This window comes from Roseateles cavernae (assembly GCF_040187885.1).
GTDB classification, from domain to species: domain Bacteria; phylum Pseudomonadota; class Gammaproteobacteria; order Burkholderiales; family Burkholderiaceae_C; genus Roseateles_E; species Roseateles_E cavernae.
This window is the reverse complement of record NZ_JBDPLH010000003.1, coordinates 278,996-392,790: the sequence shown is the minus strand read 5'-3', so window position 1 is coordinate 392,790 and position 113,795 is coordinate 278,996. Positions and strand designations below refer to the sequence as shown.

Annotated in this window: 98 protein-coding genes and 2 tRNA genes (2 of these 100 running past the window's edge); 51 read left to right on the top strand and 49 right to left on the bottom strand. The window is 67.5% G+C overall.

The genetic code is table 11. From position 1 onward, the window contains the following. From ABGI63_RS12425 to ABGI63_RS12400, 6 genes are all read right to left on the bottom strand, one after another. Positions 1 to 4,135 carry the 5' portion of a hybrid sensor histidine kinase/response regulator gene (locus ABGI63_RS12425; RefSeq protein WP_349742703.1) on the bottom strand. The gene continues 1,646 nt to the left of window position 1, outside the view, so only the first 4,135 of its 5,781 coding nucleotides appear in the window; the start codon lies at positions 4,133 to 4,135; its stop codon lies off the left edge, out of view. Between the two features lie 39 nt (positions 4,136 to 4,174). Continuing rightward, entirely contained in the window at positions 4,175 to 6,442 is a 2,268-nt protein-coding gene (locus tag ABGI63_RS12420; protein WP_349742702.1) for a methyl-accepting chemotaxis protein, read from the bottom strand. A gap of 49 nt (positions 6,443 to 6,491) precedes the next feature. Further along, entirely contained in the window at positions 6,492 to 7,013 is a 522-nt protein-coding gene (locus tag ABGI63_RS12415) for a chemotaxis protein CheW (protein WP_349742701.1), read from the bottom strand. Positions 7,014 to 7,019: 6 nt separating this feature from the next. Further along, positions 7,020 to 7,385 (bottom strand): response regulator, encoded by a 366-nt coding sequence (locus tag ABGI63_RS12410; protein ID WP_137943167.1) that lies wholly within the window; start codon positions 7,383 to 7,385, stop codon positions 7,020 to 7,022. 50 nt (positions 7,386 to 7,435) lie between these two features. Then, positions 7,436 to 7,819, bottom strand: a complete 384-nt coding sequence (locus tag ABGI63_RS12405; protein ID WP_137943168.1) for a response regulator — start codon at positions 7,817 to 7,819, stop codon at positions 7,436 to 7,438. Between the two features lie 61 nt (positions 7,820 to 7,880). Beyond that, positions 7,881 to 8,033 carry a rubredoxin gene (locus ABGI63_RS12400; RefSeq protein WP_349742898.1) on the bottom strand — a complete coding sequence of 51 codons (153 nt, stop codon included), beginning with the start codon at positions 8,031 to 8,033 and terminating at the stop codon, positions 7,881 to 7,883. 184 nt (positions 8,034 to 8,217) lie between these two features. On the opposite strand from ABGI63_RS12400, the gene thiD reads away from it, so the two are divergent. The 12 genes from thiD (at position 8,218) to ABGI63_RS12340 (ending at position 20,492) form a co-directional block, all read left to right on the top strand. Next, the gene (gene thiD, locus ABGI63_RS12395; RefSeq protein WP_349742700.1) at positions 8,218 to 9,168 is read left to right on the top strand and encodes a bifunctional hydroxymethylpyrimidine kinase/phosphomethylpyrimidine kinase; all 951 of its coding nucleotides are present in this window, start codon (positions 8,218 to 8,220) and stop codon (positions 9,166 to 9,168) included. 30 nt (positions 9,169 to 9,198) lie between these two features. Next, positions 9,199 to 10,485, top strand: coding sequence for a glutamate-1-semialdehyde 2,1-aminomutase (gene hemL / locus ABGI63_RS12390; RefSeq protein WP_349742699.1), 1,287 nt, complete (start codon positions 9,199 to 9,201; stop codon positions 10,483 to 10,485). Positions 10,486 to 10,495: 10 nt separating this feature from the next. After that, positions 10,496 to 11,149, top strand: coding sequence for an HAD family hydrolase (locus tag ABGI63_RS12385; protein ID WP_349742698.1), 654 nt, complete (start codon positions 10,496 to 10,498; stop codon positions 11,147 to 11,149). A 1-nt stretch (position 11,150) separates the two neighbouring features. Then, positions 11,151 to 12,533, top strand: coding sequence for a UDP-N-acetylmuramate:L-alanyl-gamma-D-glutamyl-meso-diaminopimelate ligase (mpl, locus tag ABGI63_RS12380; protein ID WP_349742697.1), 1,383 nt, complete (start codon positions 11,151 to 11,153; stop codon positions 12,531 to 12,533). Positions 12,534 to 12,597: 64 nt separating this feature from the next. Further along, positions 12,598 to 13,674 carry an AI-2E family transporter gene (locus ABGI63_RS12375; protein WP_349742696.1) on the top strand — a complete coding sequence of 359 codons (1,077 nt, stop codon included), beginning with the start codon at positions 12,598 to 12,600 and terminating at the stop codon, positions 13,672 to 13,674. Positions 13,675 to 13,804: 130 nt separating this feature from the next. Further along, complete coding sequence (locus ABGI63_RS12370; protein WP_349742695.1) at positions 13,805 to 15,214, top strand: coniferyl aldehyde dehydrogenase; 1,410 nt, start codon at positions 13,805 to 13,807, stop codon at positions 15,212 to 15,214. Between the two features lie 11 nt (positions 15,215 to 15,225). After that, the gene (locus tag ABGI63_RS12365) at positions 15,226 to 16,869 is read left to right on the top strand and encodes a GMC family oxidoreductase (protein ID WP_349742694.1); all 1,644 of its coding nucleotides are present in this window, start codon (positions 15,226 to 15,228) and stop codon (positions 16,867 to 16,869) included. 56 nt (positions 16,870 to 16,925) lie between these two features. Continuing rightward, the gene (locus ABGI63_RS12360) at positions 16,926 to 17,555 is read left to right on the top strand and encodes a lysophospholipid acyltransferase family protein (protein WP_349742693.1); all 630 of its coding nucleotides are present in this window, start codon (positions 16,926 to 16,928) and stop codon (positions 17,553 to 17,555) included. Next, entirely contained in the window at positions 17,555 to 18,535 is a 981-nt protein-coding gene (locus ABGI63_RS12355) for a phosphatidate cytidylyltransferase (protein ID WP_137941625.1), read from the top strand. Before ABGI63_RS12360 ends, ABGI63_RS12355 begins: the two co-directional genes overlap by 1 nt. Positions 18,536 to 18,537: 2 nt before the next feature. After that, entirely contained in the window at positions 18,538 to 19,086 is a 549-nt protein-coding gene (gene ruvC / locus ABGI63_RS12350; RefSeq protein ID WP_137941624.1) for a crossover junction endodeoxyribonuclease RuvC, read from the top strand. A gap of 86 nt (positions 19,087 to 19,172) precedes the next feature. Further along, the gene (locus ABGI63_RS12345; RefSeq protein WP_349742692.1) at positions 19,173 to 19,832 is read left to right on the top strand and encodes a cation efflux transmembrane domain-containing protein; all 660 of its coding nucleotides are present in this window, start codon (positions 19,173 to 19,175) and stop codon (positions 19,830 to 19,832) included. A 45-nt stretch (positions 19,833 to 19,877) separates the two neighbouring features. After that, entirely contained in the window at positions 19,878 to 20,492 is a 615-nt protein-coding gene (locus ABGI63_RS12340) for a LysE family translocator (protein ID WP_349742691.1), read from the top strand. A 56-nt stretch (positions 20,493 to 20,548) separates the two neighbouring features. Here ABGI63_RS12340 and ABGI63_RS12335 read toward each other — a convergent pair whose 3' ends face one another. Together ABGI63_RS12335 and ABGI63_RS12330 are read right to left on the bottom strand one after the other, a co-directional pair. After that, complete coding sequence (locus ABGI63_RS12335) at positions 20,549 to 21,049, bottom strand: PEP-CTERM sorting domain-containing protein (RefSeq protein WP_349742690.1); 501 nt, start codon at positions 21,047 to 21,049, stop codon at positions 20,549 to 20,551. A 25-nt stretch (positions 21,050 to 21,074) separates the two neighbouring features. Then, positions 21,075 to 23,888, bottom strand: coding sequence for an ExeM/NucH family extracellular endonuclease (locus ABGI63_RS12330; protein WP_349742689.1), 2,814 nt, complete (start codon positions 23,886 to 23,888; stop codon positions 21,075 to 21,077). Positions 23,889 to 24,395: 507 nt separating this feature from the next. Between ABGI63_RS12330 and ABGI63_RS12325 the strand changes: the two genes are divergently transcribed. The 4 genes from ABGI63_RS12325 (at position 24,396) to ABGI63_RS12310 (ending at position 29,767) form a co-directional block, all read left to right on the top strand. Further along, on the top strand, positions 24,396 to 25,853 hold the full coding sequence (locus tag ABGI63_RS12325; RefSeq protein WP_349742688.1) for a sodium:solute symporter: 1,458 nt from the start codon (positions 24,396 to 24,398) through the stop codon (positions 25,851 to 25,853). Positions 25,854 to 25,942: 89 nt separating this feature from the next. After that, entirely contained in the window at positions 25,943 to 27,703 is a 1,761-nt protein-coding gene (locus tag ABGI63_RS12320; protein WP_349742687.1) for an ABC transporter ATP-binding protein, read from the top strand. After that, positions 27,693 to 29,489: an ABC transporter ATP-binding protein gene (locus ABGI63_RS12315; protein ID WP_349742686.1), complete on the top strand. Its 1,797-nt coding sequence runs from the start codon at positions 27,693 to 27,695 to the stop codon at positions 29,487 to 29,489. The genes ABGI63_RS12320 and ABGI63_RS12315 overlap by 11 nt, the downstream gene beginning before the upstream one ends. A gap of 14 nt (positions 29,490 to 29,503) precedes the next feature. Continuing rightward, a complete protein-coding gene (locus ABGI63_RS12310; RefSeq protein ID WP_349742685.1) occupies positions 29,504 to 29,767 on the top strand; it encodes a helix-turn-helix domain-containing protein in 264 nt (87 codons plus the stop codon). Positions 29,768 to 29,778: 11 nt separating this feature from the next. Here the strand turns inward: ABGI63_RS12310 and ABGI63_RS12305 are convergent, their stop codons facing one another. After that, a complete protein-coding gene (locus tag ABGI63_RS12305) occupies positions 29,779 to 30,684 on the bottom strand; it encodes a LysR family transcriptional regulator (protein WP_349742684.1) in 906 nt (301 codons plus the stop codon). 128 nt (positions 30,685 to 30,812) lie between these two features. Between ABGI63_RS12305 and ABGI63_RS12300 the strand changes: the two genes are divergently transcribed. The 4 genes from ABGI63_RS12300 to ABGI63_RS12285 all read left to right on the top strand — a co-directional run bounded on the left by ABGI63_RS12300 (position 30,813) and on the right by ABGI63_RS12285 (position 34,576). Next, complete coding sequence (locus ABGI63_RS12300) at positions 30,813 to 31,910, top strand: alkene reductase (RefSeq protein WP_349742683.1); 1,098 nt, start codon at positions 30,813 to 30,815, stop codon at positions 31,908 to 31,910. A gap of 33 nt (positions 31,911 to 31,943) precedes the next feature. Continuing rightward, on the top strand, positions 31,944 to 32,969 hold the full coding sequence (locus tag ABGI63_RS12295; protein WP_349742682.1) for an aldo/keto reductase: 1,026 nt from the start codon (positions 31,944 to 31,946) through the stop codon (positions 32,967 to 32,969). 196 nt (positions 32,970 to 33,165) lie between these two features. Next, entirely contained in the window at positions 33,166 to 33,444 is a 279-nt protein-coding gene (locus ABGI63_RS12290; protein ID WP_349742681.1) for a hypothetical protein, read from the top strand. Between the two features lie 91 nt (positions 33,445 to 33,535). Continuing rightward, positions 33,536 to 34,576, top strand: coding sequence for a hypothetical protein (locus ABGI63_RS12285; RefSeq protein ID WP_349742680.1), 1,041 nt, complete (start codon positions 33,536 to 33,538; stop codon positions 34,574 to 34,576). Here the strand turns inward: ABGI63_RS12285 and ABGI63_RS12280 are convergent, their stop codons facing one another. The 22 genes from ABGI63_RS12280 to ABGI63_RS12175 form a co-directional block, all read right to left on the bottom strand. Further along, positions 34,577 to 34,762, bottom strand: a complete 186-nt coding sequence (locus ABGI63_RS12280; RefSeq protein WP_349742679.1) for a hypothetical protein — start codon at positions 34,760 to 34,762, stop codon at positions 34,577 to 34,579. Between the two features lie 14 nt (positions 34,763 to 34,776). Next, positions 34,777 to 35,712, bottom strand: a complete 936-nt coding sequence (gene lpxC / locus ABGI63_RS12275; protein ID WP_349742678.1) for a UDP-3-O-acyl-N-acetylglucosamine deacetylase — start codon at positions 35,710 to 35,712, stop codon at positions 34,777 to 34,779. Between the two features lie 54 nt (positions 35,713 to 35,766). Continuing rightward, the gene (locus tag ABGI63_RS12270) at positions 35,767 to 37,776 is read right to left on the bottom strand and encodes a sensor histidine kinase (RefSeq protein WP_349742677.1); all 2,010 of its coding nucleotides are present in this window, start codon (positions 37,774 to 37,776) and stop codon (positions 35,767 to 35,769) included. A 216-nt stretch (positions 37,777 to 37,992) separates the two neighbouring features. Then, positions 37,993 to 39,210: a cell division protein FtsZ gene (gene ftsZ / locus ABGI63_RS12265; RefSeq protein ID WP_137941607.1), complete on the bottom strand. Its 1,218-nt coding sequence runs from the start codon at positions 39,208 to 39,210 to the stop codon at positions 37,993 to 37,995. 129 nt (positions 39,211 to 39,339) lie between these two features. After that, complete coding sequence (gene ftsA / locus ABGI63_RS12260) at positions 39,340 to 40,569, bottom strand: cell division protein FtsA (protein WP_137941606.1); 1,230 nt, start codon at positions 40,567 to 40,569, stop codon at positions 39,340 to 39,342. Positions 40,570 to 40,596: 27 nt separating this feature from the next. Next, positions 40,597 to 41,424, bottom strand: coding sequence for a cell division protein FtsQ/DivIB (locus ABGI63_RS12255; protein WP_349742676.1), 828 nt, complete (start codon positions 41,422 to 41,424; stop codon positions 40,597 to 40,599). 10 nt (positions 41,425 to 41,434) lie between these two features. Then, positions 41,435 to 42,397 (bottom strand): D-alanine--D-alanine ligase, encoded by a 963-nt coding sequence (locus ABGI63_RS12250; RefSeq protein ID WP_349742675.1) that lies wholly within the window; start codon positions 42,395 to 42,397, stop codon positions 41,435 to 41,437. Continuing rightward, positions 42,394 to 43,767, bottom strand: a complete 1,374-nt coding sequence (gene murC, locus ABGI63_RS12245) for a UDP-N-acetylmuramate--L-alanine ligase (RefSeq protein ID WP_349742674.1) — start codon at positions 43,765 to 43,767, stop codon at positions 42,394 to 42,396. Before murC ends, ABGI63_RS12250 begins: the two co-directional genes overlap by 4 nt. Further along, on the bottom strand, positions 43,764 to 44,843 hold the full coding sequence (murG, locus tag ABGI63_RS12240; RefSeq protein WP_349742673.1) for an undecaprenyldiphospho-muramoylpentapeptide beta-N-acetylglucosaminyltransferase: 1,080 nt from the start codon (positions 44,841 to 44,843) through the stop codon (positions 43,764 to 43,766). Before murG ends, murC begins: the two co-directional genes overlap by 4 nt. Beyond that, positions 44,840 to 46,099: a putative lipid II flippase FtsW gene (gene ftsW, locus ABGI63_RS12235; protein WP_349742672.1), complete on the bottom strand. Its 1,260-nt coding sequence runs from the start codon at positions 46,097 to 46,099 to the stop codon at positions 44,840 to 44,842. Before ftsW ends, murG begins: the two co-directional genes overlap by 4 nt. Then, the gene (murD, locus tag ABGI63_RS12230; RefSeq protein ID WP_349742671.1) at positions 46,096 to 47,817 is read right to left on the bottom strand and encodes a UDP-N-acetylmuramoyl-L-alanine--D-glutamate ligase; all 1,722 of its coding nucleotides are present in this window, start codon (positions 47,815 to 47,817) and stop codon (positions 46,096 to 46,098) included. Before murD ends, ftsW begins: the two co-directional genes overlap by 4 nt. Positions 47,818 to 47,824: 7 nt before the next feature. Next, on the bottom strand, positions 47,825 to 49,003 hold the full coding sequence (mraY, locus tag ABGI63_RS12225) for a phospho-N-acetylmuramoyl-pentapeptide-transferase (protein ID WP_349742670.1): 1,179 nt from the start codon (positions 49,001 to 49,003) through the stop codon (positions 47,825 to 47,827). Beyond that, a complete protein-coding gene (locus tag ABGI63_RS12220) occupies positions 48,993 to 50,432 on the bottom strand; it encodes a UDP-N-acetylmuramoyl-tripeptide--D-alanyl-D-alanine ligase (RefSeq protein ID WP_349742669.1) in 1,440 nt (479 codons plus the stop codon). The genes mraY and ABGI63_RS12220 overlap by 11 nt, the downstream gene beginning before the upstream one ends. After that, positions 50,429 to 51,931, bottom strand: coding sequence for a UDP-N-acetylmuramoyl-L-alanyl-D-glutamate--2,6-diaminopimelate ligase (locus ABGI63_RS12215; protein ID WP_349742668.1), 1,503 nt, complete (start codon positions 51,929 to 51,931; stop codon positions 50,429 to 50,431). The genes ABGI63_RS12220 and ABGI63_RS12215 overlap by 4 nt, the downstream gene beginning before the upstream one ends. A 2-nt stretch (positions 51,932 to 51,933) precedes the next feature. Continuing rightward, positions 51,934 to 53,727, bottom strand: coding sequence for a peptidoglycan D,D-transpeptidase FtsI family protein (locus ABGI63_RS12210; protein WP_349742667.1), 1,794 nt, complete (start codon positions 53,725 to 53,727; stop codon positions 51,934 to 51,936). After that, positions 53,724 to 54,014, bottom strand: coding sequence for a cell division protein FtsL (gene ftsL, locus ABGI63_RS12205; RefSeq protein WP_349742666.1), 291 nt, complete (start codon positions 54,012 to 54,014; stop codon positions 53,724 to 53,726). Before ftsL ends, ABGI63_RS12210 begins: the two co-directional genes overlap by 4 nt. Continuing rightward, positions 54,011 to 54,997, bottom strand: coding sequence for a 16S rRNA (cytosine(1402)-N(4))-methyltransferase RsmH (gene rsmH, locus ABGI63_RS12200; RefSeq protein ID WP_349742665.1), 987 nt, complete (start codon positions 54,995 to 54,997; stop codon positions 54,011 to 54,013). Before rsmH ends, ftsL begins: the two co-directional genes overlap by 4 nt. Beyond that, positions 54,997 to 55,425 carry a division/cell wall cluster transcriptional repressor MraZ gene (gene mraZ / locus ABGI63_RS12195; RefSeq protein ID WP_349742664.1) on the bottom strand — a complete coding sequence of 143 codons (429 nt, stop codon included), beginning with the start codon at positions 55,423 to 55,425 and terminating at the stop codon, positions 54,997 to 54,999. Before mraZ ends, rsmH begins: the two co-directional genes overlap by 1 nt. Before the next feature lie 293 nt (positions 55,426 to 55,718). Beyond that, positions 55,719 to 57,116 carry a sensor histidine kinase gene (locus ABGI63_RS12190; RefSeq protein WP_349742663.1) on the bottom strand — a complete coding sequence of 466 codons (1,398 nt, stop codon included), beginning with the start codon at positions 57,114 to 57,116 and terminating at the stop codon, positions 55,719 to 55,721. Next, positions 57,113 to 57,784: a response regulator transcription factor gene (locus tag ABGI63_RS12185; RefSeq protein ID WP_137941591.1), complete on the bottom strand. Its 672-nt coding sequence runs from the start codon at positions 57,782 to 57,784 to the stop codon at positions 57,113 to 57,115. The genes ABGI63_RS12190 and ABGI63_RS12185 overlap by 4 nt, the downstream gene beginning before the upstream one ends. 55 nt (positions 57,785 to 57,839) lie before the next feature. Next, complete coding sequence (locus ABGI63_RS12180; RefSeq protein ID WP_349742662.1) at positions 57,840 to 60,434, bottom strand: zinc-dependent metalloprotease; 2,595 nt, start codon at positions 60,432 to 60,434, stop codon at positions 57,840 to 57,842. Positions 60,435 to 60,510: 76 nt separating this feature from the next. Continuing rightward, positions 60,511 to 63,261 (bottom strand): zinc-dependent metalloprotease, encoded by a 2,751-nt coding sequence (locus tag ABGI63_RS12175; RefSeq protein ID WP_349742661.1) that lies wholly within the window; start codon positions 63,259 to 63,261, stop codon positions 60,511 to 60,513. A 269-nt stretch (positions 63,262 to 63,530) separates the two neighbouring features. Here ABGI63_RS12175 and ABGI63_RS12170 point away from each other — a divergent pair, with 269 nt between their 5' ends. From ABGI63_RS12170 to ABGI63_RS12105, 14 genes are all read left to right on the top strand, one after another. Continuing rightward, positions 63,531 to 64,127, top strand: coding sequence for a YqiA/YcfP family alpha/beta fold hydrolase (locus tag ABGI63_RS12170; RefSeq protein WP_349742660.1), 597 nt, complete (start codon positions 63,531 to 63,533; stop codon positions 64,125 to 64,127). Then, positions 64,124 to 64,864, top strand: a complete 741-nt coding sequence (fabG, locus tag ABGI63_RS12165; protein WP_349742659.1) for a 3-oxoacyl-ACP reductase FabG — start codon at positions 64,124 to 64,126, stop codon at positions 64,862 to 64,864. Before ABGI63_RS12170 ends, fabG begins: the two co-directional genes overlap by 4 nt. 75 nt (positions 64,865 to 64,939) lie before the next feature. Then, a complete protein-coding gene (locus ABGI63_RS12160) occupies positions 64,940 to 65,692 on the top strand; it encodes a DNA/RNA non-specific endonuclease (RefSeq protein ID WP_349742658.1) in 753 nt (250 codons plus the stop codon). A gap of 10 nt (positions 65,693 to 65,702) precedes the next feature. Beyond that, a complete protein-coding gene (locus ABGI63_RS12155; RefSeq protein WP_349742657.1) occupies positions 65,703 to 67,739 on the top strand; it encodes a ribonuclease catalytic domain-containing protein in 2,037 nt (678 codons plus the stop codon). A 2-nt stretch (positions 67,740 to 67,741) separates the two neighbouring features. Next, complete coding sequence (gene tolA / locus ABGI63_RS12150; protein ID WP_349742656.1) at positions 67,742 to 68,596, top strand: cell envelope integrity protein TolA; 855 nt, start codon at positions 67,742 to 67,744, stop codon at positions 68,594 to 68,596. Further along, positions 68,593 to 69,465, top strand: a complete 873-nt coding sequence (aroE, locus tag ABGI63_RS12145; RefSeq protein ID WP_349742655.1) for a shikimate dehydrogenase — start codon at positions 68,593 to 68,595, stop codon at positions 69,463 to 69,465. The genes tolA and aroE overlap by 4 nt, the downstream gene beginning before the upstream one ends. Next, positions 69,465 to 70,196: a monofunctional biosynthetic peptidoglycan transglycosylase gene (gene mtgA, locus ABGI63_RS12140; RefSeq protein WP_349742897.1), complete on the top strand. Its 732-nt coding sequence runs from the start codon at positions 69,465 to 69,467 to the stop codon at positions 70,194 to 70,196. Before aroE ends, mtgA begins: the two co-directional genes overlap by 1 nt. Positions 70,197 to 70,206: 10 nt before the next feature. Next, positions 70,207 to 70,809, top strand: coding sequence for a hypothetical protein (locus ABGI63_RS12135; RefSeq protein ID WP_349742654.1), 603 nt, complete (start codon positions 70,207 to 70,209; stop codon positions 70,807 to 70,809). Then, positions 70,806 to 71,330 (top strand): TlpA family protein disulfide reductase, encoded by a 525-nt coding sequence (locus tag ABGI63_RS12130; RefSeq protein ID WP_349742653.1) that lies wholly within the window; start codon positions 70,806 to 70,808, stop codon positions 71,328 to 71,330. The genes ABGI63_RS12135 and ABGI63_RS12130 overlap by 4 nt, the downstream gene beginning before the upstream one ends. Positions 71,331 to 71,465: 135 nt before the next feature. Beyond that, the gene (gene aroQ / locus ABGI63_RS12125) at positions 71,466 to 71,921 is read left to right on the top strand and encodes a type II 3-dehydroquinate dehydratase (protein ID WP_349742652.1); all 456 of its coding nucleotides are present in this window, start codon (positions 71,466 to 71,468) and stop codon (positions 71,919 to 71,921) included. Between the two features lie 78 nt (positions 71,922 to 71,999). After that, the gene (gene accB, locus ABGI63_RS12120; protein WP_349742651.1) at positions 72,000 to 72,458 is read left to right on the top strand and encodes an acetyl-CoA carboxylase biotin carboxyl carrier protein; all 459 of its coding nucleotides are present in this window, start codon (positions 72,000 to 72,002) and stop codon (positions 72,456 to 72,458) included. A 9-nt stretch (positions 72,459 to 72,467) separates the two neighbouring features. Then, positions 72,468 to 73,817 (top strand): acetyl-CoA carboxylase biotin carboxylase subunit, encoded by a 1,350-nt coding sequence (accC, locus tag ABGI63_RS12115; protein WP_137941577.1) that lies wholly within the window; start codon positions 72,468 to 72,470, stop codon positions 73,815 to 73,817. A gap of 11 nt (positions 73,818 to 73,828) precedes the next feature. Then, entirely contained in the window at positions 73,829 to 74,722 is an 894-nt protein-coding gene (gene prmA, locus ABGI63_RS12110; protein ID WP_349742896.1) for a 50S ribosomal protein L11 methyltransferase, read from the top strand. Between the two features lie 28 nt (positions 74,723 to 74,750). Beyond that, on the top strand, positions 74,751 to 75,830 hold the full coding sequence (locus ABGI63_RS12105; RefSeq protein WP_349742650.1) for a DUF3426 domain-containing protein: 1,080 nt from the start codon (positions 74,751 to 74,753) through the stop codon (positions 75,828 to 75,830). Between the two features lie 39 nt (positions 75,831 to 75,869). Here ABGI63_RS12105 and ABGI63_RS12100 read toward each other — a convergent pair whose 3' ends face one another. From ABGI63_RS12100 to ABGI63_RS12065, 8 genes are all read right to left on the bottom strand, one after another. Beyond that, positions 75,870 to 78,962, bottom strand: coding sequence for a PKD domain-containing protein (locus ABGI63_RS12100; protein WP_349742649.1), 3,093 nt, complete (start codon positions 78,960 to 78,962; stop codon positions 75,870 to 75,872). Between the two features lie 390 nt (positions 78,963 to 79,352). Further along, positions 79,353 to 80,609: a hypothetical protein gene (locus ABGI63_RS12095; RefSeq protein ID WP_432767409.1), complete on the bottom strand. Its 1,257-nt coding sequence runs from the start codon at positions 80,607 to 80,609 to the stop codon at positions 79,353 to 79,355. Positions 80,610 to 80,912: 303 nt separating this feature from the next. Next, a complete protein-coding gene (locus tag ABGI63_RS12090) occupies positions 80,913 to 82,106 on the bottom strand; it encodes a ribonucleotide-diphosphate reductase subunit beta (protein WP_269837960.1) in 1,194 nt (397 codons plus the stop codon). Between the two features lie 247 nt (positions 82,107 to 82,353). Beyond that, on the bottom strand, positions 82,354 to 85,278 hold the full coding sequence (locus tag ABGI63_RS12085) for a ribonucleoside-diphosphate reductase subunit alpha (protein ID WP_349742648.1): 2,925 nt from the start codon (positions 85,276 to 85,278) through the stop codon (positions 82,354 to 82,356). A 544-nt stretch (positions 85,279 to 85,822) separates the two neighbouring features. Then, positions 85,823 to 87,403 carry a sigma-54-dependent transcriptional regulator gene (locus ABGI63_RS12080; RefSeq protein WP_349742647.1) on the bottom strand — a complete coding sequence of 527 codons (1,581 nt, stop codon included), beginning with the start codon at positions 87,401 to 87,403 and terminating at the stop codon, positions 85,823 to 85,825. After that, positions 87,403 to 89,292, bottom strand: a complete 1,890-nt coding sequence (locus tag ABGI63_RS12075; protein WP_349742646.1) for a sensor histidine kinase — start codon at positions 89,290 to 89,292, stop codon at positions 87,403 to 87,405. The genes ABGI63_RS12080 and ABGI63_RS12075 overlap by 1 nt, the downstream gene beginning before the upstream one ends. Then, a complete protein-coding gene (locus ABGI63_RS12070; protein ID WP_269837963.1) occupies positions 89,289 to 89,540 on the bottom strand; it encodes a PP0621 family protein in 252 nt (83 codons plus the stop codon). Before ABGI63_RS12070 ends, ABGI63_RS12075 begins: the two co-directional genes overlap by 4 nt. A 1-nt stretch (position 89,541) precedes the next feature. Beyond that, positions 89,542 to 90,339 carry a cytochrome C assembly family protein gene (locus ABGI63_RS12065; protein ID WP_349742645.1) on the bottom strand — a complete coding sequence of 266 codons (798 nt, stop codon included), beginning with the start codon at positions 90,337 to 90,339 and terminating at the stop codon, positions 89,542 to 89,544. Between the two features lie 86 nt (positions 90,340 to 90,425). Between ABGI63_RS12065 and ffh the strand changes: the two genes are divergently transcribed. Then, entirely contained in the window at positions 90,426 to 91,817 is a 1,392-nt protein-coding gene (ffh, locus tag ABGI63_RS12060; protein WP_349742644.1) for a signal recognition particle protein, read from the top strand. Positions 91,818 to 91,839: 22 nt separating this feature from the next. On the opposite strand, the gene ABGI63_RS12055 is transcribed toward ffh, so the two are convergent. Continuing rightward, positions 91,840 to 92,442, bottom strand: coding sequence for a LysE family translocator (locus ABGI63_RS12055; RefSeq protein WP_349742643.1), 603 nt, complete (start codon positions 92,440 to 92,442; stop codon positions 91,840 to 91,842). Further along, positions 92,429 to 93,379, bottom strand: coding sequence for an NAD-dependent epimerase/dehydratase family protein (locus tag ABGI63_RS12050; protein ID WP_349742642.1), 951 nt, complete (start codon positions 93,377 to 93,379; stop codon positions 92,429 to 92,431). The genes ABGI63_RS12055 and ABGI63_RS12050 overlap by 14 nt, the downstream gene beginning before the upstream one ends. Positions 93,380 to 93,481: 102 nt before the next feature. Between ABGI63_RS12050 and ABGI63_RS12045 the strand changes: the two genes are divergently transcribed. Continuing rightward, on the top strand, positions 93,482 to 94,456 hold the full coding sequence (locus ABGI63_RS12045) for a LysR substrate-binding domain-containing protein (protein ID WP_349742641.1): 975 nt from the start codon (positions 93,482 to 93,484) through the stop codon (positions 94,454 to 94,456). Here the strand turns inward: ABGI63_RS12045 and ftsY are convergent. Then, complete coding sequence (ftsY, locus tag ABGI63_RS12040; protein WP_349742640.1) at positions 94,380 to 95,405, bottom strand: signal recognition particle-docking protein FtsY; 1,026 nt, start codon at positions 95,403 to 95,405, stop codon at positions 94,380 to 94,382. The two genes, ABGI63_RS12045 and ftsY, sit on opposite strands and share 77 nt — an antisense overlap. Positions 95,406 to 95,501: 96 nt before the next feature. Between ftsY and ABGI63_RS12035 the strand changes: the two genes are divergently transcribed. The 3 genes from ABGI63_RS12035 (at position 95,502) to miaB (ending at position 97,395) form a co-directional block, all read left to right on the top strand. Beyond that, a tRNA-Met gene (locus ABGI63_RS12035) sits at positions 95,502 to 95,578 on the top strand. Positions 95,579 to 95,653: 75 nt separating this feature from the next. Next, a complete protein-coding gene (locus tag ABGI63_RS12030) occupies positions 95,654 to 96,037 on the top strand; it encodes a hypothetical protein (protein WP_349742639.1) in 384 nt (127 codons plus the stop codon). 11 nt (positions 96,038 to 96,048) lie between these two features. Continuing rightward, positions 96,049 to 97,395: a tRNA (N6-isopentenyl adenosine(37)-C2)-methylthiotransferase MiaB gene (gene miaB / locus ABGI63_RS12025; RefSeq protein WP_349742638.1), complete on the top strand. Its 1,347-nt coding sequence runs from the start codon at positions 96,049 to 96,051 to the stop codon at positions 97,393 to 97,395. On the opposite strand, the gene ABGI63_RS12020 is transcribed toward miaB, so the two are convergent. Further along, positions 97,396 to 97,668, bottom strand: a complete 273-nt coding sequence (locus tag ABGI63_RS12020) for a hypothetical protein (protein WP_349742637.1) — start codon at positions 97,666 to 97,668, stop codon at positions 97,396 to 97,398. Positions 97,669 to 97,789: 121 nt separating this feature from the next. On the opposite strand from ABGI63_RS12020, the gene hemA reads away from it, so the two are divergent. The 6 genes from hemA to ABGI63_RS11990 all read left to right on the top strand — a co-directional run bounded on the left by hemA (position 97,790) and on the right by ABGI63_RS11990 (position 102,817). Further along, positions 97,790 to 99,103, top strand: a complete 1,314-nt coding sequence (hemA, locus tag ABGI63_RS12015; RefSeq protein WP_349742636.1) for a glutamyl-tRNA reductase — start codon at positions 97,790 to 97,792, stop codon at positions 99,101 to 99,103. A gap of 63 nt (positions 99,104 to 99,166) precedes the next feature. After that, positions 99,167 to 100,249 carry a peptide chain release factor 1 gene (prfA, locus tag ABGI63_RS12010; RefSeq protein WP_349742635.1) on the top strand — a complete coding sequence of 361 codons (1,083 nt, stop codon included), beginning with the start codon at positions 99,167 to 99,169 and terminating at the stop codon, positions 100,247 to 100,249. Then, on the top strand, positions 100,246 to 101,073 hold the full coding sequence (gene prmC / locus ABGI63_RS12005; protein WP_349742634.1) for a peptide chain release factor N(5)-glutamine methyltransferase: 828 nt from the start codon (positions 100,246 to 100,248) through the stop codon (positions 101,071 to 101,073). The genes prfA and prmC overlap by 4 nt, the downstream gene beginning before the upstream one ends. 121 nt (positions 101,074 to 101,194) lie before the next feature. Next, complete coding sequence (locus ABGI63_RS12000; protein WP_349742633.1) at positions 101,195 to 101,827, top strand: hypothetical protein; 633 nt, start codon at positions 101,195 to 101,197, stop codon at positions 101,825 to 101,827. 103 nt (positions 101,828 to 101,930) lie between these two features. Further along, a complete protein-coding gene (gene grxD / locus ABGI63_RS11995) occupies positions 101,931 to 102,248 on the top strand; it encodes a Grx4 family monothiol glutaredoxin (protein ID WP_349742632.1) in 318 nt (105 codons plus the stop codon). After that, a complete protein-coding gene (locus ABGI63_RS11990) occupies positions 102,245 to 102,817 on the top strand; it encodes a UbiX family flavin prenyltransferase (protein ID WP_349742631.1) in 573 nt (190 codons plus the stop codon). Before grxD ends, ABGI63_RS11990 begins: the two co-directional genes overlap by 4 nt. On the opposite strand, the gene ABGI63_RS11985 is transcribed toward ABGI63_RS11990, so the two are convergent. Together ABGI63_RS11985 and ABGI63_RS11980 are read right to left on the bottom strand one after the other, a co-directional pair. Next, a complete protein-coding gene (locus ABGI63_RS11985; protein ID WP_349742895.1) occupies positions 102,814 to 103,422 on the bottom strand; it encodes a lytic transglycosylase domain-containing protein in 609 nt (202 codons plus the stop codon). The two genes, ABGI63_RS11990 and ABGI63_RS11985, sit on opposite strands and share 4 nt — an antisense overlap. A 5-nt stretch (positions 103,423 to 103,427) precedes the next feature. Then, positions 103,428 to 105,173: a proline--tRNA ligase gene (locus tag ABGI63_RS11980; RefSeq protein ID WP_349742630.1), complete on the bottom strand. Its 1,746-nt coding sequence runs from the start codon at positions 105,171 to 105,173 to the stop codon at positions 103,428 to 103,430. 120 nt (positions 105,174 to 105,293) lie between these two features. Between ABGI63_RS11980 and ABGI63_RS11975 the strand changes: the two genes are divergently transcribed. Continuing rightward, positions 105,294 to 105,884: an RNA pyrophosphohydrolase gene (locus ABGI63_RS11975; protein ID WP_349742629.1), complete on the top strand. Its 591-nt coding sequence runs from the start codon at positions 105,294 to 105,296 to the stop codon at positions 105,882 to 105,884. Between the two features lie 18 nt (positions 105,885 to 105,902). Here ABGI63_RS11975 and proB read toward each other — a convergent pair whose 3' ends face one another. The 4 genes from proB to rplU form a co-directional block, all read right to left on the bottom strand. Further along, positions 105,903 to 107,024: a glutamate 5-kinase gene (gene proB / locus ABGI63_RS11970; RefSeq protein WP_349742628.1), complete on the bottom strand. Its 1,122-nt coding sequence runs from the start codon at positions 107,022 to 107,024 to the stop codon at positions 105,903 to 105,905. Then, positions 107,021 to 108,097 carry a GTPase ObgE gene (gene obgE, locus ABGI63_RS11965; protein ID WP_137941552.1) on the bottom strand — a complete coding sequence of 359 codons (1,077 nt, stop codon included), beginning with the start codon at positions 108,095 to 108,097 and terminating at the stop codon, positions 107,021 to 107,023. The genes proB and obgE overlap by 4 nt, the downstream gene beginning before the upstream one ends. Before the next feature lie 155 nt (positions 108,098 to 108,252). Next, on the bottom strand, positions 108,253 to 108,510 hold the full coding sequence (gene rpmA, locus ABGI63_RS11960) for a 50S ribosomal protein L27 (RefSeq protein WP_124447444.1): 258 nt from the start codon (positions 108,508 to 108,510) through the stop codon (positions 108,253 to 108,255). Between the two features lie 45 nt (positions 108,511 to 108,555). Next, positions 108,556 to 108,867: a 50S ribosomal protein L21 gene (gene rplU, locus ABGI63_RS11955; RefSeq protein WP_349742894.1), complete on the bottom strand. Its 312-nt coding sequence runs from the start codon at positions 108,865 to 108,867 to the stop codon at positions 108,556 to 108,558. A gap of 283 nt (positions 108,868 to 109,150) precedes the next feature. Here rplU and ABGI63_RS11950 point away from each other — a divergent pair, with 283 nt between their 5' ends. From ABGI63_RS11950 to ABGI63_RS11930, 5 genes are all read left to right on the top strand, one after another. Then, complete coding sequence (locus ABGI63_RS11950; protein WP_349742627.1) at positions 109,151 to 110,080, top strand: polyprenyl synthetase family protein; 930 nt, start codon at positions 109,151 to 109,153, stop codon at positions 110,078 to 110,080. Between the two features lie 59 nt (positions 110,081 to 110,139). Continuing rightward, positions 110,140 to 110,216, top strand: a tRNA-Pro gene (locus ABGI63_RS11945). 290 nt (positions 110,217 to 110,506) lie between these two features. Next, positions 110,507 to 112,231 (top strand): type IV-A pilus assembly ATPase PilB, encoded by a 1,725-nt coding sequence (gene pilB / locus ABGI63_RS11940; protein ID WP_349742626.1) that lies wholly within the window; start codon positions 110,507 to 110,509, stop codon positions 112,229 to 112,231. 52 nt (positions 112,232 to 112,283) lie between these two features. Further along, positions 112,284 to 113,504 carry a type II secretion system F family protein gene (locus ABGI63_RS11935; protein WP_349742625.1) on the top strand — a complete coding sequence of 407 codons (1,221 nt, stop codon included), beginning with the start codon at positions 112,284 to 112,286 and terminating at the stop codon, positions 113,502 to 113,504. 12 nt (positions 113,505 to 113,516) lie between these two features. Next, positions 113,517 to 113,795, top strand: partial view of a prepilin peptidase gene (locus tag ABGI63_RS11930; RefSeq protein ID WP_349742624.1) — the start only. The gene runs 648 nt beyond the window's last position; only the first 279 of its 927 coding nucleotides appear in the window; its start codon is at positions 113,517 to 113,519; the stop codon falls past the right edge of the window.

Sequence of the window (113,795 nt, the reverse complement as noted above, 5' to 3'; positions counted from 1 at the left end):
AGCCCATCTGGCCCTCGGCCTGCACCTCCAGCTCGCGCAGCTGGCTGCGCAGGCGATCCAGGTTGTCGTCCAGATCGAGCAGCGCGCTCTTCATCTGGGCCAGCTCGGACTCCAGGCGCGCGCGCCGGATGCTGACCTCGCCGGCCTGGGTGGCCATGCGCTCCAGCAGCGCGCCGCGCACCCGCACCAGCGGCTGGGCCGACACAGCGGCGGCCTCCTCGGCCCCGGCCGGCAGGCCCCGGCCGAAGCGCGACCAGTCGATCTGCGGGCCGGCATCGAGCGTCAGCGGCTCCTCGACCACCAAGGCATCGTCCTCGACCAACGCAGCCACGGGAACCACGACGACCGGCTCGGCTTCCGGCGCGGGGGCCGGAGCCGGGGTCTCGGCAGGCCCTTGCTTGAGCCGGCGGCGCAGCTGCTCGAAGCTGGCTTCCAGCGCATCGGCCTGCGACTGCAGCTCGCGCAGATCGCCGCCATCCAGCTCGGGACGGCCCAGCAGGGCCTCGACGCTGGACTCCAGCTTGTGGGCCTGTTCGCCCAGCCCCATCGCACCGCTCAGGCGTGCACCGCCCTTGAAGGTGTGCAGCGAGCGCATGCAGGCATCGGCCCGGGCGCGGCTTTGCGGGCTGGCCAGCCAGTCGCGCAGGCTGGCATGCAGCTGCTCCAGCAGGTCCTGGGCCTCTTCCTCGAAAATCGGGAACAGCTCGGCATCGATGTCGTCGGGCTGTCCGCCGACAAAGCCGGCCTCGTCCTTGGCGGCCAGCTCGGCGCGGGCCGCGAAGTCCTGCGGCGGCTCCAAGCCCATGACCCCGGAGTCGACCAGCTCGACCGGTGCCGGCTGATAGTCGTGCAGACGCACCAGCAGATCGCCTTCGACCGTCTTCAGGAAACCGGCGGCGAACTGGTGCAGCAGGCGGCGCAGATCGTCGGCCGCGCCGACGAAGAGCTCGGCATCCTGCGCCTCGTAGGAGCCTGCCTGGGCGGCGCGGCCCAGCGCATGCTCCAGCGCGCGCGCCAGCGCCGACAGGTCCTCGAAGCCGACGGTGGCCGCATTGCCGGCCAGCGCATGGGCCAGCGCCTCGGCGTCGGCCGGCACCGGCACGGCCAGCTCCAGCGCCCATTCGGCCAGGATCGTCGAGAGCCGGCGCGACAGCTCGTCGGCCTCGTTGAGGAAGATATTGAACAGCGTGATGCTGATGCGCAGCGGACCGATGACCTTGACGCTGTCCTCCGCCTCGGGCTCTTCGATAGGCTCCGGCTCGGCGGGCGGCACCAGCTCCAGCAGCGGTGCCGCAGCGGAATGCAGCAGCGGCTCGACCTCGGGCTCGGGCTCACCCAGATCCAGGCGCAGCTCGAACTCGGGCAGCTCGAATGCCGGCGCGGCGCTCGGCGCGGTCGGCGGCAGCAGATCCAGCACAAAGCCGGCATCGTCGGCAAGCACCTCGGGCACGGGCAGGGCCTCCTGCTCGGGCACGGCTTCCGCTTCCGCTTCCGCTTCCGCTTCCGGTTCCGGCTCGGGTTCGGGTTCGGCTTCGGGTTCGGGTTCGGGCTCGACAGGCTGAGCCAGCTCCGGCTCGGCCGGCAACTCGGGCTCGCTGCTCAGCGGCACTGCCCCCGAGCTCGGCCAGTCCAGCGGCAGCACGCGGCCTTCCAGGCGCAGCGCATCGGCGCTGTTGCGCAGACCGTCGGGCTGGTGCGGGCCGGGCCGGCGGCTGGTGATCGCTTCACACCAGTCGGCCAGATAGTCCAGCGCCTCGGCGGTGAAGGCCAGCAGCGCCGGGTCGGCGCCGGTCTGCTCGCCGATGCGGGTGTTGTAGAGCTGTTCGCAGGCCCAGGCCCCTTCGCCGAAGGCGTTCAGCCCGACCATGCGCGAGCTGCCCTTGAGCGTGTGGAAGGCCCGTCGCACCGTGGTCAGCTGCTCCAGGTCGTGGTGATCCTGCTCCAGCAATGCCAGGGCCTCGCGGGCATTGGCGATCACCTCCTCGGCCTCCTCCAGGAAGATGGGCAGCATGTCCTCGTCGAGCTGCACCGAGCTTGCAACCGGCACGGCCGCCGGCGCCGGGGCATGCGCTTCGAGGAACTGGTTGAGCGATTGCGCGGCCTGGGCCAACGCGGTGTCGAGCTCGCCGTCAGCCACCGGGGCCAGGTCTTGCGCCGACGCGTCCAGCGCCAGCGGCAGGGTCGGCAGGGCCTCGTCGAGCAGGCGCTGGGCCGATTGCGCCGCATGGGCCAGGCCCGGCTCGTCGGCGGCGCGGGCCTGCTGCGACAGCCGCTCGAGATCGCGCGCCAGCTCCTCGGCCGGGCGCTCGCCATCGGCCGCAGCCTGGGCGGCCGCCTGCACCTGGCTCATCAGGCTGGGCTCGGCCGCGCTGTCCAGCGGCGGCAGGCTGACCGCATCGCTGCGCCGGCCCATCACCGCGTCGAGCCGGCCGGTGGCCTCGTCGAAATGGAACATGCGCTTGGCCAGCTGGGGCTGGACGCTGAGCATGTCGATCATGAATCCCAGCGCGCCCAGATTGTTGGCCAGGCGCTCGAACAGCTCACGCGGGCCGGCCAGCTCGGGATCGACCTCGGTATTGGCCAGCGCATCGACCTCGTCGCGCATGCGCACGGTGGCCTGGGCCGCCTGGTCCAGGCCCAGCACGGTCAGCACGCCGCGCATGGTCTGCAGCTGGCCCGGCACCGGGATCAGCACCTGGCGCTGGCTCGGGTTCCGGAAATACTCGTCGGCCAGGCGCTCGACCTCGGACAGGCTGGCGCGCAACTCGTGCACCACGCTGCCCAGAGTCTGGCGATCCGAGACGCGGCGGTACAGATCCTCCATCCAGGCTTCCAGCGGCGCCGGCGACTCACCATGCGAGACCGCCTCGACCCGCTGCGCCAGCCGGCGCACGCGCTCGGCCTGCTCGGGCTGGTCGAAGGCTGCATCGTCCAGCGCCGCCTCGACGTACAGCAGGCCGGTGGCCACTTCCATCGCCAGATCGGGCTTGGGCGGCTGGTTCGAGCGCAGGGTCGCGACGACCGCGCGCTGCAGCGTCTCGCCCAGCACCTCGCCGCTCGGGAAGAGCCGGCCCAGCGATTCGGCCAGGCCGGCGAACTGTTCGTCCAGGCCGGCCAGACGGTGGGTCTCGCCCTCGGCCGCCGAGGACCAGCTTTCCTTGGCCTGGCTGACACGCCGGCGCGCCTGCGCAACCCAGGCCGGGTCGATGCGACCCAGCGAATCGTCCTCGTAATTGCCGCCGGACTCCTCGCCAAGGCCATAGGCCTCGCGCACCGCCATCAGCCGCGCGGCGGCGGGATCGGGGCGCGCCTGGGCACAGAAGAACAGCAGATCATGGGCCAGGCGCTGCGAGGCCGCCGCGCCGCCGGCGCGCAGCTGCGACAGCAGGCGCGAGCCCAGCCGCTTGGCATAGGTATCGGGGTTCAGCAGGCCCTGGGACTGCGCCTGGTACTGCGCCGCTGCCAGCTGCCACAGGGTGCGCGCCTGCGAGGCCGTCAGTCCGGCCGCCAGACCGGCGCACAGATCGCTGAGCAGGGCCGCATGCTCGGGCTGCGGTGTGCGCATCTGCTTGAGCAAGGTGGCCTCGAAGGCGCGGCGCACGGCCTCCGGCGCCAGCGGCTTGGCCTGGCCATCTGCGGGCAGCTCGCGCCAGGCGAACTCCTGCGGCCACAGATCGGCCGGGTGGATGCGCTCGGCGCCGTTGAGCGTCTGCAGCTCGCGGTAAGGCGGGAACAGCGCCAGGCTGGAGGTCTTGTTGCCGGCCAGCAGGCGGGCCACAAAAGACAGCAGCGCAAAGTCGGCGCGCTCGATGATCTCGACCGTCGCAAGATCGATGTTCAGCGGCTGCTGGGCCAGGTTCTGCACCGCCGTCTCGGCGGCGCGCAGCACCGTGGCGCCGCCGGGCAGGCCCACCAGCACCAGCACGCCGGCGACCTGGTGCAGCTGGGCGGCGGCCGCCAGCAGCGGCGGGCTGGCCGGCGCGTCGATGCCCAGCACCGAGACCCGGCCATCGGCCTCGCGCAGAAAGCGGCGCAGCGTCTTGTGCACCGACTCCAGCGAGCGGCGCAGCTCTTCCTGCACCCAGGCCAGCGGGCTGAGATCGGCCGGAAACTCGGAATCGCGCGGGAGGTCCATGCTTGCCTTGTCGTCTATGCTGGGGCGGCGCTCAGGCGCTCAACCGATCTTGAAGCGGGACACCGAAGCGCGCAGGGCTTCGGCCGACCGCGACAGCTCGTGCACCATCTGGGCGGTCGAGCGCGTGCCCTCGCCGGTCTGTTCGGTCACGGCAAAGATATGCTGGATATTGGCGGCCACCTCGTTGGCGGCACGGGCCTCGCTGAGCGCCTGTGTCGAGATCTGCGCGATCAGTTGGTCCAGGCGGCGCGACACGGTGTCGATTTCTTCCAGCGCGCTACCGGCCGCATCCGACAGCTTCGTCCCCTGCACCACACCGACGGTGGAGCGCTCCATCGCCGCCACCGCATCCTGGGTGTCGGTCTGAATCGTCTTGACCAGCGCGGCAATCCGGCGCGTCGCGTCGCCGGAGCGCTCGGCCAGGCGCTGCACTTCCTCGGCCACCACCGAGAAGCCGCGACCGGCCTCGCCGGCCGAGGCGGCCTGGATCGCCGCATTCAGCGCCAGCACGTTCGTTTGCTCGGTAATGTCCGAGATCAGCTCGGTGATCTCGCCGATTTCCTGCGAGCTTTCGCCCAGGCGCTTGATGCGCTTGGAGGTTTCCTGGATGGACTCGCGGATCGAGTTCATGCCGCCGATATTGTTCTGCACCGCCTCGCGGCCGGTCTCGGCCGCCTGGCGCGACTGGCGCGCCACCTCGGCGGTCTGCTGGGCCTGGGCGCTCACCTCATTGATGCGGCCGGCCATCTGCAGCACGGCCTCGCCGGTGGCGCGGATCTCGTGCAGCTGTTCGGTCGAGGCGGCCAGCAGCTCGGTCGAGGTCTGGTCGACCTGGCCGGTGGTGTCGGTCACCCGGGCGGCCGTGCTCTGCACCTGGCTGACCAGGCTGCGCAGCTCTTCCACCGTGTAGTTCACCGAGTCGGCGATCGCGCCGGTGATGTCCTCGGTCACGGTGGCCTGCTGGGTCAGATCGCCCTCGGCCACCGCCTGCAGCTCGTTCATCAAACGCAAGATGGCCGCCTGATTGGCGTCGTTGACGCGCTTGGCTTCCTGTTCCTGGGCCTCGGCTTCGCGCTTTTGCGCCTCGGCCATCGCCGCCCGCTGGGCCTGGCCGGACACATAAAGCCGCAGGAAACCGAGCGCACCGACCACCAGCGCGGCCAGCGAGGCCAGCAGCAGCAGGCCGCTCCACCAGGTGATGCCACCACCGCCCTCCAGCTCGGCGGCGATCTGCTCCAGGTTGCGGCGCACCGGCTCGCTGTCGGCCAGGATGCTGGACTGGGCCTCGCGGGCCGACACCAGGCCCTGCAGATTCGACAGAATCGCGGCGGCCTGGGTGCGGGTGTCCTCGTACTGCTTGAGCAGGGTGTTCAGACGTTCACGCAGCTCCGGGTCGCGGGCGCCGGGCAGGCGCAGCTCGGGGTTGCCCTTGAGCAGGCCTTCGGTGATTTCCTTGAAGGTGTTCAAGTCCTTGCCGAGCAGGAACACCGCCTCGGGGCTGACGCCTTCCTGGGTCAGGAACTCGTTGGCGCTCTTGCCGATACGCTGGGTCAGCATCACCAGCTGGCCCACCGCCGAGATTTCGCCCAGCGAGGCGCCCTGCTGCAGCGACAGCGAGGCGACGGCCTCGGCGCTCTCCAGCAGGTCGGAGCTCTGGCGGTTGATGCTGCGCAAGGCCTGGCCCACCTGGGTCAGCACCTTCTCCTGGGCCAGCACCACCTTGCCGTTCTTGTCGGCCCGGGTGATCAGCGGCTCGACCTCGTCCAGGCCTTGCTGGACCGCCGCCTGGCCTTGAGCACCCTCGCGCAGCTGGGGCACGATGCCGGTCAGCACGCCGACGCTCTCGCGCAGCTCGCCGAAGGCCGCCGCATTGCCGACCAGGGCCGAGGACACCGACTTGGCCATGCGCTGCGACTGCATCAGCGCCTGGCCGGTGGCGCGCACCTGGGCCGAGCTGCGGTTGGCGTTGACCAGGATCAGGCTGACGCTGGCCGCCGTGCCGATCAGGCCGAAGGCCACCAACGCCGTCAGCACAGCCTGGCGCCCGCTCTTGGCCGCCGGGGCGAAGGCCGCCGCCGCGCCGCCTTCGGCCGCGACGGTGCTGGCAAAGGCGCTGCTGGTCTCGGGGAACTCGGTGCCGGCCAGCTCGGTCGGCACGGCCTCGGAAATGATGGAGGACTCGGAGCGCGCCGGCTCGCTGAGCGGCCCGCTGAGCGTGCCCAGAGGCATGGCGGCCGAGTGCGAAGACCCGGCGGACGTGGCGTCCTCGGTCTTGCCCAGATTCTTGATCTTGTCCAGGAAGCTCATCTCACCCTCGTGAAGTCGGTGGTTGACAGCGGCCGCTCAAGCGGCACGCTCAGGCCACAATCCGAAGAAACTGCTCGTGTCTGGCCAGCGCTTCCAGGTCTATCACCTGCCAGCGACGGCCCTCTTGATCGCGCATCACACCACCGGCAAAACGCGGCCGCGGCGTCGCCGCGTCGACGGTCTCGGCCTGCATCGCGCCGCGCAGGCCCAGCAGGCGGTCGACCATCAGCGCGCAGTTGATGCCCAGGTCGGGGTTGATCGCGATCAGCCGCGCCCCTTCCGAACGGGTCACCGCCGCCGCTTCGCGCAGGCCCAGAAAGGCCGCCAGATCGACCACCGTGTGCAGGCCGCCGCGCAGATTGGCCACGCCGAGCAGCCAGGGCTGGGCATAGGGCACGGTCTGCAGAGGCACCGGCGTGAAGATCTCGGAGGCTTGCAGCAGCGAGAACAGCAGCGGCATGCCGGCGCACTCGACCGCCAGCCAGCTCGCCTGCTGCGGCTGCTCGCGCGCGGCCTGCATGCGCTGCGCGAGGCGTTGCTGGAGTTCGCGCAGGGCTTGCTTATTGCTCATACGCGCTCAGCCGAGTGCTTTGATCTTGGCCAGCAATTCCTCTGACTTGACCGGCTTGACCACATAGTCACGCGCGCCCTGGCGCATGCCCCAGACCTTGTCGGTCTCCTGATTCTTGCTGGTGCACATGATCACCGGCACATCGGCGAAGCGCTCGTCACGGGTGATCGCGCGGGTCAGCTGGAAGCCGTTCTGGCCCGGCATCACGACATCCATCAGGATCAGGTCGGGTTTTTCCTCGGCCAGGCGCTTCATCGCCTCCTCGCCGTTCTCGGCGGTGCGCACCTCGTAACCGCGCTTGAGCAGCATCTCGCTGAGATGGTGCAACTCGGTCTTGGAATCATCCACCAGCAATATCTTCTGGATAGGCATCTCGTGCTCCTCGCGCTGCCTCTAAAGGGCATCCCTGTGGATTGAAGAATTCAGCCGGCGCGGCGGTGCTGCTGCACCGCCTGCAAAAGCTGATCCTTGGTGAAGGGTTTGGTCAGATAGTCCTGCGAGCCCACCATGCGGCCTCGCGCCTTGTCGAACAGGCCGTCCTTGCTCGACAGCATGATGACAGGCACGCCGGCAAACAGGGGATTGCGCTTGATGATGGCACAGGTCTGGTAGCCATCCAGGCGCGGCATCAGGATGTCGCAGAACACCAGATCGGGCTGGTAGTCGCTGAGCTTGGACAGCGCGTCAAAGCCATCTTCCGCCAGCACCACCTGGTGGCCGGCCTGCTTCAGAAAAATCTCGGCGCTGCGGCGTATCGTGTTGCTGTCATCGATGACCAGCACCTTGGAGATAACGCCCGCGCTCATGCCTGCCGGTGCCTGCGAGTCCAATGGAATTCTCCTAAAGCGAGGCCATGCCGTCGATCAATCAGATACGCACCATCTCGAAGTCTTCTTTGCGAGCGCCGCATTCGGGGCAGGTCCAATTCATGTCCACATCGGCCCAGGCGGTGCCCGCTGCAATGCCATGCTCCGGATCGCCGGTGGCTTCGTCATAGATCCAGCCACAGATCAGGCACATCCAGGTACTTGCTTCGGTCACGGTGGGATCGCTTGCTCACTACAATGCGAAGATTGTAGCCAGCCCGACTTTGCCCCCCATGGGGAGAGTAGGCACGGATGCAACAGCCATTTCGATGCTTAGCGGTGCTTAGTCACGCATTGTTTGGGTCCCTGGTAACAGGACCTTTCATCCCTTCCTGACCATGAGCACAGCAGACTTCCCCACCGACCCCGCCCTGCCCCCCGAAGAGCAAGAATCCCCCGCCCCGGCCTGCGTGATGAGCTTCAACGCCAGCGAGCCCAGCGGGGCCAGCGGGCTGGCCGGCGACATCGCCACCATCGCCGCGATGGGCGCGCATGCGCTGCCGGTCGTCACCGCCATCCTGCTGCGCGACACCGCCGAGGTGTTCGACCAGCATGTGCTGGACAGCGACACCGTGGTCGAGCAGGCGCGCAGCATCCTGGAGGACGTGACGATCACGGCCTGGAAGGTCGGCTTCCTTGGCAGCGCCGAGGGTGTCAGCGCGGTGGCCGAGGTCCTCAGTGATTACCCTGATGTTCCGCTGGTCGCCTATCTGCCCGCGATCTCCTGGCTGGACGAGGAGCAGCAGCAGAGCTATCTGGATGCCTTCCGCGAGCTGGTGCTGCCGCAGACCCATGTGCTGGTGGGCAACCACAAGACCCTGACCGATTTCCTGCTGCCCGACTGGGATGCCGACCGTCCGGCCTCGCCGCGCGAGCTGGCCGTCGCCGCCGGCCAGCATGGCGCCGAGCATGTGCTGGTGACCGGCATCACCCTGCCCAACCAGTTCATCGACAACGTGCTGGCCAATGCCCAGGGCCCGATCACCGGCGAGAAGTTCGAGCGCTTCGAGGTCAATTTCATCGGCGCCGGCGATACCTTGTCGGCCGCCATCGCCGCCTTGCTGTCGGTCGGTGCCGAGGTGCACAGCGCCGTGGCCGAGGCCCTGTCCTTCCTGGACCAGTCGCTCGATGCCGGCTTCCGGCCCGGCATGGGCAATGTGCTGCCCGACCGCTTCTTCTGGGCCCTGCCGCCCGAGGACGAGGAAGGCGCCGAGGCCACCCTGATCGACCCGCTGGAACCGCTGGTGGCCGACGAACCCCCGGGCCGGCCGCCCCGCCGCATGCACTGAGCGCCTGCATTGAATCTGTCTTTCCCGATCATGACCACGAATCAAGACCTGTTCGAGCGCTCGCAGCGCGTCATCCCTGGCGGCGTCAACTCGCCGGTGCGCGCCTTCCGCGCCGTCGGCGGCACGCCGCGCTTCATCAAGCGCGGTGACGGCGCCTATATTTTTGACGCCGAGGGCAAGCGCTATATCGACTACATCGGCTCCTGGGGCCCGATGATCCTGGGCCACGGCCACCCGGCCGTGCTGGACGCGGTGCTGAGTGCGGCGCGTGAGGGCTTCTCCTTCGGCGCGCCGACCGAGCGCGAGCTGGAGCTGGCCGAGGAGATCCTGAAGCTGGTACCCAGCATGGAGCAGGTGCGCCTGGTCAGCTCGGGCACCGAGGCGACGATGAGCGCGATCCGGCTGGCGCGCGGCGCCACCGGCCGCAGCAAGTTCATCAAGTTCGAGGGCTGCTACCACGGCCACACCGACGCGCTGCTGGTCAAGGCGGGGTCGGGTCTTGCCACCTTCGGCCACCCGACCAGCGCCGGTGTGCCGGCTTCAGCTGCGCAGGACACGCTGGTGCTGGAGTACAACAACATCGCCCAGCTCGAAGAGGCCTTCGCGCTGCATGGGCCCGAGCTGGCCTGCGTGATCGTCGAGCCGATTGCCGGCAATATGAACTTCGTGCGCGCCAGCGTGCCCTTCATGACCCGCATGCGCGAGCTGTGCTCTACCCACGGCGCGCTGCTGGTATTCGACGAGGTGATGACGGGTTTCCGCGTCGGCCTCGCCAGCGCGCAAGGCCACTATGCGGGCCTGATCCCCGGCTTCAAGCCCGATATCAGCGTGTTCGGCAAGGTCATCGGCGGCGGCATGCCGCTGGCCGCCTTTGGTGCCAGCCGCGACATCATGGCTCACCTCGCCCCGCTGGGCGGCGTCTACCAGGCCGGCACCCTGAGCGGCAACCCGGTCGCCACCGCCTGCGGCCTGGCCACGCTGCGCGAGATCCAGAAGCCCGGTTTCTTCGACGCGCTGAGCGCGCGCACCCGCAGCCTGGTCGATGGCCTGGTGGCCGTGGCGCGCGAGAACGGTGTGCCCTTCAGCGCCGATTGCCAGGGCGGCATGTTCGGCTTCTTCCTGATGAGCGAGCTGCCGCAGAACTACGCCACCGTGATGACGACCGACAAGGAGCGCTTCAACCGCTTCTTCCACGGCATGCTCAATGCCGGCGTCTACCTGGCACCCGCGCTGTATGAAGCCGGCTTCGTCAGCGGCGCCCACAGCGCGGCCGATATCGAGGCCACGCTGGACGCCGCCCGCAGCGCCCTGCGCTGAGATGGCGATCATGGCCCGCCGCTTCGATGCGGTGATCTTCGATATGGACGGTCTGCTGCTCGACTCCGAGCGACCGATCCGCGATGCCTGGCTGCGGCTGTCCTCGCTGACCGAGGCCGACTATCTGCTGACGGTAGGCCGCAACCGGCCGGACAGCCTGGCCGTGCTGACCGAGAAGCTGGGCAGCCTGTCGGAGGCCGAGCGCGTGTATGCGGCGGTCGATGCCGAGATCGCGGCGCAGTTCCAGGACCGCGGCTTCGCGCTGATGCCCGGCGCGCTGGCCCTGCTGCAGCGGCTGCAGGGTCTGGGCGTGCCGCTGGCCGTGGCCTCGTCGACGCGACACACCAAGGTGCTGGACCGGCTCGATGCCGCCGGCATCCGTCCCTTCTTCGGCCCCATCCATGGCGGCGACCAGGTGGCGCGCGGCAAGCCCCATCCGGACCTGTTCGAGCTGGCCGCGCGCAGCCTTGGCATCCATCCTGCTAAGGCCCTGGTGTTCGAGGATTCCAGCTACGGCGCCCAGGGGGCACTGACGGCGGGCATGGGCGTGGTCCTGGTGCCCGACCTGAAGCAGCCCGACCCGGCTATCGCCCCGCAATGCCTGGTGCTAGGCTCCCTGGACGAGGTCCTGCCCCGCCTGCCCTCCTGGTTTAGAGACAACTGATATGCACATCCACATCCTCGGCATCTGCGGCACCTTCATGGGCGGCCTGGCCGCGCTGGCCCGCGAGGCCGGCCACAAGGTGACCGGCTGCGATGCCAATGTCTACCCGCCGATGTCCGATCAGTTGCAGGCCCTGGGCATCACGCTGATCCAGGGCTTTGGCGCCGAGCAGCTGGCACTCAAGCCCGATCTCTTCGTGATCGGCAATGTCGTGACGCGCTCATCGGAAGGCCGCTTCCCGCTGATGGAAGCCATCCTCGACGCCGGTCTGCCCTACACCTCGGGTCCGCAATGGCTGGCCGAGCATGTCTTGCAGGGCCGCCATGTGCTGGCCGTGGCCGGCACCCATGGCAAGACCACGACCACCGCGATGCTGGCCTGGATTCTTGAGCAGACCGGGCTGGAGCCGGGCTTTCTGGTCGGCGGCGTGCCGCTGAATTTCGGCGTCTCGGCCCGGCTCGGCCAGGGCAAGCCTTTCGTCATCGAAGCCGACGAGTACGACACCGCCTTCTTCGACAAGCGCAGCAAGTTCGTCCACTACCGGCCGCGCACCGCGATCCTGAACAATCTCGAGCACGACCACGCCGACATCTTCCCCGACCTGGCCGCGATCGAGACCCAGTTCCACCACCTGGTGCGCACCGTACCGGCCAGCGGCCGCCTGGTCGTCAATGCCCGCGAGGACGCGCTCAAGCGCGTCCTCAGCCGCGGCTGCTGGAGCGAGGTGCAGCGCTTTGGTGCCCGCAAGGAAGAGCCCGGCGCGCTGCGCGCCCGTGGCGAGCCGCAGGCCTTCGACGTGCTGCGCGGCAGCCTGAAGGTCGCCAGAGTCGAATGGGCGCTGAGCGGCGAGCACAACCAGCTCAATGCGCTGGCCGCGATCGCCGCCGCCGAACACCTGGCCGTGCCGCCCGAGCAGTCGGCCGCCGCGCTGGCCACGTTCCAGAACGTGCGTCGCCGGCTGGAGCTGCGCGGCGAGGCCCTGGTTGAAGGAGGCAGCGTCAAGGTCTACGACGACTTCGCCCACCACCCGACCGCCATCCACACCACGGTCAACGGCCTGCGCCGCCGCATCGCGCCCAGCGAGCGCATCCTGGCCGTGTTCGAGCCGCGCTCCAACACGATGAAGCTGGGCACGATGAAGGCCCAGCTGCCCTGGTCGCTGGAAGAGGCCGATATCAGTTTCTGCCATCAGGGCAGCGTCGACTGGGACGCCAAGGAAGTGCTGGCGACCATGGGCGCGCAGGCCCAGGTCTGTGCCGACATCGATGCGCTGGTGGCCGCCGTCGTCCGGGCCGCCAAGCCCGGCGATCATGTGCTGTGCATGAGCAATGGCGGCTTTGGCGGCATCCACGACAAGCTGCTTAAGGCGCTGGCGCGGCCCTGAACCGGCCGTCGGTTCACGGCCGCGGCGCTACCATGCGCCCATCTTTGCCGACCTGGAAGCTTCGATGCCGTCCCTGCCCCCCGATGACGCCCCCGCCCTGCACGACAAGACCTTTGTGCTGCTGCTGGTGCTGGTGACCCTGGCCTTTGGCTGGATCCTCCTGCCCTTTTACGGCGCGGTGCTGTGGGGCACGGCGATGGCCATCGTGTTCGCGCCGCTGTACCGGAGCCTGCTCAAGCCCGCCAAGGGACGGCGCACGCTGGCGGCGCTGGGCGCCATCTTCATCGTGCTGCTGCTGGTGATACTGCCGCTGGCCCTGATCACCCTGTCGCTGGTGCAGGAGGGCACGGCGCTCTACGCAAAGAGCAAGTCGGGCGAGTTCAGCTTCACGACCTATGTGCAGCAGATCTATGCGGCGCTGCCGGCCTGGCTGACCCAACTGCTGGACCGCTTCGGCCTGGGCAATCTCAACCTGCTGCAGGACAAGCTGGTCAGCGCGCTGAACCAGGGCAGCCAGCTGCTGGCGAGCAAGGCCCTGGGCTTCGGCCAGGACACCTTCGACTTCGTCGTCAGCTTCTTCATCATGCTCTACCTGATGTTCTTCGTGATGCGCGACGGCGAGCAGCTGTCGCGCCGCATCCGCGAAGCGCTGCCCCTGCGCGCCACCTACAAGCGCATGCTGGGCGAGAAGTTCACCACCGTGATACGCGCCACGGTCAAGGGCAATATCGCGGTGGCCGCGCTGCAGGGTGCTTTGGGCGGCCTGGCCTTCTGGGTGCTGGACGTGCATGCGCCGGTGCTGTGGGCCGTGCTGATGGCCTTTCTGTCGCTGCTGCCGGCCGTTGGCGCCGGCCTGGTGTGGCTGCCGGTGGCGCTGTACTTCCTGGCCACCGGCAATATCGCGGCCGGCCTGGGCCTGATCGCCTATGGCGTGCTGGTGATCGGCCTGGTCGACAACCTGCTGCGGCCGCTGCTGGTCGGCAAGGACACCAAGATGCCCGACTACATCGTGCTGATCTCCACGCTGGGTGGCATGGCCGTGTTCGGGCTGAACGGCTTTGTGATCGGCCCGCTGATCGCGGCCATGTTCATCGCGGTCTGGGACATCGTCGCCACCGAGCGGCGCGGCCTGCACAACTAGCGGCCCCTGTCCCGCAGGCGACAGCGCGGCGGGCTTTTCTGTAGAGCCCCGCCTCTATCCCAGGGCCTTCACGCTTGGCGGTGCAGGCCCTGGGGGTTAGCCTTGTGCCACAAGACACAAGGAGACCTCTTTGGACCACAGCCTCACCGAGCGCCTGCAGCTCTGCCTGGAGTTGCAGCGCAGCGCTTTCCGCGCCGAGCCCATGCCCAGCCTGGCCACCCGGCTGGACCGGGTCGAGCGCGTGCGGGCGATGACGCGCCGGCATGCGGACGAGCTGGTCGAGGCGATCTCGCGCGACTTCGGCCATCGCGCCCGCCAGGAGACCTTGCTGGCCGATGTGTTCACGGTGGAGTCGGCGGCCCAGCATGCCAAAGCCCATCTGCGCGGCTGGATGAAGCCCAAGCGCATGCCCACCGCCCTGCATTTCCTGCCCGGCAGCAACCGGCTGATGCCGCAGCCGCTGGGCGTGGTCGGTGTGATCGCACCCTGGAACTATCCCTATCAGCTGGCGTTGAGCCCGGCGCTGGCCGCGCTGGCGGCGGGCAACCGGGTGCTGATCAAGCCCTCGGAGCTGACGCCGCTGACCTCGGCCCTGATGGCCCGCATCGTGGCCGAGCATTTCGCGCCCGAGGAGATGCAGGTGATCTGCGGCGACGCCGCGCTGGCCCGCGCCTTCGCGGCCCTGCCCTTCGACCATCTGTTCTTCACCGGCTCCACCGCCGTGGGCCGGCTGGTGGCCCAGGCCGCCGCGCAAAACCTGACCCCGGTGACCTTGGAGCTCGGCGGCAAGTCGCCGGTCATCATCGATGCCAGCGCCGATCTGGAGCGCGTCGCCGAGCGGCTGGCCTTCGGCAAGCTGCTCAACGCCGGCCAGACCTGCATCGCGCCGGACTATGTGCTCGCGCCCAAGCCCATGGTCGAGCCGCTGACCCAGGCACTGCAGCGGGCGATGCGCCGACTCTACCCAAGCATCGCCGGCAACCCCGACTACAGCAGCATCGCGACCGAGCGCCACCACGCGCGGCTGCAAGGCCTGCTCGACGACGCCCGCGCGCGCGGCGCCCGGCTGCTGCCCAGCCATGACGAGGCCCCCGAAGGCCGCAAGCTGGTGCCGCATCTGCTGCTGGACGTCAATGAAGAGATGGCGGTGATGCGCGAGGAGATCTTCGGCCCGCTGCTGCCCATCGTCGGCTGCGACGATGCCGGCGCCGCGATCGCCCATGTGCAGCGCCACGAGCGGCCGCTGGCGCTGTACTGGTTCGGCAGCGACGCCGCAGCGCGCGAGCGGGTGCTGCGCGAGACCCATGCCGGCGGCGTCACGGTCAACGACTGCATCTGGCATATCGGCCAGGAGGATCAGCCCTTTGGCGGCGTCGGCGCCAGCGGCCAGGGCGCCTATCACGGCGTCTGGGGTTTCAATACCTTCAGCGCGCTCAAGCCGGTGTTCACGCAGCCGCGCTGGGCCGGCACCCGGCTGTTCTACCCGCCCTATGGCGCGACTTTCGAGCGCCTGCTGGGCCTGCTGAAGAAGATCGCATGAGCGGCGCGACGATGACAGCCGAACACGACTATCTGATCATCGGCGGCGGCTCGGCCGGCTGCGCGCTGGCCGGCCGGCTCAGCGAAGACCCGTCCTGCCGCGTCACCGTGCTGGAGGCCGGCGGCGCCGGCGACAGCTGGGTGGTCAAGACGCCGTTTGCCGGAGTGCTGCAAATCCCCAGCAAGCTCAACAACTGGGCTTTCGAGACCGTGCCCCAGGCCGGGCTGAACGGCCGGCGTGGCTACCAGCCGCGCGGCCGGGTGCTGGGCGGCTCCTCGGCCATCAATGCGATGGTCTATATCCGCGGCCACCGCAGCGACTACGACGCCTGGGCCGCCGCCGGCAACCCCGGCTGGAGCTTCGACGAGCTGCTGCCCTACTTCATCCGCTCCGAGAACAACAGCCGGCTGGGTGCCCCCTGGCACGGCCAGTCCGGGCCGCTGCGCGTCAGCGATCTGCGCAGCGACAGCCCGCTGCATGCGGCCTGGCTGGAGGCCGCCCGCCACTGCGGCCATCCGGTGCTGGACGACTTCAATGCCGGCGAGATGGAAGGCCTGGGCGTCTACCAGGTGACCCAGCACGAAGGCGAGCGCTGGAGCGCCGCGCGCGGCTATCTGCACCCGCATCTGGGCAGCCGGCCCAATCTGCAGGTACTCACCGGCGTGCGCGTGCTGCGCCTGCTGCTGGAGGGCCGGCGCGCGGTCGGCGTCGAGATCCTGCAGGACGGCCACAAGCGCGAGCTGCGCGCTGCACGCGAGCTGGTGCTGAGCGCCGGCGCGCTGCAATCACCCCAGCTGCTGATGCTCTCGGGCATTGGCGACGGCGCGGCGCTGCAGCGCCTGGGCCTGCCGGTCACCCATCATCTGCCGGGTGTGGGCCGGAACCTGCACGACCACCCGGACTTTGTGTTTGGCTACCTGTCCGACAGCCTCGACACGGTAGGCATCTCGGCCAAGGGCGGCTGGCGCCTGCTGCAATCCATCGCCCGCTACCGGCGCGAGCGCCGCGGCATGCTGACGACCAATTTCGCCGAGTGCGGCGGATTTCTGAGCACCCGGCCTGGCCTGCCGGCGCCGAATATGCAGCTGCATTTCGTCGTCGCCCTGGTGCAGGACCATGCGCGCAAGCTGGGCCTGGGCCACGGCCTGTCCTGCCATGTCTGCCTGCTGCGCCCGCACAGCCGCGGCACGCTGAGCCTGGCCAGCGCCGACCCGCTGGCCGCGCCGCTGATCGACCCGGCTTTCTTGCAGCATCCGGACGATGTGCAGCAGCTGGTCGAGGGCTATCGCCTGACCCGCAAGCTGATGCGCGCGCCCAGCCTGAAGGCCTGCTGGACCCATGAGGCCTGGACCCGCGAGGCCCAGACGGGCGATAGCGATGCCGAGATCGAGGCCTTGCTGCGCCAGCGCGTGGACACGGTCTACCACCCGGTGGGCAGCTGCCGCATGGGCCGGGATGCGCTGGCGGTGGTGGACGCGGAGCTGCGCGTGCATGGCATCGAGGGTCTGCGGGTGGTGGACGCCTCGGTGATGCCCCAGGTGGTCAGCGGCAACACCAATGCGCCGGCCATCGTGATCGGCGAGAAGGCGGCCGATCTGATGCGCGGCCGCAGCGCGACGACACCGCAGGCACAGCACGATCTGGCAGCGCTCTGAGTACTGTCGGCATGAGGTCGGCCTAAGGTCGACATGAGGCCGGGGATAATCCCCGCATGTCATTGACCGAAGCGACGGGCCTGCTGCTGGCCTCCGTGGCGCGCCTGATCACCGGCGCCCAGGGCCACTGGAAGGGCTGCCCGCCCACCGCCGAACAGCGCATCTATTTCGCCAACCATCAAAGCCACTTCGACTGGGTGCTGATCTGGGCCGCGCTGCCGGCCGAGCTGCGCGCCGGCACCCGGCCGATCGCGGCCCGCGACTACTGGACCTCCAGCAAGCTCAAGACCTGGCTGACCTCGGCGGTGTTCAACGCCATCTATGTGAGCCGCACCCGCACGACACCCGATGAGGACCCGCTGGAGCCGCTGGTCGAGGCGCTGGGCAACGGCGATTCGCTGGTGATCTTTCCCGAGGGCACCCGCTCCAGCAAGGGCGAGCCGCAGGCCTTCAAGGCCGGGCTGTTCCATCTGGCCCAGCAGTTTCCGCAGGTGCAGCTGATACCGACCTGGATAGACAACGTCCAGCGCGTGATGCCCAAGGGCGAGATCGTGCCGGTGCCGATTCTGTGCACCGTGACCTTCGGCGAGCCGCTGCGCCTGATGCCGGGCGAGGACAAGCGCGACTTCCTGACCCGTGCCCGCGACGCCGTGCTGGCTCAGCGACCCACACAGGAGCGTGCTTGATGAAAGCGCTGCGCCTGATGAACGCCGGCGACCAGATCGCGCTGCTGTTCCTGATCCTGTTCGGCCTGCTGGTGCTGATCACCGCCGGAGGTTTTCTCTATTCGCTGCGCAGTGCCGCGCGCAGCGAAGCGGCCGAGAACAACTGGCGCCAGTTCCGCCGCGACCTGAATGCCACCTGGGTCGGCTCGCTGCTGTTCTGGGCCGCCTGGGTCTCGGGGCCGCTGGGCGCAACCCTGCTGTTCGGCGTGCTGTCCTTTCTGGCGCTGCGCGAGTTCATCACGCTGATGCACACCCGGCGTGCCGACCATCGCAGCCTGATCCTGGCCTTCTTCGTGCTGCTGCCGCTGCAGTACGCGCTGGTTGGCAACCGGCATTTCGATGTGTTCAGCGTGCTGATCCCGGTCTACGGCTTTCTGGCCATCCCGGTGGTCAGCGCGCTGGCCGACGACCCGCAGCGCTTTCTCGAACGCAATGCCAAGATCCAGTGGGGCATCATGGTCTGCGTCTACGGGCTCTCGCATGCGCCCGCCCTGCTGCTGCTGGACTTCAAGGGCTACGAAGGCCGCGGTCCCTTCCTGCTGTTCTTCCTGGTGATGGTGGTCGGTGTCGGCCAGATCGTCCAGGAGGTGGCCAGCCGCTCGCTGCGGCGCCGGCCGCTGGCGCGCCGCATCAGCCGCAGCTTCTCGCTGCGGGCCTGGTGGCTGGGCCTGCTGGCGGCAGCCGTCACCGGCACCCTGCTCTACTGGATCACCCCGTTCAAGGCCGGCCAGGCCCTGGTGATGGCGGTGATCGCGGCGGCCGCCGGCACCATGGGCGGCCTGGTGATGAAGGCGCTCAAGCGCGACGCCGGCGTGGTCTACTGGGGCAACCGCAGCTCCATCACCGGCGCGGTGGGCCTGCTGGACCGCATCGCGGTGCTGTGCTTCGCGGCCCCGGTGTTCTTCCATTCGGTGCGCTGGTACTTCAAGCTCAATCTCTGAACATGCGCATTCTCGGTATCGACCCAGGTCTGCAGACCACCGGCTTCGGCGTCATCGACGCCGACGGCCCGCGCCTGAGCTATGTGGCCAGCGGCACGATCAAGACCAGCGCGGTCGCCACCGGCGATCTGCCGGCGCGGCTGAAGATCCTGTTCGACGGCATCCGCGAGGTCGCGGCCACCTACCAGGCGCAGTGCGCGGCAGTCGAGATCGTCTTCGTCAACGTCAACCCGCAATCGACCCTGCTGCTGGGCCAGGCCCGCGGCGCGGCGCTGACGGCCCTGGTCAGCTGCGACCTGCCGGTGTCCGAGTACACCGCGCTGCAGATGAAGAAAGCCATCGTCGGCCATGGTCATGCGAAGAAGGAGCAGGTGCAGGCCATGGTGCAGCGCCTGCTGGCCCTGCCCGGCGAACCCGGCAAGGACGCCGCCGATGCGCTGGGCCTGGCCATCATGCATGCCCATGCCCGCGTCTCCTTCGAGGCGATGAGCCGCAGCACCACCTTGCAGCGCCGCCAGCACGCACAGTTCAAGGGCAGCCGGACGTATTGAGCGACTCTCGCCGCCGGCCGCTTGACACCGTAGCGACTCCAGGCTTTCCAATGCAGGCATCGACCAAATGATTGATTGGAGCTCCGATGTCCGCCCATTGCTGTGAACACGACACGCCGCCGGCCAGCCAGATTCTCAATCTGGGCCGCTACCGCAAGATCCTGTGGATCGCGCTGGCGGTCAATGCCGCGATGTTCCTGCTGGAGATCACGGCCGGCATTGCCGCCGGCTCGCTGTCGCTGCTGGCCGATGCGATCGACTTCGCCGGCGACGCGCTGAACTATGCGGTGTCGCTGGCGGTGCTGGCCTCGGCCCTGGCCTGGCGGGCTCGCGCAGCGATGCTGAAGGCCGCCAGCATGATGGGTTTCGGGCTTTATCTGCTGGGCCATGCGCTCTGGGCGGTCTGGCACGGCCAGGTGCCGGATGCGCCCACGATGGGGGCCGTGGCGCTGCTGGCGCTGGCGGCCAACGTCGCGGTGGCCTGGATGCTGTACGCCTTTCGCGAGGGCGATGCCAATATGCGCAGTGTCTGGCTGTGCTCGCGCAATGACGCGATCGGCAATCTGGCCGTGCTGGCGGCGGCCGCCGGCGTCTTCGGCACCGGCAGTGCCTGGCCCGACTTGGCCGTCGCCGGCCTGATGGCCACGCTGGCCCTGCATGGCGGCTGGCAGGTGCTGCGCCAGGCCCGCAGCGAGCTCGGTCATGGCGGCGGCCCTGCGGCGCATGCCCATGACCATGGGCATTGAGCGGCGGCGTGGCGTAGCATCAGGCTTCGTTCTCGCGGAGTCCCCATGTTCGGCATTGCAGACTACGGCGCCTTTGTCGTCGCCATCATCGTCTTCCTGATGATTCCCGGCCCGGGCAATCTGGCCCTGATCTCGTCCACCGGCAAAGGCGGTTTCAAGGGCGGGCTGGCCGCGACGCTGGGCGTGATCGCCGGCGATCAGGTCTTGATGTGGCTGGCGGTGGCCGGCGTTGCCGCCTTGCTGGCAGCCTCGCCGCGTGTGTTTTCCGGCGTGCAGTGGCTGGGCGCGGCCTATCTGGCCTGGCTGGGCTGGCGCATGTTGCGCGCCAAGCCGGGCGACGCGCCGGTGCTGCAGATCCGGCCGCGCCAGTATTTCCAGCAGGCCCTGCTGATCACCTTGCTGAACCCCAAGGCCATTGTGTTCTATATGGCCTTCTTCCCGCTCTTTGTCGACCCGGCGCGGCACCAGGGCCTGGCGACCTTCGGCGCGATGGCCGTGACGATTGCGCTGCTGACCCTGGCCTATGGCCTGGTCGTCACGCTGCTGACCCAGCATCTGGCGGCCCGGCTGCGCAGCAATCCGCGCATCGGCCAATGGCTGGAGCGCCTGGCCGGCACCGTGCTGATCGGCTTCGGGCTGAAGCTGGCGCTATCGCGCTGAGCCACAAAAAAAGGCGGTGCCTCTTGGCACCGCCCCTGGCGACGAGGCTTGTGGCCTCAGGCTTGCTGCTGCTGACGGCGACGGCGCGCGATCGCACCGAGCGCGGCCAGGCCGGCCAGGCTCATCGCCCAGGTGCCGGGTTCGGGGACGGCGCTGATGGTGTAGCTGCCAAAGCCCTCGCCCAGCGGGGTCTGGTAGCCCACATAGGCCAGGCCGAAATCGACCTGGCCGTCGACCAGGGCCAGGGTGCTGCCGTTGGCCGAGAACAGCCCGCTGAGGCCGACAAACTGACCGAAGGCGAAGGCCGCCTGGGGGCCGACCGGCACGGTGGCCGACGAGAAGCTCTGGTTCAGTGCATTGAGGGTCCAGCCACTCAGATTCACCAGCTCGTACTCGACACCGGTCACCAGCGAGTCTTCATAGCTGAACTGGCCGGCGAAGGTTTGGCCGAGCAGCGGGCCATCATCGAGTTGGCCGCTGAAGTTGAAGCTGGCGGCCTGGGCATTCAGGCCCGCCAGGACCAGGGCTGCAGCGAGCAGGGTTTGACGCATCATCATGATTGCTTCCTTTGACTGAGTCGGGTCAGAACTTGTAATTGGCGGCCGTCAGTGCGGCGCAGCCGACGCCCTTGAGCAGGGCCATCGTGCGGGTCTTCAGCGGACCGACACTGCCGTCGGTATCAATGCCGACCAGGGCGCCGCCTGCCGAGTTGGTACAGGTGATATGGCCGCTGGCCAAGGGATCGGCGCTCACCACGTTCGTCGCCTGCAGCAGCTTGGTGAAGACCAGCTGATCCTGGGCCGGTGCGAAGTCGGTGATCGTGTCGATACCGTCCAGTGCGCTGCTGAAGACAAACTGGTCGCGGCCGGCTCCGCCGGTCAGCGTGTCGGCGCCTGCACCACCCTCGATCTGGTCATCACCGGCCGTGCCGACGATGGTGTCGCGGCCGGCCGTACCGGCCACCTGCTTGACCAGGTTCAGCCCCAAGACCACCGGATCATGGTCGGAGGACTTATAGGCCGTCGGCTGGTAGTAATCGGGGCCGCAGGCCGCGCAGGCGGGCTGCTTGAACTCGAGGTTGTAGTCGATGATCAGCGGCTCGTCGGCATTGATATGCCACTCCTTGGCCGAGACAATCTTGGCGCTGAGCGCGGCGGTGGACAGCACATGATCGAGCCGGCCGGCGAAGCCGTCGAACACATAGCTGTAAGCCACAGGGTCGAAGCGGCCGACCTGGTCAACGAAGGCACCGTCGCCGGTCAGCGCGTGGATAGGATCCTCCTGCGCGTAGGCGTTGAAGTCGCCCAGCAGGATCACGTCCGGGGTACCGGCTGCGGCCTGCACCTGGCCGACAAAGCTGCGCAGACGCTGGGCCTGCTCGACGCGGGTGGCGTTCCAGCAGCCCTGGCCGTCGCCCTGGTCGCCGTCGATGCCGCCCGAGGGGCAGCTGCCCTTGGACTTCAGGTGGTTGACGGCCACCGCGAAGCGCTCGCCATTCGGTGCGGCGAAGCCTTGGGCAAAGGTCGGACGGTTGTTGACCTCATGCGTGTCCGACAGCGGCGCGCCCTGCAGGCTCAGGCGGCCCGGCTTGTAGAGCATGGCCACGCGGATCGCGTCGGTGCCGGTGTCCAGCGCGCCCTTGGGCACGACCTGGTAGACCGTCGAGCCCAGCTTGGCATTGATCGCATCGGCCAGGTTCTGGGCCGCGACGTCGCCGTTGTTCTGGATCTCCATCAGGCCGACCACATCGGCATTGATCGCGCTGAGCGAGGCCACCAGCTTGGTCTGCTGGCGCTGGAACTCGGCCAGGTTGTTGGCGCCGCGGCAGTTGGAGGCCGAGCTCGCACCGCCCAGCGTGCAGCCCTGGCCGCTCTGGCCGGAGGCGGTCTGGCCGTTGGTGAAGGTGGTGAAGTAGTTCAGCACATTGGCGCTGGCCACCGTGTAGTTGCCGCCTGCGGCAGCGGGCGCGGCGGTGCGCGGGTTGCTGCGCTCGAACTGCACCGGCGCGGTGGGCTGCAGCTTGTACATCGCCGCGCCGTTCGAGGCGGCGGTGGCCAGGCCGAAGTCGATCACACCGGTCAGCGACGCGGCCGTGTCACCGGCGCGCACCGTGTTGTCGGCGGCCAGATAAGGCGTCGGGTTCGGGTTCTGGAGCGACAGATTGTCGTCCAGCAGCAGCATGCGGCGCGCGTTGGCGCTAAACAATGCCTGCGCCTCGGGTGTGCCGGGACGGTGCACATTGGTCGGGTTCAGCAGACGGCCGCCGGCGGCGATGGTCAGCTGGCCGTAGCGGCCCAGGAAGTAGTTCTGCTGGACCATCACCGGGCCGGCCAAGGTCACCAGCATGCCCTCATAGGCCTCCAGGCCGTCGTCGCCCAGCGCGGTCAGGTCGACCTCGACCGGCGTGATCGCGTGGCCGCTGCTCAGCACGGTGATGGATGTCGGCGTGATCAGCTGGGTGATCGGACGGGCCTGAGCGGCCGGGCTGCTGGCACCGGCGATGAACTCGGACACCTTGGCCGTCAGGCTGATCTCCTGGCCGAGCTGGGCGCTGTTGGCGGCGGCCGTGTAGACAAAGATGCCGTCCGAAGTCGCGTTATTGCCGTCGCCGAGCTTGTCCTGCAGATAGAAACCGGTGCTGGTGACATGGGTCACGATGCCGCGGGTGCTGATGGTCTGGTCCTTCAGCGGGCTTTGCGCGCCGCTGCCCTGGATCGTATAGATCGCCACCGGGGTGCCGACCGGCGGCGGGTCTTCGCCACCACCGCCACTACCGTCGCAAACGTTTGGTGATGAGGCGGAATTGCGCGGCGCAGCGATGCCGGCGCTGAAGTCCGCGCTGTTGACGTTGGTGTCGGTACAGCCGTTCCCGGCGCGCTGTGCGGCGGTCGTGTTGCTCAGGCCGGGAGCGGGAGCGCCCTCGACTGCGGTGCTGGCATTGCCGAAGCTGACCGCATCGACCAACTGGCTCGCGCTCGGGTTGCTGATGGCAAGCGCTGCCGGGCCGGGCACCAGCGCCACCTTGCCGGCGGTTCCGCTCATCGCCGCCAAGCCGATATGGTCGGGAGTCGGTAGCGCCTGGGTACCGCCGGTGCCCGCAGCCATCTGGATCAGAAAGTAGCGGCCGGGCTGCAGCGTGTAGTTGGGCAGCAGCGTCAGCGCGCCGGTCGAGGTGCCGAAGGTGCCCGCGCTGGAGGCATATTGCACCGACCAGCCATTCAGGCTGACCGGGTTTTTGCCGGCATTGAAGAGCTCGACGAAATCATGCGTCAGCGTCGCGCCGTTATTACCGCCACCGCCATAAACCTGGCTGATGACAACACCGCTGACCGAAGCCAGCACCGCCGGCGCGGCAAACGCCGTCAACAGCAGGGAAACAAGAGGTTTGAGTTTCATGATGGAATGGGGAGGACACAAAACAAAGGCCAATTCCTCGCCAAAGGCGGCCGGCGAACGCCGGGATTGCTGGCAACCCGGCTTCGCGCCGACTCTGCGAGCAGCGCGTGCCAGGATGCTAGCGGCAAGATATGACAGCAGAAGACACCGTAAACGCGGGGGTAGCCGATGGAGCAGCGGGCTTGACAGGCGTCCCTACAGGGTCTGCCCGGAGCAAACAGCGGTGAAATTTGCGGCGTCACGCCATGCGCCCCAAAACGTTTGCGCAAACCCTGAAAAAAGCGCTTCCGGGCTTGATTTCCTAGGGTTTGTACGAAACTCCATCGCCGCCCGAAAACCCTCTGTCCCGATATGAAACAAACTAGGTGTTTTCACCAGGATCGCGAGATGCGTGGGCCGGCGGCAAATTCGATGCACGGTTATAGGTGGGCGTCGCACCGGAATGTGTCAAAACCATGACGCTTCGGATAATCGGCGCCATCTTGGTGCCTGGGTATTGCCGCTGCGATGTCGCCGCTGATCCTGCTTTTCTTTGTGCTGGCCTATTTCGCGCTGCTGCTGGGCGTGGCCTGGTGGAGCTCGCGGCGTGCCGACAACCAGAGTTTTTTCATCGGCAACCGCAACAGCAACTGGATGCTGGTGGCCTTCGGCATGGTCGGCACCTCACTGTCGGGAGTGACCTTCATCAGCGTGCCGGGCGCCGTGGGCGCCACCGCCTTCAGCTACTTCCAGATCGTGCTGGGCCAGTTCATCGGCTATGCGGTGATCGCCTTCGTGCTGCTGCCGCTGTACTACCGGCTGCAGCTGACCTCGATCTACGACTATCTGGGCCGGCGCCTGGGGCCGCGCAGCTACCGCAGCGGCGCCGGCTTCTTCATCCTGTCGCGCACCTTGGGCGCCACCGCCCGCCTCTACCTGGTGGTGAAGATCCTGCAGGACGCGATTCTTGAGCGCATCGGCCTGCCGTTCTGGCTGACCGCGCTGGTGATCCTGTTGATGATCCTGGCCTATACCTACGAGGGCGGGGTCAAGACCATTGTCTGGACCGACACCTTGCAGACCTCGTGCATGCTAGGCGGCCTGATCGTCTGCGTGGCCTATCTGCTGCAGAGCCTGGACCTGTCGCTGGCGCAGAGCCTGGCGAGCATGGACGCGAGCGGACTGTCGCGCGTCTTCGAGACCGACCCGAACAGCCGCTTCTTCTTCGGCAAGCAGATACTGGCCGGCGCCTTCATCGCGATCGCGATGACCGGCATGGACCAGGAGATGATGCAGAAGAACATCTCGGTCAAGCGCCTGGCCGACTCGCAGAAGAATGTGATGGTGTTGGCCACCATCATGCTGGGCGTGGTGCTGCTGTTCCTCTTCCTCGGCGGCCTGCTGCATCTGTTCGCGGCGCAAGCGGGGCTGGCGGCCCGGGGCGACGCGCTGTTCGCGGCTGTCGTGCTGAACCATCTGCCGGCCTGGGTGCAGCTGGTCTTCGTGATCGCGCTGATCTCGGCGCTCTTCCCCAGCGCCGATGGCGCCATCACCGCGCTGACTTCCAGCTTCTGCATCGACTTCCTGAACCTGCAGCGCCGCAGCGACTGGAGCGAGGCCAGGCGCCTGGCCGTGCGCAAGCGCGTGCATCTGGGCTTTGCCGCGCTGTTCCTGCTGCTGGTGATGGTGTTCAAGTGGGTCAACAACCCCAGCATGATCGGCCTGATCCTGAAGCTGGCCGGCTACACCTATGGGCCGCTGCTGGGCCTGTTCGCCTTCGGCATCCTGACGCGGCGCTCGGTGCGCGACCGCTGGGTGCCGCTGGTGGCCGTGGCCGCGCCGCTGCTGAGCTGGTTGCTGGACAGCCAGCAGCGCGCGCTGTTCGGCAGCTACGAGCTGGGGCTGGAACTGCTGCTGATCAACGGTGCGCTGACCTTCGCCGGGCTGTGGCTGCTGTCCAGCGCCGCCAGGCCGTCCTCGACCTAGGCAAGACCTGACGCCGGGGACGGCGCTCGGCTCATCCGGGCGGCGGCCGTTGTTGGCACAATCCAGCCTCCTCGACACCCCGGGCTCCCATGACCCTGACCCAGCTGATCGCCGGCTTTGTGCGCCGGCACTGGCGCGCCTACCTGGCCTCGGCCCTGATGCTGGCGGCCATCGCGGTGCTGACCGTCTGGATCCCGCGCCAAGTCGGCGCCGTGGTCGACGGCATGGTGGCCGGCCGCCTGCTGGAGCAGGGCCTGTGGCGCGAGCTGGGCCTGCTGGCGCTGGCGGGCCTGCTGATCTATCTGTTCCGGGTCGGCTGGCGCATCGCGCTGTTCGGCGCCGCCTACCAGCTCGGCCGCGAGCTGCGCACCCGGCTTTACGAGCGCCTGACCCTGCAAGGCCCGGTGTTCTTCCAGGCCAAGCGCACCGGCGATCTGATGGCGCTGGCGACCAATGACATCGACGCGGTCGAGATGGCCGCCGGCGAGGCCTTGCTGGCGGCCTTCGACGGCTCGCTGACCCTGATCCTGGTGCTGGCCATGATGACCTTGGGCGTCGACTGGCGCCTGGGCCTGGCGGCCCTCTTGCCCTTCCCGCTGATGGCGCTGGCCTTCTGGCGCATTTCCGACCATGTCCACCATGCCTGGAAATCCTCGCTGGACCGCTTCTCGCTGCTGAACCAGCATGTCCAGGAGGGTCTGGCCAGCGTGCGCACGCTGCGCGCGCTGGGCCTGACCCGGCGCAATGCGGGCCAGTTCGCCGCGCTGGCCGACAGCGCCGGCGAGGCCAGCTACCAGGCCCAGCGCTGGGAGGCCGCCTACGAGCCGGCCGTGGGCATGACCTTGACCGCCGCGATGGCGATCGCGCTGGGCCTGGGCGGCGCTCTGGTGGCGCGCCAGGAGCTGAGCATCGGCCAGCTGACCTCGTTCACGATGTATCTGGGCCAGCTGATCTGGCCGATGTTCGCGGCCGGCTGGGTGCTGTCCCTGCTGGAGCGCGGCCGCGCCGCCTGGAACCGGCTGGCACCGGTGCTGGAGGCGCCGCTGACGCTGGCCGACGAGGGTCAGGCGCGGCTGCCGACAAACGCCGAGATCGCTTTCAAGCAGCTGTCCTTCGCCTACCCCAGCGAGGAGGCCAACCCACGCCTGGCGCTGGAGGCGGTCAGCCTGCGCCTGAAGCCCGGCCAGACCCTGGGTCTGGTCGGCCCGACCGGAGCCGGCAAGTCCACGCTGCTGCGCCTGCTGCTGCGCCAGTTCGAGCCCGGCAGCGGCCGGGTGTGCATCGGGGGCCAGGTCTTGCCCGAGATAGCGCTGGCCGCGCTGCGCCGGTCCATCGCCTGGGTGCCGCAGGAGCCTTTCCTGTTCTCGGCCTCGATTGCCGAGAACATCGCGCTGGCCAAGCCCGGCGCGAGCCGCGAGCAGATCGAGCAGGCCGCCGAGCTGGCCGCCGTGCACGGCGATATCCAGCGCCTGCCGCAGGGCTATGACACCCTGGTCGGCGAGCGCGGCGTGACCCTGTCCGGCGGCCAGCGCCAGCGCGTCGCGATCGCCCGCGCCCTGCTCAGCGACGCGCCCATCCTGCTGCTGGACGATGCGCTGTCGGCGGTCGACACCGGCACCGAGACGCAGATCCTCGATCATTTGCGCGAGCTGCGGGAGCAGCGCCCGGAGCGCTGCGTGATCATCGTCAGCCACCGGCTCAGCGCGGTGATGGAGGCCGATCAGATCGCCGTGCTGCGTAAGGGACGCATCACCGAGCAGGGCAGCCACGCGGAGCTGCTGGCGCTGGAGGGCTGGTACGCGACGCAATGGCGCTACCAACAACTGGAGGCCAGCCTCGATGCCGCCTGAAGTCAAAGAAGAAGACAGCAAGGAAGCCAAGCCCTGGGCCTCGGTGGGCCTGCTGCTGGAGTCGGCCGAGGGCGAGCGCCCCACCCTGCTGCGCGGGCTCGTCTGGCTGGTGATCGCGGCCGGGCTCGAAGCGCTGGGCCCCATCATCGGCAAGTACTTCATCGACCACTATCTGCTGCCGCGCCAGTTCGATGTGATGGCCATGGCCGGCCTGCTGGCGGCGCTGCTCTTGAGCGGCTGGGCCGCCAGCTGGATACGCTATGCCCAGCTGACCCGCATGGCCGGCGTGGCGCGGCGCTCGGTGATGCGGCTGCGCGAGCGGGTCTATGCCCATGTGCTGGCCCTGCCCATGGCCTTTTTCGACAAGGCCATCACCGGCCAGCTGGTCAGCCGCGTCACCAATGACAGCGAGGCCGTCAACCAGCTCTACCGCCAGGTGCTCTATGTGATGCTGGACTCCAGCATCGTCGTGATCGGCTCGATGATCGCGATGGCCTGGCTGGACTGGCGGCTGATGCTGATCGTTGCGATGCTGGTGCCGGCCATGCTGATCATCATCACGCTGTACCAGCGCCTGTCCAGCAGCGCGGTGGCGCGCTCGCGCCAGCTGCGCAGCGAGATCAACGCCCATATGGCCGAGAGCATGGCCGGCATGGCGGTGCTGCAGGCCAGCGGCGCCGCGCCGCGCTTCGCCGAGCGCTTTGCCGACACCAACGGCCGCCAGTTCGGCGCCCGCATGGACGAGCTGCGCGCCAATGCCTGGCTGCTGCGCCCGGCGCTGGACCTGCTGAACGTGCTGCTGATCGTGACCCTGATCTATGGCTTCGGCCAGCGCCAGGTGTCCTTGGGCCAGGGTGCGCTGGAGGTGGGCCTGCTCTACGCCTTCCTGGCGTATATCGCCCGCGTGGTCGAGCCGCTGATCCAGATCACGATGCAGTTCGGCCAGCTGCAGCAGTCGATGGTGGCGGCCGCGCGGGTGCGCACCCTGCTGCAGGAGATGCAGCCGGTGCCGCAGACCCAGGCCGGCCTGCAGATCGCGCGCGGCCATATCCGCATCGATGACCTGAGCTTCGGCTATGACCCGGCGCATCCGGTGCTGCACGACCTGAGCCTGGACTTCCCGGCCGGCAGCTTCGTCGGCATCGTCGGCCACACCGGCAGCGGCAAGTCCACGCTGCTGTCATTGCTGCTGCGCTTCTACACGGCCCAGAGCGGCCGCATCGCGATAGACGGGCTGAGCCTGGCCAGCCTGCCGGACGAGGCCTTCCGCGCCGCCGTCGGCCTGGTGCCGCAGGAGCCCTATCTGATGGCCGCCAGCGCGCGCGAGAACATCGCGATGGGCCGCAAGATCAGCGAGGAGCAGCTGATCGCCGCCGCCAAGGCCGCCCGCATCGACGCGTTCCTGGCCGCCCTGCCGCAGGGCTATGACACCCTGCTGGGCGAGGGCGGCGCCCGCGTCTCCACCGGGCAGAAGCAGCTGATCGCGATGGCCCGCGCGCTGGCCGGCGCACCGCGCATCCTGTTCCTCGACGAAGCCACGTCGAACATCGACAGCGCCACCGAGCGCGTCATCAGCGAGGCCCTGGAAGCGCTGCGCGGCCAGGTCACCGTGGTGGCGATCGCGCACCGCCTGTCCACCATCCGCGAGGCCGACCAGATCATCGTGCTGAACCACGGCCACCTGGCCGAGCGCGGCACGCACGAGCAGCTGATGCGCCACGAGGGCGGCATCTACCAGCGGCTGGTGCAGCTGCAGGCGCTGGATGCGGGAACCGGGCAGAGCTGATCGACAATCCCCCCATGGCCCAAGGCAAACGAATCTCCGCCGACATCGACAGCGACGCGCTCCAGGCGATCAAGGACATCGGCGCCGCCGCCAAGCAGGCTCGCCTGGAGGCGGGCGAGGGCCAGGCGGCTGCAGCCGCCCGGCTGGGTGTCCATGTGCAGACCATCGCGCGCATCGAAGCCGGTGAGCCGGGCGTCGCGATCGGCCATGTGATGGGGCTGCTGGCGCTCTATGGTCTGGCGACGAAGCTGTCGCCAGGCAGCCTGCCCGAAGACTGAGAAAACAGACCTCAGGCGGCGCCGACCTCGCTCGCCACCTCGGCGATCAGCGCACGCAACCAGCGGTGCGCCGCGTCCTGGCGGTAGCGCACATGCCAGGCCATCTGCACCGGGAAGCGGCCGAGATCGGCCGGCGTCGGCAGTATCTTCAGTCGAGCGTCATGGACCAGACGGCGGCAGATCAGATTCGGCAGCGTGGCGCAATAGTCGGTCACGGCGATCACTTCCGGGATGGCCAGGAAATGCGTCACCGACACCGCGACCTCGCGCCTGAGCCCCTGGCGCTCCAGCGCCTGGAACAGGCCCACGCGCAAACGCCCGGGCGGCAGCATGTTCACATGCCTGAGCTGCTCATACTGCTTGCGCGAGATCTTCTGATCGACCTGCGGATGGTCGGCGCGCACGATGCAGGACAGGCCGTCGTCCATCAGCTGCTGCACAACCAGGTTGTCCGGCGGATCGGTGATGCGCCCCAGCACCAGGGCTGTTGAACCGGAGATCACGCCGGTCTCGGCCAGATCCGCGCCGTAAGGCGTGAGCCGCAGGCTGATACCCGGCGCCCGCTCGCGCAGCCGCGCCACGATGGCCGGAACGAGCACGAACTCGACATAGCTATTGGGTGCGATCGTCAGCAGCAGCTTCGCCTTCGCCGGGTCGAACTCCTGCTGGCCCAGGATCACCACGTCCAGGTTCACCAGCGCGGCCGCGATCACCGGCGCCAGCTCCAGGGCCTTGGGTGTCGGCTGCATGCCATAGCGCTCGCGGGTGAAGAGCGGATCCAGCAGCAGCGCACGCAGCCGCGTCAGCGCGTTCGACAGCGCCGGCTGGGTGATGCCCAGCCGCTCGGCCGCGCGCGTCACGCTGCGCTCCTCCATCAAGGCCAGGAAAACGGGCAGCAGGTTCAGGTCGTAGCGCACCCAGTCATATTGTCAGAGACATATCTGAAATTCAACCAATAAATTTGATGAATACATGCGCCGCACCCAAACTCTGCCTGACCCGAACGCAATCTCTTTGCTCTCCGCACATCCCGAAAGGAATCCCCATGTCTTCCGAAGCCCTCTTCTCTCCCGCCCGCCTCGGCGCCATCGAGGTCAAGAACCGCATCGCGATGGCTCCGCTGACCCGCTCGCGCGCCGGCATGGACGGCCTGCCCTCGCCGCTGGCCGTCGAGTACTACCGCCAGCGCGCCTCGGCCGGCCTGCTGATCACCGAAGCCACCAATATCTCGCCCCAGGGCCGCGGCTATGCCTACACGCCCGGCATCTACAGCGACGACCAGGTGGCGGCCTGGAAGCAGGTCACCGATGCCGTCCATGCCGCCGACGGCAGGATCGTGATGCAGCTCTGGCATGTCGGTCGCATGTCGCATGTGAGCCTGCAGGAAGGCGGCGCCGCACCGGTCGCGCCCAGCGCCTTGCAGGCCGGCGGCAGCGTCTTCACGGAGCAGGGCTTCGAGCCGCCGTCGATGCCGCGTGCGCTGGAAACCCATGAGATCGCCGGCATCGTCGAGGACTACCGCCAGGCCGCGATCCGCGCCAAGGCCGCCGGCTTCGACGGCGTCGAGGTGCATGCGGCCAACGGCTATCTGCTGGAGCAGTTCCTGCGCGACAGCACCAACCGGCGCAGCGATCGGTACGGCGGCTCGATCGAGAACCGTGCCCGGCTGATCCTCGAGGTGGTGGACGCCGTGGCCGGCGTCTGGGGCTCCGGCCGCGTGGGCCTGCGCCTGTCCCCGCTGTCCACCGCCATCGGCGACACGCCGCTGGACAGCACGCCGATGCAGACCCATGCCTATCTGGCCCGCCAGCTCGGCGCACGGGGCCTGGCCTTCCTGCATGTGGTCGAGGGCCAGATGCATGGCGAGGACGGCAGCAGCGAGCGGTACGACAACGCGGCCCTGCGCGCGGCCTTCGGCAGCGGCGCCTACATCGCCAACAACGGCTACGACCGCCAGCGCGCGCTGGAGGCCACGGCCTCGGGCCATGCTGATATGGTGGCCTTCGGGCGTGCCTTCATCGGCAACCCGGACCTGGTGGCCCGTCTGCGCCTGAATGCGCCGCTGTTCGACGCCCCCTTCTCGGCCTATTTCGGCGGCGGCGCCGAGGGCTATACCGAGTTCACGACCCAGCAGGCGGCCTGAGCCGCCCCGTCCTCAACGAATCAGGAGATAGCCATGGCCATCATCAAGGACCTGCTCCCCGGCAAGCTGGGCTTCGGTACCGCACCGCTGGGCAATATGTTCCGCGACATCCCCGAGGCCGAGGCCAGAGCCACGGTAGACGCCGCCTGGCACGACGGCATCCGCTTCTTCGACAACGCCCCCTTCTACGGTGCCGGCCTGGCCGAGCTGCGCATGGGCGAGGCCCTGGCCGGCCAGCCGCGTGACGAGTACGTCGTCGCGACCAAGGTCGGCCGCCTGATCCTGGACGAGGTGGAGGATGTCGGCACCCGCGACCTCGGCGAGAAGGGCGATGTGTTCAAGCATGGCCGTCCGAACAAGATCGTCAACGACTACTCGGCCGACGCCACGCTGCGCTCGATAGCGGACAGCCTGCAGCGCCTGCGCACCGACCGGCTGGACATCGTCTGGGTGCACGATGTCGCGCAGGACTTCTATGGCGACGAATGGCTCAGCGTGTTCGAGAGCGCGCGCCAGGGCGCCTTCAAGACCCTGGACCGGCTGCGTGACGAGGGCGTGATCAAGGCCTGGGGCCTGGGCGTCAACCGGGTGGAGCCGATCGAGCTGCTGCTGGATCTGGAAGGCCCGCGCCCGGACGGCTTCCTGCTGGCCGGCCGCTACACCTTGCTGGACCATGAGCGCGCGCTGCAGCGTGTGATGCCCAAGGTCATGGCGCGCGACCTGAGCATCGTCGTCGGTGGGCCCTACAGCTCGGGTGCGCTGGTCGGCGGCCCTAATTTCGAGTACGCCCCGGCCAAGCCGGAGCTCCTCGCCAAGGTTGCGCGGATCAAGGCAATCGCCGACCGCTACGGCATCAGCATGAAGGCCGCAGGGCTGCAGTTCGCGCTGGCCCATCCGGCCGTGGCTGCGGTCATTCCCGGTGCCAGCCGGCCGGGCCGCATCGCCGAAGACCGGGCCGCGCTGAACGAAAAGGTGCCGGCCGACTTCTGGCACGAGCTCAGCGCCCAGGCTCTTGTCGCCTCTGCTGCCGTACTGCCGGCCGCAGACAGCGCGGCCTGAGGACCTGACTTTCTTATTGCCCGGGGGGCTGCTGCAATGAATCAGGCGCTGCGTTTCGCATATGGGGCGGCGGCGGGTCGTGCCTTTGCGGCGCCAGGCCTGGCCGCACCCTTGCATTTCGTCACCATGCCTTTTGCGCCTTACGCCTACCCCGGTCTCGACGGCCGCCCCGCCGGCCCCCTGGTCGAGCTGCTGCATGCGGCCTGCGCCGAATCTCGCCCTGGTCAATGAGACGGCGGCACAAGCGCTGAGCGCCACGGCAGGCTTGGCTCCGCTGCGGCCGGTGGGCGAGGTCAAGAACCTGGTCTACGCCTACGCCTTCGTCCCGACAAGAATCAGCGGCACGCAGGCGCAGGTCTTCGGCGATGCGATCCGCGCCCTGTGCCATCGGGGCCGCATCGCCGAGATCTTCAGGCTCCACGGGCTGCCGGTCGCGGACTGCCGACACGCCGCGCCAGGACGCCGGACCCCATGAGCCCATGGGCCTTACGGCCCATGGCGGTCACGCCCCGGTCACCGGGGTGGGCAACCATCCATCCCCTACCTACATATTGATCGGAGGAGCGATGGACCTCGCATTGCGGCCCCAGGGCCGGTGGTTGCCCTGGATGATCGGCCTGGCGCTGCTGGCGGCGGGCGCGACGGCTGCAATCTGGGTCAGCCAGGCCAGGGCTTCGGCGCCCAAACAGGTCGATGTGCCGCTCGCCGGCGCCTCGGTCGAGCCCGAGGCCGATCTGGAAGCACAGTTCGAGGCCGGCTGCGAGCAAGCGATGCGGCAGCGCCGTTTCGACGATGCGCTGCGCGGCTGCAAGAGCTTTCTGGATCGCCCCAAGCAGGCAGGCCGGGCCAACGCACGCCTGGCCATCGCCGAGGGCTTGCGCAGCGAGGGCACCGCAGCGCCAACCGCCAGCATCCATCATGCGGAGCAGGCGGCCCGGCTGCAAGACCCGCTGGGCGAGCTGGTCCATGCGATCCATATCCTCAACGGCGACGGCCGTGCGGCCGAGCTGAGCGTGGACGAGGCGGTGCGGCTGCTGGGCCGTGCGCAACAGGGCGGCGTCGCAGCGGCCAAGGCCATGCTGGAGCAGCTGGACGGCGATCAGCAATGCCGCCAGCAGGCCCGGGTGCAGCTGTTCGAGCAGGCGGTTTTCTGCATGCGGCGCGGCGAGCTGCGCCAGGCCTTGCGGGCCCAGGGCCTGCGCGAGCAGGACAGCAGCGGCGATGGGGAGCGCGATGTCTTCGCGGTCGGGCACAAGCTGCCCGGCGCACGGCAGCTGGTGGTGAGCTATATGCGCGGCGCGCAATCACGCCTGCTGCAGGTGGCCGAACTGAGCTACCGCTTTCCGGCCCAGGGGCCCGCGGAGCTCGCAGTGACCGCACAGCGTCTGCGCGGCGCGCTGCAAAGCAAGTATGGCCGGACGCTCGGCGAGACCGCGCGCTGGCGCAGCGAGGACGGCGTCGACATCGAGCTGCGTCCGCAGCCCGGCCATGAGCTGCTGCTGAGCTATCGCATCGCCGAGCGGGTGACGGTGCGCGACGAGCAGCAGCGCCGCAAGCTGCAGCAAGCAGCGGAGCGGCTGGTCGCGCTGACAGCGCGCGCGCTCTAGCTAAACCAGTTGCAAGACCTGCTGCAGTATCAGCACCGCAAAAAAGCCCAGCGCCGCCAGCACGGTCCACTTGATGATCACCAGACCGCGCTGGCGCCAGGCCACCTGGCGGGTGCCGGCATACATCGCGAAGCAGAGAATGCCGGCCAGCAGCAGCAGGCCGACGAGGATGCGGAAGAACAGCATGGGGGCGGACTGTACTACCAGGCCGGCGCCAGCTCCGCGAAGCCCTGCGGGGCCTCGCGCTCGTCCTCGAAGCTGACGATCTCGTAGGCCTCGGCATCGGCCAGCAGCGCGCGCAGCAGCTTGTTGTTCAGCGCGTGGCCGCCCTTGAAGGAGGTGTAGGCGGCCAGCAGCGGGTAGCCGGCGACATGCATATCGCCGATCGCGTCGAGGATCTTGTGCTTGACGAACTCGTCGTCGTAGCGCAGGCCCTCGGCATTGAGCACCCGGTAGTCGTCGACGACGATGGCGTTGTCCATCGAGCCGCCGAGGGTCAGGCCGCGCGAGCGCATGGTCTCGATATCGCTGGTCATGCCGAAGGTGCGGGCCCGCGCGATCTCGCGCTTGTACTGGCCCGAACCCATATCGAACACATAGTGCTGGCCGGTGGCCGCGACCGCCGGGTTGTCGAACTCGATCTGGAAGCTCAAGGTGTAGCCATGGTGCGGCTCCAGCCGCGCCCACATCAGCCGCTTGCCCTCGCCCTGGCGCACCTCGACGGTTTTCTTGACGCGCAGAAACTTCTTCGCCGCGTTCTGCAGCTCGATGCCGGCGCTCTGCAGCAGGTAGACATAGCTGGCGGCCGAGCCGTCGAGGATAGGCACCTCGTCGGCACTGATGTCGACATAGAGGTTGTCGATGCCCAGACCCGCGCAGGCCGACAGCAGGTGCTCGATGGTCTGCACCTTGGGCGCACCGGGGTCGCCGCCGGGGCTGACCGTGGTGGCCATGCGGGTGTCGCTGACGGTGTCGGCGCGCACCGGGATGTCGACCGGGGTGTTCAGATCGACGCGCCGGAACACGATGCCGGTGTCGGGCGCGGCCGGGCGCAGCGTCATCTCGACCTTCTGGCCGCTGTGGATGCCGACGCCGACGGCGCGGGTCAGCGACTTCAGGGTTCGTTGCTTGAGCATGGCGCGATTGTCGGTGATTACCCGAAGCCCTGCAGCCGCCCGCCTTTGGGCCGACTACGGAGCGGGCACCGGCTTGCGTTTGACCGGCAGGCGCAGGCTCAGCTGGGTGCCGTGCCCGGGCCGGCTGTCGACATGGACGCTGCCGCCCAGCCGGTGGGCACGCTTCTGCTGGCTGCGCAGGCCGCGGCCTTTTTGCGCGGTCTCCAGGTCGAAGCCCTGGCCGTCATCCTCGACACGGATCTCGACCTTGTGACCCAGATCGCGGGTGGCAATGCGCACCCGCGAGGCGCGCGCATGCTTGAGCACATTGTTCAGCGCCTCCTGCAGCAGGCGCAGCACATGCAGCGCATCGGGTGGCTCCAGCCAGTCCAGCGGGGGCAGGTCTTGCACATCCCAGTCCAGCATCAGGCCGCCGGCCTGCAAGCGCTTGCCCAGGCGGTAGCGCATCGTCGCCAGCAGCGACACCAGGTCGTGGCCCACCGGCTCCAGCGAATCGATCACCAGGCGCAGATCGTCCACGCATTCGCGCAGCACCTCGACCACCTGGTCCTGCTGCATGCTGCCCTGCTCCACCGCGACCATGGCCGACAGCAGGGAGCTGCCCAGGCCATCGTGCATGTCCTGCATCAGGCGCTGGCGCTCCAGCAGCAAGGCCTGCTGGCGTTCGGACTCGCTGAGCCGCTCGTGCTGCGACTGCAGCTGCGCGCCCTGCTCGGCCAGGCGCTGGGCCAGCAGGCTGTTGGCCTGCTCGACCTGGCCCAGCGCACCGGTATAGCGCCGCTGCACCGCGTAGAGAAAGCTCGCGACGATCACCAGCGTCGCGAAAGGCATCAGATAGATATGCTCGCTCCAGCCCCAACCGGCCAGCAGACCCAGATCATGCACACCCAGGCCCAGGCCCACGGCCAGGCACAGCGCGATCAGGCGCAGTTCGCGGCTGCCCTCGCGCAAGGCCACGGCGGCGACAAAAGCCGTACCGATCGCGCCGACCACCGCATTGACCATATGCTGCAGCACCAGCGGGTCGAGCAGATCGATCCACAAAGGCATGGTCAGCACGCTGCTGAGCAGCACAAACCCTCCCAGCAGCCGCTCGAACAGCGGGAAGCGCCGGTGCGCGAAGCGCAGCGCGAACAGAAAGGTCAGGGCCATCACCCAGGACATCGAGGCATGGGTCAGCCACCAGAACCACTCGAAGCCCAGACGGGTGCGCGGCAGGTCGATGTGGTAGTGCAGATTGCGCACCAGCCAGGCCACCGAGGCCATCGCAAACAGCAGATAGGCCGGCTCCTCGCGGCGGCGCAGCCACAGGCTGAACGAGAACAGGCCCAGCACCACCAGGGTCAGGCCGGTGGCCTGCGGCACGCCGATCTGCAGCGCCCAGCGGCGCTTGTACAGCGGCTCCAGGTCCTCGCGCGCGCCCAGCCAGGCGCTGGAGACCGAGAAGAAACTGTCCTTGAGCACCGGCGTCGCGACCACGACCTCGATCACCTGGTTCTTGTGCAGCTCGGTGAAGGCACCCGGAAACACCGCCCACAGCGGCCGCACCCATTGCTCGCGCGCGCCGCTCTGGTTGTCGAACACCGGCCGCCAGCCGTCCTCGGTGCGCACCAGCACGGCCGCCGCCAGGCTGACCAGCTTGGGCATGTAGAGCGCGACGCTGGTGGGCCAGCGCCCGTCCGGCGAGGTGTAGCGCAGCCGGTACCAGCGCATCTGGTAGCGCTGGTCCTCGGCCATGCTGCCGCCGGCCTCGCGCTGGCGCACATCGGGCAGCACCACCGGCATCCAGGCGCGCGGGTCGCTGGGCGGCTGCAGATGCGGCGGCAGATTGCCGGTGCTGCCGTCCATCGTGCGCAGCGCCGCCCACCAGTCATCGAGATCGGCGCGCGACCATTGCGAGACCGCCAGCTGCGCGCCGGTGGCCTGCTCGCCGGCGCTGCGCATCCCCGCATCCGGCAGCCCGCCACGCGGCTGCGCCTGCAGCGCACCGGCACTCAACAGCGTCAGCAGCAGCAAGGAGCGCAGCCAGCGCCCGGCAAGGTGCGAGATCAAGGACAGCCCCATACGCGCGTGATTATTTTTGCTTCTGGATCTGGGTACCCAGCCTGCGGTCACACCCCCGTGCAACTGCCCTGAGTCTGCCTGCAGAACAGCGCGCTGGCTATTGCTTTGCACCCGCAGGCAAGAAAGAAAGCCCGTCGCGCGGCGAGAAGGAGGTGTCGCCGCCCGACGGGCTTTTACTCTTTGAAACAAGCGCACCCCGAAAGGCGCGCTTGATGCTCAATCGGCCTGCTTGCGCAAAAAGGCCGGGATCTCGATCTCGTCCATGCCGTTGGACGACAGGGCCTCGACCTTGGCCGCAGCCGTGCGGCCATGACGCCAGACGCTGGGCACGCTCATGCCGGCAAAGTCATTGCCGCCGCCGACCTGGCCACCGGCCTGGGGCAGCGTGACCTGCTGGTTCAGCACCGGCAGATTGTCGGTGCCGGTGCGCATCTGCACCTGCGGCTGCACCACCGACAGCGGGGCCTGCACGCGCGCCCGCGCCGAGGTCAGGCCGGTGGCGATCACGGTGACGCGCAGCTGGTCGCCCAGGCTTTCGTCATAGGCCGTGCCGTAGATGATGTGCGCATCTTCGGCGGCGTAACGCTTGATCGCGTTCATCGCATTGCGGCTCTCGGCCAGCTTGAAGGTGTTGCGGTTGGCCGCGATCAGCACCAGCACGCCGCGCGCGCCGGACAGATCGATGCCTTCCAGCAGCGGGCAGGCCACGGCCGCCTCGGCGGCCTTGGACGCGCGGTCCGGGCCGCTGGCCACCGCCGTGCCCATCATCGCCTTGCCGGGCTCGCTCATCACGGTCTTGACGTCTTCGAAGTCGACGTTGACCAGGCCGGGCATATGGATGATGTCGGAGATGCCCCCGACCGCGTTCTTCAGCACGTCGTTGGCGTGCGCGAAGGCCTGGTCCTGCGTGACATCGTCGCCCAGCACGTCGAGCAGCTTGTCGTTCAGCACGACGATCAGCGAGTCGACATTGGCCTCCAGCTCGGCCAGACCGGAGTCGGCCGCCTTGGAGCGGCGGTTGCCTTCGAATTCGAAAGGCTTGGTCACGACGCCGACGGTCAGGATGCCCATTTCCTTGGCGACGCGCGCGATCACCGGGGCTGCACCGGTGCCGGTACCACCGCCCATGCCGGCGGTGATGAACAGCATATTGGCGCCCTGGATCGAGTCGCGGATGCGCGCCTCGGCCTCTTCGGCGGCGGCGCGGCCCATCTCGGGCTTGGCACCGGCGCCCAGGCCGGAGGTACCCAGCTGCAGCAGCTGGTCGGCCTTGGAGCGGTTGAGGGCCTGCGCATCGGTATTGGCGCAGATGAACTCCACGCCCTGGACCCCTTGCGCAATCATGTGATCGACCGCGTTGCCGCCGCCACCACCCACGCCAATCACCTTGATTTGGGTGCCTTGGTCAAACTCTTCGATCATCTCGATCGCCATATCAAACCTCCTTCAGCAATTGTGCAGTTGCCAATCGTTAAAAACTACAGGGGAAGCCCCTTTTTTTGAGTCGCTGCCGTTGTTTTCCGACATTTCGACCCGCTTACGCCGTCCGGGGGCGCCACCCGTTCAGAAATTACCCAGAAACCAATCCTTGGCGCGACCAATAATGGTCTTGACCGAACCCGCCTGCTGTGCCGCTTTCAAACCCCGGGTGCGCGACATCCGCGCTTCTTCGAGCAGGCCCATCACCGTCGCCGAGCGCGGATTCGAAACCATGTCGAACAGCGCCCCGCTATAGGTCGGGTTGCCGCGGCGCACCGGTTTCAGGAATATGTCCTCGGCCAACTCGACCATGCCCGGCATCACCGCCGAGCCGCCGGTCAAAACAATGCCGGACGACAGTAACTCTTCGTATCCGCTCTCGCGAATCACCTGGTGAACCAGCGAGAAAATCTCCTCGACGCGGGGTTCAATAACCCCGGCAAGTGCTTGTTTTGACAGCATGCGGGGGGCGCGGTCGCCCAGACCGGGTACTTCGACCTGGTCCGCCGGGTCGGCCAGCAACTGCTTGGCCACCCCGTGCTCGACCTTGATTTCCTCGGCATCCTTGGTCGGCGTGCGCAGCGCCATCGCGATATCGCTGGTGATCAGGTCGCCGGCAATCGGGATCACCGCGGTATGGCGGATCGAGCCGCCGGTGAAGATCGCCACATCGGTGGTGCCGGCGCCGATATCGACCAGGGCCACGCCCAGATCGCGCTCGTCCGAGGTCAGTGCGGCCGCACTGGACGCGCTCGGATTCAAAACCAGCTGATCGACCTCCAAACCACAGCGGCGCACGCATTTGACGATGTTTTCCGCCGCGCTCTGGGCCCCGGTCACGATATGGACCTTGACCTCCAGCCGGCCGCCGCTCATACCAATAGGCTCTTTCACCTCATGGCCGTCGATGACGAATTCCTGCGGCTCGACCAGCAGCAAGCGCTGATCGTTGGGGATATTGATGGCCTTGGCGGTTTCCACCACCCGCGCCACATCGACCGGCGTGACTTCCTTGTCGCGCACGATCACCATGCCGGTCGAGTTCTGGCCGCGGATATGGCTGCCGGTAATCCCGGTGAAAACCCGCGAAATCTTGCAGTCGGCCATCATCTCGGCCTCTTTCAAGGCCTGCTGGATCGATTGCACGGTCGCGTCGATATTGACGACGACACCGCGTTTCAGACCATGCGAGGGCGCCACGCCGAGGCCGGCAATGCGCAGCTCGCCATTGCCCAGCACCTCGGCCACCACCGCCATGATCTTGGCGGTGCCGATATCCAAACCAACGACTAAATCCTTGTATTCCTTGGCCATATGCCCCTCAGCGTATGTTTTCTTGTCTCAACGTTTCTTGGCCGCGCCCGTCGCCGGGCCCGGGCTCGTCGATATTCCTTGCAGCCGCACCGCATACCCGTCGTGGTGGCGCAGATCGGCGCTCAGCACGGCGGTCTGGTAGCGCGAGCTGATCTGGGTGATGCTGGCGGCAAACTGGCCGAAGCGCGCCAGCACCTCGGCCTCGCTGCCGCGGCCCAATTCCACCACCGCCCCTTTTTCCAGCGTCAGGCGCCAGGAGCCGCGGCCAGACAGGTCCAGGCGCCGGGCCGACTCGCCCAGCTTCTGGCTCAGCGCATTGAGCTGCTGCCACATGGCCAGCATCGCCGCCGAACTGCCATCCGGGCCCGCCAGCACCGGCAGGTCCTCATCTTCCACATCGCCCAGATTGGCCTCGAAGACCTCGCCAAAGCTGTTCACCAGGGCCCGCTCGACGCTGGCCTCGCTCTGCGCATCGGCACCCTCGGGCTTGGCTTCCCAGTAGGCCGCCGGCCGGTGCTCCTCCAGCCGCACCCGCAGCCGGTTCGGCCAGACCCGTTGCACCACCGCCGTGCGCACCCAGGGCACGGCCTGGAAGGCGCTGCCGGCCTGCTGCAGATTCAGGGTCAGGAAGGTGCCCGAGACATGGGGCATCGCATTGGCGCGCAGCGAGGCCACGCTATTGCGCGTCACATCGCCCTCGACCTGGATATGCCGGATGCCGAAGATCGGCAGCCGCGCCAGCTGGTGCAGGGCCAGCGCCAGACCCGCCAGCACCAGACCGGCCAGCAGCAAAGCCGACACGCCATTCATCAGGCGTATATCGGCCGGCAGCAGGGGTTGGGCGGCGGTGCTCATGGCGCTTGGGTCAGGCCCTGTCCAGCCGGGCCTGGGCCAGCAGCCACAGGCACAGCTGTTCGTAGGAGATGCCGGCAGCCTGGGCCGACTTGGGTACCAGCGAATGCGAGGTCATGCCCGGCGAGGTGTTCATCTCCAGCAGGAAGACCTTGCCGTCGCTCTTGCGCTGCATCAGGTCGGCACGGCCCCAGCCGCGGCAGCCCAGGGAGCGGTAGGCCGCCAGCACCAGCGCACGGATCTCCTGCTCCTGGACCTCGGGCAGCGTACCGATGTGGTACTGCGTGGTGTCGGTGAAGTACTTGTTCTGGTAGTCGTAATTGCCTTCGGGCGCCTCGATGCGTATGACCGGCAGGGCCTGGGCCGTATCGCCCTCGCCCAGCACCGGGCAGGTCAGCTCCCAGCCGTCGATGAACTCCTCGAACAGCAGCTCGTCGTCATAGCGGGCCGACAGTTCCACCGCGGCCTGCATCTGCGAATAGCCCATCACCTTGCTCAGGCCGATGCTGGAGCCCTCATGCGGTGCCTTGACGAACAGCGGCAGGCCCAGCTCATCAGGCACCGTGCGGATGCGCTCGCGCGTCAGCTCATGCTTTTTCAGCGTCAGCCAGCGCGGCGTCGGCAGGCCGTCGGCGCGCCACAGGCGCTTGGTGGTGATCTTGTCCATCGCGATGGCCGAGGCCATCACGCCGGAGCCGGTATAGGGGATGGCCAGCATCTCGAGTGCACCCTGCACCGTGCCGTCCTCGCCGTCGCGGCCATGCAGCGCGATAAAGCAGCGCGCGAAGCCCTCGGCCTTCAGCTCATGCAGGCCGCGCTCGGCCGGGTCGAAGGCATGGGCGTCGACGCCTTGCGAGCGCAGCGCGGCCAGCACGCCGGGGCCCGACATGGTCAGCGAGACCTCGCGCTCGGCCGAGCTGCCGCCCATCAGCACGGCCACCTTGCCCAGGCTCTTGGGATCGATGTTCAGATTCATTTCAGCAGTTCCACGGTTTGCGCCGGCACCGCGCCGATCGAGCCGGCGCCCATCACGATCACGACATCGCCGTCGCGGCTTTGCCGGGCGATGGCTTGCGGCAGCGCGCGCACATCGGCCACAAAGTCAGCGCCGGCCGCGGCCGCCAGCACCGCGCCATCGGCTCCGGCGATCACGCCCTCGCCGGCCGCATAGACCTCGGTCAGCAAGGCCGCATCGGCCTGCGCGATCACGCGTACGAAGTCGGCGAAGCAGTCGCGCGTGCGGGTGTAGCGATGGGGTTGAAACGCCAGCACCAGGCGCCGGCCCGGGAAGGCGCCGCGTGCCGCGCTCAGCACCGCCGCCATCTCGACCGGGTGGTGGCCGTAGTCGTCAATCAGCGTGAACAGGCCGCCATCGGCGGCGCGCAGCTCGCCATAGCGCTCGAAGCGCCGGCCAACGCCACCGAAGGCCGCCAGCGCCGCGGCGATGGGCGTGTCGGGCAACTCCAGCTCGGTGGCCACTGCAATCGCAGCCAAGGCGTTCAGCACATTGTGGCGGCCGGCCAGGTTCAGGATCACCGGCAGATCGGGCGCGCCCTCGCGCTGCACGGTGAAGCGCATCTGGCCGCCGTCCAGCGCCTGCACATCGACCGCACGCACCGCATTGTCGGCACCGAAGCCGTAGCGAACTACCGGACGCGACAGCATCGGCAGTATCGAGCGCACGCCCTCGTCATCGCCGCAGACCACGGCCGCGCCATAGAAGGGCATGCGGTGCAGGAACTCGACAAAGGCCAGCTTCAGCTTCGCGAAGTCGTGGCCATAGGTGTCCATATGGTCGGCATCGATATTGGTGACGACGGCCAGCGTGGGCAGCAGATGCAGGAAGGAGGCATCGCTCTCGTCGGCCTCGACGACGATGTAGTCGCCCCGACCCAGCTGCGCGTTGGCGCCGGCGCTCATCAGCTTGCCGCCGATCACATAGCTGGGGTCGACACCGGCGGCGCTCAGCACCGCCGTGACCAGCGAGGTGGTCGTGGTCTTGCCATGGGTGCCGGCGATCGCGATGCCCTGCTGGCGGCGCATCAGTTCGGCCAGCATCACCGCGCGGTGCACCACCGGCACGCCGGCGGCGCGGGCGGCGATCACCTCGGGGTTGTCGGCCTTGACCGCGGTCGAGGTCACCAGGGCCTGGGCGCCGTCGATATGGGCGGCGGCGTGGCCGATATGGACCTGCACGCCCATGGCGGCGAGGCGCTGCAGCATCGCGCCATCGCTCTGGTCCGAGCCCGAGACCCGGTAGCCCAGCTGATGCAGCAGCTCGGCGATCGCGCCCATGCCGGCACCGCCGATGCCGACGAAATGAATGTGCTTCAACGCGTGCTTCATGCCGCCACCATCTGTTCGATCTCATCGGCCACGCGGCTGGCCGCACGCGGCCGCGCCAGCAAGCGCGCCTTCTCGGCCATCGCGACCAGGGCCTCGCGCTCCATGCCCTGCAGCAGCGCATGCAGCTGCTGCGGGTTCAGCTCTTCCTGCGGCAGATGGATGGCAGCGCCATGCTGGGCCATGAAGCGGGCGTTGTCGCGCTGGTGCGAGGTCGTCGCCACGACCAGCGGCACCAGCAGCGCCGGCACGCCGGCCGCGCACAGCTCGCTGACCGTCACCGCGCCGGCGCGGCAGATGATCAGATCGGTCTGGGCCAGCTGGCTCGCCATATCGTCGATGAAGGGCAGCAGGGTCGCGTCGACGCCGGCCGCCTGGTAGAGCGCCTGCACGGTGCTGAAATTGGCCTGGCCGGTCTGGTGCGTGACGATGGGGCGCTGGTCCTCGGGCCACAGCGCCAGCGCCTTCGGGATGCAATCGTTGATCGCGCGCGCGCCCAGCGAGCCACCAACCACCAGCACGCGCAGCCGCCCGCTGCGGCTGGCAAAGCGCTCGGCCGGCGGCGCGATGGCCTCGATCTCGGCGCGCACCGGGTTGCCGGTGACGACGGCCTTGGGTGTCGATGCGGCGGCCGAGCCGTCGAAGCCAAAGCCGATGCGGCGGGCAAAAGGCTTCAGGCTCTGGTTGCTCAGCAGCATGGCCGCGTCGGCATTGATCAGCATCAGCGGCTTGCCGCTCAGCCAGGCCATCAGCCCGCCCGGGAAGCAGACATAGCCACCCATGCCCAGCACCGCATCGGCGCTGCGCGTGACAAACACCTGACGCGATTGCACAAAGGCCTGGACCAGCTTGAACAGGCCCTTGACCGTGTGCATCAGGCCCTTGCCGCGCAGACCCGAGAAAGCCAGCCGGTCCAGCGGGATGCCGGTGGGCGGCACCAGCTGGTTTTCCATGCCGCTCTCGGTGCCGACCCAGCTGACGCTCCAGCCGCGGCGCGCCATCTCGTCGGCGACGGCCAGGCCCGGGATGATGTGGCCACCGGTGCCGGCAGCCATGATGACCAGGTGCTTGGTGCTCATGCGCGGCCTCCACGCATCAGCTGACGATTCTCTAGATCGATTCTCAGGACGATGGCCAGGGCCACGCAGTTCATCAGGATCGCCGAGCCGCCGAAGCTCATCAGCGGCAAGGTCAGGCCCTTGGTCGGCAAGGCGCCGAGGTTCACGCCCATATTGATGAAGGCCTGGCCGCCCATCCAGATGCCTATGCCCTGGGCATAGAGGCCGGCGAACACGCGGTCCAGCGCGATCGCCTGGCGGCCGATGTGAAAGAGCCGGCGCGACATCCAGAAGAAGGCGGTGATCACGACGATCACGCCGGCCAGGCCCAGCTCCTCGCCGATCACAGCCAGCAGGAAGTCGGTATGGGCCTCGGGCAGGTAGTGCAGCTTCTCGACGCTGGAGCCCAGGCCCTGGCCGAACAGCTCGCCGCGGCCGAAGGCGATCAGTGAATGGGTCAGCTGATAGGCCTTGCCCTGGGCGTACTTCTCGTTCCAGGGATCGAGATAGGCAAAGATGCGCTCGCGGCGGAACTCGCTGAAGGTGATCATCAGCACAAAGGCACCGACCAGCACCGCGACGATCAGGAAGAACATGCGGCCATTGACGCCGCCCAGGAACAGGATGCCCATCGCGATCGCGGCGATCACCATGAAGGCACCCATGTCCGGCTCGGCCAGCAGCAGCACGCCGACCACGCCCAGCGCCACCACCATGGGCCAGACGGCGCGGAAGAAGTTCTCCTTCACATCCATCTTGCGCACCATATAGCTGGCCGCATACATGGCCATCGCCAGCTTGCCCAGCTCGGAAGGCTGGAAGTTCATCAGCCCCAGCGGCAGCCAGCGGCGTGCGCCGTTGACGCCCTTGCCGACGCCCGGGATCAGCACCGCAATCAGCAGCACCAGGGCCGCGACGAACAGCCAGGGCGCGGCGCGCTCCCAGCTGGCCACCGGCACCTGCACCACCACCAGGGCCGCCAGCAGGCCCAGCGTGATCGCCACCACATGGCGCACCAGGAAGTGGGTCGGCAGATAGCGGCTGAACTTGGGGTTGTCGGGCAGCGCGATCGAGGCCGAGTACACCATCAGCAGGCCCAGCGCCAGCAGGCACACCACGACCCAGGCCAGGGTCGTATCGAAGCCGGCCAGCTTGGTCGGCTGGCCCGAGGACACGCTGACCCAATCGCGCACCGGCACCTCGCCGCCCTTGCTGCCGTTATCGCGCCGGATCAGGCCCAGCAGGCGTTCGCGCCAGTTCTGCAGCACGGCGTTCATAGCGACAGCCCCTCATCCTGGGCCAGGGCCTGTACCGCGGCGACAAAGACCTCGGCGCGGTGACCATAGTTGCGGAACATATCGAGGCTGGCGCAGGCCGGGCTCAGGAGCACGCTGTCGCCACTGCGGGCCTGGGCCAGGCACCAGGCGGTGGCGGCCTCCAGCGTCTCATGCGCCTGCATGGTCACGCCGCTGTGCTCCAGCGCGGCTGCGATCTGCGGGCCGTCGCGGCCGATCAGGGCCACGGCGCGCGCGTGGCGGGCCACCGGCTCGCGCAGCGGGCCGAAGTCCTGGCCCTTGCCATCGCCGCCGAGGATCACGAGCAGTTGGGCCGGCGCACGGTCCGCGCCGAGGCCGGTGATGGCCGCGACGGTGGCGCCGACATTGGTGCCCTTGGAATCGTCATAGAAGTCCACACCCTTGATCGCGCCGACATGCTGGACCCGGTGCGGCTCGCCGCGGTACTCGCGCAGCCCATGCAGCATGGGCGCCAGCGGGCAACCGGCCGCGCTGGCCAGGGCGAGCGCGGCCAGCGCATTGGCGGCGTTGTGGCGGCCGCGCACGCGCAGCGCATCGGCCGGCATCAGGCGCTGGATCAGCAGCTCCTCTTCGTCCTCGCCCTTTTTCTTCTTGATCGTCTCGTCGGCTTCGCGGGCGCGCACCAGCCAGCTCATGCCGGCCTCCTGCACCAGGCCGAAATCGCCCGGATGGCGCGGCGCGTCAAGACCGAAGCGCACCACCTTGCGCGCGACCAGCTTGGCCGGCCGGCCACGTCCCTGCTGAACCCTGACCGGCGCCGGCACCATGGCCTCGACCAGCGCATCGTCGCGGTTGATCACCATCACCGTCGGGCTGTCGATCTCGGTGCCGAAGATGCGGGCCTTGGCGCGACCGTAGGCGGCCATATCGCCATGCCAGTCCAGATGGTCCTGGGTCAGGTTCAGCACCGTCGCGGCGGTGGGCTCGAAGCCCTGCACGGTGTCGAGCTGGAAGCTGGACAGCTCCAGCACCCAGACCTCGGGCAGATGCGCAAAGACGGCCGGCTTGGGCGGCGGCGGCTTGATCGGCAGCGGGGCCTCATCGAGCATCGCATCGATGCTCTCCAGCACCGTCTGTTCGGCCGCCACCGGTGCTTCAAGTGCGTCCGGTGCATCCGAGCTGTCATCAGCAACCGTCCCGGGCGGCAGCACGGGCTCGGCGGCCGGCTCCAGATCCAGCGCCGCGCCCAGGGTGGTCAGCATGCTGGGGCCGATATTGCCGGCCATCACGACACGACGGCCGCAGCGCTCGACCAGCTGCGCGCACATGCTGGTGGTCGTGGTCTTGCCATTGGTGCCGGTGATGGCCAGCACGGCCGGCTCGTAGCGGCGCTCGGCCTTCAGGTCGGCCAGCGCGCGGGCAAACAGGTCCAGCTCGCCCTGCACCGGCACGCCGGTGCCCTGCGCCAGAGTCAGCAGCGGCAACAGCCGCGCATCCAGCGGCGACAGGCCCGGGCTCTTCAGCACGAGCTGCACGCCGCTCAGCGCGGACTCGGGCAGCTCGCCATGGATGAACTCGATCTCGGGCAGCTGCTCGCGCAGCGCCGCCAGCTGCGGCGGGGCCTCGCGCGAATCCCAGACCCGCGCGTCGCCGCCACAGCGCCGGACCCAGGCAGCCATCGCCAGGCCGGAGTCCCCCAGCCCCAACACCAGCACCTTGAGTCCTTGAAGATGTTTCATGCCGAGATCACCGCAGTTTCAGGCTGGCCAGGCCGATCAGGCACAGCAGCATCGTGATGATCCAGAAGCGCACGACCACCTGGGTCTCCTTCCAGCCCGACTTCTCGAAATGGTGGTGCAGCGGCGCCATCTTGAAGATGCGCCGGCCGGTGCCGAATTTCTTCTTCGTGTACTTGAACCAGCTGACCTGCAGCATCACCGACAGCACCTCGGCGACGAACACGCCGCCCATGATGCCCAGCACGATTTCCTGGCGCGTGATCACGGCCAGCGTGCCCAGCGCGCCGCCCAGCGACAGCGCGCCGACATCGCCCATGAAGACCTGGGCCGGGTGGGTGTTGAACCACAGGAAGGCAAGACCCGCCCCCGCCATCGCGGCGCAGAAGATCAGGAGCTCGCCGGCGCCCGGGATATAGGGCAGCAGCAGGTACTTCGAGTAGATGGTCGAGCCGGTCAGGTAGGCGAACAGGCCCAGTGCCGAGCCCACCAGCACCACCGGCATGATGGCCAGGCCGTCCAGGCCATCGGTGAAGTTCACCGCATTGCTGGTGCCGACGATGACAAAGTAGGACAGACCGATGAAGCCGAACACGCCCAGCGGGTAGCTGACCGTCTTGAAGAAGGGCACGATCAGATCGGCCTTGGGCGGCAGCTCGGTCGAGAAGCCGCTTTGCACCCAGCGGGCGAACAGCTCGATCACGCCCAGGATCGAGGTCTCGGAGACGCTGAAGGCCAGGTAGAGGGCCGCCACCAGGCCGATCAGCGACTGCCAGAAGAACTTCTCACGGCTGCGCATGCCCTCGGGGTTTTTGTCGACCACCTTGCGCCAGTCGTCGACCCAGCCCACCGCGCCAAAGCCCATGGTCACCAGCATCACGACCCAGACGAAACGGTTGCTCCAGTCGAACCACAACAGGGTCGAGACACCGATGCCTATCAGTATCAGCACGCCGCCCATGGTCGGTGTGCCGCTCTTGACCAGGTGCTGCTGCACGCCGTACTCGCGGATCGGCTGGCCGATCTTCATCTCGGTCAGCCGGCGTATCACCCAGGGGCCGAAGGCCAGGCCGATCAGCAAGGCCGTCATCGCCGCCATCACCGCGCGGAAGGTCAGGTACTGGAACACGCGCAGGAAACCCAGGTCCGGGTACAGGCCCTGCAGCCATAGGGCCAGACTAAGCAGCATGGTTCGCGCCCTCCTGATCCTGTGCCAGCAAGGCGGCGACGACTCTTTCCATCTGCATGAAACGTGAACCCTTGACGAGAATGTTCTTGACCCGCGGCGCTTCGGCCAGCGCCGCGATCAGCGCCTCGGTCGTGTCGAAATGGCGGGCGCCGCCGCCATAGGCGCCGCCCGCGTCGGCACAGGCGCTGCCGGCTGCCCAGAAGGCGGCCACGCCGCGCTCGGCCGCATAGGCGCCGACCTCGCGATGGAACTCCGGCCCCTGGCTGCCGACCTCGCCCATATCGCCGAGGATCAGCCAGGACGCGCCCGGCAGATCGGCCAGCACATCGATGGCGGCGCGCACGCTGTCGGGATTGGCGTTGTAGCTGTCGTCGATCAGCGTGACGCGCTGACCCTGGCGGCTCAGGCTCTTCAGCTGCGAGCGGCCCTTGACCGGCTCGAAACTCTCGAGGCCGCGGACGATGGCGGCCAGCGGCGCGCCAGCGGCCAGCGCGGCGGCGGCGGCGGCCAAGGCATTGCGGACGTTGTGCAGACCGGCCACGCGCAGCGCCACCGGCGCATCACCGGCCGGCGTGTGCAGCTCCAGCGCCCAGTGGCCGGCGCCCTGCGTCTCGCTGCCCTGTATCCAGGAGGCACGGCCCGTCACATCGGCCTGCCCTTGCAACGCGAAGCTGAGCACCGCGCGCTGGCCGGCCAGCGCATGCCAGATCGGCGCGCAGGCATCCTCGGCCGGAAACACCGCAACGCCGGCCGCGCCCAGGGCCTCGATCGCCGCGCCGTTCTCGCGCGCGGCCGCCTCGACCGTCTGCAGAAACTCCTGGTGCTCGCGCTGCGCATTGGTCACCAGGGCCACCGTCGGCCGGGCCATCGCCGCCAGCGGAGCGATCTCGCCGGGGTGGTTCATGCCCAGCTCGACCACGGCGGCGCGGTGCCAGACGGCATCGTCCTGGCGCAGCCGCAAAAGCGTCAGCGGCACGCCGATATCGTTGTTGTAATTGCCCTCGGTGGCCAGCGAGGCCGGGCCCAGCCAGGCCCGCAGGATGCTGGCGACCATCTGCGTCACCGTGGTCTTGCCATTGCTGCCGGTCACCGCGATCAGCGGCAGATGGCAGTGGCCGCGCCAGGCGGTGGCCAGCAGGCCCAGCGCCTGCTTGGCATCGGGTACCTCGATGCCGGACAGGCAGGCCTCGGCCACGCCGCGCTCGGCGATCACCGCCACCGCGCCGCTGGCCGCGGCCTGCGGCAGGAAATCGTGCGCATCGAAGCGCTCGCCGCGCAGCGCGACGAACAGATCACCGGCGCGCAGCGTGCGGGTGTCGCTGTGCACGCGGGCGATCTCGATCTGGCCGTCGCCGATCAGCCGCGCCTGCGGCAGCGCCGCCTGCAGCAGATGGTGGGCCTGGGCCAATGTCATCAGGGCTGCGCTCATGGCTGTTCTCCGGTCCAGCGGGCCTGCGCTTGCTGCGCCTCGGCCACATCGGAGAAGGGCTGGCGCGCACCGGCGATCTCCTGGTAGTCCTCATGGCCCTTGCCGGCGATCAGCACGACATCGCGCGCATCGGCTTGGCCAATCGCCGCCGCAATGGCCGCGCGCCGGTCCTCGACGACCTGGTGTGCCACGCCGCTCAAGCCCTCGGCAATCTGGGCCAGGATCTGTGCCGGCGGCTCCTTGCGCGGGTTGTCGCTGGTCAGCACGACCGCATCGGCCAGGCGGCCGGCGATCGCCCCCATCAAGGGGCGCTTGCCGGGATCGCGGTTACCACCGCAGCCGAACACCGCGACGAGCCGGCCGCCGCGGGCCGCCGCCAGCGGGCGCAGCGCCGACAGCGCCTTGTCCAGCGCATCGGGCGTGTGGGCATAGTCGACCACCGCCTGCGGCCGGCCCAGTCCGTCGCCGACCCGCTGCATGCGGCCCGGCACCGGGCTGATCTGGGGCACGGCGCCGACGATATCGGCCAGATCCAGGCCCAGCGCCCGCAGGCTGGCGATCACGGCGAGCAGATTGGCCACGTTGTAGTCGCCGATCAGGCCGGTCTGCACCGTCAGCACCTGCGGGCCTTCATGCAGCTCGAAGGCCAGGCCGCCATCGCGGTAATGCAGACCATGGGCCGACAGGCGCGCCGGGCCATTGACCGCATAGGTCCAGACATCGAGCTTGTTGGTGAGCGCAGCGGCCAGCTCGCCGCCCTTGGGGTCGTCCAGATTGAGCACGGCGGCGCGCAGACCCGGCCAGTCGAACAGCGCCCGCTTGGCTTCCCAATAGGCGGCCATCGAGCCGTGGTAGTCCAGATGGTCCTGGGTGAAATTGGTGAACAGCGCCACCGCGATGCGCGTGCCGGCCAGACGCTGCTCATTGAGCCCGATCGACGAGGCCTCGATCGCGCAGGCCGCAAAGCCGGCATCCAGCATGCGGCGAAATCCTGCCTGCAGCTGCACCGGGTCCGGCGTTGTCAATCCGGTGTTGACGATATGGCCCGGTGCTGCGCCCAGCGGCGGCTCGCCGATACCCAAGGTGCCGACCACGCCGCAGCGCCGGCCCAGGGCGCCCAGGATCTGGGCCACCCACCAGGCGGTCGAGGTCTTGCCATTGGTGCCGGTGCTGGCGATCACCTGCAGGCCGGCCTCGCTGGGATGCTCGAAGTACTCGGCCGCGATACGGCCGGTGCAGGCCTTCAGCCCCGGCAGCGCGGCGACGCGGGCGTCATTGAAATCAAAGGCCTCGACACCCTCGGCCTCGACCAGGCAGGTCGCCGCGCCGGCGGCCAGCGCCGCACGCACATGGGCGCGGCCGTCCTGCGCATAGCCGGGCCAGGCGATGAAGGCATCGCCGGGCGCCACCAGCCGGCTGTCGCTGCGCAGCTGACCGGTGGTCCACTCGCGCAGCCAGCGGGCCGCGGCCTCGGGGGATTTGAGTCGGGTGATGGGCATGATCAAAAACTCTCGTCCACGGCCAGTTCGTGCTTGGCCATGATTTGCGGTTTGACCTCCAGGTCGGGCGGCACATTCAGCAGCCGCAGGCTTTGCGCCACCACCTGGCTGAACACCGGACCGGCCACACGGCCGCCGAAATAGACACCGGTGCTGGGCTCGTCCAGCATCACCGCGACGACGATACGGGGCTTGGAGATCGGCGCGATGCCGACAAACCAGGAGCGGTACTTGTTGGTATAGCCCTTGCCTTCCTGCTTGTGCGCGGTGCCCGACTTGCCACCGACGCTGTAGCCGCTGACCTGGGCCATCGGCGCGGTGCCGCCGGGCGCGGCCGCCAGCTGCAGCATCTCGCGCACCTGCTGCGCGGTCTTGGGCGAGAACACCTTGATGCCGTGGGCCACCTCCCCCTCGGGCTGTTTGACCATCGTGACCGGCATCACCTCGCCATCGCGCGCGAACACGGTGTAGGCGCGCGCCAGCTGGAACAGCGAGGCCGACAGGCCGTAGCCATAGCTCATCGTCGCCTGCTCGATCGGGCGCCAGCTCTTGTAGGGCCGCAGCTTGCCGGTCACCGCGCCGGGGAAGGCCAGCTGCGGGCGCTGGCCCAGGCCGATGGCGGTGAACATCTCGTGCATCTCGCGCGCCGGCATCTGCATGGCCATCTTGACTGTGCCGATATTGCTGGACTTCTGGATCACGCCGGCCACCGTCAGATCGCCGTAGACATGGGCATCGGTCGGCGACCAGCCGCTGATATTGACGCTGCGCGGTGCGACATTGATGATGGTGTCGGGCCGTACCCGGCCGCTCTCCAGCGCCAGCGCGGCGATGAAGGGCTTCATCGTCGAGCCGGGCTCGAAGATATCGGTCAGCGCGCGGTTGCGCAGCTGGGCGCCGCTGAGGTTCTTGCGATCGCCCGGGTTGTAGCTGGGGTAGTTGGCCAGCGCCAGCACCTCGCCGGTCTGCACATCCAGCACCACCACCGAGCCGGCCTTGGCCTTGTGCTCGGCCACCGCATCGCGCACCCGCTGGTAGGCGAAAAACTGCACCTTGGAGTCGACCGACAGATCGATGTCGCGGCCATTGACGGCCGGCAGACTCTCGCCGATGTCCTCGACAACACGACCCAGCCGGTCACGCACCACCGAGCGCGAGCCGTCGCGACCCTGCAGGTCCTTCTGGAAGGCCAGCTCGATGCCCTCCTGGCCGCGCTCCTCGATATTGGTGAAGCCCACCACATGGGCGGCGGCCTCGCCTTCCGGATACTTGCGCTTGTACTCGCGGTCCTGGAACACGCCCTTCAACGCCAGCGCCTTGATCTGGGCTGCGGTGTCGTCATCGGCCTGGCGCTTGAGCCAGACGAAGCGGGTGGTCGGGTCAAGCTTCTTCTCCAGCTCCTTGGCACTGATGCCGAGGATCTTGGCCAGCGCACGGCGCTTGGCCGGGTCGGCGTCGACCTCCTTGGGGATCGCCCAGACCGAGGGCACGGCGACGCTGGTGGCCAGCACTTGGCCCTTGCGGTCGACGATGCGCCCGCGGCTGGCCGGCAGCTCCATCGTGTGGGCATAGCGGGCCTCGCCCTGGCGCTGATAGAAGTCGGCCGCGATGAACTGCACATAGACGGCCCGGCCCAGCAGGCCGACAAAGCCCAGCCCGACCAGGGCGACCAGAAAGCGCGAACGCCAGGGCGGCGTCTTCGAGGCCAGCAGCGGGCTGCTGGAATAGCTGACGCTGCGGGTATTGAGCGCGCGCGCGCCGGCGCCACGGCCCGCTTCGGGGCGCCACCAACTCATCGCTGCACCCCCGAGGCGGCAGCACGGCCGCCCTCGACCACCTGGGTCAGCGCCGGCGTGATGGTCTGCATGCGCAGGCGCTCGCGGGCCACCTGCTCGACACGCAGATTGGTCGCCTGCGCGTGGCGCTCGGCCTGCAGGCGCTGGCTGTCGGTCTCCAGGCGCCGGGCCTCGGCCTGCGAGCGGTCCAGCGCGGTGAACAGGCGGCGCGAGTCATAGGCGCTGCGCACCAGCAGCATGCCGCTGACCAGCACGGCAACGAGCAGCAGCAGGTTCAGCCGGCTCATCGCTTGCCGCCCTTGTGGCGGTGGTGCTCGGCGGGCAGCGGCGCCTCGGTGCGTTCGGCCACGCGCAGGATGGCCGAGCGCGAACGCGGGTTGGCGCGCACCTCGGTCTCGCTGGGCTTGATGCGCCCCAGCGCCGCCAGCGCCAGCGCCTGCGGCTCGGCAAAGGGCGCGCGGCGGTCGAACACTTCCTTGCTGTGCGCCGTGATGAAATTCTTGACGATGCGGTCTTCCAGCGAATGGAAGCTGATCACCGCCAGCCGGCCACCGGGGGCCAGCAGGCGCAGCGCCGCATTCAGCCCTTGCTCGAGCTCTTCAAGCTCGGCGTTGACGTGAATCCGAAGCGCTTGAAATGTGCGCGTTGCAGGGTCCTGGCCCGGCTCGCGGGTTTTGACCGCGCCAGCCACGACCTTGGAAAGCTCGTCGGTGCTTCGAACAGCACTCCCGCTTTCCCGGCGAGCAACAAGCGCCTTTGCAATCTGTGAAGCAAACCGTTCTTCCCCATAGTTGCGTATGACCTCCGCAATCTGGCGCTCATCGGCGCGGGCCAGGAAATCCGCGGCACTTTCGCCGCGGGTGGTGTCCATGCGCATGTCCAGCGGTCCGCTGAAGCGGAAGCTGAAACCGCGCTCGGGGTTGTCGATCTGCGGGCTGGAAACCCCCAGATCCAAAAGAATGCCCTGCACCTGTTCGATGCCCAGCGCCGCGAGCTGCGCCCGCATTTCGGCAAAGGCCGAGTGACAGATGGAAAAACGCGGGTCATCGACCCGCGTCTCGCCCGAGGTGGCGGCCGCAATGGCCTCGAGATCGCGATCGATCGCGATCAGCCGCCCGCCCTCCCCAAGCCTGGACAGCAGCAGGCGCGAGTGGCCGCCGCGGCCATAGGTGCCGTCGACATAGATGCCATCGGGCGCGGTCAGCACCGCATCGACGGTCTCGTGCAGCAGCACCGTGGTGTGGGAGAACTCGGGGGTGGCGGTGTCCATTAGAAGCTGAAGTCCTTGAGGGCGTCCGGCAGTTCGGACTGCATCACCTGCGCCTCATGGGCCGCATAGGCCTGGGCATCCCAGAGTTCAAAATGGCTGCCCATGCCCAGCAGCATCACGTCTTTCTGCAGGCCGGCGGCCGCGCGCAGCTCCGGCGAGATCAGCACGCGGGCCGCGCCATCGATCTCGACATCCTGGGCATTGCCGAGGAACACGCGCTTCCAGCCCGAGGCCGACATCGGCAGCGCCGCGATGCGGTCGCGGAAGTTTTCCCAGGCCGGGCGCGGGAACACCATCAGACAACCTTCCGGATGCTTGGTGACGGTCAGCTGGCCGGCGCACAGCGCCTGCAGGACCTCGCGGTGGCGTGTCGGGACGGCCAAACGCCCCTTGGCATCCATTGCCAAGGCGCTCGCCCCTTGAAACACAAAATTCGCCACAGCGACCCACTAAATTGCACTTTTCACCACTTTACTCACCGAGTCGCCATCGGTCAAGGTGAAACTCGATGTTTTCCCAATGAAATCAAGCACTTACATTCTGTTGTTCGAGCTTTCGGCCAGGCAAAATTCGTTCAAAAAGAAGGACTTGCATAGGGCACTGCAAGTGGAGGATGAACTTGAAATGAAGATGAAACAGGCGACGCCGGCATGCTGAGCCCAGCCCCTCCCGGGGCTGGCCGCTGATCTCATGTCTAAGCGCCGGCAACCCGGCGCGGTGCTCAGGCGCGGGCGGAATCCGCCGCCGGCAGCCACAGCCGCACCAGCAGGCCGCCGCCCGGCGCATCGTCCAGCGTCAGCCGGCCGCCATGGCTCTGCAGCACGCTGGCCACGATGGCCAGCCCCAGACCGCTGCCCGCCTGGCTCTGGTCGGGCAGGCGCGCGAAGCGGTGCAGCACCGCCTCGCGCCAGGCCGGGGCAATGCCCGGCCCCTGATCGCTGAGGCGCGCGCAGATCTCGCCCCCCTCGCGCCACAGGCGCAGGCTGACGCGCCCACCCTCAGGGCTGTACTTGATCGCGTTCTCGATCAGATTGCCGAACAGCGAGCCCAGGCCCTCAGCCTGGCCGTCCAGCCACAGCGACTCCGGCAACTCGCAGTCCAGCTGCACGCGCCGCCCCTCGGCCAGGATGGCCGTCTCGGCCAGCACCTCGCCGACCAGGACTGCCAAGTCGAGGCGCCGAGCCGGCGCCTGGGCTTCGGCCTCGCTGCGCGTCAGGGTCAGCAACTGGTTGATCAGGCGCGTGGCACGGGCGCTGCTGCGCAGCATGCCGTCCAGCAGCGGCGCGGCCGGCGGCGGCAGCGCCAGGCGCTGCATCGACTCGGCATACAGACTCATCGCGCTGAGCGGCGTGCGCAGCTCATGGGCGGCATCGGCGACGAACTGACGCTCGCGCGTGCGCGCGCCGCGCAGGCGGCCCAGCAGCCGGTTGATAGCCTCCAGCAGCGGCCGCAGCTCGCGCTCGCGCGCCGGCAGCGTGATCGGCGACAGCTCCTGCTCATCGCGCCGCGCCACCTCGGCGCTGAGCCGGCGCCAGGGCCGCAGCGCCCAGCGCACCGACAGCCAGGCCGGCAGCACCAGCAGCGGCAGGCTGACGATCAGCGGCAGCAGCAGATAGCCGCGGCTATTCAGCGCCACCATCACGGCCATGATGCCCTGGGGGTAGATGAAGCTGACCGCGACATCGCTGCCGCTGCCGGAGTGCACAGTCAGCACCTGCCAGCGGCCATCGACCATCTCGATCTCCTTGAGTCCCTCGGGATGGCGCTGATACAGCGAGGGAGGCAGGCCGTCGGTGGCGAAGACCCGGGCCGCGCCGCGCCAGACCAGCATGCCGGTGCGCAGCATCGGGTCATCCAGCGCGCCGCCGCCCAGGCGGTTCCATTCATCGACCTTGCCCAGCACCCGGTGCAAGGCCTCGGGCTGGTCGACCAAGGCCTCGGCCGTGGCCACCAGGGCCTCCATCGCCGGCACCGACTGGCGCAGCGCCGTCTCCTGCTGGCTCTCCCTGACCACCAGCAGCACCAGGCCCAGCCAGACCAGGCTGACCAGCGCGATCTGCGCCAGCAGCAGGCCACGCAGCACCGAGGGCTCGACCAGCCGGCGCCACCAGCCCCTCATCGGGTGGTGACGGGCTGGCGGTCCATCACATAGCCCAGGCCCCGTATCGTGCGGATATAGCCCTCGCCAATCTTGCGGCGCAAGCTGGAGATGTGCACATCCAGCACATTGCTCTCGGCCGCGCTGCCGGCCAACACCTGATCTTCCAGGAAGCGCCGGGTCAGCACCCGGTCGGCGCGCTTCAGCAGGGCCGCCAGCAGACGGAACTCGCTGGGCGAGAGCTCCAGCAACCGGCCATCGACCGTCGCCCGCATCGAGGCCTCGTGCAGCAGCAGGCCGCGCAGGCTCAGCTGCCCGCTCTCCAGGCCATAGCTGCGCCGCGCCAGCGCCCGCACCCGGGACAGCAGCTCCTGCAAGGCAAAAGGCTTGACGAGATAGTCGTCGGCGCCGCCGTCCAGGCCGCGCAGACGCTCATCCAGGCCGTCGCGCGCGCTCAGAATCAGGGCCGGCACGGCCGCCGACTCCTGCTTCAGCCAGGCCAGCAGCTCATGGCCGTCACCATCGGGCAGACCCAGGTCCAGCACCAACAGGTCGGGCCGGGCACCGCCCAGGGCCGCGATCGCGTCGGCCAGGCGGCGCACCCAGACCACGCGGTAGCCCTCGGCCTCGAAAGCCAGGCGCACCGCGTCCCCCAGGTCCAGATCGTCTTCGAGCAGCAGGATGTTCATGAGCACCGCGATTGGAGCATGGCCGCCTGAAGACCGCCTGAAGACGCGGCCGGGCTCAGGCCCGCGTCATCGTCGCGCGCAGCGCCTGCGTCAGCAGGCTCAGGCTCTCGGCCAGATGGGCGCGGCTCTCGACCGACAGGCCGCCGCGGCCTGCGGCCTGGCGCAGCTGGGCCTGCAGCCGGGTGGCGTGATGGCGCAGCAGGCTCAGCGCGTCGGGCGGCAGGCTGGTCGAGCCGCGCGTCAGCAGGGTCTGCACCCGCTTCAGATGCTCGCGCTGCAGATTGCGGCGCAGCCGGTCGATCTCGGCGCCGCTTTTCAGCTCGCTCCAGATCGAGCCCTGCAAGCTCGCATAGACCTCGCTGAGCGAGATCAGGCCGCGGCGCTGCTCGACGGCCACATAGGCCGGCAGATCGAGCAGGCGCTGCGCCGTCGGCGCACCCATCAGGCGGTCCAGCGCCCCCAGCTGCACCCGCGCGACCGAGGCCGGGATGCTCAGCGGCAGGCCGCGCAGATCGCGTTCGTTGTAGTCCAGGCCCAGGCTGGACAGGAACTCGGGCCGGAAGCGGAAGCTGTCGGCACTGAAGATGCCGCTGGCCAGAAACTGCAAGGCCTCGCGCTGCTTGGCCGGATCGACCGGCGCGAAGCTCGGCCGGCCGGTGCTGCCGGGCAGGTCGCGCAGCGCCGTCATGCCGCCGACGTACTTGGCGCTGAGCTCGGCCACGGTGGCCAGTTGGGTCAGGCCGGCCAGCACCGAGCGGCGCGCGCGCAGCGGATCGTCGCCGGGCTGGGGCTGGCGGTCCTGCACGCGGGCCCAGAGTTCCTGCGAGAGCTTCAGGCGCTTCTTGTAATAGGCCAGCGGGTCGTTGCTGAGGTCGAAGCGATTGGCGCCGGGGTCCATGCCGTCGTAGAGACCGCCGGTGCCGGCATCGACATCGTCGCCATAGGCCAGCGCCGGCTCGGTGCTGCGCGCGGCAATACGCGCCAGCTCGGCCGCCTCGCCCTCCTTGGGCAGCGGCTTGTAGGCGTACTCGATGGCCCAGTAGTCGTAAGGCCCCAGGGTCGAGCGGTGGAAGCCGGCCTGGGGTTCGCCCTTCAGCGCGATATTGAGCGCCACATACTCCATCACCGAGTTGGAGATGCTGTGGGCCTCGGTGAAGGCCTTGTCCTGCAGCTGCGCGGCGCTGATGCCGGTGGAAGCCTTGAAGTTGTGCTTGAGCCCGAGGGTGTGGCCGACCTCGTGCATCATCGTGCCCTTGATGGTGCTGCGCACAAAGGCCTCGACCTCGGGGCTGTCGGGCGCGAACTCCTCGCGCGCTTCCAGCAGGTCCAGCGCGAACTCGGCCTCGGCGGCGCTGAACTCGCCGTCCATGCAGACCGAGCCGTCGGCATGCTGGTGGCCGTGGCGGCCGATGTCGTCGACGATCTGGCGCCGCGCGCCGCGACCGAAGGCATCGCTGAGGCCGATATCGGCGTCGAGGATCTCGCCGCTGCGCGGATCGCTGCGGCTGGGGCCGATATTGAAACCGATGTCGGCGCCGACAAACCAGCGCACCGAGGCATGGCCGGCGTCCATATTGTCCCAATCGGCATCATCGGGCTGCTGCTTGACCACCAGCGCATTCCTGAAGCCGATCTTCTCGAAGGCCTTGTTCCATTCCAGGATGGCCTCGGCCACCACCGGGCGGTATTTCAGCGGGATGTTCTTGTCCAGCCAGAAGGTGATGGGCTCGACCGGCTCGGACAGCGCGGCCGCCTCGTCCTGCTTCTCCAGCCGCCAGCGCTTGATGTAGTGGACCCGAGGGTTGGCCTTCAGATCGCCGCCCAGATCGCTGAAGGCGTCGCTGAAGTGGCCCAGGCGCGGATCGGCCAGGCGCGGCGCCATCGGCTGCTCGGGCAGGGCCGCAAAGCTGTAGACATAGCTGACGAAGAAGCTGCGCGGATCGGGCGTGGCCTGCGGCGGCGTCGGGGCTGGGCCGGGCTGCAGCGGTGGCGCCGGGATGCGCGGCGTCGCGAAATGCAGGCGGGCACTCAGCGTGGACAGACCGGCATCGGCGCGCGCGGCCTCGATGAAGGAATTGGCACGGTCCAGCGTGAACGGCAGGCGGTAGGCCGCCTCCAGCTTGGTCGAGTAGCCGGGAATGTCGGACAGCAGGAAGCCCGCATCGATCAGCACCGACTGGCGCTGCGGATGCTCGGCACTGACCAGTGCGCCCGAGCCCAGCAGGCTGGGCGAGAAGGCCTGCTCGATGGCGCGGCGCGAACCCTGGTCGGCGACCGCGCGAAACTGGGTGTTCAGCGCGATCAGCTGCAGCTGCTTGCCGACCAGGCGGAACTCGGCCAGCCAGGCCGGGCCCATCTGGCTGGCGTAGAGACCGCGCTCGCCGACCGAGTTGGAAAAATTGACGCTGAACAGAAAGGGCTTGTTCAGCGCCGCCTTGGGCACCTCGATCCAGACCTTGTCGTCCTTGCGCCAGATCGGGAACAGGCCCGCGTCCTGGCTGGCGCCCTTGACGACCTCGTCGAAGGGCTTGGCGGCGGCAGCGGCAGCAGGGACTGCATTGGGCGGTGGCGTCTGGGCCAGGCTGGCGCCGCTGCTCAGCAGCAGGGCCAGCACCAGCGCCGACATTTCGTGGGGGCAGCGTCTCGTCATCGGAATATCGTGCGTGGATCCTGGGAAACAAAAGCCGGCACGCGGCCGGCTTTTGCGAGGGGCGGGCCGCGGCGGCTCAGCTGCGTGTCATCGTCGCACGCAAGGCCTCGGTCAGGCTGCCCAGGCTTTCGGCCAGATGGGCACGGCTCTCGACCGACAGCGCGCCATTGCCCGCGGCCTGGCGCAGCTCGGCCTGCAGACGGGTCGCGTTGTAGCGCAGCAGGCTCAGCGCATCGGGCGGCAGGCTGGCCGAGCCCCGGGTCAGCAGGGTCTGCAGGCGCTTCAGATGCTCGCGCTGCAGATTGCGGCGCAGCCGGTCGATCTCGGCCCCGCTCTTCAGCTCGCTCCAGACCGAGCCCTGCACCGTGGCATAGACCTCGTTGAGCGAGATCATGTTCTTGCGCTGGGCCGGCGCCAGATAGGCCGGGGTGTCGAGCAGGCGGGTCGCGGTGTTGGCGCTGAGCAAGCGGTCCAGCGCCACCAGCTGCACGCGGGCGACCGCGGCCGGCAGGTTGACCGGCACGCCGCGCTCCCACTCGTTGTAGTCCAGGGTCAGACTGGCCAGCAACTCGGGGCGGAAGCGGAAACTGCTTTCGCTGAACAGGCCGGTGGACAGGAACTGCAAGGCCTCGCGCTGCTTGGCCGGCTCGACCGGCCGGAAAGCCGGACGGCCGGTGCTGCCCGGCAGATCGCGCAGCGCATGCATGCCGCCGACATACTTGCCCACCAGCTCGGCCGCCCGGTAGAGCTGGTTGAAGCCGGCCAGCAAAGCGCGGCGCTGGCGCAGCGGATCGTCACCGGCCTCGGGCTTGCGGTCCTGCACGCGGGTCCACAGCTCCTGCGAGAGCTGCAGGCGCTTCTTGTAATAGGCCAGCGGGTCGTCGCCGAGGTCGAAGCGATTGGCCAGCGGGTCCAGGCCGTCATAGGGGCCGAAGCCACCGGCATCGGCATCGTCGGCATAGGCCAGGGCCGGCTCGGTGCTGCGCGCGGCGATGCGGGCCAGTTCGGCCTTCTCCTGCTCCGGCGCGATCGGCTTGTAGGCGTACTCGATGGCCCAGTAGTCGTAGGCGCCCAGCGTGCTGTTGTTGAACGCGGCCTGGGTCTCGCCCTTGAGCGCGAGGTTGTAGGCGTTGTAGTCCATCACCGAGCCGGAGATGCCCTTGGCCTCGGTCAGGGCCTTGTCCTTGAGCTGCTCGCGGGTGATGGTCGTCGAAGCCTTGAAGTTGTGCTTCAGGCCCAGCGTGTGCCCCACCTCATGCATGATGGTGTCCTTGATCACCGCCTGCACAAAGGCCTCGGCCTCGGGGCTGTCGGGCGCGATATCGCCGCGCGCTTCGAGCAGGTCCAGCGCGAAGTTCATCTCGGCCGCAGCCTCCTGCGCATAGTGGCACTGGGCCGGCGCCTCGCCCGCCTGCAGGCCCTGCCAGCCCTGGCTCAGCTGGGCCAGGCGCTGCTCGCTGCTCAGACCGACGTCTTCGACAATCATGCGGCGCGAGCCACGCGCGAACACATCGCTCATGCCGATGTCGGCGTCCAGGATCTCGCCGCTGCGCGGGTCGGTGTGGCTGGGGCCGATCGCAAAGCCGACATCGGCGCCGACGAACCAGCGGATCGACGCATGGCCGGCGTCCATATTGTCCCAGTTGGCATCGTCGGGCTGCTGCTTGGCGAGCACGGCATTCTTGAAGCCGATCTTCTCGAAGGCCTTGTTCCATTCAACAATGCCGGCCTCGACCGCCGGCCGGTATCGGGCCGGGATGTTCTTGTCCATCCAGAAGGTGATGGGCTTGACCGGCTCGGACAGCGCGGCCGCCGGGTCCTGCTTCTCCAGGCGCCAGCGCTGCACATAGTGCAGGCGCGGGTTGGCTTTCAGATCGCCGCCCAGGTCGGTGAAGGACTCCATGAAGTGACCCAGGCGCGGGTCGGCATGGCGCACCGCCATCGGCGTCTCGGGCAGGGCCGCGAAGCTGTAGACGTAGTCGACGAAGAAGCTGCGCGGGTCCGGCGTGGACTGCGGCGGCGTCGGCGGCGGCACCGGGCTGGGCGTGGGCACCAGCGGCGGCGCGGGGATGCGCGGCGTCGCGAAGTGGATGCGGGCGCTCAGCGTGGACAGCGTGGCCTCGGCACGGCTGCTCTCGATCGAGGAGTTCGCGCGGTCGATCGCATAGGGCAGGCGGTAAGCCATCTCCAGCCGGGTCGAGTAGCCGGGAATGTCGCTGAGCAGGAAGCCGGCGTCGACCAGCACCGACTTGCGCTCCGGATGCTCGGCGCTGGCCACCGCGCCCGAACCCAGCAGGCTGGGCGAGAAGGCCTGCTCGATGGCCCGCTTGGAGCCCTGGTCGGCCACCGCGCGGAACTTGGTGTTCAGCGCGATCAGCTGCACCTGCTTGCCGACCAGGCGGAACTCGGCCATCCAGTCCGAGCCCATCTGGCTGGCGTAGAGGCCGCGCTCGCCGACCGAGTTGGCGATATTGACGGTGAACAGCACCGGCTTGTTCAGCATCGCCTTCGGGATCTCGATCCAGACCTTGTCGTCCTTGCGCCAGATCGGGAACAGGCCGTCCTGCTGGGTCGCGCCCTTGCTGACCTCGGCAAAGGGTTTGGGCGCGCTCGGGTCGACCGGCGGCTTGGCAGCGGCAGCAGCGCTGGCCGGCGCGCTGGCAGCAGCGCCGGGGAAGCCAGGCGCGGCGGCCGGGGCGGCGCTGCTCGCGGCTGGCGCTGGCGCGGCCGTCTTCGGAGTCTCGAGGCTGGCACAACCGCTCAGCAAGACGATGGCGGCAGCCACCGCCGACAGGCCCAGGCCCTCGCGCCGGATGGGCACGGGCATATTCACAGACTTCTTCGCAAGACTCATTCGGCACTCACTGGCGGCCGGCCGGGGCCGGTAGGCCCCCACGGCCAGCGGGGTTGGTAGGGAGAGAAATATGAAAGTCGGCAACTGTCTCTTGATGGCCGCCTCCAGTCAATGCGGCAGAACGCCAGCCGGCCGCCGGAAACCGTGCTTCATCGCATGAGTTCGGGCGAAAACCGCACAACAAGACCACAAAGACGCGCAGCGGACAGCCATCGCGGCGCAAATCGCTAGACTTCGCCGCCATGCTGCCCGAAGCCCAGACCACCACCCATCTGCTTTATCTGCATGGCTTTCGCTCCTCGCCGCGCTCGGCCAAGGCCCAGCGCATGGCGGCCTGGGTGGCCGAGCACCGCCCCGATCTGGTCTTCGCCTGCCCGCAGCTGCCGCCCTCGCCGGCCGAGGCCCTGGCCCTGGCCGAGGCTCTGGTGGCCGGCTGGCCGCGCGACTCCATGGCCTTGATGGGCAGCTCGCTGGGCGGCTTTTATGCCACGGCGCTGGCCCAGCGCCTGGGCTGCCCGGCCGTGCTGCTGAATCCGGCCGTGGATCCGGCGCGCGATCTGGCGAACTACCTGGGTGCACAGGTCTGCTGGCAGGACCCGAGCCAGCATTTCTATTTCAAGCCTGATTTCGTCGACGAGCTGCGCGCGCTCGCGCCCGGTGCGCTGACCGACCCATCGCGCTATCTGGCCGTGATCGCCAAGGGCGACGAGGTGCTGGACTGGCGCGAGATGCATCAGCGCTATGCCGGCTGCCGCATCAAGCTGCTGGAAGGCAGCGACCACGGCCTGTCCGATTTCGACGACTACCTCCACGAACTGACCCACTTCCTCCATCTATGAGACTGCAGAACAAGATTGCCATCGTCACCGGCGCCGCCCAGGGCATAGGTCTGGCCACCGCGCTGAAATTCGCCCGCGAGGGGGCCACCGTCGTCGTCTGCGATCTGAAGCCCGAGGGCGTGGCGGCGGCGGTCGCAGCCTGCGAGGCCGGCGGCGGCACGGCCCAGGGCCATACCGTCGACGTGACCGACCGCGTTTCGGTCGACCTGATGGTGGCCTCGGTGCTGGAGGCCTTCGGCCGCATCGATGTGCTGGTCAACAACGCCGGCATCACCAAGGACGCGCGGCTGCAGAAGATGAGCCTGGCCCAGTTCGACGCGGTGATCGATGTCAATCTGCGCGGCGTCTTCCACTGCGCCCAGGCGGTCGCCGACACCATGTGTGCCCAGGGCTCGGGCGTGATCCTGAACGCCAGCTCGGTGGTGGGCATCTATGGCAACTTCGGCCAGACCAATTACGCCGCGGCCAAGTTCGGCGTGATCGGCTTCACCAAGACCTGGGCCCGCGAGCTGGGGCCCAAGGGCGTGCGGGTCAATGCGGTGGCGCCGGGCTTCATCGAGACGCCCATCCTGTCGACCATCCCCACCAAGGTGATCGAACAGATGCAGGAACATGTGCCGCTCAAGCGCCTGGGCAAGCCCGAGGAAATCGCCAACGTCTATGCCTTCCTGGCCAGCGACGAGGCCAGCTATGTCAATGGTGCGGTGCTGGAGGTGTCGGGCGGGATGACGGTGTAGGTTCGGCCAGCGTTCGGCCCTCCCCTCAAGGCCGTCGGCCTTCGAGGGTTTCTCTTCCCTACCGTCCCTTCCGTGATGCTTCTGCTCCGTTGGCCCAGCCGCCTGTGCTGGGCCCTGCTGGCCTGCGCCGCCCAGGCCAGCGCCTCCCCCGCCGCCGAGTTCGCCAAGCTCCCCACATCCTTCAGCCGCTGCCTGGCTTTCTTTGCCGGGCAGCAAGCACCCCCGGTGCCGCGGACGCCGCGCCAGCGCGAGCTCTGCTTCGACGGCTTCGCGGTGCTGCACAGCGGCGACAGCAAGACCCCGGTCTTTGTGGCGCAGCGGCTCAACAGCAAGGCCCTGGGCGGGGTCAAGCGGCAGAAGTCCGACCGCTTCTTTGCCGATGCCCGGCTGCCGCGCCTGGAACGTGCGGAGCTGGAGGACTACAAACGCTCCGGTTACTCGCGCGGCCATCTGGCCCCGTCCGGTGATATGGCCACCGAGGCGGCGATGGCGCAGTCCTTCTCGCTGGCCAATATGGTGCCCCAGGCGATACGCCACAACTCGGGCGCATGGTCCAAGATCGAGCAGGACACGCGCAAATACGTGCAGCGCGCCGCCGGCGATGTCTATGTGATCACCGCGCCGGTGTTCGACAGCGCCAGCCCGCGCATCGGCCCCAACGGCGTGCGCGTGCCCAGCCATCTGTTCAAGCTGGTGTACGACAGCCACACCGGCCAGGCCTGGGCTCACTGGCAGGCCAACCGCGACGATGAGCAGGCCTCCCGGCCGATCAGCTACCAGGAGCTGGTGCGCCGCACCCGCGTCGAGTGGCTGCCCCGGCATCGGTGACAATCCCCCCATGTTTGCCCTGTTCGATGAAGCCGGAAAATTCCTCGCCGGCCGCGTGATGTCCGAAGCCGATAGCTCGATGCAGATCGAGTTGGAGTCCGGCAAGCGCGTCAAAGTGAAATCAGCCAATGTGCTGCTGAAGTTCGAAAAACCGGCGCCGGCCGAGCTGATCGCTGAGGGCCAGCGGCTGGCGCAGGAGATCGATCTCGACCTGGCCTGGGAGTTCGCGCCCGAGGCCGAGTTCGGCTTCGCCGAGCTGGCGCGCGACTATTTCGACGCCAAGGCCGGCATCACCCACCAGGCGGCGGCGCTGTTCCGACTGTTCGAGGCGCCGCACTACTTCCGCCGCGCTGGCAAGGGCCAGTTCAAGAAGGCGCCGGAGGACATCGTCAAGGCCGCCTTGCTGGGCATCGAGCGCAAGCGCCAGCAGGCGCTGCAGATCGAGGCCTGGGCCGAGGAACTGGCCGCCGGCCAGTGCCCGGCGCCGATCAAGGAACAGATCTACAAGATCCTGTTCAAGCCCGACAAGAACGGCCCCGAGTACAAGGCCGTGGTCGAGGCCACGCGGCGCGCCCACAAGGCGCCGCTGGACCTGCTGAAGGATGCCGGCGCGATCTCCAGCCCCTACCAGTTCCACTGGAAGCGCTTCCTGTTCGAGCAGTTCCCCAAGGGCGTCGGCTTCCCGGCGCTGCAGGCACCGGAGATCAAGGACGAGCTGCCGCTGGCCGCCGTGCAGGCCTTCTCGATCGATGACTCGGCCACCACCGAGATCGACGACGCGCTGTCGGTCCAGGGCCTGGGTACGGGCGAGGTGATCTTCGGCGTGCATATCGCCGCGCCGGGCCTGGCCTTCCAGCCCGACTCGGCCGTCGACAAGGTCGCGCGCGAGCGCCTGTCCACCGTCTATATGCCGGGCTGGAAGCTGACCATGCTGCCCGACGAGGTGGTGCAGGCCTACACGCTGATCGAAGGGCGCGACTGCCCGGCGGTGTCGATCTACTTCGCGCTCGACGAGGCGACGCTGGCGGTCAAGCGCAGCGAGACCAGGCTCGAACGCGTGCCCATCGTGGCCAATCTGCGCCACGACAAGCTCGACGGCATCATCACCGAGGCCTCGCTGAATGGCGAGGCGCCGGCCGACTACGCTTTCGCGCCCGAGCTGGCGCTGTGCATGCGCCTGGCCAAGGTGCTGAAGGCGCAGCGCGAGGTGGTGCGCGGCAAGCCGGAGAACTTCAACCGGCCCGACTACAACTTCCGCCTCGACAGCAGCACCGGGCGCGAGCCCGACGGCAGCGAGCAGGTCAGCATCACGACCCGGCAGCGCGGCTCGGCGCTGGACCTGATCGTCGCCGAGGCGATGATCCTGGCCAACTCGACCTGGGGTGGCTGGCTCGACGAGCTGGGCCTGCCGGGCATCTACCGCAGCCAGGCCAGCATGGCCCCGGGCGTCAAGGTGCGCATGGGCACGCGGGCCCAGCCCCACGCCGGCATGGGCGTGAAGCAATACACCTGGGCCACCTCGCCGCTGCGCCGCTATGTGGACCTGGTCAACCAGTGGCAGATCATCGCCTGCGCCCGCCATGGCCGCACGGCCGCGCTGGTGGCCCCGTTCAAGCCCAAGGACGCGCAACTCTTCTCCATCATCTCGGGCTTTGACGCCGCCTACAGCGCCTACAACGGCTTCCAGAGCGGCATCGAGCGCTTCTGGACCCTGCGCTATCTGCAGCAGCAAGGCATCAGCGAGCTGAACGCGGCGGTGATGAAGGACGGCCTGGTGCGCGCCGACGATCTGCCCCTGGTCTTCAAGACCCTGGGCTGCGAGGCCCTGCCACGCGGCGCCCATGTGCGGGTGCGCATCACCGGCCTGGACGAGATGACGCTGGACGTGCACGCCAATCTGCTGGCCCGCCTCGATGATGTGGCCGAGACGGCGGCCGAGCCCGAAGCCGAGGATGAGGACGAAGAACCGGCCGGCGCGCTGACCCTGGCCATCGATCTGACGCCGGCCGAGGGTGAGGCTGCTGCCACCGAGACCAGCAGCTCCTGACGATGGCGCTGCGGCTCTCCAATCTGCAGATGGCGCTGCTGCTGTCCGTGGGCCTGCATGCCGGCCTGCTGACCCTGCGCATCGCCGATCCGGAGAGCTTCGATCGCATCTTTCGCGACACGCCGCTGGAGGTGGTGCTGGTCAACAGCCGCGGCAACGAGGCCCCGGTCAAGGCCCAGGCGCTGGCCCAGGCCAATCTGGCCGGCGGCGGCGAGGCCGACTTCGGCCGCGCCACCTCGCCGCTGCCGCCCTCGCGCCAGCCCGAGAGCGGCGACAGCGCCGAGCTGCAGCGCGCCCAGATCGCCCAGCTGCAGGAGCAGCAGCAACAGCTGCTGGCCCAGCTGCGACGCGCGCTGGCCCTGCTGCCGCCGCCCGACCCGCAGCGCGACCAGAGCAAGCCCGAGGCGATCGAGCAGGCCGAGAAGCGCCGCCGCCTGATCCAGCTGCTGGCCGAGATCGAGAAACGGGTCAATGACGAGAATGCCCGGCCCAAGAAGCGCTACATCAGCCCGGCCACCCGCGAAGTCGTCTATGCCCAGTACTACGACCAGCTGCGCCGGCGCATCGAGGCGCGCGGCACGCGCGACTTCCCCGAGCATCGCGGCAAGAAGCTCTATGGCGAGCTGACGCTGAACATCCATGTCGATCTGCGCGGCCGCGTGATCGAGACCGATGTCGTCGCCTCCTCCGGCAATACGGTGCTGGACCGGCGGGCGGTGGCCATCGTGCGCGCCGCCGGCCCGTTCGGCCCCTTCAGCGCCGCGATGCGCCAGGGCGCCGAGGTGCTGGTGATCACCTCGCGCTTTCGCTTCACCCGCGAGGACGGCCTGGAAACCACCTTGTCTGCCCAACCATGAGTACTGCACCCACCGATCGTTATGCGGTCGCCGGCAATCCGGTCGCCCACAGCCGCTCGCCGGACATTCATGCGATGTTCGCCGCCCAGACCGGCGAGCAGCTGGTCTATGAACGCCTGCTGTGCCCCTTGGACGGCTTCGAGGCCGGCCTGCGTGGCTTTGCTGCGGCCGGCGGACGCGGCTGCAATGTGACCGTGCCCTTCAAGTTCGAGGCCCATGATCTGGCGGCGCGGCGCAGCCCGCGCGCGGCACTGGCCGGCGCGGTCAATGTGCTGCGCTTCGACGCCGAGGAACAGGGCGGCTGGTTCGGCGACAACAGCGACGGCCTGGGCCTGGTGCGCGATATCGAGCACAACGCGGCGCGGCCGCTGGCCGGGCAACATGTGCTGCTGCTGGGCGCCGGCGGCGCCTCTGCCGGCGTGCTGGGCAGCCTGATCGCGGCGCGGCCGGCCGAGGTCCATCTGGCCAACCGCTCGGCCGACAAGGCCCGGGCCCTGGTCGACAGCCATGCCGCCTGGGCCGCCCAGCATGGCGTGCGCCTCGCAGCCAGCGGGCTGGACGACTGCATGAACGGCAGGGACAAGGGCTTTGACCTGCTGATCAACGGCACCAGCGCCAGCCTGGGCGGTGCAGCGGTGCCGGTGTCGGCTGCGGTGCTCAAGCCCGGCGCGCTGGCGCTGGACATGATGTATGGCCCGGCCGCCCGGGGTTTTCTGGACTGGGCCGCCACCCATGGTTTCGAGGGCCGCGACGGCCTGGGCATGCTAGTCGAGCAGGCCGGCGAGTCCTTTCTGATCTGGCGCGGGCGGCGCCCCGACACCGCGCCGGTGCTGGCGGCGCTGCGCGCCCAGTTGGAGGCCGCGCCATGATGGGCAAGCTCAGCCGCCTGCTGATCCTGCTGCTGCTGGGCCTGCTGGCGCTGCAACTCTACTTCGCCGCCCGCATCCTGCTGATGAATGTGCTGGACCCGCAGTCGACCAGCTTCCAGCGCTCGGAGATCTGGCGACTGGCCAGCGAGAAGGGGCAGGTCTTGTGGAGCCAGCAGTGGGTGGATGAGGCCGAGCTGTCCAAGAACCTGCGCCGCGCGGTGATCGCCAGCGAGGATGCCGGCTTTGCCGAGCATGCCGGCGTGGACTGGGACGCGCTGGAAAAGGCCTGGGAGCGCAACCAGAAGGCCGAGGCCCGGGTCGAGCGCGCCGAGCAGCGCGGCCGGCCGGCCCCCAAGCTCAAGATCGTCGGCGGCTCCACGATCACCCAGCAGCTGGCCAAGAATCTGTTCCTCAGCGGCGAACGCGATCTGCTGCGCAAGGGCCAGGAGCTGGTGCTGACCCTGATGCTGGAGGGCTTGCTGAGCAAGCAGCGCATCCTGACCATCTATCTGAACAATGTCGAATGGGGCGAGGGCGTGTTCGGCGCCCAGGCCGCCGCGCGCCACTATTTCAGCGTCGATGCGGCCCGGCTGTCCGCCGGCCAGGCCGCCCGGCTGGCGGTGATGCTGCCGGCGCCCAAGCGTTTCGAGAAACGCCCCGCCTCGCCCTATGTGCTTTCACGAGCTGCGACGATAGCGGCCCGGATGGGCGCGGTCGAACTGCCCGATTGAAGCCGAAACGATGGACGAATTCAGCAGTCTGAGTCAGGAGATCGCCGCCACCGCCGCCCGACTGGTGGTCGAGGAGGGGCTGGAATATGGCCCGGCCAAGCAGCGCGCGCTGAAAACCCTGGGCCTGCCCAAGCGCACCGCCCTGCCCGGCAATGACGAGCTGGAGGAGCAGGTGCGCGACTATCTGGCCCTGTTCTGCGCCGACACGCAGCCGGCCGAGCTGGCCGCGCTGCGCGAGCTGGCGGCGCTATGGATGGAACGGCTGGCCGAGTTCCGGCCCCATCTGTGCGGCGCGGTCTGGCGCGGCACGGCCACCCGGCTGTCCAATATCCATCTGCAGCTGTTCTGCGACGACAGCAAGTCCGCCGAGATCGCCCTGCTGAACTGGCGGGTCGACTACGAGGTCGGCTCGATCACGGGCCCGCGCGGCCAGCCCATCGATGTGCTGACCCTGGCCGCCCCCTGCCAGGCGCTGGGCGAGAGCGTCACGGTGGCGCTGAGCATTCTGGATTTCGATGATGTGCGCGGCGCCCTCAAACCCGATGCCAAGGGCCGCAGCGAGCGCGGCGACCTGGGCGCTTTGCGCAAACTGCTGCAGGAGAACCCATCTTGACCTCGATCAACAAGAGGCGGCTGCTGATCGGCGCCGCCGGTCTGGGCGCCGCGGCGCTGGGTGTCGGCTATGGGCTGCGCGGCCATCGCCCCGAACCGATCTCGGCCGCCGCCAACAGCTTCTGGTCATCGAGCTTCGAGCGTCCCGAGGGGGGTCTGCTGCAGGCCAGCAGCCTGCGGGGCAAGCCGCTGCTGCTGAATTTCTGGGCCACCTGGTGCGCGCCCTGCGTCAAGGAAATGCCCGAGCTCGACCAGTTCGCGCGCGAGCATCCGGGCTGGCAGTTGGTCGGGCTGGCGGTCGATGCCCCGACGCCGGTGCGCGCGTTCCTGAAGAAGCTGCCGGTCGGTTTCACCATCGGTCTGGCCGGATTGACCGGCACCGAGCTGGCCCGCACACTGGGCAATCTCCAAGGCGGCCTGCCCTTCAGCGTGGCTTTCGACGCTGCAGGCGAGCCCTTCTGGCGCAAGCTGGGTGCGACCCATCTGGCAGAATTGCGCGAGCTGGGCCGCAGCCAGCCCTGAGTGGGCAAGCCCAAGCCGAGACTCAGGTCAAGCGATATATTTTTAGGCAGCTGCCTTGAACAGCCCCTAAAAAGCGTAAAGTCCAGCCTTTATCGCTTCTAGTGTCCAAGCTCTAATGCCTGAGGCACGCTGCAGATGCAGATTCTTGTACTTCACGGACCCAATCTCAATCTCCTGGGCAGCCGGGAGCCTGGGGTGTATGGCTCGCGGACTTTGGCCCAGATAGATGCTGATCTCACAGAGATCGCAACCAAAGCTGGCGTCAAGCTGGAATCCTTCCAAAGCAACCATGAGGGTGCCTTGGTCGACCGCATTCAGGCAGCGGGCCGCGACGGTTGCCGCTTCATCATCATCAACCCGGCGGCCTACACGCACACCAGCGTGGCCATGCGCGATGCGCTGGCGGCCGTGGGCCTGCCTTTTGTTGAAGTCCATCTGTCGAACATCCACAAGCGCGAACCTTTCCGGCATCACAGTTTTTTTTCCGCACTCGCCGATGGCGTGATCTGCGGGCTGGGTGCCCAGGGCTATCAACTGGCCCTGCAGTACGCGCTGACGGCATTGAAGAACAAGTCGGAGGGGGCGGGCTGATCAAGCCCGTCATCGGCGTGCCGCACGGGCGGCCGCACACTGAAACATAACAACCATCATCTCTGTTGGAGAAGCCTTATGGATCTGCGCAAGCTCAAGACCCTGATCGACCTGGTGTCCGAGTCGAATATTTCTGAACTTGAAATCACCGAGGCCGACGGCAAGGTGCGCATCGTCAAGTCCGACGGTTCGGTCGCCGCGCCGCTGGTGGCAGCGCCCGTCGTGGCCCCCGCTGCGGCCGCGCCCGCCGCCCCGGCGGTCGCCGCGGCCCCGGCCGCCGCACCGGCGCCGGCGGTCGAGACCGGCCATATCGTCAAGTCGCCGATGGTCGGCACCTTCTACCGCGCCTCCAGCCCGAATGCCAAGTCCTTTGCCGAACTCGGCCAGCAGATCAAGGAAGGCGAGCCGATCTGCATCATCGAGGCGATGAAGATCATGAACGAGATCGATGCCGACAAGAGCGGCACGGTCACCAAGATCCTGGTCGAGAACGGCCAACCGGTGGAATTCGGCCAGCCTTTGTTCGTCATCGAATAAGGCCTCGCGATGTTCAAGAAGATTCTTATCGCCAACCGCGGGGAGATTGCCCTGCGGATACAGCGCGCCTGCCGCGAGCTGGGTGTCAAGTCGGTGGTGGTCTATTCCGAGGCCGACCGTGATGCCAAGTATGTGAAGCTGGCCGACGAGGCCGTCTGCATCGGCCCGGCGGCCTCGGCCCAGAGCTATCTGAGCATGCCGGCCATCATCGCCACCGCCGAGGTGACCGATGCCGAGGCCATCCACCCCGGCTACGGCTTCCTCAGCGAGAACGCCGACTTTGCCGAGCGTGTCGAGCGCAGCGGCTTCGTCTTCATCGGCCCGACCTCCGACAACATCCGCCTGATGGGCGACAAGGTCTCGGCCAAGCAGGCCATGATTCGCGCCGGCGTGCCTTGCGTGCCCGGCTCCGAGGGCGCCCTGCCCGAAGACCCGAAGGAGATTGTCAAGATCGCCCGCGCCATCGGCTACCCGGTCATCATCAAGGCGGCCGGCGGCGGCGGCGGCCGCGGCATGCGTGTGGTCCACACCGAGGCGGCCCTGGTCAATGCGGTGCAGACCACCCGCACGGAAGCCGGTGCGGCCTTCGGCAATCCGCAGGTCTATATGGAGAAGTTCCTGGAGAACCCACGCCATGTGGAGATCCAGGTCTTGGCCGACGGCCACAAGAACGCGGTCTGGCTGGGTGAGCGCGACTGCTCGATGCAGCGCCGCCACCAGAAGATCATCGAGGAAGCGCCGGCGCCGGGCATCCCGCGCCGCGTGATCGAGAAGATCGGCGACCGCTGCTCGGCCGCCTGCCGCAAGATGGGCTACCGGGGCGCCGGCACCTTCGAGTTCCTCTACGAGAACGGCGAGTTCTACTTCATCGAGATGAACACGCGCGTGCAGGTCGAGCATCCGGTCACCGAGATGGTCACCGGCATCGACATCGTGCAGATGCAGATCAAGGTGGCGGCCGGCGAGAAGCTGCCCTTCACCCAGCGCAATATCACGATGCGCGGCCACTCGATCGAGTGCCGCATCAATGCCGAGGATCCGGTCAAGTTCACGCCCTCGCCCGGCCGCATCACGATGTGGCACCCGCCGGGCGGTCCGGGCGTGCGCGTGGACTCGCATGCCTATACCAACTACTACGTGCCGCCGAACTACGACTCGATGATAGGCAAGATCATCGTGCACGGCGACACGCGGGAGCAGGCGCTGGCGCGCATGCGCATCGCGCTGTCGGAGACCGTGGTCGAAGGCATACAGACCAATATCCCGCTGCACCGCGAGCTGATGGTCGACGCCAAGTTCATGGAAGGCGGCACCAGCATTCACTATCTTGAAAGCTGGATGAGCGAGCACAAGCGATGAGCACACCCGACCTGCACGAGCTGGTGCTGATCTGCGGCGAGGACGAGGTCGAGACCGTCAGCGATGCGCTGGTCGAACTCGACGCGCTGGCCGTCTCGGTCGAGGACGCCGACGCCGACACCGATGCCGAGAAGGCCTTGTTCGGCGAGCCCGGCATGCCGGCGCCGCGAGGCGGCTGGCAGCGCTCGGTGGTCAAGGCCTTGTTCCCCGGCGAGGCCGAGGCCACCGAGGCCGCGACCCTGCTCTTGAGCCAGGACTGGGCCGGCGATGTCCATGTGCAGACCATCCAGGCGGTGGTCGAGCAGGACTGGGTGCGGCTGACGCAGTCGCAGTTCGCGCCGGTGGAGATCACGCCCGAGTTCTGGATCGTGCCGTCCTGGCATGAGGCACCCGCCCAGGCCAGCAAGGTGATGCGACTGGACCCGGGCCTCGCCTTCGGCACCGGCACCCATCCGACCACCCGCATGTGTCTGCGCTGGATCGCCGCGCATCAAGACCTGGCCCCGACTTGGGCGCGCGTGCTGGACTACGGCTGCGGCTCCGGCATCCTCGCGATCGGTGCGGCGCTTTATGGCGCCACGAACATCGACGCGGTCGACATCGACCCGGCGGCCGTGACGGCCACCGTCTCGAACGCACGCGACAACCAGGTGGCGGTCAATGCAGCCCTGCCCGATGCGGCCCAGGGAGAGTACCCGCTGGTGCTGGCCAATATCCTGGCCACGCCGCTGAAGCTGCTGGCACCGCTGCTGTGTCAACACCTGGCCCCCGGCGCGCACCTGGTGCTGGCCGGCATCCTGGAGCGCCAGGCCGACGAGCTGAAGGCGGCCTATGCGCCCTGGCTCAAGCTCGAGGTCAGCGACAGCGAAGAAGGCTGGATTCTGATGAGCGCGCAACGGGTTTGAGCCCTGTGCTCATGGCATGATTCCGGTCATGAGTCTTGCCACCCGTTGTACCGCTTGCGGCACCATCTTCCGGGTGGTGCAGGATCAGCTCCGCGTCTCCGAAGGCTGGGTGCGCTGCGGCCGCTGCGCCGAGGTCTTCGATGCCCGCGAGCAGCTGTTCGACATCGACCGCGAGCTGCCGCCACCCTGGCCCGCTGCGGTCGCACCTGTGCCGGCCCCCGAGCCGGAGCCGGTGGCCGAAATGGAAGCCGTCGAAGCGATGGCCGTCAGCGCGCCGCCGCCCGACGCCACCACCTGGGTCGTGCCACGCGAGTTCGAGGACGAGCCAGCGCCGACCGCACGCGAGGAAGAAGCTGCGCCGCTGCCGCACTTTGCCGTCGGCAGCGCCGAGCCGCGCCGCGAGCCCTTCTGGGACGAGGCCATCAGCGTCGAGCCAAGCCCCGAGCCGGCCGTGCTGCCCGAACCCGAGGTGACGCCGCTGCCGTCGACGGTCGCTCCCGAGTCCGCTTCGGACCCCGACGTGCTGGTCGATGCCCGCCTGGCGGCGCTGGCCGCCGAGGTGGCCGCCCACGACACGCCCGAGCACAAGACGGTCGAGGCCAGCTTTCTGCGCCAGGCCTCGTCCACCGCACGCTGGCAGCAACCGCGCGTGCGCATCGCGCTGGGCCTGAGCGCCCTGCTGCTGCTGGCCGCCCTGCTGCTGCAGCTGGGCCTGCAGTTCCGCAATGCCATTGCCGCGCTCTACCCGCCCAGCACGCCGCTGCTGCAGTCGCTGTGCGGCGTAGCCGGCTGCGAGCTGCAGCCCTGGCGGCGCATCGACGCGCTGGCGGTCGAGAACAGCGGGCTGACCCAGGCTGGCTCGGGCAATAGCTACAAGCTCGCACTGCAGCTGCGCAACAAGGCCGCCTATGCGCTGGCCCTGCCCTGGGTCGATCTGAGCCTGACCGATGCCAGCGGCGCGGTGGTTGCACGGCGCATGCTCAAACCCACTGATTTCAATCTGAGCCAGCTCAGCATGAAAGGCGACAGCGAGCAGCAGCTTCAGCTCGTCTTCAGCACCGGTCGGCACCGCGTCAGCGGCTATAGCGTCGAGATCTTCTATCCCTGAGGGCAGGTGGCGTAAGCGCCGCCTGCACGCTTTGCCCAACTACCAACCAGTTCGTAGCACGGCGTTGCCGGAAGTGATCAGAAGTTGGCCATCGGCCGTCACCGCCACACCCTCAGGGATGAATAGGCTGCCGGGCAAGGGCCCCAGATCAACTCGGTGCGACCACCAGGATCCGACCACCCTTCTTACCATCCCATCAGAGCTGATGCGGTGCACCACAGCGCTGGACTTGTCGACCAAGAAGAGATCACCGTCCGCATTGACAGCCAGACCGCCCAGTTCCCCCCCGAAAACCATATCGGAACCCAACTGGTCCGAGCTCCCATTTGTATAAGTGCGTGTCTTGCCGGCAATCAAAGAGGTCCAGCCATCCGGAGCCACTTTGCGGACGGTTTTGTTGCCGTAATCCGCCACATAAAGACTGCCATCGACCGCCAGCGCTAGATGCGTGGGAAAACTGAACTGGACGACCACACGCGGTCCGTCGGTGTCACCTTCGACGCGAGCCATACCGACCCAGGTGCTGACCACGCCATTGGGATCGATCTTGCGGATCACATGGTTGAAGGTATCAGCCACATAGACGTTCTTGGCCGCATCGACCGCAACGCCTATGGGAGAGTAAAAGAGCGCGGTGGCGCCGGGGCCATCTTGGTAGCCGAACAAACCCAACTGCCCGGCCAGAATGGTGTCCGTCCCGTCAGGCGCAATCTTGCGGATGACGTTGTTGCCCGAGTCCGCCACATAGACATTCTCATCAGCATCGACCGCCACTCCACCAAAAGCTGGCACATCCCCGAAAGGATGAGTGCCGAAGACTTGCATGTATCGGTAGGGAAATCTCGCCAAGGTCGTGACCGAGCCATCATCCGTGATGCGCCGAACGGCATAGTTCCCGACATCCGACACATAAACCGTACCGCGGGCCGATACCGTCATTCCGGCCGGACGGGCAAACCAAGCGTCCGTCCCTCGGCCGTCCCTAAGCCCGAACGGCGACTTCAAGCCCGCGACCGTGCTGGTGCTTCCGTCGAGCGCGACGCGGCGAATCAGTTGCAGATCCCTGTCCGCCAGGACGATGGAGCCATCAAGGTCGAAGGCTAGTCCCGTGGGCCGACCAAACCTGGCATTGCTTCCTTGTCCGTCCGTTCCGCCCCAGGCACCCGACTGACCAGCAAGAGTGGAAACGGTCCCACCGGCGATGATCTTGCGCAAAACATTGTTCCCGCTGTCAGCCGCATAGAGATTTCCAGTTGCATCGGCCAGCAAGGCGTCCACCCGGCTGAATCGCGCGGCGCCTGCCACGCCATCCACGAAGCCGCGCTCGTGGGTATGCCCTGCCAGCAGGACAAGTTGGTTGCCGGCATCGACACGGTAAATCCCCCCGCCGGATTCAGCCACATAAATGCTGCCGCTGGGCGATACCTGGACGGCGGTGAAACCGCAGTCAATACTGAGGGGTGCCCCACCGTGGTAATCGGGATACCAGCACTTTTTGCGCAAGTCCGCCAAGGTCGACACCACCCCATCAGGTGTGATCTTGCGGATGTAAACACCGTCCACAACCACCACATTGTCCTGATGATCGATCGCAATGGCGCTGAGGTAGCCGAAGCGTGCAGCTCGCCCGACGCTGTCCAGGTAGCCGATCGGATGACTTGCGCTGCCCGCCAGCAGCGATACCGTGCCATCAAGCCCCACCTTCTTCACGACCGAACAGCCATCGACGACATACATCGTGCCCTGCGAGTCCATGGCCAGTTTCAGGTCAGCCGACAAGGCGGGTGCCTCACAACCCCACCGAGCCGGCTCTCCGACAAAGGTCGTCACACGTCCCTGACTGATCTTCCTGATGCGACGGTTTGCACTGTCTGCCACGAAGATGTCGCCTTGCTTGCCTACCACTACCGATTGTGGATAGTAGAAGCGAGCCGCATCGGTTGACCCGTTCTCGTCGCCATGCGGCGGCTTGGAACCTGCAAACAGGCCGAGGCTCTGGCGTGGGCTCACCTGCACCGTTGCTGAGCCAGTGGCCGTCTGTCCAAAGCGATCGGTCACAGTCAGCTTGACGCTATAGGCTCCCGGCTTCTTGTACGTGTGCTTGAGATATTGCTCCGTTGACACGGCTCCATCGCCGAGGTCCCACAGAACCTTGTCTGTGTACCCGGGGGCAAGCCAAGAGGCGTAGAACTGGACGGCAGCACTCTCGTTCACGAGCACCTGCTCCGGCCTGATCAGGACTGCCGATGGCTTCTCAGGCAGCACGACTTCGAACTTTATAAGCAGAGGCTCTGATCGCGCAAAGAACTCGTCGCGCACACGCAGCTGAACCTCCTGCGGCCCGACCTTGTCATAGATCTTCCAATTAATACGCTCGCCTAGATCAATGAATCCGTCGCCGAAGTTCCATTCAAACACCAGCTTGCCTCGTCCGCTACCTTTGGCAACGAAGGTAGGTACTTGACCCGCCACGACCTTGTCCGGCGCCGAGACAATCAAAGCGGATGGCCCGTCGTGCACGACATTGACAACAAGCTTGGACTCCACCGTCTCGCCCCCGGGTTCGGAAACCAGGAGCTTCACTTCGTAGCTGCCCTTGGTCTTGAACGCGTGCTCGACCCAGTAGCCTTCCGACGTAGCCCCATCTCCAAAATCCCAGCGAACCTTCTCATTGCCGAAGAACGCGTTGTAGATCGCCTTGGCATTGAAACGTATAGGCTGATTGATGGAGACCTCGCCGAAGGTGGCATCTATCGTCCATTCACTGGCCGCTGCTACGGCGAGGCTGGTACTGGCCGAGGCCACTTGAGAGCGTCCGTCAGTGACGGACATGACCACCTTGTAGGTACCGGCCCTGGCATAGATGTGTTGGGGCTTTTCCCCGGTGGCCGTCTGGCCATCGCCAAAATCCCAGCGGTAGGTGTAGACGCCGTTACCTCCGCCCGCAAGCGCTTTGAAGGTCACACCTTGCTGCGCACGCGGTGCGACAGGCTGAACGGTCTCAATAGTGGCGGAAACTGCGGGGTCGGGTCGTGATGCTCCAACTTCTTCAGCACCGCCGCCGCCTCCTCCTCCTCCACAAGCAGCAAGCAGCAGCATCGCTGCACAAACACCCACCACCCATCCGCGCATTGCGGATCCTGGCCATTTGCCCACGCTCATGAATCCCCCCCGTTTTGCATGGCCAGTGATGCTTTGCCACTGACACATGCCTACACCCCAAAATCACCCGACTGCTACCTTAATTGCATCAACCTGAGTTGCCGGTCCTCTTCGGGCATTTGACTACGCACATCGGACACGACCCAACATCACCAGGTCGCATCAACGGCGGGCAGATCATCCATGTCGCTCATCTCCACTGTCAACGCCCCCATAAGGGTGTGGTGCGACACAGGCGACGAGGCGGGCAACACACACATCGCAGCGGCAGGCCTCCGGCGCGGCAAGTGCACCACGCCAGCCATAAAAAAACCCGGCCGAGGCCGGGTTTGATGCCAAGGGCCCGAAGGCCCGGGCTTCTTAGGGCTTGCTGCCCGTCGGGAAGGGCCAAGCCGCTTGCGGGCTCAGCGCCGTCTTGGCGGCGGGTGCAGCAGCCGGCTTGGCGGCGGCAGGGGCAGGGGCCGTGGCGGCTTTCTTGGCTGCAGGCTTCTTGGCTGCCTTCTTGGCAGGCGGCTTGGCAGCGGCCTTGGGTGCAGCGGCAGCAGCCTTCTTGGCAGGCGGCTTGGCAGCAGCCTTGGGAGCGGCCTTCGGTGCAGCCTTCTTGGCCGGCGGCTTGGCAGCAGCCTTGGGAGCGGCCTTCGGTGCAGCCTTCTTGGCCGGCGGCTTGGCAGCAGCCTTAGGAGCAGCCTTCTTGGCGGGCGCAGCAGCCTTCTTGGCCGGAGCGGCCTTCTTCGCCGGAGCGGCAGCCTTCTTGGCGGGCGCAGCAGCCTTCTTGGCCGGAGCGGCCTTCTTCGCCGGAGCGGCAGCCTTCTTGGCGGGCGCAGCAGCCTTCTTGGCCGGAGCGGCCTTCTTCGCCGGAGCGGCAGCCTTCTTGGCGGGCGCAGCAGCCTTCTTGGCCGGAGCGGCCTTCTTCGCCGGAGCGGCAGCCTTCTTGGCGGGCGCAGCAGCCTTCTTGGCCGGAGCGGCCTTCTTCGCCGGAGCGGCAGCCTTCTTGGCGGGCGCAGCAGCCTTCTTGGCCGGAGCGGCCTTCTTCGCCGGAGCGGCAGCCTTCTTGGCGGGCGCAGCAGCCTTCTTGGCCGGAGCGGCCTTCTTCGCCGGAGCGGCAGCCTTCTTGGCGGGCGCAGCAGCCTTCTTGGCCGGAGCGGCCTTCTTCGCCGGAGCGGCAGCCTTCTTGGCGGGCGCAGCAGCCTTCTTGGCCGGAGCGGCCTTCTTCGCCGGAGCGGCAGCCTTCTTGGCGGGCGCAGCAGCCTTCTTGGCCGGAGCGGCCTTCTTCGCCGGAGCGGCAGCCTTCTTGGCGGGCGCAGCAGCCTTCTTGGCCGGAGCGGCCTTCTTCGCCGGAGCGGCAGCCTTCTTGGCGGGCGCAGCAGCCTTCTTGGCCGGAGCGGCCTTCTTCGCCGGAGCGGCAGCCTTCTTGGCGGGCGCAGCAGCCTTCTTGGCCGGAGCGGCCTTCTTCGCCGGAGCAGCAGCCTTCTTGGCCGGAGCGGCCTTCTTTGCCGGAGCAGCGGCCTTCTTGGCCGGAGCGGCCTTCTTCGCCGGAGCGGCGGCCTTCTTGGCCGGAGCCGCAGCCTTCTTGGCGGGAGCGGCCTTCTTTGCCGTTGCCTTCTTTGCAGTTGCCATTTCAGTTCTCCTTGATCAAGTGGAAAAAGCACTGCCCGCAGCAGACCGGTCCGCCACAGCGCAGTTATTCATCGTCCGGAAGTCGCCCAGGAGGAGCGCCCCGGTACGGTGAATGGGGTTGCGAGCACCAGCCAAATTTCTAGGGCCATGGTCTTGGGTCTCGCGAATCTCTTGACCTCACAACAATCTGGGAACTGAACAGCATGCGGCACCAGCCATTTGCTAGTTCAGCCCAAGCGCTTGCAGGCGCTTGGGCCTTCATCAGGCACGGAACAAGCCGCAGAGCTTGTCCTGTGTCCGGGCTCAGTCCCAGGACAATGCGCCACCGGATTGGTATTCGATGACGCGGGTTTCAAAGAAGTTGCGTTCCTTCTTCAGATCGATCATTTCGCTCATCCAGGGGAAGGGGTTCTCTTCATTCGGGAAGAGCTCCTCCAGTCCGATCTGGGTGGCACGGCGGTTGGCGATATAGCGCAGATAGCCCTTGAACATCGAGGCGTTCAGGCCGAGCACGCCACGCGGCATCGTGTCCTCGGCATAGCGGTACTCGAGCTCGACGGCATGCAGGAACAGCGCCTTGATCTCGGCCTTGAACTCGGCCGTCCACAGATGCGGGTTCTCGGCCTTGAGCTGGTTGATCAGGTCGATGCCGAAGTTGCAGTGCATGGACTCGTCGCGCAGGATGTACTGGTACTGCTCGGCGGCACCGGTCATCTTGTTCTGACGACCCATCGCCAGGATCTGCGTGAAGCCGACGTAGAAGAACAGCCCCTCCATCAGGCAGGCGAAGACGATCAGGCTCTTCAGCAGGGTCTGGTCGTTTTCGGGCGTGCCGGTGTGGAAGTTGGGGTCCATGATCGCCTCGATGAAGGGGATCAGGAACTCGTCCTTGTCGCGGATCGACTTGACTTCGTTGTAGGCGTTGAAGATCTCGCTCTCGTCCAGGCCCAGCGACTCGACGATGTACTGGTAGGCGTGGGTGTGGATCGCTTCTTCAAAGGCCTGGCGCAGCAGGAACTGGCGGCACTCGGGGGCCGTGATGTGGCGGTAGGTGCCCAGCACGATGTTGTTGGCGGCCAGCGAGTCGGCGGTCACGAAGAAGCCGAGATTGCGCTTGATGATGCGGCGCTCGTCCTCGGTCAGACCGTTCGGGTCTTTCCACAAGGCGATGTCGCGCGACATATTCACTTCCTGCGGCATCCAGTGGTTGGCGCAGGTGGCCAGGTATTTTTCCCAGGCCCATTTGTACTTGAAGGGCACCAGCTGGTTGACGTCGGTCTGGCCATTGATGATGCGCTTGTCCGAGGCCTTGACGCGCGCGCCGTTGCCCAGAACCTGGGCCGTTGCGGTGGACGCGGGGACGGTTTGGGTGCTGCTCACGGCGGCCGTTGTGGCGGGCGACGCGGTGGCTGCTGCGCTCGCGACCGGCGCAGTGCGCGGCGCGGCATTCGTGGTGACGCTGTTCGAGGGCTTCAGGTCTTCTTCCCAAACCAACATGGTGGACTTCCTATCGTGTCGAATTATCAGAGTGTTGTGTTCAAACACCAAGGACTTCTTGACATCAACACGCGATGCGCGTTGCTGTGTCGCATCGCATCGGACGCGTATCGAAGCCCTCGGAGGTCAGTCGTTGAGGCCTGGATTTGCTTCGCAGGAAAACCCATGCATCAGCGTTTGAGCCGATGAACACTGGCATCGCGGGCGTTGGAGCTTTTCGCGATGCCAGTGCTTGGACTTCAAGACCTTACTGGCAGGCCTCGCAGTCCGGGTTGTCGATCGAGCAGAACTTCATGTCGGTTGCAGGCAACTCTGCCTCGACCGGCGCCGCAGCAACGGGCGCTGCGGGCTGGGCCGAAACAGGTGCCGACAACATCGAAGCGCCTGCGCCGGAGGACACCGAATTGAGCTGGCCCGACTTGGTCACCGTGCTCTTCTCGGCCGACGACGCGCTCATCGTGCGCAGGTAGTAGGTCGTCTTCAGGCCGCGCAGCCAGGCCAGCTTGTAGGTCTCGTCGAGCTTCTTGCCCGAGGCGCCGGCCATATAGATGTTCAGGCTCTGGGCCTGATCTATCCACTTCTGGCGACGGGCGGCAGCTTCGACCAGCCACTGCGTCTCGACCTCGAAGGCGGTCGCATACAAGGTCTTCAGCTCTTCCGGCACGCGGTCGATGCGGCGCAGCGAACCGTCGAAGTGCTTCAGGTCCATCACCATCACGTCGTCCCACAGGCCCAGCTTCTTCAGGTCGCGCACCAGCGATTCATTGATCACGGTGAACTCGCCCGACAGATTGGACTTGACCGACAGATTGCCGAAGCAGGGTTCGATCGAGGCATCGACGCCGATGATGTTGGAGATCGTCGCGGTCGGCGCGATAGCCACGCAGTTGCTGTTGCGCATGCCGTGCTGGACAATCTTGGCGCGCAGCGCATCCCAGTCCAGGGTCGAACTGCGATCCACCTCGACATAGCCACCGCGCTCCTTGGCCAACAGGTCCAACGAGTCGATCGGCAGGACGCCGCGGTCCCACAGCGAGCCGCGATAGCTCGAGTAGCGACCCCGCTCGGCGGCCAGCTCGGTGGAGGCCTGGTAGGCGTAGTAGCAGATCGCTTCCATCGAACGGTCGGCAAACTCGACCGCCTCGTTGGAGGCGTAGGGCGTGCGCAGCGCGTACAGCGCGTCCTGGAAGCCCATCAGACCCAGGCCCACCGGACGGTGGCGCAGGTTCGAGTCGCGCGCCTTCTTGACCGCGTAGTAGTTGATGTCGATCACGTTGTCGAGCATGCGCATCGCGGTCGAGATCGTCTTGCGCAGCTTGTCGTGGTCAATGCCGCCGTCCTTCAGGTGCTGGACCAGATTGACCGAGCCGAGGTTGCAGACGGCGATCTCGCTGTCGTTCGTGTTCAGCGTGATCTCGGTGCACAGATTCGACGAGTGCACGACACCGACATGCTGCTGCGGTGAGCGCACATTGCAGGCGTCCTTGAAGGTGATCCAGGGATGGCCGGTCTCGAACAGCATCGACAGCATGCGGCGCCACAGGTCCTTGGCCGGCATGCGCTTGAACAGCTTGATCTCGCCGCGGTCGGCCTTGGCCTCGTACTCGACATAGGCCTTCTCGAAGGCGGTGCCGAACAGATCGTGCAGGTCCGGGCAGGTCGACGGCGAGAACAGAGTCCAGTCGCCGCCGTCCATCACACGGCGCATGAACAGATCGGGGATCCAGTTCGCGGTGTTCATGTCGTGGGTGCGGCGGCGGTCGTCGCCGGTGTTCTTGCGCAGCTCCAGGAACTCCTCGATGTCCAGGTGCCAGGACTCCAGATAGGCGCAGACCGCGCCCTTGCGCTTGCCGCCCTGGTTGACCGCGACGGCGGTGTCGTTGACCACCTTCAGGAAGGGCACCACGCCCTGGCTCTTGCCGTTCGTGCCCTTGATGTGCGAGCCCAAAGCGCGCACCGGGGTCCAGTCATTGCCCAGGCCGCCGGCAAACTTGGAGAGCAGCGCGTTCTCCTTCAGCGCCTCGTAGATGCCGTCCAGATCGTCGGCCACCGTCGTCAGGTAGCAGGACGACAGCTGCGAGCGACGCGTGCCGGAGTTGAACAGGGTCGGCGTGCTGGACATGAAGTCGAAGCTCGACAGCACTTCATAGAACTCGATCGCGCGGGTCTCGCGGTCGATCTCGTTGAGGGCCAGGCCCATCGCGACACGCATGAAGAAGGCCTGCGGCATCTCGATGCGGACATCGTCGATGTGCTGGAAGTAGCGGTCATACAGGGTCTGCAGGCCGAGGTAGTCGAACTGCAGATCGCGTTCGGCCTTCAGCGCCGCGCCCAGCTTGGCCAGGTCGTACTGCGCCAGCTTCTCGTCCAGCAGCTCGGCCTTGACGCCCTTCTTGATATAGCCGGGGAAATACTCGGCATAGCGGCTCTGCATCTGCTCCTGCGTGATTTCGCCGCCGACCACCTCGCGGCGGATCGTGTGCAGCAGCAGGCGTGCGGTGGCGCGGCTGTAGCCGGGATCCTTCTCGATCAGGGTGCGGGCGGCCAGGATCGAGGCCTTGTACACCTCGTCGATCGGCACGCCGTCATACAGATTGCGCTTGGTCTCGGCCAGGATGGGCTCCGGCTTGACGTCGGCGCCGAGGTTTTCGCAGGCCGAGACGATCAGGCTTTGCAGATGGGCCAGGTCCAGCGGAATGCGCTGGCCGTTGTCGATCACCGTCAGGCCGGACTCCAGCGCGGCGGCCTGAGCCACCTCACCCTTGGCCACGCGCTCCTGGTAGCGGCGCTCGCGATACAGCACATAGGCGCGCGCCACCTCATGGTGACCACCGCGCATCAGGCCCAGCTCGACATGGTCCTGCACATCCTCGATGTGGAAGGTGCCGCCGCTCGGGCGCGAGCGCAGCAGCGCGCGCACCACGTTCTCGGTCAGGCCGTCGACCGTCTCGCGCACGCTGGCCGAGGCCGCGCCGCTGGTGCCATGCACGGCCAGAAAGGCCTTCATCAAGGCCACCGCGATCTTGCTGGGCTCGAACGAGACCACCGCGCCATTGCGACGGATGATCTGGTAGGCCTGATAAGCGGTCTGCTTGGCCGCGCCGGCCGCTGCGGCGGGCGCGGAGGCGGCAGCGGGAGCGTCCGAGCGGGTCTGGGCTGCTGTGCTTTGCATAATTCCTCGTCTGTCTTGTTCGAATCAGAAATGGCAGGTCCGCGACACGCCAGGGGCGGCCATGGATCTGCGTTCGTTATTGCTGTCGTCGGGGCTTGGGGCTGTGCGACTGCGCGAGCCCACCGGGCAGGCCGGCGAGCCCGCCATCGTTCGCATCGCAAGCCAGGCAGAACACGGCGCTGTACCGGTCACGCTGGGCAAGACGACTGCGAAGGGATAGGGCATTTCAGTGCTTTGCCGAGGCTAGAAGGATAGCATGAAGAAACACTATATCTGGGGCTACCCAGCTCTTCAAGCACTACAGCTAGCGTCAAACCCGCATATCGAACCCGGTTGACCGGCGACCCTTCACGCGCTAGCCGCACGCCGCAAAAAGCCTTGCAGGGCCGCCTCGATGCCGCTCGCATCGCGCCAGCACCCAGCATTGATCGGGGTTTGAAATCCGGGGCCCGCGACAGTCGCGGCCTGCAGCGCAAAACCGCCCGCCAGGCCGCGCCAACAAAGGCTTTGTGGACCGCGGCCTCGGTCGGCGCTCAGTCGGCGCTCAGTGGGCGTCGGAGCCCTCGCCATCGCCCGAGGTCGAACCTTCGGTGATGCCCAGCCGTGCCATCCGGTAACGAATCTGACGCAGCGACAAGCCCAGGCTCGCACCGGCGGCCGTGCGATTGAAGCGGTGGCGCTCCAAAGCGCGTAACAAGATGCTTCGTTCGACCTCATCCAGATAAAGGGCCAGGTCTTGCGGCAGCTCGGCCTGGTCGTCGGCCAGGTCGGGCAGCGGCGCCGCCGGCGGCGCCTCCAGCACATCCAGCGCCCCCAGTTGCGAGTCATCCAGCAGCGATTCGGGCAGGCCCAGATCCTCCGCGTCGATCAGCTCGCCACCCGACAGCGCCAGCGCCCGGTGCAGCAGGTTCTCGAGCTCGCGCACATTGCCCGGGAAGGCATAGCGCGCCAGTTGCGACAGCGCCGCCGGTGTCAGCCGCGGCACCGGCGACACGCCGGCATCGCGGGCGATGCGCTCCAGCACCCGTTCGCTGATCGCGGCCAGGTCCTCGATGCGCTCGCGCAGCGGCGGCACGCGGATCTGTATCACGTTGAGCCGGTAGAACAAGTCCTGGCGGAAGCGCCCGGCCGCCACCTCGGCGCTCAGGTCCTTGTGGGTGGCGCTGAGAATGCGCACATTGACCGGCGCCTCGGCCACCGCGCCGACCGGCCGCACCGAGCGCTCCTGGATCGAGCGCAGCAGCTTGCTCTGCATCGCCAGCGGCAGGTCGCCGATCTCGTCGAGGAACAAGGTGCCGCCATGGGCGGCCTGGAAGAAGCCCTCGCGGTCCTCATTGGCGCCGGTGAACGCGCCCTTGCGATAGCCGAAGAACTCGGCCTCCAGCAGCTGTTCGGGAATCGCGCCGCAATTGACCGCGACGAAAGCCTGGCTGCCGCGCACGCTGCTCTCATGGATGGAGCGAGCCACCAGCTCCTTGCCGGTGCCCGACTCGCCCTGCAGCAGCACCGGCGCCATGCTGCGCGCCACCTTCTCGATCAGCGAGCGCACCTGCCGGATCGCGGTCGACTCGCCGGCCAGGCGCTGCAGCGCGCCGGCCGGCGCCGCCGAGGCAGCATCCTCGACGCGCGCGCGCGATGCGGCAGCTGGCGACACGCGCGCCTCGGCCTTCGCCGGCCTGGGCAGCTCGGCCACCGACTGCCGCTCCGACGGCAGCTGCGCCGGCACCACCGAGGGCTGGCTTTGCGGCAGACGCCCCAGCGCCGAGGCGACGACGCTGCGGAACTGGCGCAGATCGACCGGCTTGGTCAGGTAGTCATAAGCACCGGCCTTCAGCGCCTCGACCGCGTTCTCGGCCGAGCCATAGGCGGTGATCACCAGGGCCTTCTCCGGCCGGCCCTGCTGCTCCAGCCAGGCCAGCACATCCAGGCCGCTGCCGTCAGGCAGGCGCATATCGGTGATGACGGCGCTGTAGCGGCGCTGCTGCAGCCGGGCCAGCGCCTCCTCCACCGTGCCGGCGGTCTCCAGCTCATAGCCCTCGCGCAGCAGGGTCAGCTCGTAGAGCGTGCGCAGATCCGGCTCGTCATCGACGACCAGCAGGCTGAAGGCGGGATTGGCAGAGCTCATCAGGAAGAAGCCGGGGCAAGAGGCGCGTCGGCCGGCAGGCGACGCAGGGTCACGACGAATTCATTGCCGCCCAGTGCGGCCGAGCGCTGGCTGCGGTAATCGATGCGCCCGCCATAGCGCTCGCACAACTCGCGGCAAATATACAAGCCCAGGCCCGAACCCCGGCTGCGCGTCGAGAAAAAGGGCTCGAACAGATGGCGCTCGACCTCGGGCGCGATCAGCTCGCCGGCGCTGAACACACCGAGGCTGACCCATTGCTCGGACTGCGCGCGCAGGCTGACCTGCACGCTGCGCGGGCCCGGTGTCGCATGGCGCAGCGCGTTGTCCAGCAGATTGATCAGCACGCGACGCAGATGCTCGGGCTCGAAGCTGATGCGCAGCGCATGAGCCGGCAGGCTCAGGCCCAGCGGGCTGTCCGGGCCTGCCGGCAGCTTGTTGGTGCGGGCCCAGTCCAGGCAGGCCTCGCTGACCAGCGCGCTGGCGTCCACCGGCACCGGCTGCGGCGGCACGCCGGGCGCCACTTCCATCACATCGTCGACGATGCGCTTGAGGCGCTGCACATTGGAGCTGACCATCGCCGTCAGGCGCTGCGACTGCGGGTCGACACAATCCTCGGCCAGCAGCGCATTGGCCTGATCGATGGCGGCCAGCGGATTGCGGATCTCGTGGGCGATGCCGGCCGAGATGCGGCCCATCGCGGCCAGCTTTTCCTGGCGGCTGCGCGCCAGCAGATTGCGCACATCCTCGACGAAGAGCACACACAGGTCTTCGGTGCCATGCACCTCGCGCCGGCGCGTGAAACGCATGCGCAGGCGCAAGGCGCGCCGCTCGACCGCATTGAACACCAGGGCCACATCGCGCCCCTCCTCCGGCCAGCCGCCGGCCGAGAAGGCCTGCTCCACCGCCGCCACCAGCGGCTCCCAGGTCGGCACGCCGCGCAGCTGGAAGGGCGCGGTGCGCACCATCTGCTGCTCGGCCAGCAGGCCGCGCGCGGCCGGATTGGCGGCACGCACATGGCCACGCCTGTCCACCACCAGCACGCCCTCGGCCATCTCGTCGATCACCAGCCGGTTCAGCTGCGCCTGCTGGCGCGCCAGCTCCATGCTGCCGCGCGCGGCGCGCTCCTCGCGCGCCAGCCGGCTGGCCAGCTCGCTGGCCAGCAGCCCGATCACGAAGAAGCCGACGCCGACGAGGCCGGCCTGCGTCATGCGCAGCCCGGCATCGGCGCCCTGCAGCACCGACCACCAGGCCACGCCCAGGGTCATCAGCGCCGCCGCCGCAGCGGTGGCCAGCGCCAGCAGACGCGGTGTCAGCACGCCGGCCATCAGCACCGGCAGCACGAACAGCGCGCCATAGCTGACCCCGGCGCTGCGGTCCAGCGCCAGCAGCAGGCCGAACAGGCCCAGGTCCAGGCCGATGCTGAGCCACCAGCGCGGGCTGCTGAGCCGGGCCAGCGACTGCGCCGAGGCGCCCCGCTGCAGGCGCGGCAACAACCACAGCGCTACCGCCTCGAGCGCATAGACCCCGCTCAGCGCCAGAGTCCAGAACGGGGTCGTCGAACCCAGCAGCGCCGCCAGCGCCTGCGCGCCGACCAGGGCCAGGCCCAGCGCCGCGCGCGCCGCCAGAAAGGCCCGGTACAAGCGCTGGAAGGCGCTGCCACCGGCGTGCGCGAGCCGGCGCGCCTGCTGAAAGAAGAACTGTGAGTCGGCGGCATCGGCGGTGCCGGCCGAGTCGACGCCGGCAGCCGCTTCACCCTCACCTTCGTGCGGCGGGCCGAACCAGGACTGGTCGCGGCCGTCGGCGGCCGGTCCGCGTCGCTCGCTGCGGCGGCGGTCACCACGTCGGCGGTCGGATCCGCGGCGATCCCGGCTCGACCGCGCCTCGCTCATGGCGTCTTGCCGGCCTCATGGGCCGCCCGGTGGGCGGCGCTGCAGAACACCCCGCCGAGCCCGGGCAGGGCCTCGGACTGCGGCAGGTGCAGTCCGCAATGGGCACAGCTGACGATGTGCTGCGGCGCGGCCGGTGGTGCGGGCGGCGCCGGCGGTGGCGCGGGCGGCTTCACACCGGGGCGGCTGCGCTTGAAGCCCAGCATGAAGAACACCAGACCGATGACGAGGATGATCAGCAGGTACTTCATATCAATAGCCCGCGCCGCGTTGCAGCAGCACCTCCAACACGAAACGGGTGCCGGCATAGGCCAGCAGCAGCAGGGCCGCGCCGAAATAAAGCCAGCGCGTCGCGCGCCGGCCGCGCCAGCCGAACACACGCCGGCCGGTCAGCAGCCCGGTCAGCACCAGCCAGCCCAGCATGGACAGCAGATTCTTGTGGTCCCAATGCCATTGCGGCGTGAACCACCAGCCCAGCAGCAAGGCCAGCGACAGCACGACGACCCCGGAGCCGACGAACTGAAAGGTCAGCCGCTCCAGCCGCAGCAGCGGCATGCCCAGCGTCGCCGGCCCCTGGGCGGACTTCAGCCGCATCTGCCGCTCGGCGCGGTTCAGCATCACCGCATGCAGTACCGCAACGCCGAACAGACCATAGGAGGCCAGGCCCAGCACCCAGTGCAGCGGCGCCCAGGGCGAGGCGGCCAGCGGGCGGCTCTCGCCCGGATAGGCCCAGGCCAGCAGCACGGTCAGCGCCGCCAGGCCGGCCAGCACGCGCCGCGCGCCCGGCAGCGGTACGAAGCGGCTCTCGACAAGATAGACCGCCAGCACCAGCCATATCGTCATCGACAGCGCCGGCGCAAAACCGAAGCGGGCGCCAGGTCTTGCCAGGCCGAAGCCGGCGATATCCAGTAACAGGGCCGCCAGATGAACAAGCCAGGCCAGCAGCAGCAGGACGCGCAGGCGGCCCGCACCCGCCCCTGCCGATTCCCGCACGCCGGCGGCCACTGCATAGGCCAGCAAGGCGGCCAGACTACTGAGGCTCAGCAGCATGGCGGGCAGCCCTTCGGACGCAAACGATAAAATCATCGCCACAGTGTACTTTTGCGCGCCCGCCTTGCCGGTCGGTGCGAACCTTGATGGCCTCCAATCTGACCAACCGCCTGAGCCAGCTCGTCAAAACGATGCGTGGCCAGGCCCGCATCACCGAAACGAATGTCCAGGAGATGCTGCGCGAAGTGCGCATGGCCTTGCTGGAGGCCGATGTGGCGCTGCCGGTGGTGCGCGACTTCATCGCCCGGGTCAAGGAGAAGGCGCTGGGCCAGGAGGTGGTGGGCTCGCTGAACCCCGGCCAGGTGCTGGTCTCGGTGGTGCACAAGGAGCTGATCGCGACCATGGGCGAGGGCATCGCCGACATCAACCTCGCCGCCCAGCCGCCCGCCGTGATCCTGATGGCCGGTCTGCAGGGCGCCGGCAAGACCACGACCACGGCCAAGTTGGCCAAGCACCTGATCGAGAAGCGCAAGAAGAAGGTGCTGACGGTCTCGGCCGACGTCTACCGCCCGGCCGCGATCGAGCAGCTGAAGACCGTCACCAAGCAGGCCGGTGCCGAGTGGTTCCCGTCGACCCCCGACCAGAAGCCACATGACATCGCGCTGGCCGCGATCGACTACGCGAAAAAGCATCACTTCGAGGTGCTGCTGGTCGACACGGCCGGCCGCCTGGCCATCGACGAGGCCTTGATGGCAGAGATCAAGGACCTGCATGCGGTGCTGAACCCGGTCGAGACGCTGTTCGTCGTCGATGCGATGCAGGGTCAGGATGCGATCAACACCGCCAAGGCCTTCAAGGATGCGCTGCCGCTGACCGGCGTCGTGCTGACCAAGCTGGACGGCGACTCGCGCGGCGGCGCCGCGCTGTCGGTGCGTCAGATCACCGGCGCGCCGATCAAGTTCGCCGGCGTGTCCGAAAAGATCGACGGGCTGGAGGTATTCGACGCCGAGCGCCATGCCGGCCGCGTGCTGGGCATGGGCGATATCGTCGCCCTGGTCGAGGAGGTCACCAAGGGCGTCGACATGGCGGCGGCCGAGAAGCTGGCCAACAAGCTCAAGAGCGGCGACGGTTTCGACCTGAACGACTTCCTGGCCCAGATCTCGCAGATGAAGAAGATGGGCGGCCTGTCCAGCCTGATGGACAAGCTGCCGGCCCAGATGGCCGCCAAGGCCGGCCAGGGCGATATGGACAAGGCCGAGCGGGACATGAAGCGCATGGAAGGCATCCTCAACGCGATGACCGCCAAGGAACGCCGCCAGCCCAGCCTCCTGATGGACGGCAAGAGCAAGGCCAGCCGCAAGCGCCGTATCGCCGCCGGCGCCGGCGTGCAGATCCAGGAGGTCAACCGCCTCTTGAATCAGTTCGACCAGATGCAGGGCATGATGAAGAAGATGAAGGGCGGCGGCCTGATGAAGATGATGAAGAAGATGGGCGGCATGAAGGGCCTGGGCGGCATGATGCCGCCCGGCATGAAGTAAGCGAACAGGCCGCCCGGCCCGCTCAGGCCAGCAGCACCAGCGGCGCGCAGAGCAACAGCGCCACGCCGCCGCCGCGCTGCAGCCACAGGCCCGCGCCCCACCCCGCCCCGCTGAGCCGTGCGCCCAGCAGTCCGGCGGCGGCGATCAGCAGTGCGTAGAAGCCGATGTTCAGCAGCTCGAACAGCAGGCCCAGGCCCAGAAAGCCGAGCAGCCAGGGCTGCGGCCCCGCGCCGAGGAACAACGGGAAAAAGGCTGCGAAGAACAGCACCGGCTTCGGATTGATCAGCGTCAGCAGCAGGGCCGCGCGGAAGCCGCCGGCGGCGGGCGCCGCCACCGCTGCAGGCGCGGCGCGCAGCATGGCCCAGCCCATCCAGCCCACATAGGCCGCGCCGGCCCAGCGCAGCGCCGTCAGCAGCAGCGGCCATTGGCGCAACAGGGTCGCCAGGCCTAGGCCGGCCGCCGAGATCAGCAGCAGATCGGCGACCACCAGCCCGGCCACCGCCGCCACCGCCCGCCTGCGCGAATGGCGCAGCTGGGCCAGCACCATCAGCATCGCCGGCCCCGGCACCGCAATCACCAGCAGCGCCGCCGAGACGAAGGCGAGCAGGGTCTCAGGCGCGAGCATGGTCGTGCTCCTCGCGCGCCAGCACCTGGGCATGCGCGTCGATCAAGGCATCCAGCCAGGCATCGCTATGCCTGAAGGTCCAGCCCAGCGCGCGCGCACGGTCGGTGTCCATCACATGGGGCGCGGCGTAGTCAAACGCTAGCGGCCCCGGCGCTGCCTGCGGCTGGGCCAGCACCGGCCGCCCGAGCCGGCGCGCGATGCGCTGCTGCAGCAGCGGCGCCGACCACAAGCCCTCGCCCGCCACATTGACCGGCCCCCTGAAGTCCTGGCTGCCCGCCCACAGCAGGACATCCACCACGCCCGGCACATCGATGAAGGAGCTGAGCCCGGCCGCCGTCGCGTGGCGCAGCGGCGCGTCGCCGCGCCATACCAGCTCGACATGCTGGCGCAGCCGGCCGGTGAAATCCTCCGGCCCGCCCAGCACATGCCCCACCCGCAGGCTGGCCCAGGGCAGGCGGGCCCCGCTGCGCGCCAGCACCGCCTCGGCCTGGCGCTTGCCGCGGCCGTAGTGGCGATCGGCAAAGACCGGATCGGTCCAGGGCAGGGCCGAGTCGGTGGGCTCGGCGGCCAGATCCAGATCGGCCTCGCGGTAAGGCCGCAGGACCCGACCATGCAGCGCGTCATAGGCCTCTATCGTCGAGGTCATCAGATAGCGCCCGACCCGCCCGCCGAAGCAGTCGACCGCGATCGCGGCATCGCCCGGGCTGTAGCACATCTGGTCATAGACCAGGTCGTAGCGCGTGCCCTCCCCGAAGACGGCGCGCATCGCCGCCGCGTCACGCCGGTCCACCCGCAGGCGTCGCAGCCGCGCACCGAAAGGGTCGGCCGCGCGGCCACGGGTTGCCAGCGTGACCCGGTGACCGGCCGCCAGCAGCGCCTCGACCAGGCGGATGCCGAAATAGCGTGTGCCGCCGATGACCAAGATGGATTGACTCATGGGGAATCCAGAAAAGTGCAGATGGCCGAAGTTTTCCCTTGATATCACCGGCATGAAAGCGAGAATGCCTGGCCCTGAGACTCAGAAATTCCTGCCCTCACAATGCCTGCAGCCGAACTCTCCAGCCTCGCCGGCCTGATCGACTTCGAGGCAGCTGCCCGCCATGGCGGCTTTCGCGCGGCCGCCGCCGAGCTGCACAAGACCCCGGCCGCGCTGAGCCAGCAGATCAGGCAGCTGGAGCAGGCGCTGGGGCTGGCCCTGTTCGTGCGCCACCCGCGTCACGTCGCGATCACGCCGGCCGGCCGCGAGTTGGCGGCCACGGTGAGGCGCTCGCTGGCCGAGCTGCGCGCCCAGGTCGCGGCACTGCGCCTGGCCCAGGACCCGCATCTGCTGCGCATCTCGACCACGCATTCGCTGGCGATGAAGTGGCTGGTGCCGCGGCTGCACGGCTTTACCGCCCAGCATCCGGCCCTGGATGTCCGCCTCGAAGCCAGCGATCAGCTGGCCGATCTGGACGGCGGCGGCTGCGATCTGGCGCTGCGCTACCAAAGCCTGGAAGGCAGCGCCCCGGACAGTTTCATCTACACCGAACGCCTGGTCGCCGTCTACAGCCCGGCCCTGGCCGGCCCGCAGGCCGAGCTGGCCGCGCTGCTGCGCCAGCCGCTGCTGCACGAAGGCGAACCGGACAGCTGGTTAAGCCTGCTGACATCGCTGGGCTTGCCGACCCGCCATCTGGACTTCTCGCGCGCCTACAGCCATGGCGGTCTGCTGGTGCAGGCGGCTGCGGCCGGGCTGGGCGTCGCGCTGGCGCCCTATGCGCTGGCCCATGAGGACCTGCAGCGCGGCCGGCTGCTGCGCGCGGACACACCCGCGCTGGACTCGGGCTACGGCTACCGCCTGCTGCTCAGCCCGGCCCGCCTGGACGCGGCGCCGCTGCAGGCTTTTGCCGACTGGCTGACGCGCGAGTTCGCGCAGCTGCAGGCCGGCCTGGCCGCAACGCTCAAGCCAGCAGGGCCTGGGCAAACTCCGCCGCGTCAAAGGTCTGCAGGTCTTCCAGCTTCTCACCGACGCCGATGAAATAGACCGGGATGGCGCGCTCGCGCGCGATCGCCGCCAGCACCCCGCCCTTGGCCGTGCCATCGAGCTTGGTGACGATCAGGCCGGTCAGACCCAGCGCATCGTCGAAGGACTTGACCTGGCTCAGCGCGTTCTGGCCGGTATTGCCGTCCACGACCAGCAGGATTTCGTGCGGCGCGTCGGCCTGGGCCTTGGTGATGGTGCGCTTGATCTTCTTGAGCTCCTCCATCAGATGCAGCTGGGTCGGCAGGCGGCCGGCGGTATCGGCCAGCACCACATCGCAGCCGCGCGCGCGGCCGGCCACCACCGCATCGAAGGTCACGGCCGAGGGGTCGCCGCCCTCCTGGCTGACGATCTCGACCTGGGCCCGGTCGGCCCAGACCGACAGCTGCTCACGCGCCGCCGCACGGAAGGTATCGGCCGCGGCCAGCAGCACCTTGGCATTGGCATCGGCCAGATGGCGGGTCAGCTTGCCGATGCTGGTGGTCTTGCCGGCGCCATTGACGCCGACCACCATCATCACGGTCGGGCTGTGCTGCCCCACCGCCAGCGGCTTCTCCAGCGGCCGCAGCAGGTCGGTCAGCGCCTCGATCAGCAGGCCGCGCACGGCGGCCGGATCGGCAGCCTTGGCCTCCTTGACACGGCGCTTCAGATCCTCGAGCAGAAACTCGGTGGCCTTGACGCCGGCATCGGCCATCAGCAGCGCGGCCTCCAGCTCCTCGTACAGCGCGTCGTCGATCTGCGTGCCGGTGAAGACCTGGGCGATGCTGGAGCCGGTCTTGCGCAGCCCTTGGCGCAGCTTGTCCAGCCAGCTCTTGCGCGGCACTTCGGCGGGGGCCGGCGCAACCACGGGCTCGGCCACCACGTCCACCGCCACATTCACCGCCACTGCAGGCGCCTCGGTCGGCGCCGGCGCGGAACCAAACTTCTTCTTGAAGAAACTGAACATCGATACGCTTCTCTAGAGAGCAAGGCACATTTTTTAAAAACATGCCGGGAGGGGCTTGCATTGTCTCCCAAAAGCTCGCTAGAATGGCGGGCTTGAGGCGCTTTAGCTCAGCCGGTTAGAGCGACGGAATCATAATCCGCAGGTCCGGGGTTCGAATCCCTGAAGCGCCACCAAAATAAGTGAACGGCCCGAGCAACCCTCGGGCCGTTTTGCTTTATCCGATCAACGCAGCCACTTGGACACATACCATGTACCGCTGTGCTCTTCTTGCCTTCGCGGCCAGCACCGTCTGCATCTCGGCCCAAGCCCAGGTGCACCGACCCTTTCCCGTGCAGGCGCTGCGCGGCGAGCTGGTGGTCTTGCAAACACCTCAGGTCAGCCTGAACGGCCAGCCCGCCCGCCTGGCGCCCGGCGCCCGTCTGCGCGGCGACACCCATCTGCTGCTGCAACCCGCCAGCGTCGCCGGCCAGAAGCTCATCGTGCACTACACGATCGAGCCCTCGTCGGGCATGTTGATGGACGTCTGGGTGCTGAACCCGGCCGAGCTGGCCAACAAGACCTGGCCCCGCACGCCGCAAGAAGCCGCGACCTGGGCCTTCGAGCCGGCCACGCAGACCTGGACCAAGCGCTGAGAGAGGCCGCCATGAGCGACACGAAGAAAGTATTCATCAAGACCTTCGGCTGCCAGATGAACGAGTACGACTCGGGCAAGATGGCCGATGTGCTGGGCGCGGCCCAGGGCTATGAAGAGACCAAGGACGTCGAGCAGGCCGATCTGATCCTGTTCAATACCTGCTCGGTGCGCGAGAAGGCGCAGGAGAAGGTGTTCAGCGACCTCGGCCGGGTCAAGCACCTGAAAGAGAAAGGGGTGCTGATCGGCGTCGGCGGCTGCGTCGCCTCGCAGGAAGGCGCGGCCATCATCGAGCGCGCGCCGTATGTGGATGTCGTGTTCGGCCCGCAGACCCTGCACCGCCTGCCGCAGATGCTGGACGCACGCCGCGAGCAGCGCCGCCCGCAGGTCGACATCAGCTTTCCCGAGATCGAGAAGTTCGACAATCTGCCGCCGGCCAAGGTCGAGGGCGCCAGCGCCTTTGTCTCCATCATGGAAGGCTGCTCCAAGTACTGCTCCTACTGCGTCGTGCCCTACACCCGCGGCGAGGAGGTCTCGCGCCCCTTCGAGGATGTGCTGACCGAGATCGCCGGCCTGGCCGACCAGGGTGTGATGGAGATCAATCTGCTGGGTCAGAACGTCAATGCCTATCGCGGCAAGATGGGCGACACGGCCGAGTACGCCGACCTGGCCCTGCTGCTCGAATACGCGGCCGAGATCCCCGGCATCCAGCGCCTGCGCTTCACGACCAGCCATCCGAACGAGTTCAGCCAGCGCCTGATCGAGGCCTATGCCAAAGTGCCGCAGCTCGTCAACCATCTGCACCTGCCGGTCCAGCATGGCAGCGACCGCATCCTGATGGCGATGAAGCGCGGCTACACCGCACTGGAGTTCAAGAGCACGATTCGCAAGCTGCGCGCGATCCGTCCGGACATCCGCATCGCCAGCGATTTCATCGTCGGCTTCCCCGGCGAGACCGAGGACGACCATGCCAAGCTGATGAAGCTGGTGCACGAGGTCGGCTTCGATGCCTCGTTCAGCTTCATCTTCAGCCCGCGCCCCGGCACGCCGGCCGCCGCGCTGGAGGACACGACGCCTTACGAGCTCAAGGTGCGCCGACTGCAGGAACTGCAGGCCGCCATCGAGGCCAACGCCGTCAGGATCAGCGAGACCATGGTCGGCTCGACCCAGCGCATTCTCGTGACCGGCAATGCCCGCAAGGACGCCAGCGAGCTGATGGGCCGCACCGAGTGCAACCGCATCGTCAACTTCAAGGGCGCGCCACGTTTGATGAACCAGCTGATCGATGTGAGCATCACCCAGGCCTTTGCGCATTCGCTGCGCGCCGAGGTCCTGATCACCGAGGACGCTAGCGCCTGATCAACGCTTGAGGCTGAGCCCCCATTGCGGCAGCGCAATGCAGACGATCATCAAGCCATAGCCCAGCATCTTGCCGTCACGGCCCAGCAGCAACAGGGCCGCGACCAGACCCAGGCAGCCGCCCAGCGCACCCCACAGCGCCAGGCGGCGCCAGGCCAGGGCCTTGAGTTCGCGACGCCACAGCAGCTTGAGCCCCAGCGCCATCAGGGCGGCGACAAACCAGGCGGGCGCGAGGAAGTTGCCCAGGTGCCATACGACGTCCAGCAGATTCATAAGCCTCGGCTTGCCAAAGAGTAGAGAAAAAGTAGCCTGGAATTGATGCGCATCAATCGCATGTGCGCCCCGCAACAGCCCCGCCGGGGCACAGCCGAACGCCGAATTTTATAATCCCGTTATGAGCGTGTTCGCCCTTGGTCTGAATCACAACTCCGCGCCGCTGGATCTGCGTGGACGTTTTGCGTTCTCGCTCGAACAACTGGCCCCCACCCTGCTGGGCTTCAAGGATCAGCTGCAGAGCGGGCAGGCGCGCAAGACCGCGGCCGGCCCCGAGGCCGCCCTGCTCTCCACCTGCAACCGTACCGAGCTCTATGTGGCCGGCAGTGCGGCCATGGTGCAGCCGGCCGTCGACTGGCTGGCCCGGGTCGGCGGTGTCGGCAGCAATGCGCTGCTGGACCATGCTTATGTGATGGAAGGCGGCGCCGCCGCGCGCCACGCCTTCCGCGTTGCCAGCGGGCTGGACTCGATGGTGCTGGGCGAGCCGCAAATCCTCGGCCAGCTCAAGCAGGCGGTGCGCGAGGCCGACCAGGCCGGCACCCTGGGCAGCACGCTGCACCAGCTTTTCCAGCGCAGCTTCTCGGTCGCCAAGGAGGTGCGCAGCTCGACCGAGATCGGCGCGCACTCGATCAGCATGGCGGCCGCCTCGGTGCGCCTGGCCTCGCAGCTGTTCGAGGACCTGAGCAAGATCAAGGTGCTGTTCGTCGGCGCCGGCGAGATGATCGAGCTGGTCGCCACCCATTTCGCCGCCAAGGCACCCAAGGCCATGGCCGTGGCCAACCGCACGCTGGAGCGCGGCGAGAAGCTGGCCGGCCATCTGAGCGCCGAGGCGATCCGGCTGGCCGATCTGCCGCAGCGTCTGCACGAATTCGATGCGGTGATTTCCTGCACCGCCTCCAGCCTGCCGCTGATCGGCCTGGGTGCCGTCGAGCGTGCGCTGAAGACCCGCAAGCACCGGCCGATGTTCATGATCGACCTGGCCGTGCCGCGCGATATCGAACCCGAGGTCGCGCAGCTGGACGATGTCTATCTCTACACGGTGGACGATCTCTCGACCCTGGTGCAAAGCGCCGGCGAGAAGCGCCAGGCCGCCGTTCAGCAGGCCGAGGCCATCATCGAGAGCGGCGTGCAGAGCTTTGTCCACTGGCTGGGCCAGCGCCACACGGTGCCGCTGATCCAGGCCCTGAACGCGCAGACCGACGAATGGCGCGCCCATGAGATCGCCCGGGCCCGCAAGCTGCTGGCGCGCGGCGAAGATGTCGACGCGGTGCTGGAAGCGCTGTCGCGCGGCCTGACCCAGAAGATGCTGCATGGCGCGCTGGCCGAGCTGCATGCCAGCGATGGCGAGCAGCGCGTGCAGCTGGCGCAGACCGTCTCGCGCCTGTTCCTGCGCAGCAGCCCAGGCGGCAGTTTCGACTCCGCTGCCGAGCATTAGCGGTACTGAAGCCCGCCCCGGCAGCCGCTGCCGGCCCTTCAGCTCCACCGCCATCGCCCCCCCATGAAAGACTCGCTGCGCCAGCAATTCGAACGCCTCGCCTATCGCCTGAGCGAGCTGGACACCATCCTGGCCGAGGGCTCGGTCGCCGCCGACATGAAGCGCTACCGTGCGCTGAGCAAGGAACAGTCCGAGGCATCGGCCCTGGTCGGCCACTATCGGCAGTACCAGCAGCGCGAAGCCGATCTGGCGACGGCGCGCGAGCTGCTGGCCGAGGCGGACATGGCGGAGATGGCACGCGAAGAAATCGCGGCGGCCGAGGCGGACATCGCCCGTCTGCACGAGACCCTGCAACTGGCCCTGCTGCCCAAGGACCCGGACGACGAGCGCCCGGCCTTCCTGGAAATCCGCGCCGGCACGGGCGGCGACGAGTCGGCCCTCTTTGCCGGCGATCTGGCCCGCATGTATCTGCGCTTTGCCGAGCGCCAGGGCTGGAAGACCGAGATCCTGTCGGCCAGCGACTCCGACCTGGGCGGCTACAAGGAACTGGTCGTGCGCATCGAGGGCGAGCAGGTCTATGGCCGGTTGAAGTTCGAGTCCGGCGGCCATCGCGTGCAGCGCGTGCCGGCCACCGAAAGCCAGGGCCGCATCCATACCAGCGCCTGCACCGTGGCGGTGATGCCCGAGCCCGACGAGGCCGAGGAGATCCAGCTGAACCCGGCCGAGCTGCGCATCGACACCTTCCGCGCCAGCGGCGCCGGCGGCCAGCACGTCAACAAGACCGACAGCGCGATCCGCATCACCCATCTGCCCACCGGCCTGGTGGCCGAGTGCCAGGACGACCGCAGCCAGCACCGCAACAAGGCCAAGGCCATGGCCGTGCTGGCCGCCCGGCTGCGCGACAAAGACAAGAACGAGCGCGCCGCCAAGGAGGCCGCCCAGCGCAAGAGCCTGATCGGCTCGGGCGACCGCAGCGACCGCATCCGCACCTACAACTTCCCGCAAGGCCGGCTGACCGACCACCGCATCAATCTGACGCTCTACAAGCTGGACGCCATCATGAACGGCGATCTGGACGACGTCTTCCAGGGCCTGCAAGCGGCTCAGGCGGCCGAGCAACTGGCCAGCCTGGAGGGCGGCCGGTGAGTCTCAGCGTGGCCGCCGCGCTGACCCGCGCGCGTGAGCGCGGACTGGATAGGCTCGAGGCGCAGTTGCTGCTCGCCGAGTTGCTGGACCGCGACCGCAGTTGGCTGATCACGCATGACGAGGACTTGCTGAGCGCGGAGCAGGCCTGCCGATTCGAGGACTGGCTGGCGCAGCGCCTGCAGGGTGTGCCGCTGGCCTATCTGAGCGGGCACAAGGAGTTCCATGGCCTGCGGCTGCGGGTCAATGCCGACACCCTGGTACCCCGGCCTGATACCGAGGTGCTGGTCGATTGGGCGCTGGAGCTGCTGCAGGCCGGCGCGCTGGCGCAGCCGGAGCTGGTCGATCTGGGCACCGGCAGCGGCGCGATCGCGCTGGCGCTCAAGCACCGACACCCGCAGGCCCGTGTCACGGCGGTCGATCTCAGCGCCGGCGCCTTGGCCGTCGCGCGCGCCAATGCCCAGGCCCTGGGCCTGGTGGTCGAGTTCCAGCAAGGCGACTGGTGGCAGCCGCTGGCCGGCCGCCGCTTCGACCTGATCGTCAGCAACCCACCCTATATCGCCGGCGCCGACCCGCATCTGCCGGCGCTGCGTCACGAACCGCTGAGCGCGCTGACGCCCGGTGGCGACGGTCTGTCGGCGCTGCTGGCCCTGATCACCGGTGCGCCCGGACATCTGCGGCCCGGTGCCTGGCTCCTGCTGGAGCATGGCTATGACCAGGCCGGGGCGGTCGGCCAGGCCTTGGCGGCCCGCGGTTTCGAGCGGATCGAGTGCCGCCGCGACCTCGGTGACCAGCCCCGGGTCAGCGGCGGGCGCTGGCCGGGCTGACGCTGTCCAAAAAGCCACATTTGCCGGCCCATAGCGCCTCAGTTCGGCCTGCAGACTTGCGCCGACCGGGTTAGCATCAGTTGCGCCTGGACCTCAGGCGCCAGCTTACGAGGAGGTCGCCATGAGTACCGTCGCCCATGTCCTTGCCGCGAACCCGCGCTGGCTGGTGCCATTGGCCCTGCTGCTGCTGGCCGGCGCATCCGCCCATGCTGAAGGCCTGAAGATCAAGGTCCCCGAGATCGCTTCCCTGCGGTGGCAGACCCGCGTCCAGCTGAGCCAGCTGGACAGCGTGAGCGGAAGCTCGCGGGTACTCAGCGCCAATTTGCTGGGCGACTACTACCTGACCGGATCGCTGCTGGGCCCCCACACCCAGGGCGGCCTGCGCGCCACCGGCGGCCTGCTGATGGGCTCGCCGACGCTGTCGCAAAGCAGCGGCGGCCTGGCGCTCGGGCACAGCTCGCTGGGCCTGGGGCAGAGCCTGGCTGTGGGCCAGCGCAGCGTCAGCCTGTTCGGCGGCGCGCTGCCGCCCGGCATCGATGCCGGCCATGCCCGCTCCTATCTGGGCATCGGCTACACCGGCCAGTCGCTGCGCGGTGGCTGGGGCTTCAGCGCCGATCTCGGGCTGACCAAGTCAAGTCCACGCGATGAGCTGCGCCTGGGCCGCAGTGTGCCGGGCTCGCAGAGCCTGGAAGACCTGCTGATGGACATGCGCTTCCGGCCCGTTCTGCAGCTGGGCCTGAGCTACAGCTACTGAGCAGCAAAGCCTCGGGCCGGCAAGCATCGCAGCCCTCGCCGATAATAGGCGGCATGCGCCGGCTCGGAGCCGGTGCGCTTTCCACCACTTCAGGCGAGACGATATGAGCGACGTACAGCAACGCATTGACGACTTGGTCAAGAACAACCGGGTCGTGCTGTTCATGAAGGGCACGGCACAGTTCCCGATGTGCGGCTTCTCGGGCCGTGCGATCCAGATCCTGAAGGCCTGCGGTGTCAGCGATCTGAAGACCTTCAATGTGCTGGAGGACGAGGGCGTGCGCCAGGGCATCAAGGACTACGCCAACTGGCCGACCATCCCGCAGCTCTACGTCAACGGCGAGTTCGTCGGCGGCTCGGACATCATGATGGAGATGTACCAGGCCGGCGAGCTGCAGCAGGTGCTGACGCCCGCACAATGATCGGACAGCGGCTGGTCGTCGGCATCACCGGCGCCACCGGTGCGGCCTACGGACTGCGACTGCTGCGCCGGGGCCGAGAGCTGGGCCTGGAGACGCATCTGATCATCACGCCGGCCGGCGTGCTCAATGTGCATCATGAGCTCGGGCTGGACCGCAAGGCGCTGGAGGCCGAGGCCTCCTTCTCCTATGCGCCGGCCGATGTCGGCGCCTGTGTGGCCAGCGGCAGCTTCGCCACGGCCGCCATGGTGATCGCCCCCTGCTCGATGAAGAGCCTGGCGGCCATCGCCCATGGCTTTGGCGACAATCTGCTGACGCGCGCGGCCGACGTGACGCTCAAGGAGCGCCGCCGCCTGATCCTGATGGTGCGCGAGACGCCCTTCAACCTGGCGCATCTGCGCAATATGACGGCCGTCACCGAGATGGGCGGCATCATCTTCCCGCCGCTGCCGGCCTTCTATCACCACCCGCAAAGCATCGAGGAATTGGTGAACGAAAGCGCCGAGCGGGTGCTGGAGCTGGCCGGCGTGGCCGGAGCCACGCCCAAGGCCTGGGCGGGGCTGAAGGCCTAGACTTCGCCGGGCATCAGCCAGCGCTTGCGGTTGCCGAACACCGCATCCGGGTATTCGGCCCGGCCACGGCTGCCGTTGTAGCGGCCCAGCGCCAGAAACAGATCGCCACGCTCGCGGTCCAGATAGTGGCGCAGGATCACACAGCCAAAGCGCAGATTGGTCTGCATATGGAAGAGCCGCGATGCCTGGCCATCGCCGATCAGGCGCGCCCAGAAGGGCATGATCTGCATATAGCCGCGCGCACCGGCCGAGCTGATCGCGTATTTGCGGAAGCCGCTCTCGACCTGCACCAGCCCCAGTACCAGGGCAGGATCCAGGCCCGCACGCTTGCTCTCGTACCACAGGGTCTCGAGAAACTCGATGCGGGTCAGGCTCTCCGAGAGCCGGCGCTTGAGCCGCTCGCTCATTTCGCCCAACCAGCGCAGATAGGCCAGCCGGTCTTCGACCCGCTCGAAACGGGGCTTGGGCGGCGCGCTGTTGGCGATGGCCGCCGACAGCGCCGAACGCACCGCATCGGCCAGCGGCTCCTCGACCTGAGCGCCCGCCAACACCCGCCCACCGGGCAGCGCCAGCAGCGCGCCCAGTAGCAGAGCGCGTCGATGCAGCCCGCTCAAAGCTTGAGCTTGCCCTTCAGATGGCCGAGCACCTCGCTCAGCGCCAGCTTCGTGGCCTCGGCATCGCGGCGGCCTTGGTATTCGACCTGCCCCTCCTTGAGCCCGCGATCCGACAGCACCACGCGGTGCGGCACGCCGACCAGCTCCCAGTCGGCAAACATCGCACCCGGGCGCTCGCCACGGTCGTCCAGCAGCACGTCGACACCCAGGGCCTGCAGCTCATCATGCAGCTGCGTCACGGCGGCCTTGACCTCTTCGCTGCGTTCCATTCCGATCGGGCAGAGCACGACGGTGAACGGGGCGATCGAATCCGGCCAGATGATGCCGCGTTCGTCATGGTTCTGCTCGATGGCCGCGCCCAGGATGCGGGTCACGCCGATGCCGTAGCAGCCCATCTCCATCGGCTTGGGCTTGCCGGTCTCGTCGAGGTAGTTGGCGTTCATCGCCAGCGAGTATTTGGTGCCCAGATAGAACACATGGCCGACCTCGATGCCGCGCTGGATGGCCAGCACACCCCGGCCATCCGGCGACGGGTCGCCGACCACGACATTGCGGATATCAGCCACCAGATCGGGCTCGGGCAGGTCGCGGCCCCAGTTGGCGCCGGTGTAGTGGAAGTCGGCCTCGTTGGCGCCGCAGACGAAGTCGGCCATATGGGCGACGGTGCGGTCGGCGACGATCTTGACCGGCTTCTTCATGCCGATCGGCCCCAGATAGCCGGGCTTGCAGCCGAAGTGCTCATCGATCTCCGCCACGGTGGCGAAACGGAAGCCGGCCTTCAAGCCTTCGAGCTTGCCGGCCTTGACCTCGTTCAGCTCATGATCGCCGCGCAGCAACAGCAGCCAGACGGTGGACTTCTTGATGTCGCCCTTGTCGTCCAGCTCATCGGTGGCCAGCACCAGGGACTTGACGGTCTGCGCCAGCGGCAAGGCCAGCAGCTCGGCCACGCCGGCGCAGGTGCTCTTGCCCGGCGTCGGCGTCTTGCTCAGCGACTGAGTGGCGGCGCCACGAGCGGCCAGCAAAGATACGGCCTCGGCCAGCTCGATATTGGCGGCAAAGTCGCTGGTCGGGCAGTAGACGATGGCGTCTTCGCCGGTATCGGCAATGACCTGGAACTCGTGCGACCGGTCGCCGCCGATGGCGCCGGTATCGGCCGCCACGGCACGGTACTGCAGGCCCAGGCGGTCGAAGATCTTGCAGTAGGCCGCGTACATGTTCTCGTAGCTGCGGCCGGCCGATTCGACGTCGCGGTCGAAGGAGTAGGCGTCCTTCATCGTGAACTCGCGGCCGCGCATGATGCCGAAGCGCGGCCGGCGCTCGTCGCGGAACTTGGTCTGGATGTGATAGAAGTTCTTCGGCAGCTGCTTGTAGCTGCGCAGCTCCTGACGGGCGATGTCGGTCACCACCTCTTCGCTGGTCGGCTGGATGATGAAGTCGCGCTCGTGGCGGTCCTTCACACGCAGCAGTTCAGGGCCCATCTTGTCGAAGCGGCCGGTCTCCTGCCATAGCTCGGCCGGCTGGACCACCGGCATCAGCAGCTCGACCGCGCCGGCGCGGTTCATCTCCTCGCGGATGATGCCCTCGACCTTGCGGATCACGCGCAGCCCCATCGGCATGTAGTTGTAGATGCCGGCACCGAGTCGCTTGATCATGCCGGCGCGCATCATCAGCTTGTGGCTGACGACCTCGGCATCGGCGGGCGCTTCTTTCAAGGTCGAGACAAAGAACTGGCTGGCTTTCATGGCAAGAGCGGGGCCTGGCCCGAGGCCAAGCAGAGTCAAAAGGTGTGAGGGTTAGCGAGGGTAATGCCCGGAGGGCGGCCCAATGCAATAATCGATCTAACTAAAGATTTGAGGTTGATTATGCTCGACCGTGAAGGCTTCCGGCCCAACGTCGGCATCATCCTGCTCAACCACAGGAATGAAGTGTTCTGGGGCAAGCGCATCCGCACCCATTCCTGGCAGTTCCCGCAAGGGGGCATCAAGCACGGTGAGACGCCTGAGCAGGCGATGTTTCGAGAGCTCCACGAGGAAGTGGGGCTGCTGCCCGACCATGTGCGCATCGTCGCGCGCACCCGCGACTGGCTGCGCTACGAGGTGCCCGAGCACTTCATCCGCCGCGATGCGCGCGGCCACTACCGAGGACAAAAGCAGATCTGGTTCCTGCTACAGCTGATGGGTCGCGACTGCGATATGAATCTGCGCGCCACCGACCATCCCGAGTTCGATGCCTGGCGCTGGAATGACTACTGGGTGCCGCTGGAAGCGGTGATCGAGTTCAAGCGCGGCGTCTACCAGATGGCGCTGACCGAGCTGGCCCGCTATCTGCCGCGCATCAACCACCACAACCGCTATCTGCGCGCCGGCATGCGGCCGCAGCATCGCGATTCGGGCACGGCCGCCCAGCCCGACCCTTGCGCCCCGCCGCCGGAGACCAGTACCGAGGGCGACTAAAGCGCCGGCCGGCCGCTGTCAGACCAGCACCAGATTGTCCCGGTGGATCAGCTCCGGCTCGGCCGCATAGCCGAGCAGGCGCTCGAACTCGCCGGAGGCCTTGCGCGCGATCAGGCGCGCCTCGGCGCTGGAGTAGTTGGTCAGGCCGCGGGCCAGTTCCAGCCCGGCCGGATCGCGCACCGCGATCACATCGCCCCGATGGAATTCGCCCTGCACCTCGACGACGCCGATGGGCAACAGGCTCTTGCCGGCCTCGCGCAGCTTGAGTGCCGCACCGGCATCCACCGTCACCGCACCGCGCATCTGCAGATGGTCCACCATCCACTGCTTGCGCGCCGCCAGCTTCGGCGTGCTGGCCAGCAGGGCCGTGCCTATGGCCTCACCCGCCGCCAGGCGCAGCAGCACATCGGGCTCGCGACCCCAGGCAATCACCGTGCTGGCACCACTGCCGGCCGCGCGCTTGGCGGCCAGGATCTTGGTGATCATGCCGCCGCGGCCCAGCGATGAGCCGGCGCCGCCGGCCATCAGCTCCAGCTCGGGCGTGCCGGCCACCGCCTCGTCGATGAAGCGGGCATTCGGGTCCTTGCGCGGGTCGGCCGAGTACAGGCCCTTCTGATCGGTCAGTATCACCAGCGCGTCGGCCTCGACCAGATTGGCCACCAGGGCGCCCAAGGTGTCGTTGTCACCGAACTTGATCTCGTCGTTGACGACGGTGTCGTTCTCGTTGATGACCGGCAGCACGCGGTGCTGCAGCAGGGTCAGCAGGGTCGAACGAGCGTTCAGGTAGCGCTCACGGTCGGCCAGGTCGGCATGCGTCAGCAAGACCTGGGCACTACCCATGCCCTGCTCGCGCAGCTTGGTCTCGTACATCTGGGCCAGGCCCATCTGACCGACGGCGGCCGCGGCCTGCAGTTCGTGGATTTCCTTGGGCCGGGTGGCCCAGCCCAGGCGCTTCATGCCTTCGGCGATCGCGCCGCTGGACACCATCACCAGTTCGCGCCCCTGGCCCGCCAGCGCGGCCAGTTGCCGGCACCAGTTGCCGATGGCTTCGGCGTCGACACCACGGCCCTCGTTGGTGACCAGGCTGGAGCCGACCTTGACGACGATGCGGCGCGCATCCTTCAGCGCATGGCCGCTCATGCCTGCTCCTGCTCGCCACCCTCCGCCGGTGTGAAGCGGATATCCGGCTCGACGATGACGCGCTGCTCGGCCGCCACATGGTCATAGATAGCATGGATCAAGGGCTGGCAGCCCTCGCGGGTCAGCGCCGAGATCTCGAACACCGGACCCTTCCACTTGTAGCGCTTGACGAAGTCCTTGACGCGCTTGGCACGCTCGTCTTCGGGCACCATATCCAGCTTGTTCAGCACCAGCCAGCGCGGCTTGTTGTAGAGCGATTCGTCGTACTTCTTCAACTCGTTGACGATGGCCTTGGCCTCAACGACCGGATCGACCTCGGGATCGAAAGGCGCCAGGTCGACCACATGCAGCAGCAGGCGGGTGCGCTGCAGATGCCGCAGGAACTGATGACCCAGGCCGGCACCTTCGGACGCGCCCTCGATCAGGCCGGGGATGTCGGCGACGACGAAACTCTTCTCCGGCGCGACGCGCACCACACCCAGGTTCGGGTGCAGGGTCGTGAAGGGGTAGTCGGCGATCTTCGGGCGGGCGTTGGAGACGGCCGTGATCAGCGTCGACTTGCCGGCATTCGGCTGCCCGAGCAGGCCGACATCGGCCAGCACGCGCAGTTCCAGCTTGAGCTTCTTGGCTTCACCGGGCCAGCCCGGCGTCTTCTGACGCGGTGCGCGATTGGTGCTGGTCTTGAAATGCAGATTGCCGAAGCCGCCGTCACCCCCCTTGGCCAGCAGCATCTTCTCGCCCGGCTCGATCAGCTCGGCGATGACCGTGTCGGTCTCGAGATCCTTGATGATGGTGCCGACCGGCATGCGCAGCACGATGTCATCGGCGGCCGCGCCATACTGATCGGAACCGCGGCCGGCCTCGCCGTTGCGGGCCTCGTGGCGGCGTGCGTAGCGGTAGTCGATCAGCGTGTTCAGATTGACATCGCCAACCGCCCAGACGCTGCCGCCGCGACCGCCATCACCGCCATCGGGTCCTCCGAATGGGATGAACTTCTCGCGGCGAAAGCTCGCACAACCGGCACCACCATTGCCGGCCACGATATCGATGGTGGCTTCGTCTACGAACTTCATATGCTTGTCTGCGCCTTTTGAGGGCTATGGTAAGGCAAGGTCTGTCGCGACCTCGCCCGCTGCCGCAGCCTCAAAAAGCAAAAGCCCCGGCGAGCCGGGGCTTCAGGTCGCTGGCGAACGGCTGCAGCGCTGCCGCCAGCGATACACGCGGTCAATCAGACCGGCGTGACGAACACCGTTTGACGGCTCTTCTCACCCTTGATGGCGAACGACACTTGGCCGTCGACCAGTGCGAACAGCGTGTGGTCCTTGCCGATACCGACATTGGTGCCGGGATGGAACTTGGTGCCGCGCTGACGCACGATGATGGAACCTGCCGAGATGGTCTGGCCGCCGAAGGCCTTCACACCCAACATCTTAGGTTTGGAGTCGCGGCCGTTCCGTGTGGAACCGCCGCCCTTTTTCTGTGCCATGGATTAGCTCCTTGAAACTGTTGGCGAAGAAGAATCGACTATCGATCAGCCATTCACCGCGCTGATTTCCAGCTCGGTGAAGTTCTGGCGATGGCCTTGACTCTTCTTGTAGTGCTTACGACGGCGCAGCTTGAAGATGCGCACTTTGTCGTGCCTACCGTGAGCCACAACCGTGGCAGTAATGCTTGCGCCAGCAACCAAGGGAGTACCGATCTTCAGGTCTGCGCCGTTACCGACAGCAAGAACCTGGTCAATCACAACCACTTGGCCAACATCCGCAGCAATCTGTTCTATCTTGATCTTTTCGCCAGCAGCAACTTTGTATTGCTTGCCACCGGTTTTTATGACCGCGTACATATCAGCCCTTTCAATAAAACCCACTTGCAAGCACCCGCCGAGCGAGTGCGCACAAGCATCAAACCCCGCACCGTCAACGGCGCAGAGCCCGCGAGTGTAGCATGCGCCGGGGAAAACACCAAGATCCGCCCACCAGCGCTGCCGCGAGCTCACACCGAAGCCCGGGCAAGCCCTGGCTGTTCCTATAATCCTAGCTTCGCCAAACAGAGAGCTGAGTGTGCACGCTGCGTCCGCCTCGTCCCCCTCCCCCGTCGCCGAGGTTCAAGCCAAACTGGACGCCGAAATGCGTGAGGTTGATGCCGTCATCGCGCAGCGACTGACCTCCGATGTCGCCCTGATCAATCAGATCGCCGGCTACATCGTGCATGCCGGCGGCAAGCGCATGCGGCCCAAGCTGGTCCTGCTGTTTGCCAACGCACTGGGCTTCGACAAGCGCGAGCGCTTTGAGATGGCAGCCGTGGTCGAGTTCATCCATACCGCCACGCTGCTGCATGACGATGTGGTCGACGAATCATCGCTGCGCCGTGGCAAGCAGACGGCCAATGCGCTGTTCGGCAACGCCGCCAGCGTGCTGGTGGGCGATTTCCTCTACTCGCGCGCCTTTCAGATGATGGTTTCGGTGAACCGCATGCGCGTGCTGGAGGTGTTGGCCGAAGCCACCAATGTGATCGCCGAAGGCGAGGTCTTGCAGCTGATGAATATGCATGACCCGGATATCGCGGTGGATCGCTATCTGCGCGTGATCCGCTACAAGACCGCCAAGCTGTTCGAGGCCAGCGCGAGACTTGGCGCCGTGCTGGCCCAAAGCACACCAGAGATCGAAGAGGCTTGCGCCGGCTATGGCCGGGCATTGGGCACCGCCTTCCAGCTGATCGACGATGTGCTCGACTACGAAGGCGACCCGAACGCGCTGGGCAAAAACGTCGGCGACGATCTGCGCGAGGGCAAACCGACGCTGCCGCTGCTGATCGCCATGGAGCGCTGCCAGCCGGCAGAACGCACCCTGATACGCCACGCCATCGAGCATGGCGAAGTCCAAGGCCTCAGCGACATCGTCAAGATCGTGCGCAGCACCGGCGCACTAGAAGCCACTCGCGAGGCCGCTCGTCACGAGGCCGAGCACGCACGCGAATGTTTAAATTTACTCCCCCCTTCAATTTGGCGCGAAGCTCTGCTAGAATTTTGTGCTCGGTCGGTTGACAGATCTTTTTAAGATTTTCCAGCAGATCGAATCTTGAACGCTTGAGCCCCTCAAGCAGAAGTTCAAAAAATCGGGGTGTAGCTTAGCCTGGTAGAGCGCTACGTTCGGGACGTAGAGGCCGGAGGTTCGAATCCTCTCACCCCGACCAGTTTTTCGTCGCTGCGCGCATCGCCAGCGCGGCGGATGATGAGGGCCGTGACGGCTCCTCCTAAATCTCCCACAGAGTCAATTGCCGCAAGCAGAGCGACGTCAGTACGTCTGCGGTGACGCTTGTACGCATCAGTTTGCCACCTCGCTCCCCGAAGCGTGAGCTTGCACACGACTGGGAGGCTTTTCCAGGCTTTCACTCGGTTTACAGTGTGAAATCCTTGCGAGAAGATGAGCTGCTGAGATGGCGGATCTTTCGACCCGCCCTGCAGCCCGTCAACACCAAAGCCCGTGGACACCACTCTGATCGAGCCGCCTCATTCCGCGCTGTCCGGCGTCGCGCGCGTGCTCGTGCACGCCGGCAAGCTGCCCGTCAAGACCGCCGAGGACCTGGCGCGCCAGGCGCGCGAGAAGAAGATCAGCTTTGTCTCTTCGGTGATGGCCGCCAATGCCGTCTCGCCGACGGATCTGGCCCATACGCTGTCGCTCGCCCTGGCCCTGCCGGTGCTGGATCTCAATGCGATGGATCCGCAGCGCATGCCCAGCAATGTGATCGACAACAAGCTGGCGCAGCAATACCAGGTCGTGGTGCTGGGGCGGCGCGGCAACCGGCTTTTCATCGGCGGCGCCGATCCGACCGATCAGGAAGTGGTCGAGAGGATCAAGTTCGCCACCCAGCTGGCACCCGAGTGGGTGATCGTCGAGTACGACAAACTCACCAAGCTGCTGCAGGGCTCGGCAGCCACGGCGGCGGAAACGCTGGACGCCATTGCCGGCGGCGACTTTGATTTCGATATCGCCGAAGAAGACAGCAGCGCGACGCAGGAATCGGCCGCCGACATTGCCGACGTGGAAGACGCGCCGGTCGTGCGCTTTCTGCAGAAGATGCTGGTCGACGCGATCAATATGCGGGCCTCGGATCTTCACTTCGAGCCCTATGAGTACCACTACCGGGTGCGTTTCCGGGTCGACGGTGAGCTGCGCGAGATCACCCAGCCACCGATCGCGATCAAGGACAAGCTGTCCTCCCGCATCAAGGTGATTTCTCGACTGGACATTGCGGAACGCCGGGTGCCGCAGGACGGCCGGATGAAACTCAAGTTCGGCGCCAAGTCGATCGACTTCCGCATCAGCACGCTGCCGACCCTGTTCGGCGAGAAGATCGTGATCCGGATTCTCGACTCGTCTTCGGCCAAGCTGGGCATCGAGGCCCTGGGCTACGAGAAGATCGAGAAAGACCGGCTGATGGCCTGCATTCAGCGCCCCTACGGCATGGTGCTGGTGACCGGCCCGACCGGCTCGGGCAAGACCGTCTCGCTCTACACCTGCCTGAACATCCTGAATCAGCCGGGCGTCAATATCTCGACGGTGGAAGATCCGGCCGAAATCAACCTGCCCGGCATCAACCAGGTCAATGTCAACGACAAGGCCGGCCTGACTTTTGCCGCCGCCCTGAAGTCCTTTCTGCGCCAGGACCCGGACATCATCATGGTCGGTGAGATCCGTGATCTGGAGACGGCCGATATCGCGATCAAGGCCGCGCAGACCGGCCATATGGTGATGTCGACACTGCACACCAATGACGCGCCGACCACGCTGACCCGGCTGCTGAATATGGGCGTAGCGCCTTTCAATATCGCCTCCAGCGTGCTGCTGATCACCGCGCAGCGTCTGGTGCGGCGGCTATGCGAGCACTGCAAGGCCCCGGCCGAATATCCGCGCGAAGCCTTGCTGCGTGGTGGTTTCGTTGAGGAAGACTTGGACGGCAGCTGGAAGCCCTATCGCGCCGTCGGTTGCTCCAGTTGCAACAACGGGTATCGGGGCCGGGTCGGCCTTTACCAAGTGATGCCCATCACGGAAGCGATTCAACGCATCATCCTGTCCGAGGGAACGTCGATGGACATTGCCGTCCAGGCCCAGGCGGAAGGCGTGCGCGATCTGCGCCAATCGGGACTGGTGAAGGTCCGCGCCGGTGTCACCACCTTGGAAGAGGTGTTGGCCGCCACCAATGAATGAAAAAAAGCAGTCCGCTTGCAAAGCGGCCCGCTGAACATCTCGAGGAGAAACCATGGCGACCAGCGCAATAGCCAAAAGCGTGAAGGACTTTGTCTTCGAGTGGGAGGGCAAGGACCGCAATGGCAAGACCGTGCGCGGCGAACTGCGCGCCGGCGGTGAAGCCATGGTCAGCGCGACCCTGCGCCGCCAGGGCATCCTGGTCAGCAAGGTCAAGAAGCGCCGGGCCAGCGGTGGCAAGTCCATCAAGCAAAAAGACCTCGCCGTCTTCACCCGGCAACTGGCCACGATGATGCGAGCCGGTGTGCCGCTGCTGCAATCTTTCGACATCGTCGCGCGCGGCAGCACCAACCCACGGTTGACCCGCTTGCTCAACGATATCCGCCAGGATGTCGAGACCGGCACCAGCCTGTCCTCGGCCTTCCGCAAGCACCCGATGTACTTCGACGCGCTGTACTGCAATCTGGTCGAGGCCGGTGAATCGGGCGGTATTCTGGAAGCCTTGCTGGACCGGCTGGCGATCTACCAGGAAAAGACCGTCGCACTCAAGAACAAGATCAAATCGGCCCTGACCTACCCGATCGCGGTGCTGACCGTGGCCTTCGTTGTCGTCGCGGTGATCATGATCTTCGTTGTGCCGGCCTTCAAGGACGTATTCCAGTCCTTCGGCGCCGACCTGCCGGCACCAACCCTGATGGTGATCGCGATGTCTGAGTTCTTTGTTTCCTATTGGTGGGCGATCTTCGGCGGCCTGGGTGGCGGCCTCTACTTCTTCCTGCAGTCCTGGAAACGCTCGGTGAAGATGCAGCACACCATGGACCGCCTGCTGCTGAAGATCCCGGTGTTCGGCGATCTGCTCTACAAGTCGGCGGTGGCGCGCTGGACCCGCACGCTGTCGACGATGTTCGCGGCCGGCGTGCCCCTGGTCGAGGCGCTCGACTCGGTCGGCGGCGCCTCCGGCAATGCGGTGTTCGCCGAGGCCACCGAGAAGATCCAGCGCGATGTGTCGACTGGCGCGGCCCTGACCACCTCGATGCAGGCCACCGGCATCTTCCCGACCATGGTGCTGCAGATGGCCTCGATCGGCGAAGAGTCCGGCTCGCTGGACCATATGCTGGCCAAGTCGGCCGAGTTCTACGAGGACGAGGTCGACGAGGCCGTCAAGGCCCTGTCCAGCCTGATGGAGCCATTCATCATCGTGATCCTCGGCGGCCTCATCGGCGGCATCGTCGTCGCGATGTACATGCCCATCTTCAAGCTCGGCCAGGTGGTCTGAGCAAGCCACTGCATGACACAAGAAATCGAATGGCTGTTGTCTCCCTACGGCCTGGGCATCCTGGGGCTGTGCATCGGCAGCTTTCTCAATGTGGTGGTGCATCGGCTGCCCTTGATGCTGGAGCGGCAATGGCTCGGCGATGCGGCGGCTCAGCTGTCGGACAGCCCAGACTTGCAGCGCTCCGGCCTGCCCAAGGCGCCCGCCGACAAGCTGGCGGCGGCCGCGCAAGACCTGGCCCTGCATCTGGACAAGCAGCCCAGGCTGGGCATCGCCACACCGCGCTCGCGCTGC

Excerpts from the sequence above, each read along its gene's own strand:
- ABGI63_RS12420 (WP_349742702.1), bottom strand. The coding sequence starts at position 6,442 with ATGAGCTTCCTGGACAAGATCAAGAATCTGGGCAAGACCGAGGACGCC.
- ABGI63_RS12415 (WP_349742701.1), bottom strand. The coding sequence starts at position 7,013 with ATGAGCAATAAGCAAGCCCTGCGCGAACTCCAGCAACGCCTCGCGCAG.
- ABGI63_RS12410 (WP_137943167.1), bottom strand. The coding sequence starts at position 7,385 with ATGCCTATCCAGAAGATATTGCTGGTGGATGATTCCAAGACCGAGTTG.
- ABGI63_RS12405 (WP_137943168.1), bottom strand. The coding sequence starts at position 7,819 with ATGAGCGCGGGCGTTATCTCCAAGGTGCTGGTCATCGATGACAGCAAC.
- ABGI63_RS12400 (WP_349742898.1), bottom strand. The coding sequence starts at position 8,033 with ATGTGCCTGATCTGTGGCTGGATCTATGACGAAGCCACCGGCGATCCG.
- thiD (WP_349742700.1), top strand. The coding sequence starts at position 8,218 with ATGAGCACAGCAGACTTCCCCACCGACCCCGCCCTGCCCCCCGAAGAG.
- hemL (WP_349742699.1), top strand. The coding sequence starts at position 9,199 with ATGACCACGAATCAAGACCTGTTCGAGCGCTCGCAGCGCGTCATCCCT.
- ABGI63_RS12385 (WP_349742698.1), top strand. The coding sequence starts at position 10,496 with ATGGCCCGCCGCTTCGATGCGGTGATCTTCGATATGGACGGTCTGCTG.
- mpl (WP_349742697.1), top strand. The coding sequence starts at position 11,151 with ATGCACATCCACATCCTCGGCATCTGCGGCACCTTCATGGGCGGCCTG.
- ABGI63_RS12375 (WP_349742696.1), top strand. The coding sequence starts at position 12,598 with ATGCCGTCCCTGCCCCCCGATGACGCCCCCGCCCTGCACGACAAGACC.
- ABGI63_RS12365 (WP_349742694.1), top strand. The coding sequence starts at position 15,226 with ATGACAGCCGAACACGACTATCTGATCATCGGCGGCGGCTCGGCCGGC.
- ABGI63_RS12360 (WP_349742693.1), top strand. The coding sequence starts at position 16,926 with ATGTCATTGACCGAAGCGACGGGCCTGCTGCTGGCCTCCGTGGCGCGC.
- ABGI63_RS12355 (WP_137941625.1), top strand. The coding sequence starts at position 17,555 with ATGAAAGCGCTGCGCCTGATGAACGCCGGCGACCAGATCGCGCTGCTG.
- ruvC (WP_137941624.1), top strand. The coding sequence starts at position 18,538 with ATGCGCATTCTCGGTATCGACCCAGGTCTGCAGACCACCGGCTTCGGC.
- ABGI63_RS12345 (WP_349742692.1), top strand. The coding sequence starts at position 19,173 with ATGTCCGCCCATTGCTGTGAACACGACACGCCGCCGGCCAGCCAGATT.
- ABGI63_RS12340 (WP_349742691.1), top strand. The coding sequence starts at position 19,878 with ATGTTCGGCATTGCAGACTACGGCGCCTTTGTCGTCGCCATCATCGTC.
- ABGI63_RS12335 (WP_349742690.1), bottom strand. The coding sequence starts at position 21,049 with ATGATGATGCGTCAAACCCTGCTCGCTGCAGCCCTGGTCCTGGCGGGC.
- ABGI63_RS12330 (WP_349742689.1), bottom strand. The coding sequence starts at position 23,888 with ATGAAACTCAAACCTCTTGTTTCCCTGCTGTTGACGGCGTTTGCCGCG.
- ABGI63_RS12325 (WP_349742688.1), top strand. The coding sequence starts at position 24,396 with ATGTCGCCGCTGATCCTGCTTTTCTTTGTGCTGGCCTATTTCGCGCTG.
- ABGI63_RS12320 (WP_349742687.1), top strand. The coding sequence starts at position 25,943 with ATGACCCTGACCCAGCTGATCGCCGGCTTTGTGCGCCGGCACTGGCGC.
- ABGI63_RS12315 (WP_349742686.1), top strand. The coding sequence starts at position 27,693 with ATGCCGCCTGAAGTCAAAGAAGAAGACAGCAAGGAAGCCAAGCCCTGG.
- ABGI63_RS12310 (WP_349742685.1), top strand. The coding sequence starts at position 29,504 with ATGGCCCAAGGCAAACGAATCTCCGCCGACATCGACAGCGACGCGCTC.
- ABGI63_RS12300 (WP_349742683.1), top strand. The coding sequence starts at position 30,813 with ATGTCTTCCGAAGCCCTCTTCTCTCCCGCCCGCCTCGGCGCCATCGAG.
- ABGI63_RS12295 (WP_349742682.1), top strand. The coding sequence starts at position 31,944 with ATGGCCATCATCAAGGACCTGCTCCCCGGCAAGCTGGGCTTCGGTACC.
- ABGI63_RS12290 (WP_349742681.1), top strand. The coding sequence starts at position 33,166 with ATGCGGCCTGCGCCGAATCTCGCCCTGGTCAATGAGACGGCGGCACAA.
- ABGI63_RS12285 (WP_349742680.1), top strand. The coding sequence starts at position 33,536 with ATGGACCTCGCATTGCGGCCCCAGGGCCGGTGGTTGCCCTGGATGATC.
- ABGI63_RS12280 (WP_349742679.1), bottom strand. The coding sequence starts at position 34,762 with ATGCTGTTCTTCCGCATCCTCGTCGGCCTGCTGCTGCTGGCCGGCATT.
- lpxC (WP_349742678.1), bottom strand. The coding sequence starts at position 35,712 with ATGCTCAAGCAACGAACCCTGAAGTCGCTGACCCGCGCCGTCGGCGTC.
- ABGI63_RS12270 (WP_349742677.1), bottom strand. The coding sequence starts at position 37,776 with ATGGGGCTGTCCTTGATCTCGCACCTTGCCGGGCGCTGGCTGCGCTCC.
- ftsZ (WP_137941607.1), bottom strand. The coding sequence starts at position 39,210 with ATGGCGATCGAGATGATCGAAGAGTTTGACCAAGGCACCCAAATCAAG.
- ftsA (WP_137941606.1), bottom strand. The coding sequence starts at position 40,569 with ATGGCCAAGGAATACAAGGATTTAGTCGTTGGTTTGGATATCGGCACC.
- ABGI63_RS12255 (WP_349742676.1), bottom strand. The coding sequence starts at position 41,424 with ATGAGCACCGCCGCCCAACCCCTGCTGCCGGCCGATATACGCCTGATG.
- ABGI63_RS12250 (WP_349742675.1), bottom strand. The coding sequence starts at position 42,397 with ATGAATCTGAACATCGATCCCAAGAGCCTGGGCAAGGTGGCCGTGCTG.
- murC (WP_349742674.1), bottom strand. The coding sequence starts at position 43,767 with ATGAAGCACGCGTTGAAGCACATTCATTTCGTCGGCATCGGCGGTGCC.
- murG (WP_349742673.1), bottom strand. The coding sequence starts at position 44,843 with ATGAGCACCAAGCACCTGGTCATCATGGCTGCCGGCACCGGTGGCCAC.
- ftsW (WP_349742672.1), bottom strand. The coding sequence starts at position 46,099 with ATGAACGCCGTGCTGCAGAACTGGCGCGAACGCCTGCTGGGCCTGATC.
- murD (WP_349742671.1), bottom strand. The coding sequence starts at position 47,817 with ATGAAACATCTTCAAGGACTCAAGGTGCTGGTGTTGGGGCTGGGGGAC.
- mraY (WP_349742670.1), bottom strand. The coding sequence starts at position 49,003 with ATGCTGCTTAGTCTGGCCCTATGGCTGCAGGGCCTGTACCCGGACCTG.
- ABGI63_RS12220 (WP_349742669.1), bottom strand. The coding sequence starts at position 50,432 with ATGAGCGCAGCCCTGATGACATTGGCCCAGGCCCACCATCTGCTGCAG.
- ABGI63_RS12215 (WP_349742668.1), bottom strand. The coding sequence starts at position 51,931 with ATGCCCATCACCCGACTCAAATCCCCCGAGGCCGCGGCCCGCTGGCTG.
- ABGI63_RS12210 (WP_349742667.1), bottom strand. The coding sequence starts at position 53,727 with ATGAGTTGGTGGCGCCCCGAAGCGGGCCGTGGCGCCGGCGCGCGCGCG.
- ftsL (WP_349742666.1), bottom strand. The coding sequence starts at position 54,014 with ATGAGCCGGCTGAACCTGCTGCTGCTCGTTGCCGTGCTGGTCAGCGGC.
- rsmH (WP_349742665.1), bottom strand. The coding sequence starts at position 54,997 with ATGGACACCGCCACCCCCGAGTTCTCCCACACCACGGTGCTGCTGCAC.
- ABGI63_RS12190 (WP_349742663.1), bottom strand. The coding sequence starts at position 57,116 with ATGAGGGGCTGGTGGCGCCGGCTGGTCGAGCCCTCGGTGCTGCGTGGC.
- ABGI63_RS12185 (WP_137941591.1), bottom strand. The coding sequence starts at position 57,784 with ATGAACATCCTGCTGCTCGAAGACGATCTGGACCTGGGGGACGCGGTG.
- ABGI63_RS12180 (WP_349742662.1), bottom strand. The coding sequence starts at position 60,434 with ATGACGAGACGCTGCCCCCACGAAATGTCGGCGCTGGTGCTGGCCCTG.
- ABGI63_RS12175 (WP_349742661.1), bottom strand. The coding sequence starts at position 63,261 with ATGCCCGTGCCCATCCGGCGCGAGGGCCTGGGCCTGTCGGCGGTGGCT.
- ABGI63_RS12170 (WP_349742660.1), top strand. The coding sequence starts at position 63,531 with ATGCTGCCCGAAGCCCAGACCACCACCCATCTGCTTTATCTGCATGGC.
- fabG (WP_349742659.1), top strand. The coding sequence starts at position 64,124 with ATGAGACTGCAGAACAAGATTGCCATCGTCACCGGCGCCGCCCAGGGC.
- ABGI63_RS12160 (WP_349742658.1), top strand. The coding sequence starts at position 64,940 with ATGCTTCTGCTCCGTTGGCCCAGCCGCCTGTGCTGGGCCCTGCTGGCC.
- ABGI63_RS12155 (WP_349742657.1), top strand. The coding sequence starts at position 65,703 with ATGTTTGCCCTGTTCGATGAAGCCGGAAAATTCCTCGCCGGCCGCGTG.
- tolA (WP_349742656.1), top strand. The coding sequence starts at position 67,742 with ATGGCGCTGCGGCTCTCCAATCTGCAGATGGCGCTGCTGCTGTCCGTG.
- aroE (WP_349742655.1), top strand. The coding sequence starts at position 68,593 with ATGAGTACTGCACCCACCGATCGTTATGCGGTCGCCGGCAATCCGGTC.
- mtgA (WP_349742897.1), top strand. The coding sequence starts at position 69,465 with ATGGGCAAGCTCAGCCGCCTGCTGATCCTGCTGCTGCTGGGCCTGCTG.
- ABGI63_RS12135 (WP_349742654.1), top strand. The coding sequence starts at position 70,207 with ATGGACGAATTCAGCAGTCTGAGTCAGGAGATCGCCGCCACCGCCGCC.
- aroQ (WP_349742652.1), top strand. The coding sequence starts at position 71,466 with ATGCAGATTCTTGTACTTCACGGACCCAATCTCAATCTCCTGGGCAGC.
- accB (WP_349742651.1), top strand. The coding sequence starts at position 72,000 with ATGGATCTGCGCAAGCTCAAGACCCTGATCGACCTGGTGTCCGAGTCG.
- accC (WP_137941577.1), top strand. The coding sequence starts at position 72,468 with ATGTTCAAGAAGATTCTTATCGCCAACCGCGGGGAGATTGCCCTGCGG.
- ABGI63_RS12105 (WP_349742650.1), top strand. The coding sequence starts at position 74,751 with ATGAGTCTTGCCACCCGTTGTACCGCTTGCGGCACCATCTTCCGGGTG.
- ABGI63_RS12100 (WP_349742649.1), bottom strand. The coding sequence starts at position 78,962 with ATGCGCGGATGGGTGGTGGGTGTTTGTGCAGCGATGCTGCTGCTTGCT.
- ABGI63_RS12095 (WP_432767409.1), bottom strand. The coding sequence starts at position 80,609 with ATGGCAACTGCAAAGAAGGCAACGGCAAAGAAGGCCGCTCCCGCCAAG.
- ABGI63_RS12090 (WP_269837960.1), bottom strand. The coding sequence starts at position 82,106 with ATGTTGGTTTGGGAAGAAGACCTGAAGCCCTCGAACAGCGTCACCACG.
- ABGI63_RS12085 (WP_349742648.1), bottom strand. The coding sequence starts at position 85,278 with ATGCAAAGCACAGCAGCCCAGACCCGCTCGGACGCTCCCGCTGCCGCC.
- ABGI63_RS12080 (WP_349742647.1), bottom strand. The coding sequence starts at position 87,403 with ATGAGCTCTGCCAATCCCGCCTTCAGCCTGCTGGTCGTCGATGACGAG.
- ABGI63_RS12075 (WP_349742646.1), bottom strand. The coding sequence starts at position 89,292 with ATGAGCGAGGCGCGGTCGAGCCGGGATCGCCGCGGATCCGACCGCCGA.
- ABGI63_RS12070 (WP_269837963.1), bottom strand. The coding sequence starts at position 89,540 with ATGAAGTACCTGCTGATCATCCTCGTCATCGGTCTGGTGTTCTTCATG.
- ABGI63_RS12065 (WP_349742645.1), bottom strand. The coding sequence starts at position 90,339 with ATGCTGCTGAGCCTCAGTAGTCTGGCCGCCTTGCTGGCCTATGCAGTG.
- ffh (WP_349742644.1), top strand. The coding sequence starts at position 90,426 with ATGGCCTCCAATCTGACCAACCGCCTGAGCCAGCTCGTCAAAACGATG.
- ABGI63_RS12055 (WP_349742643.1), bottom strand. The coding sequence starts at position 92,442 with ATGCTCGCGCCTGAGACCCTGCTCGCCTTCGTCTCGGCGGCGCTGCTG.
- ABGI63_RS12050 (WP_349742642.1), bottom strand. The coding sequence starts at position 93,379 with ATGAGTCAATCCATCTTGGTCATCGGCGGCACACGCTATTTCGGCATC.
- ABGI63_RS12045 (WP_349742641.1), top strand. The coding sequence starts at position 93,482 with ATGCCTGCAGCCGAACTCTCCAGCCTCGCCGGCCTGATCGACTTCGAG.
- ftsY (WP_349742640.1), bottom strand. The coding sequence starts at position 95,405 with ATGTTCAGTTTCTTCAAGAAGAAGTTTGGTTCCGCGCCGGCGCCGACC.
- ABGI63_RS12030 (WP_349742639.1), top strand. The coding sequence starts at position 95,654 with ATGTACCGCTGTGCTCTTCTTGCCTTCGCGGCCAGCACCGTCTGCATC.
- miaB (WP_349742638.1), top strand. The coding sequence starts at position 96,049 with ATGAGCGACACGAAGAAAGTATTCATCAAGACCTTCGGCTGCCAGATG.
- ABGI63_RS12020 (WP_349742637.1), bottom strand. The coding sequence starts at position 97,668 with ATGAATCTGCTGGACGTCGTATGGCACCTGGGCAACTTCCTCGCGCCC.
- hemA (WP_349742636.1), top strand. The coding sequence starts at position 97,790 with ATGAGCGTGTTCGCCCTTGGTCTGAATCACAACTCCGCGCCGCTGGAT.
- prfA (WP_349742635.1), top strand. The coding sequence starts at position 99,167 with ATGAAAGACTCGCTGCGCCAGCAATTCGAACGCCTCGCCTATCGCCTG.
- ABGI63_RS12000 (WP_349742633.1), top strand. The coding sequence starts at position 101,195 with ATGAGTACCGTCGCCCATGTCCTTGCCGCGAACCCGCGCTGGCTGGTG.
- grxD (WP_349742632.1), top strand. The coding sequence starts at position 101,931 with ATGAGCGACGTACAGCAACGCATTGACGACTTGGTCAAGAACAACCGG.
- ABGI63_RS11990 (WP_349742631.1), top strand. The coding sequence starts at position 102,245 with ATGATCGGACAGCGGCTGGTCGTCGGCATCACCGGCGCCACCGGTGCG.
- ABGI63_RS11980 (WP_349742630.1), bottom strand. The coding sequence starts at position 105,173 with ATGAAAGCCAGCCAGTTCTTTGTCTCGACCTTGAAAGAAGCGCCCGCC.
- ABGI63_RS11975 (WP_349742629.1), top strand. The coding sequence starts at position 105,294 with ATGCTCGACCGTGAAGGCTTCCGGCCCAACGTCGGCATCATCCTGCTC.
- proB (WP_349742628.1), bottom strand. The coding sequence starts at position 107,024 with ATGAGCGGCCATGCGCTGAAGGATGCGCGCCGCATCGTCGTCAAGGTC.
- obgE (WP_137941552.1), bottom strand. The coding sequence starts at position 108,097 with ATGAAGTTCGTAGACGAAGCCACCATCGATATCGTGGCCGGCAATGGT.
- rpmA (WP_124447444.1), bottom strand. The coding sequence starts at position 108,510 with ATGGCACAGAAAAAGGGCGGCGGTTCCACACGGAACGGCCGCGACTCC.
- rplU (WP_349742894.1), bottom strand. The coding sequence starts at position 108,867 with ATGTACGCGGTCATAAAAACCGGTGGCAAGCAATACAAAGTTGCTGCT.
- ABGI63_RS11950 (WP_349742627.1), top strand. The coding sequence starts at position 109,151 with ATGCGTGAGGTTGATGCCGTCATCGCGCAGCGACTGACCTCCGATGTC.
- ABGI63_RS11935 (WP_349742625.1), top strand. The coding sequence starts at position 112,284 with ATGGCGACCAGCGCAATAGCCAAAAGCGTGAAGGACTTTGTCTTCGAG.